The sequence below is a fragment of the Enterococcus sp. DIV1368d genome, from assembly GCF_050542975.1.
GTDB classification, from domain to species: Bacteria; Bacillota; Bacilli; order Lactobacillales; family Enterococcaceae; genus Enterococcus_D; species Enterococcus_D casseliflavus.
Map to the genome: position 1 here is coordinate 2,475,001 of NZ_CP172939.1, position 115,343 is coordinate 2,590,343.

Here is a 115,343-nt window from a genome sequence, read left to right on the forward strand (position 1 = left end):
GCTACCTTGTTACGACTTCACCCCAATCATCTATCCCACCTTAGGCGGCTGGCTCCAAAAGGTTACCTCACCGACTTCGGGTGTTACAAACTCTCGTGGTGTGACGGGCGGTGTGTACAAGGCCCGGGAACGTATTCACCGCGGCGTGCTGATCCGCGATTACTAGCGATTCCGGCTTCATGTAGGCGAGTTGCAGCCTACAATCCGAACTGAGAGAAGCTTTAAGAGATTAGCTTAGCCTCGCGACTTCGCAACTCGTTGTACTTCCCATTGTAGCACGTGTGTAGCCCAGGTCATAAGGGGCATGATGATTTGACGTCATCCCCACCTTCCTCCGGTTTGTCACCGGCAGTCTCGCTAGAGTGCCCAACTAAATGATGGCAACTAACAATAAGGGTTGCGCTCGTTGCGGGACTTAACCCAACATCTCACGACACGAGCTGACGACAACCATGCACCACCTGTCACTTTGCCCCCGAAGGGGAAGCTCTATCTCTAGAGTGGTCAAAGGATGTCAAGACCTGGTAAGGTTCTTCGCGTTGCTTCGAATTAAACCACATGCTCCACCGCTTGTGCGGGCCCCCGTCAATTCCTTTGAGTTTCAACCTTGCGGTCGTACTCCCCAGGCGGAGTGCTTAATGCGTTTGCTGCAGCACTGAAGGGCGGAAACCCTCCAACACTTAGCACTCATCGTTTACGGCGTGGACTACCAGGGTATCTAATCCTGTTCGCTCCCCACGCTTTCGAGCCTCAGCGTCAGTTACAGACCAGAGAGCCGCCTTCGCCACTGGTGTTCCTCCATATATCTACGCATTTCACCGCTACACATGGAATTCCACTCTCCTCTTCTGCACTCAAGTCTCCCAGTTTCCAATGACCCTCCCCGGTTGAGCCGGGGGCTTTCACATCAGACTTAAGAAACCGCCTGCGCTCGCTTTACGCCCAATAAATCCGGACAACGCTTGCCACCTACGTATTACCGCGGCTGCTGGCACGTAGTTAGCCGTGGCTTTCTGGTTAGATACCGTCAAGGGATGAACATTTTACTCTCATCCTTGTTCTTCTCTAACAACAGAGTTTTACGATCCGAAAACCTTCTTCACTCACGCGGCGTTGCTCGGTCAGACTTTCGTCCATTGCCGAAGATTCCCTACTGCTGCCTCCCGTAGGAGTCTGGGCCGTGTCTCAGTCCCAGTGTGGCCGATCACCCTCTCAGGTCGGCTATGCATCGTTGCCTTGGTGAGCCGTTACCTCACCAACTAGCTAATGCACCGCGGGTCCATCCATCAGTGACGCAAAAACGCCTTTCAACTTTCTTCCATGCGGAAAATAGTGTTATACGGTATTAGCACCTGTTTCCAAGTGTTATCCCCTTCTGATGGGCAGGTTACCCACGTGTTACTCACCCGTTCGCCACTCTTTTTCTTTCGGTGGAGCAAGCTCCGATGAAAGAAAAAGCGTTCGACTTGCATGTATTAGGCACGCCGCCAGCGTTCGTCCTGAGCCAGGATCAAACTCTCATAATGATTTGTTTGAATGACCATACGGTCATTAAGCTCATAAAAATTAACTTTGCTAGCTATTGCTTGCATGTATTTGTTTCAACAAATTGAAACGTCCTACACATTGGTTCGTTTGCTTGCTTTGTTCAGTTTTCAAAGGTCTACCGTGCTGTGTTAGCAACTTTTATATCATATCAGAGCGACGTTTGTTTGTCAACTCTTTTTTAAAAGTTTTTTTCAAGAAGTTGTTATTTAACTTCTTTCTTAACCTCAGCGACTTTTTTATCTTACCATCTCAACCGTTATATGTCAAACACTTTTTTTGAAAAGTTTTTTTGATTTATTAGGTTTTTCAGAGATGATATTTTTTCGACTTTGTTATAATAACACTTGTAAAATGTTTCGTCAATAACTAATTTCAAAAAAGATCAATCAGTGTTTGTTACAAATGCCTTAACAAGGACAAGTAATAATATAGCAATTCTTAAAGGAAAAATCAACTAAAAAAATAGGCTTTTTGGCAACTATTTTTATAAGCGAATTATTCATTGTCAAACGATTCGAACGTTCGTTTATAAGAAGTATTTTGCGGCTAAATCTATCATTAATGGATAAAAAAAGAGAACTTAAGCTTTTCGCCTAACGTTCTCTTTTCGTCCGATCTTCTGATTGAACGATCGGTATATAGATTCGAAAGATCGTTCCTTGACCGATGACACTCTCTGCTGAAATTTTTCCTTTATAGCTTTCCAATAACTGTTTCGCAATAGAGAGCCCTAGCCCGTTTCCACCTTTGGTTCTAGCACGGGCTTTATCTACCCGATAGAAACGATTAAAGATCTTGTCGAGGTCTTCTTTGGAGATTCCCTCACCAAAGTCTTGAATGGCAATTTCAAAGGATTGCCGATCCAACGAAATGGATAGATGAACTTCTTTTCGATCAGTGGAATATTTCACTGCGTTATCCAAGACAATAATAATGATCTGTTCAAAATGATTGCGATAGATTTTCAGCTTCAACTCATGGTATAAGTCATCATCCAATGTAAAAACAAAATCCGGATACAGTATTTTAAAGTTATTGAAGACTTGATAGACAACTTCTTTTGCATTGGTTGTTTCATTTGCATAATGAACATCCACTTGTTCCGCTCTTGAGAGATCCAACATTTCCTGTACTAGCGTCTTCATCCGACTGATCTCTTGCATACTGGCTGCCAGAGACTCATCCAAAATCTCTGGATCGTCTTTTCCCCAACGCTGCAACAGATTCATATGTCCTTCAATGATCGCCACAGGCGTTCGCAACTCATGAGAAACGTCTTCGACGAATCGCTCTTGCTGTTCAATGTATAGGCGCATGCGATCCAGCATTTCGTTAAAGATATCTGCTAAATCAGACAGTTCATCGTTCGTATTTAATTCTGGCATATGCACCGTTGACTGTGGATTTTTCCGAACGGTTTCCATCGTATCTCGCAAGACCTTTAACGGCTGAAGGAAATACGCTGATAAAAAGAATCCAAGCACACTACTAAGAATCAGAGAAACGACTTCTAAGATAATCAAAGTCAGCAGCAGTTTGCTGCGTATTTCGTAAAAAGAAGTCAATTCATAAAATGTTTGTGCATAGCCAATCCGCTCTCTGGTGCCTTTTGAATAGATGGGTTGGATCGAGAGAAAGCCTGTGATACCATCCAGCGTTACGATGGTTGGCGCTTTGCGCTGCGTGTCGATCAGTGCTAAATCATTCTCATGGGTTTTAAACACAAGATCCTCATTCAAATTATAAACAAACAAGCTCAACGGCGCTTGGCCTAATTCCGAAATAAAGGAATCGATTTTCATTAAGTTGCCATCGATCGTTGAAGTGCGATCATAAATGCTCGTCGTCCCCGCATCATTTTTGGTTAAATTACGATATGTTCGAACCAATGTTAGTTCTTGATCCGAATTGGCTAAACGAGAAGCGACCTCTGACATCGTTCGCTCCACATTGTTTTCTTCTTTAGCGACGATCAAATTCACCGATGTTTTATAGGTGATCACAGCAAAGATCGTAAATACGACGAATATAAAGAAAGAACTTGCGAAGGCCCACTTTACAGTTAAAGAAGGCCCCTTCAGTTCTTTTAATTTTTTCATTCTTTTTTTAAGGTTCACGACCGCATCACATAACCTGTACCACGAACGGTTTGGATATAGCTTTCCTCCCCTGGCACATCAATTTTATTTCGTAAGTAGCGGATGTAAACATCGACAACGTTGGTTTCAACTTCTGTCTCATAGCCCCAGACTTTGTTTAATAAAACATCTCTGGCTAAAACGACATTGACGTTTTCCATTAAAGTCAACAATAGCTCATATTCGCGTTTTGTTAGTTCAATGACATCTGTTCCACGTCGAACGACACGGTTTTCTTTTTCAATCGTTAGATCGCGGTAAGTGATCGTGGTTTGTTTTGCGACGTTTTTGTCCCCTTCGATATCGATACGGCGAAGCAACGCACGTAAGCGTGCCAGCAATTCTTCAATTGCAAAAGGCTTCACAATATAATCATCAGCACCATGATCCAAACCTGATACTCGATCAATCACAGAATCTCTCGCGGTCATCATGATGATCGGGGTGTTCTTCGATTGACGCACACGTCGGCAAACTTCTAACCCATTTAGCTCTGGAAGCATTAGATCCAATAAGATTGCATCCCATTCATTATTCAGCGCAGCATCCAGTCCCGTCCGTCCGTTGTAATGAACTTCGGTATTATACCCTTCATGCTTCAATTCTAATTCCACAAATCGAGCTAAGTTCTTTTCATCTTCAATGATTAGAATATTACTCATTATTGATAGCCCCTTTATTGATTATTCTGCCTTTAAAATAGACATTATCTGTCTTATTTTATCATGTATCTAAAAAATAAAAAAGAGATTGACCGAAAGTTCTCACTTTCGGCCTTTCTCTTTTGGATTCTCTTAAAGCTTACGCTTCGTCATACCATGAATAATGGAAAATTCCCTCTTTATCTGTCCGTTCATACGTATGCGCGCCGAAGTAATCCCGTTGTGCTTGGATCAAGTTCGCTGGCAAACGATCAGAACGATACGAATCAAAGTACGCGATCGCAGAGGAGAACGTCGGCACAGGGACACCCGCTTGGACAGCTAGCGCAACTACTTCACGTACAGAAGATTGATAGCGTTTCGTGATGTCTTTGAAGTAATCATCTAATAATAAGTTTTCGATGTCAGCATTCTTGTCATAAGCATCCGTGATTTTTTGTAAAAATTGCGCACGGATGATACAGCCTGCACGCCAAATTTTGGCAATCTCACCAAAAGGAAGATCCCAATCGTACTCTTTTGATGCTGTACGTAATTGCGCGAAACCTTGTGCATAGCTCATGATTTTACTGAAGTATAAGGCTTCACGGATCTTATTGATAAATTCTTCTTTGTTCCCTTCAAAAGCAACCGCTTCTGGTTTCGGTAATACTTTGCTGGCATTGACCCGTTCTTCTTTGTAAGCTGAGATATAGCGAGCAAAAACAGATTCAGTGATCAATGGCAATGGAACACCTAGGTCTAAGGCACTTTGGCTCGTCCATTTCCCAGTTCCTTTATTGCCTGCAGCATCTAAGATGACATCAACGATCGGTTTGCCTGTTCCTTGATCATCTTTACGTGTCAAGATATCCGCTGTGATCTCAATTAGGTAGCTATCCAATTCACCTTTGTTCCATTCGGCAAAGATATCAGCCATTTCATCAACAGATAAACCTAAAATGTTTTGCATCAAGTCATAAGACTCCGCAATTAGCTGCATGTCGCCATACTCGATCCCATTATGAACCATTTTTACGTAATGGCCTGCACCATTTGGCCCAATATAAGTTACACAAGGTGTACCATCTTCAGCTTTTGCTGAAATTTGTTCCAAGATCGGTGCAACCAATTCATATGCTTCTTTTTGTCCACCAGGCATGATCGAAGGACCTTTCAAGGCGCCTTCTTCTCCACCAGAAACACCCGTACCGATAAAGTTGATTCCTGAGTTTGCCAACTCTTCGTTACGACGAACAGTATCTTTAAAGAAGGTATTTCCGCCATCGATCAAAATATCGCCTTTGTCTAGATGAGGCAATAGTTCTTGGATCGTAGCATCCGTCGCAAATCCTGCTTTTACCATTAATAAAATACGACGTGGCTTTTCAATTGATTGAACAAATTCTTCTATCGTATAAGTTGCTTTAAAATTTTTATCTGGATGTTCTTTTACTACTTCTTCTGTCTTTGAACCAGTACGGTTAAATAAGGCAACTGAATAACCGCGGCTTTCGATGTTCAACGCTAAGTTTTTGCCCATAACAGCCATACCGACAACGCCGATTTGTTGTTTTGTCATCTTTCATCCTCCTAAGATTCAATTATCTTTTTCATTATAGCGCAAATGTACCTGCTTTTGAACTATTCTCTTTCGATGGACAAAAAAATTTCTGAAAAGTTCCATCTTTTCCAAAAAAAACAAAAAAACCTCAGGCTCCATGGTTAGCCTAAGGTTTTAGAATCCTCTTTCTGAAAAAAAGGAATTATGCTTCTTTTGTTGCTACGTCTTTGCCATCGTAATGACCACAGTTAGAGCAGACATGGTGGCTTTTTTTCATTTCACCACAGTTTGCACATTCGTTCAAACCGTTGATTGTCAATTTGTAATGTGTACGACGTTTTGCTTTCTTCGCTTTCGAAGTTTTTCTAGCTGGTACTGCCATTTTGCTACACCTCCTTGTTAATGAACGCAACCTTGAGGCTGCAATTTATTCCAATCCTACGCGTTATCGTCATCTGATTCATTGAATAATTCGGATAATTTTGCAAGACGAGGATCAACTTGTTGAGCTTGCGCTTCTTTTTGATTTGCAAAGTCTTCTTCTGACAAAACAGCCCAATCGTTGCCAGATGGCATTGCTGAACCTTGTTTTTCTTCTTCTGTCAGGACTTGCAAAGGAATCGCAAGTAATAGGTTATCAGCGACCGATTCATCTAAGCTGATGGTTTGACCTTCAATGATCAAAACTTCTTCTTCGACGATCGTTTCATCGCGACGCTGAAATTGCTCTGGTGTCATGAATTGTTCATCCACTGAAAAATCAAAAGGAATCGCTACAGGTGTCAAAGAACGAGTAGATGGCAATGTCATCGTCGTTTCCACTTGATAGTGCAGCAAGTATCCTTGCTTATCAACACTCATCAGCCCTTTTACTTTTACAGGAGACAAATCAATGATCTGTCCATCGCGTTTTATCAGTTGACTTTTTAGGTCAAGTGTTTCTTCAAACATCAGCGGTGTCTCTTGGTATTTTTTTAATTCCAATAAAGACCATTTCATTTTTATCACCCCTAAGCAACAAAAGCAATTATACAGGGCTTCTGAGGCTTTGTCAATGAAATTTTCTTGACACCTTTTTCATTTTTGATCGTGTCATTTTAATGCCTTTTCTCAAGGGATTTCGACACTCTCAAAAAAACAACAGGAAGCGCACAACGTGCACTTGCCTGTTGCTTGATCAATCGTTAAAAATCATTAGATCGCTGTTGTTTCTCCACGATAAACGATACCGCGACGAGAATCAAGAGTAACCAATTCGCCATCTTTGATGGTTGTTGTTGCGTCTTTGGCACCAACGATCACTGGTAGATCTTTCGCGATTCCGACAACTGCTGCATGAGAAGTCAAGCCGCCATCTTCAACAACTAAAGCTGCTGCTTTTTCGATTGCTGGCATATATTCTTTATCTGTTGTTGGTACAACTAAAATCATGCCATCTTTTGCTTTCGCAATTGCTTCTTCGGCACTGTGAGCGATCACGGCATTGGCAACAACTGATTTTTCACCAATTCCTTGCGCTTCAAGCAATTTTGATCCGATCAATTGGATCTTCATTACGTTGGTTGTTCCGCGTTCACCAACAGGAACACCGGCTGTGATCAAGATTAGATCGCCTTCTTTAGCAAAGCCTAAATCCACTGCTTGTTTTGCTGCTAATTCAAACATTTCATCAGTTGTTGATGGTTTTTCAGCAACGGTTGGGTACACACCCCAGTTAAGCATCAAGCCGCGTTTTGTGCGTTCGTCAAATGTGACAGCTAAAATGTCAGCATCTGGACGATATTTAGAGATCATTTTTGCAGTGTAGCCAGATTCAGTGGCAGCAACGATTGTTTTAACCCCTAAGTTTTTCGCTGCACGAGCAACAGATAAACCGATTGTTTCCGTTACATCTGTTTTATCAAATTGGTTGATTTGGAAAGTGCTGTTTTCTGATAAAGCTTTTTCTGCTTCCACGTCGATACGTGCCATTGTTGCTACTGCTTCAACAGGGTAGTCACCGTTTGCTGACTCACCAGAAAGCATTGTTGCATCAGTACCGTCAAAGACAGCATTGGCAACGTCAGAAGCTTCTGCACGAGTTGGACGTGGGTTTTGTTGCATTGATTCTAACATTTGTGTTGCTGTGATAACTGATTTACCAGCAGCGTTACATTTTTTGATGATGCTCTTTTGAACCATTGGTACTTCTTCAGCAGGGATCTCAACACCCATGTCACCACGGGCAACCATGATACCATCAGAAACTTTGATGATTTCATCGATATTATCGATACCTTCTTGTGATTCGATTTTAGAGAAGATTTGCACATGAGTCATGTCTTTTTCTTCTAAAATTTCACGAATTTCTAAAACGTCTTGCGCTTTACGTACAAATGAAGCGGCAATGAAGTCGATATCGTTATCAAGACCAAAACGGATATCTTCTGCATCTTTTTCAGTAATACCAGGTAAGCTGATTGATACGCCAGGAGCATTGACCCCTTTACGTGATCCTAACATTCCAGCATTTTTAACGACAACCACTAATTCACGGGTTGCTTCGTCTTTTTCTTTGATTTCCATGTCGATCAAGCCATCATCAAACAAGATGTGTCCGCCCACATGAACATCTTCAAATAAACCAGGATAAGTTACAGCAATTTTTTCTTTTGTTCCTTTGTGTTCTGGATCCATTGAAATACGTGTTTCATCGCCAACGTTGAATTGGATGTATCCAGCACGACCAAAGTCTGCTTCTGTCGTATTTTGTACAGTTGTACGGATTTCAGCACCTTTTGTATCTAAAAGGATACCGACATCTTTACCAGTTTTCTTTACGGCTTCACGAACCATTGTCATACGCGCTAATTGTTCTTCATGATCTCCATGAGAGAAGTTAAAGCGGAAGACATTCGCACCGGCTTCAATCAGTTGAGAAATAATTTCCACACTGTTACTTGCTGGTCCTAATGTACTTACGATCTTTGTTTTTTTCATTACTAAACGCTCCTATTCATTTATTTAAAATAGCTAATAAGCTTTTTTTACAAAATTACTGTTGCGTTGCTTAAAAATCTCTTTAGAATGAGATTTCTTTGTTCAAGTTATACAAGCTAAGATCTGGTTTGTGACGATTGTTTTCAAGGGTATCGATGATATCAGAAGCAATCATTTCATTGTTTTCGATACCGATACATAGACCGCCTTTGCCTTGTTGCAATAATTCAACGGCATATGAACCAAATTTACTTGCTAACACACGGTCACGAGCGCTTGGTGAACCACCACGGACAACGTGTCCTAGAATTGATACACGGGTATGGAAATCGCCGTATTCAGAAAGTTTGTCAGCAAAATCATTTCCGCCCATCACACCTTCGGCTAAAACGATCAAGCAATGTTTTTTCCCGCGGTCGCGTCCTTCACGGATACGATCAGCAACAACTTGCATGTCAAAATCATGTTCTGGGATGATGATTTCATCCGCACCACCGGCCACACCTGACCATAAAGCGATATCGCCAGCACCACGACCCATTACTTCGATCACGAATGTGCGGACATGTGATGTCGCTGTATCACGGATACGGTCAATCGATTCCAAGACAGTATTGATCGCTGTATCAAAACCAATCGTGAAATCTGTTCCTGGAATGTCATTATCGATCGTTCCTGGAATCCCGATCGCTGGGAAACCGTGACGAGTAAGTGCCATCGCACCATGGTAAGATCCATCTCCACCAATCACGACTAGCCCTTCGATGCCAAATTTCTTTAATTGTTCGATTCCTTTTAATTGTCCTTCTTGTGTCGCAAATTCTGGATAACGTGCTGAATATAAGAATGTTCCACCACGTTGAATTTTGTCACCAACATCAGCAACATCTAAGCGACGAATGTCGCCTGCGACTAGTCCGGCATAGCCATAGTTGATTCCGTATACTTCAAGTCCGTCAAAAATACCCTTTCTGACAACTGCGCGAATCGCTGCGTTCATTCCTGGTGCATCGCCGCCACTGGTTAGAATTCCAATGCGTTTCATTATTCTTTCACCTCATCAAAAGATTTTGTTTAGGGAAGCCCCTGTTTGCTAGTTTTCAAGTAATAACCACGAGACATATTCTACCATTATTCCATGAAAATGTCTTGAAATAGTGGGAAAAAGTTGAAAAAAGTGTAAGTTGAATTACCGTTTTCGGAAAATTACTTGAAAATTACATTTCCATTTCCTAATAATGCGATCAGTTGTTTGACAAAGTTCGGCTCATCCGTCACCCAGTTTTCTTCTGCTAATAACACTTTTTTGCCACTGCTTTCATAGAACATCACCACTGGAATATTTCCGTGGTGCTGCTTCATTTCCTTCGACAATGCTTGCAGGTGCGACGTTTCAGCTTCAGCAGAAATCTTTAAGTAACAAGTTTGTGACGCAATTTTATTTTGAACGTTTTCTGCTAAGTCTATTTTATCAGCAATGAGTTGGATTTCACCATTGTAACGACTTACCTCGACCTTTCCTTCGATGTAGAGAACAGCATTTTCTTCAATCAAGGAACGTACTTGTCGATAAACGATGGGAAAAATCGTTACTGACACTTCTTTGCTGGCATCTGTTCCTTCGACAAACGCCATTTGTTCGCCCTTTTTCGTTCGAATCTCTCGAATCTTGCGCACATATAAAAGGATACGCACCCGTTCATTCGGAACCAGATCAGCAATATCAGTGATTTGTTTTAATTGGTGCAATTTTTGAAACTGTTCCACGGGATGGCCAGACAAATAAACACCTAAGTATTCTTCTTCCAAAGCCAGTTTTTCTTCTAGTTTGTAATCGGCAACGGCTTCTTCTTTTAATGCCATAGTTTCTAAGAGATCCAAACTGCCGCCACTATAAGTAATGTTTTGGATCTTTCCTTCTAGCTGGATCAGTGCTTGTTTTCGATTGGGGGCGATCCCATCGAATACGCCGATGCTCAAAAGCGGCAATAAATAATCCAATTTTAACCATTTGCTGTTCCGCTGATTCAAGCGAAGCAAAAATTGATCCATAGACGTGAAATTACCATGCTCTTTTCTTTCTGCCAAAATGTCTTGGATCATGTCGCGTCGGATTCCTTTGATACTGTTGAAACCAAAACGAATTTGTTTTTCATTTTGCAGTTGAAAACTAAACCCACTGGCATTGATCGAAGGCGGCAGTACTTCTACGCCATAACGTGCGGCTTCATTTAAATATTCTTTCATTTTGCTGGCGGTGTTGCGTACCGAGTGTAAGATCGAAGCAAAAAATGGTGCAGGATAGTGTACCTTCAGATAGGCCATTTGAAAGCCGATAAAGGAATAGGCAAACGCATGGGATCGATTAAACCCGTAATTGGCGAACCGCTCGATATAATCATAGACCAAATTGGCGGTCTTTTCATCGTACTGATTGGCTAAGGCGCCTTGCACAAAATGACGACGTTCCTCATCCAAGACGTCTTTTTTCTTTTTACTGATTGCTCGACGCAAAACATCTGCTTGTCCTAAGCTGAAACCAGCCATTTTGGAAGCTACCTGCATGATCTGCTCTTGGTAGACAATGATTCCGTAAGTGTTTTGCAAAATCGGAATCAAGCTGTCATCTGGATAAGAGACACGCTCTTGTCCTTTTTTCCGCTTAATAAAGGTATCGATATTTTGCATCGGTCCTGGACGATACAAGGCATTGACTGCGGCAATATCCTCGATGCTTTCTGGTCCTAACTTACGCAGCACATTGCGTATCCCCGCTGATTCAAATTGGAAGATCCCTGCGGTCTCGCCTTTTTGAAACAAGCGCAATGTTGCTGGATCATCAAGAGGAATCTCCTTTTGGGTAACGATTTGTTGGCTGATTCGTTTAATGCCTTTCAAGGTATTATCAATGATCGATAAGTTTCTCAAGCCTAAAAAGTCCATCTTCAATAGGCCGATGGCTTCTACGTCATTCATGGTAAATTGGGTCAGCCAGATCCCATCGCTGCCTTCTTGTAAGGGAACCAGATCAAGCAAATTCTTGTCACTGATCACCACACCAGCGGCATGAGTCGATACGTGACGTGGCAAGCCTTCTAAAATTTTGGCGACTTGAAACATTATTTGGTTTCGCTCATTAAACGACACCAATTCTCGCAGCTGATTGGATTGTTCATAAGCAAGATCTAAGGTCATTTTCAAGGCATTGGGGATGGCTTTTGACCAGCGATTGGCTTCACTTTGCGAAAGACCAAAGACACGAGAAACATCTCGCAGAACCATTTTGGCCGCCATAGTGCCAAACGTCGCAATCTGTGCCATATATTCTTGCCCGTATTTTTGGCGCACATACTGTAAAATCTCGTCTCTGCGATTGTCAGGAATGTCTAAATCAATATCAGGCATCGTGTAACGTTCTGGATTCAAGAATCGTTCAAACAAAAGATCGTATTTGATTGGATCTACGTCGGTGATCGATAAAACATATGCCACCAGTGCTCCAGCAGCCGATCCCCGTCCAGCGCCGGTAACGATCTCTTGTTGGTGGGCAAAGTCCATGACGTCCCAAATAATCAAGAAATAGTCATCAAAGCCCATCTTATGGATGACGGACAACTCATAATCCAAACGCTGTTCGTACGCCGATGTAACGTGGGCAACACGCTGAGGCAGACGCTCAAAACAAATTTTCCGCAAATAGTCCGCAGCACTTTCTTCGGCTGGTAGCGGGTAATGAGGCAACAGCCGCTGATGCAGCGGCAGCTCGACAGCGCATTCAGCTGCAATCCGCTGATTATTCATCAATGCCTGCGACCATTCTTCAAATGCCGCGGTCAGTTGGTCTGCTGGTTGTAGAAAAAGCTGCGCAGCCCCTTGCTCTTTAGCCTGACGAAAGTCTTCAATTTGCGAGCCCTCTTTGATATGCGTCATCACTTTGACTGCAAAGGCTTCTTCTTGTGCTAAAGCCGCGATTGGTTGATACGCACATGGTGCAATGTTTTGCTCGTTAAACCAAGCGATCGTTTCTGGATCTAACCCTTTGCTAGTAATACCTAAAAACAAGCTCTCAGAATCAAATTTATGGCTGATTGCTCGCAGTGCTTCTTGATTGGCTTCTAGATCATCGTGCTGAGAAGGCAGAAATCCCTCGCCTTCAGGCAGCAAACCAAAGAGGTCCTGCAAAGAATCACAAGAAGCCAAATTCAACTGCTCGGTGATCATTTTTTCACTTGATAAACGCATCAAGGTTTGATAGCCCTTGAGGTTTTTTGCAAATACGTACAATGGAAAGGACATTGATCCCTCTCCGAAGGTACAGTCGAACAAAGCGCCAAAAATCGGCTTGATGCCCTGTGCTAGGCATTGCTGATAAAACTCGACCGCGCCATAGAGAACATTATGATCGGTCAGACCCAACGTCTGATAGCCCATCTTTTTGGCTTGCTCTATATAGTGAGGAATTTTGATCGTACTTTGCAGCAACGAATAGGCGCTTAAGGTGGTGAGCTGTGAATACATTGAAATCCCTCCAAAAATGAAAATTCTCTTTCTTTCTGCTAGTAATTAGATTTGAAAAACAAAATGAAAAAGTGAAAATCTTTACAATAAATATTTTTGTGATAAACTAAAGTCGAAATGGAAGATACGCAGAAAAGAGGTGTCGTCATGCGTTACTTAGTCACTTTATTTTGGACTTTTGTATTAGGTCAAGTCGTTGGCTATCTAGGCAGCTCACTTGCTGGAGCAACTTATGATTTTCAATTAACTTCAATCATCTCTTTGGTCACAGGTGTGGTGATCATTCTTGTTGGTATTATCGCACCAGCGCCTGAAAAGACAAGCCATTAAAAAAAAACCAGTTACCTTTATTGTAACTGGTTTTTTTTTCTTTTCAACTATTCACTGATGTCCGTTTTACGCAAGCTTTTACGGAAATTAAATCCTGAGATAAAAATATTGATCAGTACAAACCCGCTAGTTACCCAAAAGACGGCGGGATAACCAAAGCCAGCTGCCACCGTTGAGCCGACCATCGGACCTAACACTTGTCCAAAGTTAGAGAACATTTGGTTGTAGCTGTAGATGCGGCTGACCCCTTCCATCGGGGTGATCTTGCTGATCAGTGTGTTGATCGACGGCATCAACGCACCTGTCGAAAAACCAAGCAAGAAGCGCAGCACGCCCAACTGAAACGGTGTGGAGACAAAGCCCATCGGAATGAAACAGAAAAATGACAGCAATAAACCGCCTAACAATACCTTGTGATTGCCGTAACGATCACCGATTTTGCCTAAAAATGGCGAAGAGATGATTGCCGAAACACCAGCAACAGAGACGATCAATCCGCTGACAAACAAAATATTGCCACTGTTCCCGCTTAGATCACGAATATACAATGTAAGGATCGGGCTGATACTCGTTACACCTAGCTGTAAAATCAGTGACGTAATAAACAAACCGACAAGCAACTGCATATTTTTGATTTGACCAAAAATTTCTTTGATGGACAGCAAATCGCCCTTTTCAACCGGCTCAAAATCTTCTTGAACGAGAAAAATCGTAAGCAAGAGCGTAATTAGCAGCACAACACCAGTAATGATAAAAACATTTTTCATGCCGAACCATTGCGCCAACGCCCCACCCATCGATGGACCGATCAAATTCCCTGCGATGGCTCCTGTAGCCAATGTCCCAAGCGCCCAACCGCTTTTTTCTCGAGGCGCCTGCGAAGCAATCAATGCAGTCGCATTGGGAATATACCCCGATAAAATTCCGGTAAAGAAACGCATGATCAACAACCAATAGACATTCGGTACAAAAGCCAAAGACCCCATCGTCACTGTCATCCCCGCAGCCGCGCGAATCATCATTAAGCGACGACCTTTTTGATCTGCTAGATTTCCCCATACTGGAGCAATGATAGCCGCCGCAAACGCCGTTACTGAGATTGCTAATCCAGAAAACAACTCAATTTGACTCTCTGGAGCGCCTAACTCTTCTATATATAAGGGAATGAATGGCATGACAAGACTAAAACTGGCACCCGTAAAAAAACAACCTACCCATGAAATCAGTAGATTTCGTTTCCAATCAATCTTCATTTACAAACCTTCTTTCACAAATACTATACCGTATCGTGAGTAATAATCAAATAAAAAAATCTTTCTGCAGGTAACATACAGAAAGATTTTCTTCATTAAACTTAACTGATCAAAGCCAAAATGACAAAGTTTAGGATAAACAACGCATTGACGACCCAGATGATCGGAGACACTTCGTTGGCTTTTCCTTTCACTACTTTCACTAATGCGTAGAAAATGAAACCAACAGCGATCCCATTGGAAATACTGTAAGACAAGCCCATAAAAATAGACGCGAAGAAAGCGGGAACTGCTTCTTCTAGATCGGTCCACTTGATGTCTGCAAACGAAGCCATCATCATTACCCCAACTAAGATCAACGCTGGTGCTGTCGCTTGTGCGGGAACGATTGAGATCAGTGGAGAAAAGATACTGCTGATTGCAAAGAGTGCTGCCACTACAACAGAAGTCAAGCCCGTGCGTCCACCAGCACCGATACCAGCTGCTGATTCCACATAAGTCGTTGTATTTGAGGTCCCTACGATGGCACCTACAGAAGTGGCTACGGCATCTGCAAAAAGGGCTTTATCCATCTTCGTGTTCAACCCGTTACTGTTTTCAACCGCTTCTTCATCTTTTTTCGAAAAGATCCCTGTACGACGTCCAGTCCCGATAAAGGTACCGATCGTATCAAAGACATCAGATAAGCTAAACGCTAAAATCGTCATGATTACTTGAGGGATTTTGGCAGAATCACTGAATAGTGAGCCCATTCCTTCAGAGCCAAACGCAGCGCCAAATGTGATGCCTAGTTCGCTGATGGAACTTCCTAATGAGTTCCCGTGCCAATCAATGGCACTTAAATCCACCACACCCATCAAAATACCGATGATCGTCGTTCCTAAAATACCAAAAATAATTGCCCCACGAACATTTTTCACCACTAATAAAGTAGTCACTACTAAACCAATCACTGCTAACAAAACAGGTGCATTATTGAGATTCGCCAAAGCTGGGACGATCCCCCCATTAAAATTGGCACTCACGATCGTCTCACCGTCGACAACTGAACCCGTCACTGCCGCAGTGTCTGCACTGAAGTTTAGCAAGTTGGCATTTTTGATCCCTACATAAGCCACAAAGATCCCGATCCCGCCGCCGATTGCATGCTGCATGCTTTCTGGAATCGCATGGATGATCATTTTTCTGATACGAGTGACCGTGATAAAAATGTTGATCAAGCCGCAGATGAAAACCATCGCTAATGCTTGCTGCCACGTATACCCCAAACCAAAAACGACGGTAAAGGTGAAGAATGCATTAAGGCCCATTCCAGGTGCTTGCGCGTAAGGCACATTTGCAAATAAGCCCATGATCAGGGTACCAATCACTGAAGCGATGATCGTTGCTAAGAAAACAGCTTGAAACGGCATGCCTGCAGCAGATAAAATCGTCGGATTCACAAACAAAATATAACTCATCGCGAAGAAGGTGGTGACCCCAGCCATCACTTCTGTGGAAACCGTCGTTTTATTCTCCTTTAATTTGAAAAACTTTTCCATGTTATGTTTCACTCCTGAACTTTAATCGTTTCTATGAAAAGAAAAAATGAATAATTGCGCTTTTCATCGAACAATTACAAATTATAAGGGAATAATTTTCGCTTTTCAAACCTTTTTCCGAATAAAACTAACCAAAAACGTTTAATGTTCGTGTTTTGCTTTGTAAATATTATGAAAACTTATCGAAAACTTACTTGTATTGTGAAATGACAGAAATATGTTACACTTAAGCCACTACCATAAGAGAATGGAGCGAGTCTTTTGAAACCAAAAATCATCGCCATTGATTTAGATGGCACAACCTTAAATACTGAATCCCAACTTTCCCCTCGCACACGTGAGGTACTGGTTCGCGCCACCAAAGCGGGACACTTTGTTACCATCGCTACAGGAAGACCTTTTCGTATGAGCGATCAATTCTATAAAGAATTGGCGCTCACAACACCAATGGTCAATTTTAACGGTGGGTTAGTCCATAAACCTCGACAAGTCTGGGCAAATGAAATGGAGCACTCGATCTCTCGAGAAATTGCGTTTGAGCTCATGGCGCAAAAAGAGCAGCTGGGGCTGACGTTTGTGGCAGCAGAAAATCGCGAAACCTTTTTCATCGATGACCTAAGCGGATTTGATCAGCACTTTTTCTTTTCGGGCAATGCTTCCGAAAAAAATCTATTAGCAAATTTAAAAACGGACCCCACTTCATTACTGGTGAAAACCGAAAATGAATTAGCAGAATCTGTTTCTTTACGTATCAAGGATCAATTCGACGATGCGGTCGATGTTCGAACATGGGGCGGACCTCAAGCTATCTTAGAGATCGTACCAAAAGGGGTCCATAAAGCACTTGGTCTTTCGGTGATCGCGGATTCTTTGTCTTTGGATCGACAAGATATCATCGCTTTTGGTGATGAACACAACGATTTGGAGATGCTGGATTATGCGGGTTGGGGCGTTGCCATGGCGAATGGCACGCAACAATTAAAATCGATCGCCAATGATGTTACCGACAAAACCAATGCGGAAGATGGCATGGTCGATTACTTGGAAAAATATTTAGGTCTATAAAAAAAGCCGATGCGGGATGTCCGCATCAGCTTTTTTTCTGCCATATTCAAATCAAAGTGTTTCATAAACGATTTCTTTGGCTTCTGGAATCGATTCATCAATAAAGAATACTTTATACCAGGTCAAGAACGTAAAGATCGTCCAGATTTTTCGCTGAAGATTCGGTTTTCCTTGGCGATGGTCTTCAAGCATTTGTAAAATGGCTGTTTGATCGAAGAAGGTTGCCGCAAAGTCTGACTCAAAAAGGCTCTTGACTGCTTCATATCCTGTTCCTTCTTTCAGCCATGCCTTGATAGGTACAGGAAAACCGAGTTTTTCACGGTTTGCCCACTCTTTTGGCAAATGACGGTTTGACGCTTGTCGAAACACATCTTTGGTGTTGTTTTGATTGATCAAATATTTCGTCGGGATTGTTTGCGACAGCTTTTGCATCTCAATATCCAATAAAGGAACGCGTAATTCCAAGGAACTCGCCATGGACATTTTGTCTGCTTTTAACAAGATATCCTTTGGCATCCACTGATGAAGATCCAAATATTGCATCTTATTGACCTCGTCTTTGAGACCATTGACTTTCTCATAATGAGGCGCAACGATTTCAGCAACAGAGGGTCCTTTTTGATAGGTTGGTTTTAAAAGCTGCAGTGCTTCCTCTTCTTCAAAGACCAGTGCTTGCCCGATAAAGAAGTCTTGGGCAGGTGCCGTTGCTTCATAAAGATGGATTCGACCATGGAAGTTTTTCATTTTGCCGATTTGACGTCCCAAACGAAAGCGGATGTTTTGTGGCAATTTTTTCAACCCTTGGGCAAAAACGCGCACCGCTTTAGAGTTTGTGTGGAAGCCATAAGCAGCATAACCGGCAAATAATTCATCTGCCCCTTCCCCAGATTGAACGACTCGCACTTGCTGTGCTGCCAGATTGGCTAAAAAGTACAAAGGGACACAGCTTGGGTTAGAATCTGGTTCGTCCAAGTGATACTGAATCAACGGGAATGCCTCAAAGGACATTTCACCATCGATGACCGCTGCTGTGTTGTTCAAACCAAGTTTTTCCGTCAATTTGCGGGCCTCGATCGCTTCGTTGTAGGTTTTGTCATCGAACCCGATTGAAAACGAGCGATCTGGTCGCAAGACAGAAGCTACGTAACTTGAATCGACACCACTGGATAAAAATGAGCCGACTTCAACATCACTGATTTGATGAGCGGCAATTGATTCTTGGACTGCTTGATCGATTTTGTCGACCCATTCTTCTCTTGAATGATTTTCTTTCACTGAAAAATCTGCATCCCAATACTGCTTGATCGTCAATCCCTGTTCATTAAACAAATAATAATGCCCTTCTTGCAAACGATGAACGCCTTTAAAGAAGGTTTCTCCGTTCAAAGGCGAGTATTGAAACGTCAAATAAGGTTTCAACGCCTCTTGGTTCAACTCTTTCTTGAAATCTGGATGAGGCAAAAAGCTCTTGATTTCAGAACCAAACATAAAACTGCCATTCATTTGCGCATAGTAATATGGTTTGATCCCAAAGTGATCCCGTGCGCCGAAAAGCTCTTGTTTTTGAGTATCCCAGATGGCAAAAGCAAACATTCCCCGCAGGCGCTGCAAAACATCAATGCCCCACTCCTCATAGCCATGTAAGACTACTTCGGTATCCGCATGGGTAGAAAAAACATGACCCGCTTGGATCAATTCTTCCCGCAACACTTGAAAATTATAGATTTCCCCATTAAAAATAATGACTTTTGTTCGATCCTCGTTAAAAATCGGTTGTGAGCCACCTTCTAAGTCGATGATCGATAAACGACGAAACCCTAACGCTACTTGGTCGTCGGTAAATTTTCCTGAACTGTTTGGTCCGCGATGAACGATCCGGTCCATCATGCGTTCAATAATGATTTCTTTTTGGTCTTTTGAATTGACAAAGCCGACAATTCCGCACATATTTTCACATCCGTTTTCATAATCCATTTTCATTTTTCTAAAGTAAATCATACCATAGAATTCAAGAGATACGATCTCTTTTCCAAAAAAATACAATCAATATATTTTTGCACAAAACATAATTTGGAGATAAACCTTATGATATCAAGGTTTCTAACCAACTCATACTCTCAATCTTACAAATTTGTTATCTAAGAAAATAGCTATCCTCAAAATTCTTAAGAAATTTTTTATGAATTCTATTTTTCTGAAAATATACAAAGATACTTTTCCCGAATTTACTGACTCCAGGAAACTTCTTTTGCTGCCATTCTCAGGCATTGATTTCTTGAAAAGGATCAGTCAGATTCGTTCGTTTGATAGTTTTATTGGACGAATGTGAAAAAAAGTGTTATTCTAACTATGGAATTTCGTTATCAACTAACCGTTGCCTTTCAATGACAAGTTTTAAGAAAGGAGAATGACTATGACATTCTATAACACAGATCTACAATATCGTGTAACTCTGGATACCAAATTGAATTTATTTATCGTTTTCGATAAAAAAGATGCGAATCATTTTGCGACTGGAATTACGATCGAGCAAGCTGTACAAGAATTGAAAAAAACTGCATAAGGAGTTTATCCAAATGAAGGATACCGATTCGTACTGAAAGCACCTCGCTAAGGAAAAAATTAGCTAGGTGCTTTCTTGTTTTTTGGCTCGCTTTTGTCTTTTGCAGTATCCGCTTCTTGCTTCTGTCCACTTTGCTGTTCATCTAGCTGTAAGATTTCATCAACAGATCCTTGCGTAATAAATTTGCTCAATCCCTGTGCCGCAACTTTTGTGTAACGCATAAAGTAATCTTTTTCTTGAAAATCTATCATCTTCCCTCCTACTGATACAACTGTACTTTCATTTCGTTTACTAGCGATTTTACCAGTAATTCTTGAGCGTCACTTCTTTAATACATATGAATGATCCATTAATAGCATACACGTTACATTTGTCAAATCATTCTTTTCCTCTATTCATGAAAAGACAAATCTGTTTTCTGATTCCAGACATAGTACTATTAACTTTAGGAAACTGTTTTATTAGGGGGGATGCTTATGGCTACATTTTTCGCTGGTTTGTTTTTTATCGGTTTGATCGGTTTCATTTTTGGCATTATCTTATTTTATATTGGGTTGATAACTCAAAAAAACAAACGAGATCGAAATGTTTTTCTCATTGTCGCTTCCGCCTTTATTGTCTTGTTTTCGTATGGTGGCTTGTCCTTCTACCAAGATGTGACGTCTTTCGATAGCATCACTGCGCAATTAAGCCTTTCTTTACGTAACGAAGCAAGGAAAAATGAATCCTTTGGCGATGCCACTGCTTCCATGGAACAACCACAAGGAGAACAAACAGCTGGCAACAACGAAGCAAGCAGCGCGCAACAAGAAGAACCCGCAAACAACGAGCAACATACACCTAAACTTTCTCGTGAAGAAAGAAATGCACTGAATCGTGCAGAAAGATACTTATCCAGCAATGCGTTTTCTCAGTCGAGCTTGAAACGTCAATTACTCTATGAAGATTTTTCTGAGAGCGCAGCAGACTTTGCCGTAGCCACCGTGGATGCCGATTGGAACGAGCAAGCTTTGAAAAAAGCAATTCGCTACTCGCAAAATTTATCCTTATCAGATGAGCGTGTGGCGAGCCAACTTTCTTTTGAAGGCTTTACTTCTGAACAAATTGAATACGCCTTAGCGCGTTTGCCCGATTGATTCTTTTCGTGTGTTGCCGCACCACAAGAAAAAAGAGTCCAGCGAATTGGCGTACATTTCTGTTGATTTCCCGATTGAGTGTAAGCTGAGGGTTTTTCAGATGGTCATCGAGCAAACTCGGCAGTCAGTTAGCTTCTCTGCCCATTTTTCTGCCCACAACAAACAAAAAAGCCTATCTCGAAAGATAGGCTAAACGCTCCAAAGCGTTGATATAAGGAGAGTACAGGATTGGTCAAATGAAAATCAATAACTTTTAATGATGAAAATTGACTGTTACCACACTCTTTCAAAAGAGTAATTTACTCAATAAGCAATAGATAAAAATATCCAATCGTATTCATTTTCGTATTCAAAAACTCATTGGTCCTGGGCAAAGAGTTTTATTTTTAAAATAGAATTTTCATCGCTTCCTCAAGGTATTCTTCAAGCTTTAGAATTTTCTCAGATATTTGATGTATCTCAATGCTTTTATCACCGCTCCAGTTTAATTCTGAAAACATCTCGTCATAAACAGTTTCAGGATCATCGATATTACTTTGGCCGTCTCTACCAACATACATTGCAGTCTGAACGAATTGCACATCATCATAACTCAAACCTTCTAAATAAGAGATTAACTCTCTTTTTTTATTAAACAGGCTTGAATCTTCCTCGTTGTCACCAATCATAGACAAAAATTCATCAGTTAAATCACTATTAAAGATTTCCGGATTAATTATCCAATACTCTTTGCTATAATTTACCGCTAACTTCTGTACTTCTTTTAAAACCATCAAACGTTGATTTCCCAATTTTATTTTCACTATTTCATCTCCTAGTTTGATTTTTTATTTAAATAAATCCCATAAACTAAATGTTCTCTTCTTATAAATTTTGTTCTTTACCGATTTGGCAGGAGATTTAACAAATCCCATCCCTTTTTTGCCGTACAATGGATTGACAGACTTTTTCACTGTTCTTTTTGCTTTTCCTGTAGTTCTGGCGGAAATCGATTTCTTTATGCTTGGTTTTCTCATGCCAATCTTCATATAATAAGCTCCTTTTTATATTGATATTACCAATTAAGTATATGCTATCACTATCTGTACTTTAAGATGTCTCATATTGACCTCCTGATATGAAAGCTATAATATATTTTATTCTTTCAGAATTTCCGCAAAGTTTTTCTCTAAGAACTCCAATGTTTTTGATTTCAAAAAAAGATACTTGTCATTGCCTTCCCCTGGGTAATACACAAACCCTTCAGATGATTTTGAAATGTCGATTCTATTTCTATACCTTGGGTTTTTTAAAACTTTCTGACTAAACCAATCATATTTTCTATTTATGCGATCAAGCACTTCTTTTAACGTAATCCACCGACCTAAACTATCCGCTTGAAGCAACTCTTCATACTCAACCTTAGAAATGATCACATAATCTTCTGGCACAAGTATCTTTGCTTCCAAAAATTGTTGCATAAAAGCTCCTTTCTTTTATTTTTTCACTTTCTCAATTACATAATACATCTTTACACATACGAAATTCAAACTTTATTTGCAACAAAAAAAGACACCCAGCCGATAAGCTAGGTGCCTTGTATTTAACCTCCCACACCGGCAAGTGCCTGTTTGCTTGCACGGTAAAATTTACGGTTCATTTTGTTTAATTCACTTGGGTTATTCGCATCAACATTCCCAATGTGGATATGTTGTTCCACTTTAGAAGGCTGTACTTTGCCGCCAATGCCTTTGCGTTTTTCTTCGTCTGATAACGGAGTAACAGTTGTCTTACCGTTTTTATTCGTAAGCAATTCTGGTCCAGCTTCACCTACGATCGCTTGGCCATTCAGTACATGACCGCCATCTGCCAAATAAGGCAAAGTAGAAATGCTAAAGCTTTTTCCGCCTACGCCAGGAACCCATTTCGGAATTTTAATGTTGTTTAATCCACCAAGAAATGCATTGATTAATCCAATCATTGTGTTTAGTGGTGCTTTAGCCATAGCAGCAATCATATCAAAAATACCGCCAAAAATATTTACAACACCATTGATCCCCTTGATTGTTTTAGAATAATTGACTTCTCCATTTGTCTTGAAATTCAAGACAACATCGGTTTCTCTTACACTTCCTGCCATGTTCTACTCTCATCTCCTTTGCATTTTCTGTCTTCTGATTGCAAGAAATTCGTCTTGCCTATTCTTCATTTCTTGTATTAATTTATCGTATTTCACACCATCTACTTCATCTCTATCTTGAAATTCATTTATTAGGAACTCACAAATTTCCATTCTTTTAGAAAGCAAAGAAAAATAGCTTTTAATATACTCTCGATTAGAACTGTTCTTCTTCTGGATCAGCCTTAAATCTCGCTCGATCGCTTTTAACTTCCGAAGCAATTCTTTAAAATTAGAAATCGTTTCAAAAGATTTTCCTAAGTCAGTTTTTACCGTGTGTTGATACCAAATGTTATCCGCCTTATCCCGCAAAAATTCTAATCTATTTACCATGTTTAAATCTTCTGTAGTAATAGTTCCTTGCATCGACATTTGATTGTCAAAAAAAGCTTTAAACCCCTTCAAAGCATAGTCAACATTAAATGCATCAGTAACTAAATTTTCAATTCCTAAAATATTTTCCATATTTAGTGCGCTCCATTCTCTAATTGTGATATACTAGAGAAAAGAAATAATAGGAAGTATCCTATCGTGTAGCCATTTGCTGATTCCGCCAAGAATCTTTACAGCAAAGGCTTTTTCTTTTCTCCATCCATAGTTTTTTTACTCCAAGTCAATACCTAACAACATAGCCAACAAATCAATTTCACGATATAAAATATCTTGGTACTCATTCAGGGTTAGATTTCCTTCTATTTCCGCGGTTGCAAGTTCGTTCAAACTTTTCACAACAGAGGTAACCGTTGGCTCTTCAGGTACCAACCCTTGACACTCCATTTGTTCGTGCAAGGAATTATAAACATCAGTTAAATTTTGCCCCTTAATATTTGCTAACTCTTTTGCTGCTTCTTTTGAAATAACCTCGCTCAAAAAATTCTCCATTGCTTGATTTTGTGTTAATTCCATTGTTAGTTCCTCCTAATATTTTGTTTTATCCTTGCCCAGGACGTTTATTTATTTTGTGACATGATCCATTGTCTTACTTCTTGTTTGTCTAAAAAGAAAGTTCTTTCACTCATAACGTGTATTGGCATACCTTGCTTAATCATAGCGTCCAATGTTACAGGGCTAATACTTAACCACTCAGCCATTTCCTTCTTGTTTAGCAATGATCTATCCATAGATAAATCTTTCCTGGCCTGCCTTAATGATTCTAGGGTTAACTCATAGATGTATTTTTTTAGATCACTTTCCTGATCATCAGCAAGCATTACTTTAAATCCAGCCATCCTTATTCCTCCTCACCTAACCCCCTTGCTTCAAGCAGTTCATCAATGGCTTTTTCAACACGTTCTTTGCGGTTTTCTCTAAGTTCCTTTCTTAACCATACTGATAAGTTACTTTGAGCTATTCCAATTTTGTCAGCTACTTCCCAATAAAGAATTCGGTTTGATTCTATACGTTTCCTTATTTCTAAATTTGCCTTCATAAATTCACCCACTTCCGTATTTTATAAACTACATTTTTTTGTATATAAGTAGCTTATAAAGTAATTATACATAGTATTTTATAAAAATCAACAAAAACAATTGATGTATTTTTAAAAGTACAATATAATCCTTTTAGGAGGTTTTTATATGAAAATTAAGTTAAGAAACATTTTAGAAGAAAAAAAATTAGGTATTACGCAACTCCAAAATCTGACTGGTGTCTCAAGAAGTACTCTTACCCCATTGAGTAAAACTGATATCCTCCCTTCTAAAACACGCTTTGATACACTTGAAAAGATATGTGAGAAGTTAGAAATTACTGAGAGTGAATTACTATCTTTTAGCAACGATTGGAAATTCTCATTAGATAAAATTGTCCATTTAGATAAACAAGTCAGAGAAGAAGAAAATCTTCAAGAATCATATTTAGCGTTTTATACAGCTGATAATTCTATGTTTAAAAGGTATTTTTGTTTAGATGTAACTGTGTCATTTGTTTATCCACCGGAATTTAGTGACGAGGCTTTTAAGTTTCGTATTAAACACAATCCAATCTTCAAAGAAGGGAATATTTCTGAGGATAAAAAATATGAAGAATATGAAAAAATGTATGGACATTTTATTAAAGACTTAGAAATAAAATATGAAAATCAAATTACACTTGACTCGATTCATTTTTCCAATATCACTGCATTCGATTTAGATATTCTTAATACATTTAATAAAGATTTGTATAAAGAAATTATTAATTTCACTTCACAGATAGACTTGTTTGAAATATTCTCATCTGATTGCTCAAAAGATTTGATTAAACTTTTTGTCTTAGAAAATAATCTTTTAAATTCTACATTTTCAAATTACACAAATGAAGTTAAAACTAATGATTTGTACGTATCTTTAAAATATAAATCTGAGACTCTATCTCTTCATAGAGTTGCTAATTACAATAAGGTAGATAAAGACGTATATTTTTATAGGAATAATCACTTTTCAAATAGCGGAATCACAAGAGCTTATAACGTGAAAGATCCTGATGATAAGTTTTAAAATAAAATTTTCCTAACACTCCTTGCCCAGGACTAGATAGGAGAAAACAATGGCAACGTTTAAACAATATACAAAAAAGGACGGATCAAAACTTTGGCAGTTCCAAACATACCTTGGTATTGATGACGCATCAGGAAAAGAGATAAGAACAACTAGGCGAGGGTTTAAAACAAAAAAAGAAGCCCAGATAGCTTTAAGCAAGCTAGAATTGGACTTTGAAAAGAACGGACTTCAGAAAGAAAGTAAAATGACGTTTCAAGATGTATATGATCTGTGGGTCGTTAATTACGAGCATACAGTAAAAGAAAGTACATTCGTTAAGCAAACGGAACAATATAAGGTCCATGTACTTCCAGCCTTTGGCCAGAAAAAAATCGATAAGATTACAGTTACGGCAGCACAAAAATTCGCTAACGATAAAGTGAAAGACTTTGTTAAGTATCGCGAATTTATAAGAGCGGCTTCTCGCATTTTTGAATATGCGATTACGTTAGATTATATCCAACAAAATCCATTTAAAAAAATCACTATTCCAAAAAGAAAAGAAAAAGCAGGTGATAAGATTGAGAATTACTTTACCAAGGCGGAATTGAACACTTTTCTTAATGCAGTCGATAGCAAGAATGATTTGAAGATGTCGGCATTTTTTCGAACCTTGGCTTTCTCTGGCATGCGCGCTGGTGAATTGCTGGCGCTCACTTGGAAAGATATAAACTTTGATGACCAATTAATCATTATAAATAAAACTCTTGCTAGAGGGAAAGATAGACGGCTATATGTTGAAGCACCAAAAACAAAGAGTTCAAGGCGTATGATCCCTATGGATGAAAAGACTCTTTCGGTCCTGAAGGAGTGGAGATTATACCAGCGTAAGATCATGCTAGGATTTGGCCACAATACTATGAAAAAAGATCAACTTGTATTCTCAAACTTGGATAATGAATTTTTACAACTATCCAAGCCAAGAAAATGGCTAGAAGTGATTATCAAGCAGAATAACCTTAAACGGATCACTGTACATGGTTTGAGACACACACACGCAAGTTTATTGCTTGAAGCTGGTGCCACGATCAAGGATGTTCAAGAACGACTTGGCCATTCGTCTATCCAGATTACGCTGGATCTTTATATCCACATAACAGAAAAAAGAAAAGAAGAAACGGCTGCCCAATTTGCTAATTATATTGGTATTTAAAACAAACCGTATTCAAAACCGTATTCAACAAAAAAATCGAGCCAACAACAACGGCAGAAAAGTCTCTACATCAATGTTATTGGCTCTTTCAATTAAAATATGTAAGGAGAGTACAGGATTTGAACCTGCGCGCCGGGATGAACCGGGTCGGCGGATTTCGAGTCCGCTGCATTACCACTCTGCCAACTCTCCATAACAGTTATTTTCGCTAGTTTTATTAAAAATGTCAAGAAAAATCTGCACCCAATAAGTAATGGGATGCAGATTTTTTGTTCTTTAATCGAAGATGTAGCTATCTTTCTTTTCGATTACGCCTTCAATAGTCTCGTTGATGATTTTGATGATCTGGTCATCGGTGGGTGTGATGATACCCGCCGACATTAAGGAAGCCAAACCAGTCACAACGATCCATGCGCCATTATGTAGTGCATTTACCGCATCTTCTGAAAGATCCGCATATTTTTCTTCTGATTTGATCAAGGATTTGAAATAGGTCGATGAAAAATCATGCATCAATTTCCCACCGCCATAGTCGTCGATAAAAAGGGCGATGTAGAGATTGTGCTGCTCTTGAGCGAAGCGTATATAATTCAGGCCTAAATCAACAAGTTTGTCTCCTGTTCGAACAACTGGAAAAACATTTTCCGATAAATCTTTGAAAACAGCCTCCACCAAGGTATTTTTTAAGTCCTGCATATTTTCGAACTCAAGATAAATCGGTTGAGTAGAAATTCCCATGTGCTTAGCGATATTCCGGGCCGTAAAATTGCCAAAACCTTCTCTATTGATCAGTTCATAAGCGGCCTTCAAAATGTGTTCTCTTGTATAGACCTTCCTTCGCATCAATAAATCCCCCTTTTTATATTTATTTAATTGTAACCGAGATATTCATTTTTTTAAAATAAAACACTCCATCCGTTATCTTATTTCTATTCACTTTGTTCATTAAAAACGAATGTTTACTAATTAAAAGAAGTGCTTCTCCTTTCATTTATCACAAAAAATCCTACGCATTGGCTGCTAGTTATTTTTCAAATCTACTTTTCTTCCTTGTTGAAAACTCGCTGAAATTGTACACTAAGAATGTAGTGCGCAAATTCGATTGAAAAAGGAGTTTGGAAATGGCTGAATCAAAAGAGCTATTATTGGAGACCTGTTTGTTGGCAGGAAAAATCATGATGGAAAACGGCTCGGAAGTCTATCGAGTGGAAGATACAATGAATCGAATTGCAGCAAATGCCGGAGAGCAAGGCAGCATTAGTTATGTAACAGCAACTGGACTTTTTATGGGCTTACGCAGTAGCCACTATGCACAAGTAGAAAATGTTCATGATCGAGTCATCAATCTCGAAAAAATTGTTGCCGTCAACGGATTGTCTCGTGCCTATGCTGAAAAAAAAATCTCGTTAGTGGAACTGCACGAGGCATTAAAAAAGGTCAATCCAACGACACCAAGTTTTCCTTATTGGCTGCAGGTGTTTAGTGCGGGCGTGGTCAGCAGTACTTTAATGATTATTTTCGGCGGTGCTTGGTTTGATTTTCTAGCAACGTTTGTCATTGGCTGTCTGGGATTTTTATGCGCCTATTGGGTCAAAAAAGTCATCGATATCCGCTTTTTGGATATGTTTTGCACCTCTTTACTGATCGGTACTTTGTCTCTTCTAGCGGTCTCTCTTCATGTCGCACAAAACGTCGATAATTTGATTATCGGTGCCGTCATGCCCTTAGTTCCTGGTGTAGCGATCACCAATTCCTTTCGGGATATTTTGGCAGGCCATCTCATCAGTGGGACTGCTCGGGGAACTGAAGCTATTTTCACAGCTGCCGCGATCGGTGTTGGCATCGCCACGGTCTTCACCTTATTTGGAGGGATCTCATGACGATTTTTATTCACCTTTCCTTTAGCTTTTTAAGCACCGTGACCTTTGGTATCTTGACCAATATTCCTAAAAGAGCCTTAGTTGCAACAGGCATCGCTGGAACGGTTGGCTGGATGATCTATTGGTCATTGAAAACGATTGGCTACGGTCTAGGAAGCGCCAACTTCTTAGCCGCATTTGCCGTCGGTTGCGTCAGCATCTTTTTTTCCCGCAGAAAAAAAATGCCCATGATCATTTTTAACATTCCTAGCCTCGTTCCTCTCGTACCGGGTGGTCCTGCCTACAAAGCCGTTCGAGAATTCGCTTTGGGCGACAACTTTGTCGGCTTTGAAAATCTGATGATCGTTGTCATCACCGCTGGGGCGATCGCTGGAGGCTTCATGATGACGAGTGTGGTTGAAAAGATCGTTAATCGTTGGCAAATGAAGCGAACGAAAAAACATCCCTCAGATAAAAAAATCTCCTGAAACTATTGGTGCGCAGAAACTATAAATTTTTCTTATTTCAGACTTTAGTACAATGTTTTCTTTTCGGACTTCTTTTATAATAAAGGCATACCTTACAAAACTGTTTGACGTTTGTCATTTGTTTTACTGGATTTTTCTGGTCTCACCCCGTATAGTGGGATTATGAAACATAAAGGAGATGAAGTCCTGTGAGCATAGCAACTTCTCGTCGTATCATTAATACGATTTCTATTATTGGCTTAGGTTTATCTATCGCATTAACGATCTATTTTATCAATCTAGGTGTTTTCAAAGACATTAATGCACTGCGAGGTCTAGTTGGAAATTCCGTTATCTTAGGACCAATCGTCTTTATCCTTTTGCAGATCTTGCAAGTAGTGATCCCGATCATTCCCGGTGGTGTCTCCAGCGCTGCAGGTGTCTTGATTTTCGGTCCTTATCTAGGATTCGTTTATAACTATGTAGGAATCAGTATTGGTTCTGTCATTATTTTCCTGCTAGGCCGACGATACGGTAAACCATTCATTTTAAGTATGATCAGTGACAAAACTTACGATAAATATATTGGCTGGTTAGATAACCAAAGCCGATTTGAAAAACTTTTCGCCCTTGCAATCTTTCTACCAGTCGCCCCAGATGATGCCCTTTGTCTAATGGCTGGCTTGACCAACATGACAGTGAAGAAATTTACGCTGATTATTTTGTTGGCAAAACCTGCTTCAATTTTCTTGTACAGCATGGCTTTGATTTATGGTGGAACATTCTTAACTGGTTTGTTAGGCGGATAAGAAAAATAGGTAAGAAAAACGATCAATTCATTGAGCCGAACATGAAGGAGCTGCTTTTCATACAGGGATCTATACCTGTGGCGAATGTGCTTCTGAAACTGTTCGACTCTTTTTTTCCGCCTTTTTAGAATAAATAGGAACCAAAATACTTACTTTTGTTAGGATGACGACCATGAATTATTTAAAAAACAGCTTAGTCAACACTTGGGATTTTTTGAAAGACAGCAATGCCTACTTCCGTGATGTGTTACTGATGCACGGTGCTTTGTTGTTCTTAGTGATCCCAATCTTATCGGCTTCCACCAAGTTCGTCTTAAAACGTGGGGGCTTGCCTTACCTTTCTTTTGATAATATTGGCAGTATCTTTACCGACCACCCAGTCGTGCTGCTCTCATTAACACTGATTTTACTTTTGATTTTATTAGCCGTCTTTTTTGAGTTTACTTTTTTGCTGCTAAGTGTCTATTTTATTAAAAAGAAACAGCCGATCAGCTTGCGGCAATTGTTACGGATGACTGTTTTGCAGTTGCGTAAATTACGGCCGATGACCTTTTTATTTTTCCTGTTTTACTTCTTACTGATTTTACCGATCGGTGGGTTGAGTTTTAATTCTGATTTACTCGCAAAAATCAAAATTCCCGCATTTATCATGGATTTCATTTTTGCCAACCGTGTCTTGATCATCGGGGCAGTGCTGTTGGTTTATGTTTTGTTGATTTACTTGGGGATTCGCGTGATCTTTGCCTTGCCAGAAATGATATTACGTGATCTGCCCTTTCGAAAAGCGATCAAAGAAAGCCTCCAAGTAACAAAACGCCGTTTTTTTGCCATCGTTGGACAATTTGTCTTTATCGGTGGTAGCATCTTGTTGATTTCGACACTGGGCTTCACTTTGCTGATTACCATTCAGGCGGTGATTGAAGTTGTTACACCGGACTATGCGTTGTATAGTGCTGTTTTTATTATGACTTTCTTGCAGTTTATCTTGTTACTGAATGTCATTTTATCGACGGTAGCCATTTTTTACATCATCGTTGATTTCATGGATGATGAAGGCTTTTTACCAGAGATTCCTTCATGGTTCCACCAAGAGCCATTGAACCAGCGTCATTTCTTAGGTCTAAAAAGTTCGTTGTTTACCTTGGTAACGGTGCTTTTCGGTGTCGGTGTTAGTCTATATAATATGAACTATCTGACTTCAGCTGCTTCGATCCATCCGGTAACGATCTCCCATCGAGGGGTCAGCGATGGACAAGGGGTCCAAAATTCTCTTGAAGCACTACGCTTTACTAGCGAGAAGTACCACCCAGATTATGTTGAAATGGATGTCCAGCAAACCAGTGATGGTCATTTTATTGTCTATCATGATTTTTCTTACCGTCCATTGACAGGTGGTCAGGGCAAACCAGAGCAATTGCCTTTGAGTTACGCCGAATCACTGACAGTTTCGGAAAACAACCAGACAGCGCGTATTCCAACCTTTGATGAGTACTTGGCACTTGCCAACCAATTGGACCAAAAACTGCTGGTGGAGATCAAAACGCAGCGAAAAGATACCGCGGAACTTGTAAATGCCTTTTTAGCAAGATATCAAGAGGACCTCCTTGCAAATGGTCATATTATGCAAAGTCTCTCCTATACAGTTGTTGAGGAGTTAAAGGCGCAGGCGCCTCAATTGATTTCAGGATACATCATGCCCTTCAATGTCGTGGGGCCACCACTGACCAGTGCTGATTTTCTGACAATGGAATACAGTACGATCAACCGCAACTTCATCGCTTCTGCCCGAACCGATGGCAAGGAAGTGTTCGTTTGGACCCCCAATGATGCGGATACTATCAGCCGGATGCGTTTTTACGGGGTGGACGGGATCATTACTGACCAGATGGGGATCTTAAATGAAGAGTTGAGTGTGACGGAAGAAGATATGACTTATTCAGACAAACTATTGAATTTTGTGATCGGCGTTGGCTGATCTCACACGAAGAAAAATGCTGCTCACGGTGTTCCGTTGAGCAGCATTTTTTGCTAGTTGGTTAGGCAACGTTCGTTTGCGTACAAATTTTATTGAAACTGACGATCATCCGACGATTACAAGCTTCTACTTGTGCTTGATCTTCTTCTTCATAACTTGAAACGACGATCAACGCCGTATTTACGTATAGTTTTTCCACCACACCAATCACAGGCTTGCTCGCCCCGACAGGTTGGCAGACATATTTTTCACCGATCGTAATATTCTCCATATCCTCACCTCAACCGTTTTCTTTCTTAAAGATATAATAACAAAAAAGCATCAAATTGAAAACGTTTTATTTCAATTCATCACGCATTTGTCACCAAGAAATGACAGTTTCGTTCGTTGAAACGCACTGGTTTGTTCGTGCCACTCCTTAAAAAGCATTTTATACTAAAGAAAATCAAAAGGAGATGAGCCAAATGCCAATTATTCAAACCTGTATCTTTGGACTATTGTCTGCTGCGTTGCTTTGGGGATTAAAAGAAGACCGCTGATTTATTGGCCCAACGATCTAGTAGCACAACAAATACGAAAATAAAACAACGCCTTGAGCCAATCAGACTGGCTCAAGGCGTTTCTTTATCGAATTATAGACGTTCGTTCAATTCTTTTGCAAGATCTTCAAAACCTGGTTTGCCAAGTAAGGCGAACATATTTTTTTTGTACGCTTCAACTCCTGGTTGGTCAAATGGGTTCACGCCATTTAAGTAGCCAGAAATACCCACAGCGATCTCAAAGAAGTACATGGTGTAACCTAACGTGTATGCATCCATTGTAGGAATTTTTACTAACAGATTTGGTACATCCCCATCTGTATGTGCAAGTAATGTTCCTTCAAAGGCTTTCGTATTAACAAAATCAACTTCTTTTCCTTCTAAGTAGCCAAGACCATCAAGATCTGCTTCTTGTGTAGGGATCGCAATTGATTTGCGTGGTTTTTCAACTTTAACAACTGTTTCAAAGATATTGCGACGGCCTTCTTGGATGTATTGACCAAGAGAATGCAAGTCTGTCGAGAAGTTTGCACTTGAAGGATAGATCCCTTTTTGGTCTTTTCCTTCAGACTCGCCGAATAATTGTTTCCACCATTCTGAGAAGTATTGCATGCCTGGTTCGTAGTTGATCAGCAATTCGGTTACTTTGCCTTTACGATAAAGGATGTTACGCATTGCTGCATATTGATACGCTTCATTTTTTTCAAGGTTGTCACTTGCGTAAGCATCGCTAGCATCTGCTGCCCCTTGCATCAAGGCATCGATATCCGCTCCGCTGGCAGCGATTGGTAATAAACCAACAGCAGTCAATACAGAGAAACGGCCGCCGACGTCATCTGGAATCACAAAGGTTTCCCAGTTTTCAGCATCTGCTTCAACTTTTACTGCACCTTTCGCTTTATCCGTTGTTGCGTAGATGCGTTTGTTGGCTTCTTCTTTGCCGTATTTTTCAATCAAACGTTCTTTGAAAACACGAAAAGCGATCGCTGGCTCAGTAGTTGTTCCTGATTTTGAGATCACATTCACAGAGAAGTCACGGTCACCGATGATTTCGATCAAATCTGCTAAGTATGTTGAAGAAATCGAATTACCTGCAAAAAAGATTTGTGGTGCTTTGCGTTCTTCATTTGGTAGCAAGTTAAAGAAAGAATGATTTAAGAAATCAATCGCTGCTTTCGCTCCTAAATAAGATCCGCCGATCCCGATCACGACTAATACTTCAGAATCAGATTGAATTTTTTCAGCCGCTTTTTTGATGCGCGCAAATTCATCTTTGTCATAGTTTTTAGGAAGGTCGATCCAACCTAAAAAGTCGCTACCAGCACCTGTTCCTTCGCGTAATTGTTTGTCTGCTGCTGTAACTTGACTTTGCATGTAGCTCAATTCGTATTCGTTCACGAATGGTGCTACTTTCGAATAGTCAAACTTGATGTGTGACATGATTTGTCCTCCTTGAAAAAATAGTTTTTCATACACTACCTACTTTACGTTTTTTTTCAACTTTTTTCAAGTAATTCCTGATAGGTAGCCTATTGGGTGATTTTAGACAAGTCCTTGAGCAAACATTGCTTTAGCAACTTTTTCAAAGCCTGCGACGTTCGCACCTAACATAAAATTATTTTTTTGTTCGAAGGTTTCAGCAGTATCACGGCATGCTTCATAGATCGACTTCATGATATCGTCCAATTTGGCATCGACTTCAGCTTTTTCCCATTGCAGTCGTTGGGAGTTTTGACTCATTTCTAACGCAGAAACGGCTACGCCGCCAGCATTGGCTGCTTTTCCTGGGCAGTAGAAAATTCCTTCTTCAATAAAATATTCTGCTGCTTCTAATGAGCTAGGCATATTCGCGCCTTCAGAAACGACCCGGACACCATTGGCTTTTGCACGTTTGGCTTGTGAGAGATCAATCTCGTTTTGGGTCGCGCAAGGAAAGGCTAATTCCGCTGGTGTATCAAAATCCCAGACAGATGCCCCTTCATGATATTCGGCTGATGGACGTTCCTTGGCGTAAGCCGTCAACCGTTCACGCTTCACTTCTTTGATCTCTTTTAACAAGGCCAGATCAATGCCGTCTTTATCATAGATAAAACCAGAGGAATCAGAACACGTGACAGGGATCGCACCTAATTCTTGCAATTTCTCAATTGCATAGATCGCAACATTGCCGCTTCCAGAAACGATCGCTTTTTTGCCTGCAAAGGTTTCACCTAGGTCTGTCAATAAATGCTTAACGAAATAAACGGCGCCATAACCCGTTGCTTCTGTGCGGTTTTTACTGCCCCAGAAGTCTAATGGCTTACCAGTTAAAATACCAGCATCGTATTGTTTCAATCGTTTGTAGGCACCAAACAAATAGCCGATTTCTCGGCCTCCGACACCAATGTCGCCAGCAGGAACATCTAAGTCAGGTCCGATATGTTTTGACAGCTCCGTCATAAAGCTTTGGCAAAAACGCATCACTTCGGCATCTGATTTTCCTTTTGGATCAAAATCACTTCCGCCTTTGCCGCCGCCGATCGGCAGACCTGTCAAGCTGTTTTTGAAGATTTGCTCAAACGCCAAAAACTTCAAGATACTCAAGTTTACACTTGGGTGAAAACGCAAGCCGCCTTTGTAAGGCCCCATTGCCGAGTTGAATTGAATCCGATAGCCACGGTTTACTTGCCAGTTGCCTTGATCATCTTGCCACGGGACTCTGAATTGGATAAAACGTTCTGGTTCAGTTAAGAGTGCAAGGATATTTGATTCAATATATTCTGGATGCTCCTCTAAAAAGGGAACGATCGTAGGCAAAAATTCATCAATTGCTTGAAGAAATTCCGGTTGGTGTTGGTCTTTCTCATGAATCTTCGCTTGAATTTCTTTCACGTAAGCTGAAGCTTTGGTCATAGTGCATTACCTCCTTTAAGATATTTTCTATTTTAAAGAAATTTTCTGAAATTGCACGCTTTTTTTTAGAATTGTCAGAATTTTTTATTATTCGAAAAAAATCGACCAATCCTTTCAGCACTCATAGCCGATGTGTTACAATCCCAAAGAGGTGAAAAGAATGGAAAAAACCTATGATGTCATTGTTGTTGGTGCAGGTACGAGCGGCATGATGGCTGCGATCACTGCTGCCAAACAAGGTGCGCGGGTGTTATTAATCGAAAAAAACAAAAAAATCGGCAAGAAATTATTGATGACTGGCGGCGGACGCTGCAATGTAACCAATAATCGGCCGGTAGATGATTTAGTTGCTCATATTCCAGGAAACGGCAAGTTTTTGTATAGCACGTTTTCTCAATTCAATAATTATGATGTAATGGCGTTTTTCGCAGACTTAGGTGTCGTCTTAAAAGAAGAAGATCACGGACGGATGTTCCCTGTGACGAACAAATCAAAAACCATCGTCGAAGCGTTGCTTCAAGCAATCAACGATCATCACGTCACCCTATTGACGAACACGGTCGTCACAAAGCTGATCCATGACGGTATTCAAATTCGCGGCGTGCGAACCGAAACCGATGAGTTCTCTGCCCCTAGTGTGATTTTGACGACAGGTGGCCGCACCTATCCTTCCACGGGCGCAACGGGGGACGGCTATAAGATGGCAAAAAAAGTCGGCCATACCATTACGCCACTTTATCCAACCGAATCGCCGCTTGTTTCAGAAGACTCCTTTATTCAAGAGCGGACGTTGCAAGGCATTTCCTTGCAAGACATCACGTTGAGTGTCTTGGATCAAAAAGGAAAGCCCATCGTCGCCCATACCATGGATCTTTTGTTTACCCACTTTGGGTTATCTGGTCCAGCTGCTTTACGCTGTTCCTCTTTTGTAAATCAAGAATTGAAAAAGCAACAACCCGTGACGGTTGTTCTGGATTGTCTGCCAGCAAAATCCCATGAAGCCTTGACCCAGGAATTGATTCAGTCTGCAGCTTCGAAGAAACAATTGCCGAATGCTTTAGCTGGCTTTTTGCCTGAGCGCTTGATGACCTTCTTTTTGCAGCAGCTAGACCTGCATGAGCTGGTTGCTGAAAAAGCCTCACCAGAACAGTTGGCGGCGCTCGCTTCCTTGATCAAAGGCTTTTCAGTCACTATCGTTCGCACGTTCCCGTTAGAAAAGTCTTTCGTGACTGGTGGCGGGGTCCATCTGAAAGAAATCAATCCAAAAACCATGGAGAGCAAGAAAATCAACGGCTTGTATTTTGCTGGTGAATTATTGGATATCAATGGGTATACAGGTGGTTTCAACATTACAGCAGCGTTTTGTACTGGACATGTTTCAGGGAAAAACGCAGCAGAAACAGCTAGTTATTTCAGTTATTGATCGATGACTCAGGTGTTTGCAGCAATATCCTTGCCGTTGCTACCAACACCTGGGTCTCCTCTCTTTTTGCTTATTAGTTGGGTTTTTCTCAAAGTAGGCGTAGACTAAAGATAGCAAGATCGAGGGAGGGTTTTTAATGAAACGAATTTCAAGAGGTAAATTTGAACGAATGCAAAAACTTTCAAATGAGGATGGTGTGATTGCCGCACTAGCGATCGACCAACGTGGTTCCATGAAAAAAATGATGAAGGCGGCAACTGGACCGGATGACTTTACGATGGAACACATTTATGAATTCAAGCAGTTGGTTTCCCAAGAATTGACCAAATATGTCAGCAGTATTTTGTTAGATGAGGAATATGGCTTCTTAGGGATCGAAGCAAAGAATCCCAATGCTGGCTTGATCCTTTCCTATGAAAAAACAGGGTATGATGTCAATACGCCGGGTCGTTTGCCAGAAATTCTACCCAATGAATCGCTGCAGCGCTTAGTGAAAAAAGGGGCAGATGCTGCAAAAGTCTTGGTTTATTATAATCCAGATGAACCGCAAGAGATTTTAGATACCAAACATGCGTTTTTAGAACGTTTAGGTACGGAGGCACAAGCGGCCGATATTCCGTTATTTGTAGAGCCAATCGTTTACGACGATGAGATCACAGATGACAAATCACCTGCTTTTGCCAAGATCAAACCGAGCAAGGTCATCCGAACCATTCAGGAACTGACGAAAGATCACTACCATATCGATATTTTGAAAGTCGAAGTACCGGTTCAGTTCGACTTAGTTGAAGGTTTCCAAAAAGAAGGCTTAGAGGCCGTCTATACGCAAGAAGAAGCCGCCAATTACTTCAAAGAAGCTAGTGATGCTGCGACGCGACCATTTATCTATTTGAGTGCGGGTGTCCCAGCGAATGTCTTTCGCGATGAATTGACCTTTGCTGGTCAACACGGTGCTAAATTCTCAGGGATCTTAGGTGGACGAGCAACTTGGCGCGATAGTGTGGAAATCTATGGGAAGCAAGGCGCCAAAGCATTACTGGAATGGCTGGACACCCAAGGGAAAGAAAATGTTGAAGAATTAAACGCCATTCTAAAACAATATGCCACTCCGTGGTTTGACTTTTATGGTGGTTTAGAAAATATTGAGGTTTTCGATATTGAAGTAATGGAATAAAATAGTACAAAATAATCCCCGTGAACGGCATTTCAAGATGGTTCACGGGGATTTTTTATTCGTGTTCAGGTGCCAACAAATCGGCAAAGACCGCCCTAGTCAATTGTTGCAACGCTTGTGGGGCAAGCCCCATCTGCAACCCGCGCTTTCCTGCAGAAACCACGATTTCTTCCAGTGTCTGCGCCCCACGATCAATATAAGTAGGAAAGAGCTTTTTCATCCCGATCGGCGAACAGCCGCCGCGAATATAGCCAGTCGTTTCTTCTAAATCTCTCAGATGCAGCATCTCTACTTTTTTGTTTCCACTGACTTTGGCTAACTTTTTCAGATCCACTTCTCTGTTTCCAGGAATCACAGCCACCAGCGGACCTGTTTTGTTGCCCACTGCCACCAGCGTTTTGTAGATGGCTTGCGGGCGTGCTAGTTGCGCAGCGACGGATTGCGCATCGAGATGGTCTTCCGACCACTCATAGGTGTATTCGTTATAAGCGATTTTCTGTTGTTCTACTTGACGGATCGCATTGGTTTTTTGTTTCTTCTTCGCCATTTTATCCCTCTTTTGTTTTGGTTTCTTTTAAGAGAAGGCCTTGGCTGGTCTTACTCATTGAGTGAAAATTCTTGTAAGTAGTTGGTCATTCGTTCGATCGGTATTTGTCCAGGTGCTGAAGCACCTTGCAACGAAGCAAAAGTAAAGACCGAACCAGTCAATGCCCCACTAACCCGGCTGATTTTCCCCAGCTCCCCCATCGACATGATCGCCAACGGCAGTTGGTTGAAGCCACGAGCTTTAGTAATGATCCCCATCAAACGTAAAACATCTTGGACTTGCTTGGGCATCATCGCTAACTTGCCAACATCGGCACCAAATTGATTCATTACGCCGATCTTTAAAATCAACACAGCATCTTCTGGCGTTTTCTCAAAATCATGATTGCTCAATATCAGCTTTACCTGTGCCTTTTTGATTTCTTGAATAAAGGCTCGACCTAAAAATTCAGCTTTCTCTAATTCGACATCGATCCAATCGATCAAGCCTGAATCAGCAGCAGCTAAACACAATTCTTTGTACTGGGTCAATGTGAACGGCCGCTCGCCCCCTTCTTCCAAGGTTCGAAAAGTGAAGAGCAGCTCTTTGTGCTTTAATGTCGTGCGAATATGTGATAACGCATCTAAGACCGCTTGCTGGTCTTCGACATGTTTGTAATGATCAACACGCCATTCGACGATCTGTGCCTCTGATTCCTCAGCAGCAATGGCTTGTTTCAAGATCTCTTCATTGGTTTTCCCAATCAATGGCACACAAATCAACGGTGTTTTCCCGTCTAACGTTACTGGTTTTGATCGGCTCATCTACTTCACTCCTTTTTCATTTGATAAAAGAATACTTTCAGATAGTTCCCTTCGGAAAAATGCTTATCTACCGCAAAATCAGCTGGTAGACGATAACTTTGAATACATTCATAAGCAACGTGTGCTTTCTCTAAGGATGCTTCGATCATTTCTTGAAACTTCCTCGGTGAAAGATTGGCCGCATTCGTTGAGGCGATCAACAAGCCATCCGGCGCTAAAATCGCCAAACTATCAGTGACTAAGTCGCCATAATTTTTCGCAACCGAGAAGACCTTTTTCTTGTTGCGGGCAAAACTCGGCGGATCTAAAACGATCACATCAAAGCGCAAGTCTTTTTTGCTGGCATAATTGAAGTAATTAAAAACATCCATGACATGGATACGCTGGGTATCTGGATCAATGCCGTTGACTGCAAATTGTTCGCGGGTCTTTTCTAGACTGCGTTTTGCCAAATCGACACTCGTTGTTTGAGCAGCGCCACCGACAGCAGCAGCGACAGAAAACGCCCCCGTATAACTGAACATATTTAAAACCGTCTTGCCAGCTGCCAAGCCATCAACAAGTTGCCCACGAACTTCTTTTTGATCCAAAAAGATGCCCGTCATTAGTCCTTCGTTCAAATACGTCGCATACGTGACGCCATTTTCCTTCACCAGTAAGGGTTCAGGTGCCGTTTTTCCATAGACCCATGCTGATTCAGGCAGTTCAGACGTAAAGCGGATTTTTTCATAAGCCCCTTTGATCTCGGGAAATATTTGACGAAAAGCCGCCACGATCGCTTTTTTATGTTGATAAAGGGTGGCATTGTACCAAGAAAAAACGACATACTCGCCATACAAATCTACGGTAAGTCCCCCCAATTGATCCCCCTCGCCATTAAACAGACGAAAGGCATCTGTCAGGTCATCTTGATAGTAAGCACTACGCTTGCCTTTTGCTTTCGCAAAGCGTTGCGCAAAGAATGCTTGGTCGATCACTGTTTCTTCAAAGGATACGACCCATCCGATCCCTTTATTTTGTTCCCCAAGATAGCCGACACCTAAGAAATGGTTGGCCTGATCAATAAAGGTGACCCACTCCTTCGTCTCGATTGCTTGTTGAAGATCTTCTCGTTGGATCAACGGATTCTTTTTGCGAAGCTTCGCTGATCCTTGCTTCGTTAGTTTTATTTTCATGTTCATCTGCTCCATTCATTCTCCTTTTTAGTATAGCAAAAAGCGACTGTATTGTCTGTATCCTTGAAAGTAAAGAAATACTTAATTCCGCGTCATGACAAGGAATTCATTTGACACGTCTTTCACAGCCTAGTAAAATGTACTGTGATGTAAAATCGTAATTTACCGGTTATACTGGAAAAAGAGAGGACGATTCCTTTGAAAAAAAATAAAGTATCCACCTTTGTGAATACAAGAATGGGCTTTTTTTTCCTATTAGCCCTATTATTTTGGCTAAAAAATATCTTTGCCTATATGGTGGACTTCCACCTAGGTATTGAAAGCAGCATTCAGTACTTCATCTTATTCATCAATCCGATCGCAACGACTTTGTTGTTGCTGTCGATCGCATTGTACGTAAGAAGAACCAAAGCAGCTTATATCACGATGCTTGTGATCTATTTCTTGATGACTCTGCTGTTGTTCTCTAATGTTTCGTACTATCGAGAATTCACTGACTTTATCACCATCAACACGATGCTCGGTGTAGGAAAAGTAGCAAGTGGTCTAGGAGAAAGCGCAATTCGCTTGTTCCGTCCCTACGATGTGTTGTACTTCATTGACTTTATCGTGCTGATTGCAGCCTTTTCAATGAAAAAAATCAAAATGGACACTCGTCCTGTGCGGGCACGGATGGCTTTTGCGATCTCAACCTTAGCTGTCATGGTCTTTTCTGCCAATCTTTTCTTAGCAGAAGCGGATCGTCCTGAACTGCTTACTCGAACGTTTTCTCGTGACTATTTAGTGAAATACCTTGGGATCAACGCCTTTACGGTTTATGATGGGGTACAAACTTATCAAGCTTCGCAAGTACGTGCCGAAGCGAGTCCCAACGACATGAACGAAGTAGAGAGCTATGTTAAAGAACATTACGCAGAACCAAATGATGATCTGTTCGGTATCGCAAAAGGCAAGAATGTCATTTATATTCACTTAGAAAGTGTTCAGCAATTCTTGATCGATTATAAATTGAAAGATGAAGATGGCGTGGAACATGAAGTCATGCCGTTTATCAATAGTTTATACCATAGCGATAGTACCTTTAGTTTTGATAATTTCTTCCACCAAGTAAAAGCTGGGAAGACCAGTGATGCCGAAACATTATTCGAAAATTCCCTGTTTGGATTGAATCAAGGAGCGTTATTCACTCAACTGGGTGGGAAAAATACCTTTGAGGCAGCTCCAGATATTTTAGGTCAAACGCAAGGCTATACCAGTGCGGTTTTCCACGGAAATACCGGTACCTTCTGGAACCGAAATGAAACCTACAAACGGTTTGGCTATGATTATTTCTTCGACGCATCTTATTATGATGTCAATGATGAAAATTCATTCCAATACGGCCTACATGACAAACCATTCTTTGAACAATCGGTACAATACTTAGAACGTCTGCAACAACCGTTCTATTCAAAATTCATTGCGGTTTCTAACCACTACCCATATTCTGAATTTACCAATGAAGAAGGCGGCTTCCCGCTAGCGAACACTTCTGATCAAACGATCAATGGCTATTTCGCAACCGCGAATTATTTGGATAAAGCCGTGGAAGAGTTCTTCAATTACTTGAAAGAAAGTGGCTTATACGAAAATTCAGTCATCGTTTTATATGGTGACCATTACGGAATTTCCAATTCTCGTAACCGTAACTTAACAGAATTGCTTGGAAAAACAAGTTCTACATGGACAAACTTTGACAATGCCTCGTTACAACGTGTGCCTTATATGATTCATATTCCAGGACAATCAAACGGCGGCATCAATCATACGTATGGTGGCCAAGTCGATGCCTTGCCAACCCTATTGCACTTACTGGGTGTGGATACATCAAACTATATCCAATTAGGACAAGATTTATTCTCTGATCAAAACGAACAACTGGTTGCTTTCCGCGATGGCGACTTTGTGACACCAGACTACACCTACTACAGCAGTACATTGTATGACAATCGTACCGGCATGCCGATCAACGATCCATCCGATGAATTGCAAGCCAAAGTCGATGAATGGAAAGCCAAAGTCGACAAGCAGCTTTCGGTTTCTGATCAGATCAATAATGGTGACCTTTTACGATTCTACGCGAAAAGCGGTCTAGAAGAAGTTGATCCTTCGACCTATAACTACAAAGACGCCCTTCAGCAAATGATGGACATTGAAAAGAATCTAGGCAGTGATTCAACTAGTGCCTTTTCTCAAAATGGCAATCAATCGACCGTCGATCTGTATCAAACAAAAACCTTCCAAGAATACCAGCAGATGACGGAACAAGATAGCGGAGAATAACCTATAAGTACTACAAGATCGATCCAGCAAGGCGGATGCTTTGCTGGATTTTTTTCGGCTGTTTTGTTCGTAAAAACCCGATTTTTTCTATTGCTTTTTTAGCTTCGATATTTTACTACAAGAACTTCATACTTTATTCAAACTCCCCTTTTATACTATGAAATAGGATGAGGTGAACTAGATGAAAACTATACATTTTGCGATTGCCAGCATATTTTATCATAAAAAAGCCATGGTCCTTTATACGCTTGTATCCTTCTTTGCCGTGATTGGCTTGATCGTGACCTTCGCTTTGATCTACTCAATGGATCAAGTAATCGCTCAAACCAGAGATCTCTTAACAACAGAAGATTTGCAAACGAAAGTAGCGGAAGAGATCCAACCAGTCACGACGATCTATCATCAACTGTTCTATTTGATTTTTAGTGCCTTTACACTGGTCTTTATCGGCTTTCAAGTTTATTACCAATTATCGAAACGCTCAGAATACACTGCCTGGTTAGCAAGCGGTGCCACCACCAGACAATGGGTGGCGATGCAGTTGCTTGAAATGCTCTTGCCGCTTTTAGCAGCTGCCGTGATCGCCTTTGTGTTATTGCTGCTCTTCCAGCCTTATTTCCAGCGAGAATTGCTTAGCGGGCATATCATCGCTCTTGATCGTGAGCGTGCTTCGGATCACTTTTGGGAGGCTGTTCAAAGTCTTCCCGGTCAAGAATTCGCCATTACGATCCCGCAAAACAGTCAAATTATGGTCCAAAATGTTGACTTGAACAGCACCACTTGGCTGGCTATTTTATTTGAAAGTACGCGCCACACACTTATCGTATTGCTTGCCGCTGTTACCAGCTTTACTGGTCTGATTGCTAGCGGACATAGTCTGTATTGGAGGAAAAAACAATGGAAAAACCAACTCAGCTAACGAAATCAATTGGTTTCTTTTATGTTGCGAAAGACAATGAAACAAAAACATCTGAATTAAGTTTGCTGCTTTCACAAAAAAAAGCAATCTTGATTCGCGCACAGTGGCCCTCCGTCCCCTTTTTATCGGTCATGGACAATGTATCTCTTGCAAATAAAAAGGGGGGCGATTTAGAGGATGTGCTGCCTTATGTACAGCTTCCCTTATCGGCTTTGAAAAAAGATCGAACAGAGTTAACACCCTTTGAGGAGCTCAAAATTCAACTGCTCTTAGCTTTGCTTTCAGAAAGACAAACCCTTTTAATCGAAAATGTCTTGAGCACATTAACAACGAAAGAGGTTCAAACCCTGTTGCCCTTGTGTCAAGAAATCGCCGAACAATTTGCTGTTGCCATCTATTTGATTCATGAAGACGAATGCTTTGCCCATACCCCTTATACTACTTATCTATAGTTTACATAGCCCCCAAACAAGAAGGCTTGCTTGCAAAAGCAGGTCTTTTTGTTTGGGCTGCTGCCACTGAACCGCAAAAAAATCGACCGGCTAAGCGAATTGCTGCCGGTCGATTGCTATTCTTCATTTAAGTCGATATCAGGAAAAGAGATTTTAAACGTCGTGCCCTTGCCAAGTTCACTTTCTACACTGATCTTTCCTTTGTGCAGGCGTACGAGCTGTTCAACAATCGATAGGCCCAAACCTGATTCACCAAATTGACGGTTTTTACGGGAAGGATCGACTTTGTAGTAACGATCCCAAATATTCTTGACTTGTTCTTCAGACATGCCGATTCCCGTATCACTGATCTCAATGATCGTTTCCAAGTAGCCTTTTTCGATTCGAACCCGAATTTCTCCATCTTCCGTAAACTGGATCGCATTTTGTAAAATATTGACCATGATTTGGACGAAACGATCGTAGTCGGCATAGACGTCAATTGGCTCTGTTGTTTCTAAAATCAACACATCTTTGGCGATTTCTGCCTTGCTCTCAAGTTGCGTCAGCAGATTTTTGATGGTTTGCGTTGCATCGAATTTTTTGATGACCATCGAGATTTGATTGGTTCGGATTTTCTCGTAGTCAAGGTTTTCGTTGACTAACCGAATCAAGCGATTGGTTTCATTTTTCATCAAGCGGATCGCATTGTCCTTTTGATTTTCAGGAATCGCGTTGTACTCTAACCCTTCCAATAAGCCATTGATGGTCGTCAAAGGCGTGCGCATCTCATGAGAAGCGTCTGCCATAAATTGCCGACGACGTTCTTCTTGTCGTTCAATTTCCTCTTGCGACTCTTTTAAGGATTTCGTCATTAAATTAAAATCTTCGGCTAACTCATCAAATTCATCCCGATTATGCACTGGCAAGAAGATATCAAAATTGCCATTGGTGATCTCCTTGGTTGCTCGTTTCATGCGATTGATCCGCCTTACTTGGAACGTAGCAAATAGGTAACTGATCAATAAGGAAACGACGATCGAGATCAAACATACTTTAAACAAGTTTTGGTTAAAAGCACTGACAAGATTCAAGATGCTGCTTGCCGATTGTGAAACCACCATCACCCCGTAAAAATCCGTTCGATTGACAGAAAAAGGAATCAAAACATAGGAAGTCAGTTCTTTTTCCCCATATAGATTCGTGGGTGATGTCAATTGCAGACGCGCCCCGTTTTCTAAGGATTGCCAGTCTTTTTCAGAAATTGGAAAATCCACCGCACGAGTCGTATCTAATGGATAAATAATGTCATCGGGGCTTTTAAAGAAAGCAAAAGAAATGTCTTGGTTGCTCAAAATATTTTCAGCCAAATGCAGAGAATATTGCAGATAGCCATCTCGCGTCATATTTTGCTGCAAATATTCTGAATCGCTGATTTGCGAAATCGTCGCGACCGACGAAGCATACCCCATTAACTGCTCATAATTTCGTTCTTGTAATGTTTGGCGCGTCATTTGTGTAAACGCAATACCAATCGTCATCAAAATCACGAAGATCACAACAAAAAACGCAATCAGCTGTTGATACAAGTAGCGCATTAAGCAGCACCTGCATCGTCAAATTTATACCCCACACCCCAGACGGTTTGAATGATCTGAGGTCCCACTTTTTCTATTTTTTGTCTTAGTTTTTTGATGTGCGCATCAACCGTCCGTTCATCACCAAAATATTGGTAATCCCAAACTAGTTCTAACAATTGCTCTCGTGAAAAGACTTGCCGCGGTTTTTTCGCTAACGTATAAAGCAAATCAAATTCCTTCGGCGTCAACCCATCGATGGGTTTGCCATTTAAATAGGCTTCCCGTGTTTTTGTGTTCATTTTGAAATGATCGGTCACAACATCAAAAGTTGCATCGGAAGCTTCAGGCGTTGTTTTTTCAACCAATTCACTGCGGCGGTGTAAGGCTTTGATCCGCGCGATCAAGGTCAGTGGACTAAATGGTTTCGTCACATAGTCATCTGCCCCCATCTCCAACCCGATGACTTGGTCGCTTTCTGAATCACGAGCCGTCAACATAATAATAGGTACTGTACTGGAGATTTTGCGAATTTCGCGCGCCACCATCATGCCATCCATGGAAGGAAGGTTCAAGTCAAGGGTGATCATGTCCCATTTGTCTGGTTCAGCAGCAAAGGCTTCCAGTCCTTCTTTGCCGTCGTACTTAAAAGCCGCTTCCCATCCTTCATTCAAGAAAAACATTTGCATCATTTCAGAAACAGATTCGTTGTCTTCAATCATTAATATATTCATTTTCTTCACCTCTATGTTCTTTATCAAATCGTTGCAGATTCTCTTCGATCAGGCCAAAGATCGGCACGATGAACCAAGGGATCGCGATCATTTCAACTAGGAAAAAATTGGTCCATTCTTGCCATTTCAAGACAAACCCAATGAGAGCCATGATTCCGCCAAAAAGCAGAAAATAACGGGCGCATAGTTTCTGAGCATGCCGCCAGTTGCGTTCATTTTGTTTTGCTAAATAGGAACGGTAGCCATAAATAAGGTTCATTTTTTTTGATGGAAAAAGAAAAAAAGTGAGACCAATCAAGAAAAAAATGATGCCAATTACTAAAAAAATCATCGTTTCACTCCATTCTTCCTATAGTATACTCGAATTTCTTTCTTCTACCAACAACTTCACCGATTATTCATAAAGGTTTGCCTTTTTTTCAATCTTTGATAAGATTGTGAGTGGACTATGACTATAAACCTTAGGAGTAAGATACATGACCTATAAAGCATTAACTTTTTTTGATCTTGACGGTACGCTTTTAGATGAACACTCGCAAATCACATCCGAAATCGCTGAAGCGATGGCGATGTTGCGAAAAAACCAAGTACTGCCGATCATTGCAACGGGAAGAACCGAACCTGAAGTTACCGCCATTCGTGAAGCAGCTGGGATCACCTCGAACATCGTTATGAACGGTGCCTTTATCCGTATTGACGGCAAAGAAGTTTTTTCCGATACCCTTGAACCCGAACTTTGCGCACGGATGTTCCAAGCAGTGAAAGACAATGGCGATGAACTGTGTTATTACAATGAGAAAGGCTATTGGGCGACTGGACATACTGAGGAAATGATTGGTGCGTACAACTACGTCCGCAGTCCTTTACCAGAAATCGATCCTCTGCATTATGAAACAGATCGGACCAATATGTTGTTGGTTTTAGGTGTCGGCAACGATGCTTATTATCATGAGCGTTTTCCAGAATTAACTTTTTATCGTAATACCCCCTTTTCCATCGATGTCGTAAAATCTGGCACCTCTAAAGGGACGGGCGTAAAAACCTTGGTAGAATTGTTGGGTCTAGAAGATGTACCTACCTTCGGCTTTGGTGACGGCAGCAACGACTTCGCTCTTTTAGAAGCCTGCGACCACAAAATTGCAATGGGAAATGGAATTCAAGAGTTGAAAGAGTTGGCAGACTTCGTGACCCTGAAAAATACCGAAGGCGGGATCGTGCACGCCCTGAAACACTTTGACTTAATCTGATTCTTTGCATACAGGCAAAACTATGGTATACTAATGAATGGTAGCGATACCCCTTTTATCAAGGGGATGTTACGGATTCGACAGGCATAGTTGAGCCTGAATTGCGCTTCGTAGGTTACGTCTACGTTAAAACGTTACAGTTAAATATAACTGCTAAAAACGAAAACTCTTACGCTTTAGCTGCCTAAAAACAGTTAGCGTAGATCCTCTCGGCATCGCCCATGTGCTCGAGTAAGGGTCCTATTCTAAGTGGGATACGTTTTATCTTTCCGTCTGTAAGATAAAAAAGAGATCATCAGACTAGCGATACAGACTGCCTGTCACTCGGCAAGCTGTAAAGCGAACCTTCAAATGAGTTGACTATGAGCGTAGATTTTTAGGTAGCAATATGTTTGGACGCGGGTTCGACTCCCGCCATCTCCATAAAGAAAAATCGATTAGATTTTCGTAGTTTTTCCTAAGTGTTCAAAACCTTGATTTAAAGAGGTTTTGAACACTTTTTTTGTATTTTCGGATTCGCAATGTTTTTCGTAGTTTTTCTTATTTGGTAGTCATTTGGTAGTCAAATGGTGGTCAAATTTTATCTTCGCATCGATGTGCTTTTCCTCGCTTTTCTTAGATTGTATTTCTTATACCGATTGAACCTAAATTAATTGTTCAAGTGAAGTCAGATGCTTTTTTAAGCAATCAATGCTCTTCAATGGCGTACCTTCTCACCAAATTGTATACGAATCTCTTTTTTGCGAGTTTTTCTTGGGCTGATTTTTTTACTCTATTTTTGATTTAAGGCTTTTTACTCCTTAGTATCTTTAGATACACTTTTTTTCCACTCCTGTTTTGTGTTCTCAACGGCTTTCTTTGCTTCTAAAATAGTTATTTTCCCTGCCTCATCGCATGAAATTTTTTGAAGATGTTTCTTTTCATCAAAGCTTGATGTAAGTTTCATAATCTGCTTGATCATCAGCAATCTATGATAGTTCGTTGCTGGCTTGATATGACTCTGCCTCAGTAAAAAAAGTGCTAATTAAAGTGTTTTCGATTTCTCTACAATTTCCTTTACTCGTTCACAAAAACTATCTGGATTCATTCCAGGTTCCATTTTCTCAGCCTCATCAGGAAGTAAATCATTCAGGTACAATGTAGCTTCCTTGTTTTCGGTATACATTTCCTCGTAGTGATCGACTAAATAATGTTCCAAATCTATGGAAAACATAAAAAAATTGATTTCTTCGGAAAGTCCTTTTTTAATAAAATTGAAAAATTTATCCATTCATCACACCACCTTGACTAAAGTTTATCAAAATATTACAAAGCGTTCTTTACCTTCTCCTTGAATCTTGTAAGGTCTTCTTAAAATTTAGCATGTTCCTTCTTCTCTTTATGATCCTCAGTATCAATTTTTCTTCCAATCAAACAATTAGTGATTTATGTTCCATTCCTCTGTCCACCATAATTTTATGTACAATAATAGTACTCAACCATTGATTTATGATTGAGTGCTATTTATCTTCTATTAACTCGATTGATTTCAAATCTGATTCAGCATAGATTGCGGATCCAATTGATATTTCTTCTTCTCCAGAAACAGAGGTATACCCATCAGTTTTAATCGCTTATTTTCATCTGTATAGAATCTACCCGTCTGTTATGCCTCGCAGAAACGACACAACGCTTAGAATCGTACGTGATCAAATGATAATCGCCTTCCCTTCTTTCTTATCCTTTGATATGATGTTTGCATCAAACGAAGGACGTGATTAGATGAAACTAACCTTATTGGCACCCTCTTTTTCTGTCATCCAAGTAGAGCGTATTGATCCTTCGATACTGAAGATCGTTCCTCTATTTTTTGCCCATACGTCAGAAGAACTTTCTTTGGTGTTACCAACGGCAAAGGTTCCAGCTGAAACACTAAACAGAGAAGATGGATGGAAAGCGATGAAAATAATTGGTGTGCTGGATTTTAGCTTAATTGGCATTATTGCAAAAATCTCTTCCCTTCTAGCCGAGGAGTCAATCAGTATTTTTGCTGTTTCTACCTTCAATACTGATTATATTTTAATCAAGGAGCATCAGATAGAACAAGCTCGTACTGTTTTAACCGCCAATGATTATTCCTTTGTCAATTGAGAAAAACTTGTTCTTCCTTACGACAAGTTACTCTCGCTCGCTTTTTGAAATACAAAAGAACGACTGAACCAAAGAAGTTCAGTCGTTCTTTTGTATTTCACTTGTCGTTTAACAAAGATAAGAGTACTGGGTATCCCAAATAAAAGACTTCCCCAAGCTTTCATTTGCCCCAGTACTCTTCATTGCTCGTTGTTAAGATAATCATAATACAAAAATGATTTTTATTCAATAACTATGCTTTAAAAATAAACAAAATGCTATTTTGTGACAATTTATAGGGGTTTCACTTCATTTCTAGCTAATATTCCCAATATCTGTTTATATTCTAAATCGTTACGTGAAGCATCAGTTGATGAGATGCGATCCCTTCGATAGCGATCCTCCTTCTTTTAAAGTTTTGAATTTGAGGAAATTCAGCCTTGTCAATCTCGCCTTCCCATGCTACCATGGTTATGCAAACGTTAACATTAAAATGCACACGTGAACATTAATTTGAGGAGGATTTTTAATGGCAAAAATTACAGATGTACAAACAGCGTATTATCGGATACCTCTTCCAGAAATCATGGAAGATGCGAAGCACGGCTTACACACCCACTTTGAAGTGCCTATCGTCAAGATCGTTACTGATGATGGACGTGAAGGGGTCGGCTATACGTATACTGGTGGCTTCTGTGGCGAATCGATCGCCAAACTGATCGATAAAGAACTAAAAGCGATCCTTTTAGGGAAAGATCCAGCATGTGTGGAAGCCTTGTGGGATCAGATGAACTGGGGCATCCACTATGTTGCCAGAGGCGGTTTAGCAAGTTTCGCCATTGCGGCTTGTGATATCGCCTTGTGGGACTTACGTGCGAAAAAAGCACAAGAACCCCTCTACAAACTTTTAGGCGGCGCAAGCAACAAAGTAAAATGCTATGGTGGTGCGATTGATCTAAACTTTCCTCTTGAAAAACTCTTAGCCAATAATCAAAAATATTTAGACATGGGATTAAAAGCGGTCAAAATCAAATTGGGACAAAAAACACTTGCCGAAGATATTGCTCGAATAAAAGCGGTCAGAGAATTGATTGGTCCTGAGGTTGTCTTTATGGTGGATGCCAACATGAGCTGGTCTGTTGAAAAAGCGATCAAAGCCGCCAAACTGATGGCGCCTTATGACATTTTGTTCCTTGAAGAACCAACGATCCCCGAAGATTACGAAGGCTACGCTCGTATCGCTAAAGAAGGGCAAATTGCGGTGGCAGGCGGAGAAAACTTACGCACCCCTATCGAATTTGCTCATATGATCAAATATGGCAATGTCGATTTTCCGCAACCCGACGCTTCCAATTGCGGGGGGATCACCGGCTGGTTGAAAATTGCTGCCTTAACACAAACAAGTAACTTATCTGTTTCTACACATGGCATGCAAGAATTGCACGTTAGTCTACTAGCAGCGATGCCTAATGCTGGGTATCTCGAAATGCACAGTTTCCCAATCGATCAATACACCACGAGACCGTTAGTGATCGATCCATCCGATGGCTGTGCGATTGCCCCAGAAGAACCAGGGATTGGCGTCACCTTTGACTGGGAGAAACTTGCTCCTCATAAGCAACCCTTTTAACTGAAAACCCACGCTGATTTCCTTTAGGATGAGGAAATCAACGTGGGTTTTTATTACAGAATCAATGGTTTTTCTTCAAATTGAAGCCACCGTTCATCAATCAGGGAACGATACCAAGCGGCTGATTTTTTTAATGACCGAGTCCGTTCTTCATTTAGCTCGATTCGTACGAGACCATAGCGGTTTTTGAACGCATTCATAGGTGAAACGCAATCGGTAAATGCCCAAAGCATATAGCCTTCGCAGTTGGCGCCTTCCTCGACGGCTTTTAGCAGCCAGTAAAGATGTTCGGTAATAAACTGAATCCGATAATCATCTTGGACTTGACCTGTGGCATCCATATACTGTTCTTCATTTTCCCGCCCCATACCATTTTCAGTGATCAGCCATGGAATATTGCCATAATTCTCTTTAAGATAATTGGCCATATCGTACATGACCTTCGGATAGATTTCCCAGCCACGGGAGTTATTCATTTGTTTTCCTGGCAAATCAAAGGTCTCATAAAACATTTCTGGATGAAATGGTGTATCCGAATGCCATTGATATCGTGGTGCCCGCACGCGTTTCGGGTAGTACTGATTGACACCTAAGAAATCCACCGTATGGGTGCGGATCGTTTCCAAATCTTCTTCTGTCGGATCAAAGTAGATGTCATAGGTTTGGCAAAGTGTGATAAGTTCATCTGGATAATGCCCCTTGACCATTGGATCAAAAAAGATTCGGTTGAAAAAAAGATCGTACATTTTTTGCGCGTTTTGATCCTCTGGTGAGGAAGAGCGTGCGTAAACCATTTCTGGATTTAGCACACAACCGATGCGCCCCTCATAGCCTTTTTCATGATAGACAGCCACCGCTTGGGCGGATGCCAATACTTTGTGATAATTCCAAAGCATCCATTTTTTTGTGTTTTGCTCATGGGGCCAGCGGATCGCATCGAGATAGCAACGAGTCTGAATAACGATCGGCTCATTGAAGGTAAACCACTGTTTGACTCGATCACCGTAACGCTCGAAGGCGATTTCGGCATAACGGGTATATAGATCGACCACTTTCCGCGAGCTCCAGCCATCATAGGCATCCATCAAACTAGCTGGCAGTTCATAATGTTCCAAACAAAGCATCGGTTCGACCCCAGCCGCAAGCAATTGGTCGATAAGCTGATCAATATGAGCAGCATAATCTTCGTCAACGATCAGCTGTTCATGGTCGGTAAAGAAGCGCGCCCAGTTGATCGATGTTCGGTAATGGGTCAAATGAACCTCCTGCATCAGTTCAACATCCTCTGAAAACTTTTCCATAAAATTCGTCGCAACAGCAGGCCCGTAGCCATTATGCCAGACAAAGCGTTCTTCTTTGTACCAGCGGTCGAGATACGAATCTTGCCCTTCTTTCTTTCCTTGCCAGCCTTCTGTCTGCCAAGCAGACGAAGCAGCCCCTAAAATAAATGTTTCAGGTATTTTTACCATTTTTTTAAAACTCCTTTATGCAACTTCATTGGTCGTACGATTCATTACCAAAACAAAAGGTAGATAGATCAAAATCGCCACGACAATACAGATAACTTGCGTGATCACAGCCCCGATATCCCCAGCAGTAGCTAGATAAGCATTGACGATCGGTGGCATCGGCCATGGGACCATTACCACGGCTTTAGCGGCAAAGCCTAGACTTGTCGCCACGTACCCAATCGTTCCTGTTACTAACGGTGTCAGGATAAAGGGAATCGCCAAAATGGGATTCAGCATAATTGGCATTCCGAAGATCACTGGCTCATTGATATTGAAAATCCCAGGTGCTAATGACAATTTAGTGATTTGGCGCATGTCCTCCCGCTTGCCGACGATCAAAATCGCAATCAGCAACCCAATCGTAACCCCAGAGCCGCCCATACTCATATACATATCCCAAAACGGCATCGTAATAATATTGGGTACTTCTTTTCCAGCTTCAAAAGCTTCCGTATTGACAGCGATCGCTGCCAGCAACAATGGTTCGCGAATGGGTTTGACCATCTGGTTCCCATGAATCCCGATGACCCAAAAAACTTGTGCGATAAACATCAACAACAAGATACCTGGTAATCCTTGGACGATCCCTTCCAGTGGTCGTTGGACGACATTGTAGATGATATCGTAAGCATACATCCCTGTGAGTGCTTTGATAGCAAAACCAGCGGTGGCGATGATGGTCACGGTGAAAATCGTTGGAAACAATGCCGAAAAACTTGCCGAAACATTCCCTGGAACACTATCAGGCATCGTGATCTGCAGCCGTTTTTGTCTTCCTAACCACGCATAAAGCTCGATGGAAACGATCGCAACGAACATGCCTAAAAATAGGCCTTTCGTGTCAGTATATTGCTTAGCCAGCACGTTTTCGGCAACCACCGTCGCATCTTCGTGCAAAAATTCAAAGATCATTGGATTAACAGAAAGATAAGACATCACTGCGATGATTCCTGGAAAGACCCCAGAAATCTTATTTAATTTTGCTAGCTCAATCCCAATCAGAAACACTGCATAGATCGTTAAGAAACTCAACGTCACATAACTGACCGCAGATGAGATCGGTTTTAAACTTTCTAAAAAGCGCAGTGCCTCGATTTGTGCCAATCCATTTTCAGCATCAAAAACCATTGCTGAAAACAATGTACCAAACGCCCCTGTAATGATTACTGGAATCAAAGCAGCAAAGGCATTTTTAATGACCATGATGTAGCGTAAATTATTGATCCTATTGGCAAACTTTCCTAAAACGTCAGCGAGTCGATCCATAAATCCTTGCATAAAACTCCCTCCTATACCCCTATTCTTCAATTGTTAGAAAACGATTACATTACAAATGTAATTCATTTCCTGAAGAATGTAAACGCAGGAAAAGCCTTCAAAACAGGGTATGTAAAGCTCCACGTTTACATACTTCGTTTTATCACTTATTATTATTTTGAGGTGAAGCAAATGGCGAACTACCATGACATCGCTGCCGATTTACGGAGCAAAATCAATCACGGGTTTTACGAAGAAGAGAAAAAATTGCCGAAGCAATCCGAACTGGCTGCGGATTATCAAACGAGCCGCGTGACGATTCAAAAAGCATTGAATATTTTACAAATGGAAGGCATTATTTACGGTAAAAAAGGCACGGGTACGTTTATCAGTGATTCCTATTCAACCTTCGATTACAACGCCAAGATCAATCGTGGCCTGACCAAGCGCCTTGGAGAGACAGGAAAAATCACCAGCAAGATCATTTCTTTTGCCATTCTTTTTCCCGATGAGAAAGAACAAGAAAAACTAAAAATTCGCAGTGACCAGCAAATTTATGATATCGTTCGTTTGCGCCTGTTTGACGATATACCCGTGGTTTTAGAATATACCATCATGCCGCTTCATGTCATTCCTGGCATTACCGAAGAAGTCTTATCCTCTTCCGTCTATAGCTACATCACGAACCAACTCCACTCCTCGATTGGAACATCTGTCCGTCGTATCAAAGCGGATCGTGCAGACACCTATGACCAGCAATACTTAGCTTGTGCTGCCACCGATCCCATTTTAGAAGTTGAGCAAACGGTTTACCTCGGCGATGGGACGCCTTTTGAATTTTCACAATCACGGCACCGCTATGATATGGGGGATTTTATTGTTGTAAATAATTAATACGCTGCGGATCAAGTGCCTCTAAGTGAGGAGCGATACGCAGCGCATTTTACTTAAAAATATTGCTGATAGACTGTTTGACCAATTTCTCTTAGCCAACTGATCCCTTGACCACTACCGGTTTTATCATAGGAAAATGCCGCAATGATGATCGTCGTTTCATTGGCTTGTAAATACGCTACATCGTGTTCGATGCGGTCAAGACGGCCTGTCTTATTAAAAATGCGGCAAGCAGGATACGCAGTTTCCGCAAAATTTCCCGCTAATCCTTCTTGAAATTGCTGCTGATTTAAGGGTGAAAATCCTAGTGCAGCTTCTTCTCGTTTAACACACCTTAGTAGTAGTTTGGCAGCCGCCGCGGGGGTCAAGCGGTTCTCTTTGTCTTTGGTCGGTCGCATCATATACCGTTCAAATTGAATCTCTGGCTCCTGAATCCAGGCCTGAAGCGTGGTCAACCCTACTAAGTCCAATAGTACATTGGTCGCAGTATTATCAGATACGGCGATCATCGCCGTGAGAAGTTCACTGATGGTCCAACCTTTCTTCTGAGGAAAAAGACGGATCACCCCAGCACCCCCTGTCAGATCAACGGCGTTCACACCGATCAGCTGTTGCGGATCGATTTTTTCTTCGATAATCTGTTCAAGATAATACGCGTACAAAACAAGCTTACTGATACTCGCTGCCGAAAACGACTTTTGACTCTGATAGTCAATGAGACATTCCGTTGGCGTACCGATCCATAAACCCATTTCCAAGGTTGTCTGATAGTTTTTTAGAATAGGCTCAATTGCTACACGCAAGTCATCTTTTCCCATCAAATGCCCCTTTCCTTACGTTCATGAAAAGAATGTTCATGAGCATTCCTGTGATTCATTCGGCTGTTTTTGCCAATAACGCGCCACAACTGCGAGCTCTGGTTCATAATTAGAGCCAGTGATTTTGGTTTTCATGACCCGCGATCCGGGTGTTCTTGAATGAATCATTTCATCATCTCCCAAGTACAGCCCAACATGATGGACTTCGCCTTTTCCTTCTTCATAAGCAAACAGCAGCAGGTCCCCTGGTTGTGCCTGACTGTAAGGTACGGTGTTTGCTTGTTGTGCTTGCTCGATCGTATCACGGGGGATCAAAATACCATGAAGTCGATGCAGCGAATACATGAATCCAGAACAATCAAAGCCACTGCCGCTAATGCCTGCCCAGACATAGGGCTGGTTTATAAATTGTTCGGCTAAAGCAACCATTTTTTCTGGGAGCTTTGCCCATGTATCCGATAGGTCGTGTGCAAAAGCTTTAGCAATCGTTGCTAGTCCATTAGGCGTAGCCACTTGATAGGAATCTGCGGTTTCCCCAACAAGTGGTAAAACTGTTCCAAAAGAAACGAGTCGTGTGGTCGAGTCAAAAACAAGCACGGCTTCTTTTGCAATCACACCAATCCTTCTTTTAGCTGTTGCATAATCTGGTGGCAATGGCTTCAATACCTCGTTCGGCAGATAACCGGGATACCCGAGTGGGTGTTTATTGCTTATTTGATCCAAGACGATCACATGGGACCAACCATCCGTTTGGGCGATGACTTCTACTATCGTCCCATATAATACTTCGGAGTCCACTAAGCTTTCCTGGTAAAGCCGCATCGTATCTTCATCAGTCAAAAAAGTGTGCAGCGCTTCTAAAGGAAATGCTTTGATTTTTGCTAGTACTTTGTTTTCTTTGGGTTCCTTCCATAAGAAGGAAGAGCCAGCCTGAACAATTTGTTTCATCTTTGCTCCTCTCATAACTGTTTATTCGTTGATTCCTAGCCCGATGCGTTCGGTGACGCTCAAGCTTCCTGGACGCTGAAGAATCCCTTGTGTTTCAGGGGAAGTCGTTTGGGTCTCCCACATAAAAGGAACATCCAGATCATAAAATTGGACATCAGCCATCCCCAAAGCAAAATGGGCGGCTGCCGCCATTCCCCCATACCCTTCAATCATCGAACCGACCATCACCGGCACTTGATGCTCTTTTGCCAAGTGATAAATTTTTTGTCCCTCTTTGATCCCGCCGCTTTTCATCAATTTAATGTTCAAATAATTGCAGCAGTTTTCAGCAATCAAACGCTTGGCATCCTCATAGGAAAAAAGACTTTCATCGGCCATGATTGGAATCGTCGTACGAGCAGTCACATAGCTGAGTCCAGCAAAATCATGGGCTTTTACTGGCTGTTCAACAAACTCGATCGGAATGTCTTGCCATTGGTCTAAAATCTGCACCGCTTCTTCTTTGGTCCAGCCTTGATTCGCATCGATTCGAAAGGGGATCTTTCCTGCCAAGCTTTCATTGATGCGGCGAATTTTCGCAACTTCCTCTTCGATCGTTCCTGCCCCTAGTTTGATTTTCAAGGAGCGAAATCCCGCCTGGACTTTCGCTTGGGCATCATGCAGCATCTGCTCCTGTGAGCCAACACTGATCGTATAGTCGGTTGTCAGTGTATTGGCAGAACCACCTAAATAGCGATAAAGAGGCAAGTTTGCCGCTTTTGCCAGTGCATCATGCATCGCGATATCAATCGCCGCTTTTGGGCTCGTATGATGCTGGATCAACGCATGAAGCTCATCCATTACTAGCAATTGGGCATCTACCTTTTTGCCTAACAGGAACGGGGCAAAGACCGTTTCGATATCTTTTAAAATACTTTCTTTTGTATCACCGGTGATCACTTCGGTAGGTGCTGCTTCTCCGATGCCAACGATCCCATTATCAAAAAAAAGCAGCACTCGAATCACTTCGACGGCGTGCACCTCTCTGAGGGCCGTTTTAAACGGTGCATTCAGCTGGATCGGAATTCGTTTGGTTTCAACTGCTGTGATTTTCATTGGTGTTCCTCCCAAAAAGAAAAACAGTTCTTATCTAGCTAAAATGAATACGTCATTGTTCGCTGCTAGAAAAAGAACTGCTTTATTCCTTGTTATCAAGTTGCTAAACATTCTAGTAACGTTTTTCTCGTCTGCTGCCCTCTTTGGCGAAGTCAGACAATGAATAGACAAAAGGAGCTTTTTTCTCCTTATTCTTCGACAAAGACATTTTTATAATCATAGGCCGCGCCAACACTATGAACGATGAGGCCTTTGATTTTTGGCGACCGTAGATGTGCTTCAGCACTTTGGAAGAGTGGAATAACGCCTAAGTCGTCGTTTAAGATTTTTTCTGCTGCTACCATATTTTCCCAACGAGCTTCTGGATTGTTAGCATTTTCATTGGAGGCTTGTTCGATCAATTGATTGTAGTCATCATTTAGCCACTTTCCACGATTATAGGAACTGTCTTTTTTGAACAATTCCAAAAAGTTGATTGGATCTGCATAATCCCCGATCCAGTTGTTCATGACCATCTCAAAATCGCCGCTATTTGAACGATCCAAGCGCACAGAAAATGGAACGTTTGTGACTTCGACAGTCAGCCCATCCAGTGTTTGCTGCAAGGTACCTTGAATGTATTCTGCCATTTTTTTCGATTGATCGGTATCTGATGTCAACAGTTCAAAAGACAATGTATCGATACCCAGTTCAGCTTTTGCCTTTTCCCAATATTCTTGGGCTTTTTCTTCGTCAAAGGCTAACGTGGTTGCCGCATCCTCGACAAAATCAGCCTTTGTCTCTGGATTAAACGCTAGGTCAGAAGGAACAAAACCGACCGCCGGTAAGGAGCCGTTACCTAAAATATTGTCAACGATTTGTTGTCGATTCATACTATACGAAATGGCTTGGCGCAGATTTGCATTTCGAAAAGGCGAATCTTCTGGTGCTTGATTCATTTCTAAATACTGAGTGGTTGCACTAGGCTGAACAATGTAATCAGGATGATTCACATTCTGCATCGCCAATTCACCGCTTAAAATAATGTCATCGGCTTGTCCGCTTTCGTACAAGTTATAAGCGGTCGATGAGTCTTTCACGACATCAAAGTTAATTGTTTCAAGTTTGACCGAATCAGCATCCCAATAATCGGGATTTTTCGCCAATGTCCATTGGATGTCGGTGCCTGGTCCAGCATAATTGGTCAATAGGAATGGTCCATTGTACGCCGCGTTTTCACTGGTTAAGGCATATTGGTCACCGAACTCTTCTACGACACGCTCGTTTTGCGGGAAGAAAGTTGGAAAAGCCAGTAAAGATAAAAAGTAAGGCGTCGGTTTTTCTAACGTGATTTTCAATTCATGATCATTGACTGCTTCGATCCCTAACTCGCTTTTATCTAGCGTACCATCTGAAATAGCGGCAGCGTTTTTAACGGGTGCCAGCATATAAGCATAATTGGAAGCAGTGGCTGGATCAACGGTGCGTTGCCAGCTAAAAACATAATCAGCTGCAGTAACTGGATCGGCATTGGACCATTTTGCCTCTTCCCGCAGTGAAATGGTGTAAGAAAGCCCATCTTCACTAACTTCAGCGTCTTCGCTTGCACCAGCGATCACAGGAACATTGTTTTCATCTAAGCGATAAAGACCTTCATAGGCGTTGTTTAACGTGATAAAGCTGTAAGAGTCGGTTGCTAAAGAAATATCTGCACTGCCCATCTCTGCCGAAAATTGCACATTGATCACTTGCTCTGCAGAAGAAGCGGCTGATGAATCCGTCTCGTTATCTTCATTGCCATTTTGACAAGCTGCTAAAAATAAGCTGCCTAGTAACACAAGCGATACTGCATATTTGCTACGTTTCCCCATTTTTACTCATCCCCTTCTAACATTCAGATAATTCAAAAAATTCTGTTTGTTGTACCGAGTTTACCGCATGTTTATGCAGCCTGTCAATTTAACACGACCAAAAAATGTAAGAGGTTACATGGTTGTGTCAGAAGCGCTCTTCTGAATGTAAAAAGTAGAAAAGAGCGACTTTATACTGAATATCGTTGAAAGGAGTCGTGCCAAGAAAGCATACAAAAAAGTCCTGATCTTCTAGTAATCAGAACTTTTGATACTTTCTTATACATCATTTCGCAGGTAAAATGGATAAAAAAACTTTCTTAATTTTCCTTCCCTTTCACACAAAAAAAGAAGACATAAATTTCGTCTTCATAGCGCTTTCTCAGAGCCTTCCCACTTTTTTGCCTTTCAACTCAAGGAATAAAAGAAATCTCCTCAGAAAGTAAAAAAAACGTATCTATTTTAAAATGGGAGTGGTACACTAAACAAACGAAGAGTATTGCACGTGAGAAAAGAAAGACTTCCCCAAGTATCCATTTTCTCCAATACTCTTCGGACTCTTCAGTACGTATATTAATTATACGTACTTTTTTCATTTGTTCAAGGCTTTTGAATGATTTAATCAAAAAGTGAAAATCGATAAAAATGTACAAATTCCTTACGCTAATTGACAATGATTCTCAATTAGCGCTATACTAAATGAAATCACTCACAGTCAAAGGAGGAATTTCATGTATATCCGTACCGTCGCATTTGAAGTCATTCCAGAAGGCAAAGACATCTTTCTAGCTAAAATGAAAAAAGATACCGCCTCAATGAAAACATTTGCTGGCTGTCACTCTGCTGAAGCTTGGTTTTCAGAATCAAAAGACAGCCTCGTTTTCCAGTTGGTGTCAAAATGGACTGAGAAAAAAGCATTTCAAGCTTGGTTAAAACGCCCCGAACATCTGCAAAAGCACCGAGAGGCGTATCGAGCAGAAAAGGAAGGAACTGCAAAACCGAGCCTTGTTTTGTCCAAAACAGGTCAAGAATTTGTCTTGATCGATGAAGAGCCTACTCCTAGTTAAACGATACAAGCGATCCACCAAAGCTGATTCCGTTCGCTTTGGTGGATCGCTTTCTTGTTCAGTGTCTTTCTTTTCTATTCCACCGTTCGCTCGTTCAGGGTTCTTCCTTGCTGATCTTTTAATTGAAGCCAGCCATTGGTTCCCCCATAGTAAAGAAACATGCCGACCTCATTGACACTTTTTAATACGACGTCTTCAATCGTTCGTCCCTCTTTGATCGCTGATTGATTCTCTTGCCGTATCTTTTCTGCTAATCGAGCTGAAAAGCCCACCGAGCCGTCTTTGTTCAAAGGAACCTCTTGACGCAAAGTAGCGCCTTTTTCAATTCGAACCTCGTTGCGTTTCTGCCAATAGACCGTTGCTGTACTTCCTTGATAATCCACCATAAAGGGTTCATCTTGTAATTCTTTTGACCATTTATGACGAGGCTTGCCCCCTTTTTTCACCGCTTTCGTTTCCTTTTTGCTGGTAGATACATAACCCAGAAAATCGATCAAGCAATCAAATGGTTCCGCACAAACAGCGACCCCTTGTTGCAGTTCCTGTGGAATCACGATAGGTGCGTTGGAAGCATTGGACAGTTGATATTTCTCTTGATAATAGGCTGCTAAGTATGGCGCCATGATCTCCCAAGGTGGTGTAAGGATCATTAAGCGATCATATTCTTGCTTGTCATCAAATGTTTTCTCATCTGCAACTGATAGTAATTGGCCTTCTTTTATGGCTAAAAGGACGGTATTGTCTTTTGTTTCAATAAGTTTTCCTTTAACAATTTGCAGTTGCCCTGCTTCCTTCGGCAATTCAAAAAGCATCTGTTTGTCATCAATGACCGTTTTTTCTAATTCCATTTCGCTCCCTGCTTTCTGCTAGTTTCTCGCCCATTATAGCATGTATTTTTCTACGCAGCGGTGTCCAAGAATCAAAAAAAGAGGCTGCTTCCAAGAAACAGCCCCTTTGTTAAGGGAATTGGTTTACGTGCATGGCTTCGCTTGATTGGGATTAACCCTTAGCTAGAAAAGCATTCAACCAATGCTGGTTGATAGATCTCGTTGTATTTTGCCACAACTCGTCCACAACGTTCTTCAAGCTCGTCATGATCAGTCTCTTCATAACGGATCACATGCAAAACGGCACAACGTTCCATTTTTCTGACCACTTCTCCGATAACGCGGCTTTCTAAGCCGACTGGTTTACATTCATATGCTTTACCTAATACAATTGTTTCTGCTTCCATAATGCGCTCCTTACTACTCGTTTCTCTAATTGTATTATCATCTTATCATCTAATTCTAATAAAATAAAGCGATATGCATGTCTATTTAAAACAAAAATGAAAAAAGTGCCCATTATTCAATGAACACTTGCTTTGTAAACGTTATATTGTTTTTTGCTAATTATTAAGAAATGACGATTTATTTACGACTCGCTACTAGGATCGCCGCAAATTCTTCAAGATATTTCTGATCGATCGCATCATAGCTGTTCGTTTTGCCACTATCGATATCCAAAACACCAATCAATTGATCATCAGCTATCATAGGAACAACGATTTCAGACATAGCTGCCGAGTCACAAGAGATATAGTTCTCATGTTCTTTGACATTCGGGACGATCAATGTCGTTTGTTTTGCCGCTGACTCTCCACAAACCCCTTTGCCCATAGTGATTCTGGTGCAAGATACTCTTCCTTGGAACGGGCCTAAGATCAGTTCGCCTTCTTCAAACAAATAGTAGCCGGCAAACACCGTATCTTCCAATGTTTCATTTAATAAAGCAGAAGAGTTTGCTAGATTAGCGATCCAATTACTCTCTGCTTCTAGTAATCCTTTTAATTGCAGAAGCATCAATTCATACGCTTCGATTTTTTTATTCATTTTCTCACCTCTGTCCTTGATTATAAGCAAAGACAGAGGATTTGTCTTGTCTAAATTACTGAGTATGGGAAACAATAATGTAAAAAAAGAACTGTTGCCTAAAATAGCCTATCCATCCACTCGTACCAATAGTCAACGCTACTCATGGCATTTCCTTCTCAGTCGTCTTTGAAAACTTACTAGGCATCAATCACAGTAAAGCGGGTGTTTTCATGTTGTACTGTTTCGATCTCATCGATAATTGCCTTAGCTAACGTACCGCTAGATGTCACCGATTGCTTTTGTTCGTTGAATAGTAAGTGATCTTTCCCTAAAATCGCTGGTTTAGCTGGTCCTTCTTGAAAGACATTCCCAGGAGAAATCCCCACCCAAGGGACATTTTTGACTGTTTCTAAAAAGAGATATTCGTCTAGCTGATTTTCTGGAATCGCAATCCAACTTTCGCTTCCTGGTGCTTTTTTCAACTCAGAGAGATTACGTTCCCCCGCTTCATTGAATAAACTGCCGGCTCCTAAGATGAAGAACAAACGAGTGTTTTTTTCTCGAAACAGGTGCACTAATTTTGCTGCCAGATCCACATGCAAGTAAGCTTTGTCAGGACTTGTCGCAAACGCGTCAACAAGCACATCAAAGTCACTGAGCTCTTCTTCTGTGAGAGAAAAAGCATCCTTTGTAAGTGTTTTGACCGTCTCACCAAGTTGTTCTTTGGCCTTCGCTTCATTTCTCACGATAGCAGTCACTTCGTGTCCTCTCTGTACTGCTTCTTGATAAATTGCTGAACCTGCATTCCCTGTTGCGCCAATAATACCGATTTTCATAATGATCATCCTTCCTACTTTTGTTTTTTCAAAATCAGTTGTTACTAATTAAGTTACAACTAGAGTATAAAAGAAACTTTCTTCCCTGTCAAGAATTTGCCTAGCAGGTGAAAGTTCTTTTTTTACAGCCTTCCATGTGACTCTTTTAATGATTGGCTTCTACTTGAATGCCGTCAATGATGGATTGCAGCGAGATAGCGCTCATTTCCTGCTCAATTTTCTTTTGCAGCACATCGTAAGTTTCCTCTAATACCGTCTGGATATTCCCCCCAATCAAGCAATTGGGATTGGTCTTTTTGTCCGCATGCAAAAGATGCTGATCTTTTTCAACACTCGCATAGATGTCCAACAAAGAAATCTCATTTGGTTCCTTCGTTAGTTTAGGGTTTGGTTTTCCTCTTTGGCTTTCGATCAATCCGGCAATACGCAGATCACTCATAATCCGGCGAACATAGGCAGGATTCGTTTCAACACTCTGGGCGATCCGATCACTTGATAGATCAGTTCCTTTAAAGAGGTGGATGTAAGCGAGGATGTGAATGGCGTCGCTGTATTTCGTTGAATATTTCACTTCGTCTCCACTCCTTTTTCTTGTATCATACCTCTTTTTTCAGATTTAGACAAAGGGTACTGACCAATCTTACAAAACTCGAGGATCCCATCAAGAAAAAGCAGCCCTCAAAAAGTTAGCACAAAAGCCTAACTTCTTGAGGGAACTGCATACTGAACCATTTTTTTCCTTTTTATTTAAACGAGCACTTTGCTAATAGCCCTTCATCCAAGCAGACTCAATCTGATTGCCGTCAGGATCAACGATTTCATAGCCGACCATCATGTCCTCTGGAATCCCCATATCAACTTGGAACGACTGTCCACCATTTTCTTCAGCAATTTTCGCAAAATTCTTTGCTTCTTCTGGTGTGTCAAAACTAAACGCGATCAATGCGCCACTCGTCTTCTTTGTATCTGCAATACTTCTACCATTTAGAAATTGTTGGTAAAACGCATGTTCTAATAGCATTAACCAAATCGATTCACTCCAAACCATTCCACTGCTGGTCTCGTTTGAGAACTCTTCATTTTTTACAAACCCCAGCGCTTCATAAAAGGATGTTGCACGTTTGATATCAGTGACAGGCAAGTTAATAAACACCATTTTGTTCGCCATTTTCTTGCTCCCTTTCTTTGGTAAGCTGCACTGCTGAATCCGTTCTCATTATAGCACCTATCGGTTCATTCACAAAAACATCAGTCTTTATCATCTGCTGCTAGTTTGAATAACCTGATCCAAAAAATTTTTTCAAGTAAAAAAGGCCTTGCACGCATAGGCCTTTTAGCTTTTCTCATCTTATGAAAAAGTAACTTGATAAGCATTAGCAAAGAATCATGTTTTCGCTAATACAATCAGCCCAAACTACTTTATTTAATACTCAAAGCTCAAGTCTTGAGTCGATCACGGTTACTTTCCCACGATAAATTTTTCGATACTCTTTGGGCGTATAAGAAGTTGCTTTTTTAAATTTCTTACTAAAATAATTTGGATCATTGAATCCTACTCTAACAGAAATTTCACTGATTGATCGATCACTTGTTGAGAGTTCTTTTTTGGCAACTTCAATGCGATAAATCATCAAGTACAATGAAAAGGTCATTCCTAATGTATTCTTGATCAAACGGCTGGTGTGATACCGACTTAAATGCAGGTGATCTGCTAAAGTGTCTAACGTAATATGTTCTCTATAATTTTCATGAATATAGCGCAATATCTTATGTCTTAAAGAAAGCGAAGGAGAAGCTTCATTGTTTTTCTCGACGTGCAGCAAGGAAATCTGATTGATGGATTGACTCCCTCGGTCCAATGCATAAACAAAATCATTGGTGATCGGTTCGACCAAATAATCGATCAAGTCGTAACGCAACGCTTTTTGAGCGATAGCAAAACTTTCTACTGCAGAATACAAAATTGCTTTTGCATTCGGATAAAAAGAAAGCAACTCTTTGTATAATTCAAAACAGTCCTCTTCGCCATCCGCATTGATCACTGCAATGTCAACCATCTGCTCAAGACAGGTACGCTGAAGTGTTTTTTTCGAATCAATCATTGGAAGCAAGATGACATTTGGGAAATGACGATCAATCAAACGAATCATCTCGCTAACTGCTCTTCGTTCTTCGCTGTCAATGATCAATAAATTACACACGAAATTTTCTCCTTCGCTAAAAATTCATAGTTGGTTTCTCTATTTTCGTTTATTTCTCTTGAAAATCAATGACCATCCGTCCTTTGATTTTTCCTGAAAGCATTTCATCAAAAATATCGTTGATCTCTTCTAACTGACGCATGACTACTTTAGGAACAACTTTTCCTTCCGCCGCAAATTGGAAAGCTTCTGCTAAATCAGTTCGTGTTCCAACAAGGGAACCGACAATCTTAATCCCATCCAATACAAGTCGAGGAATGTTCAAGTCCATGCTTTCTGGTGGGAGACCGACCGCTACAATCGTACCGCCCGCACGAACAGCATCAACAGCAGAATTGAAGGCTGCTTTTGAAACAGCAGTTACTACAGCTGCATGTGCGCCGCCGGTTGCTTCTTGAATGATTTTTGCCGCATCTTCTTTCGCAGGATTGATTACAAGATCAGCGCCATGATCTTTTGCGAAGTCCAACTGTTTGTCGTTGATATCGATTCCAATCACTTTTGCATTAAAGACATTTTTGGCATATTGTAAGGCTAGGTTTCCTAATCCCCCTAAACCATAGATGGCGATCCATTGACCTGGTTTAATGTCAGAAACTTTTACCGCTTTATATGTTGTTACACCTGCACAAGTAATGCTGCTGGCTTCAGCAGAACCTAAGTCCTCTGGAACTTTCACTGCATAGTCAGCTACAACGATACATTCTTCAGCCATACCACCATCTACAGAATAGCCGGCATTTCTAACCGAACGGCATAATGATTCATTCCCGTTCACACAGTATTCGCATGATCCACAGCTTTCATACAACCAAGCGACACTTGCACGGTCACCGATTGCTAGAGAAGTAACATCATCACCGATTGCAACCACTTTACCGATTCCCTCGTGTCCGAGTACGATCCCAGATGCATCTCCAAAGTCGCCATCTTTTACATGCAAGTCAGTATGGCAGACACCGCAACACTCCATTTTCAATAATGCTTCATTCGGACGAAGCGCTCTTAATTCTTTTTCCTCGATTTTTACAACCTTATCTTTTGATACTACAGCTGCTTTCACAAAGACACCTCTTTCAATTCGATTAAATAAAGAACTTCCTTTTATTTGTGAAGTAATTAACTAACAAATAGAGGTCAGCAATAGCTAGATAAAAGAAAGTTCTCTATCGAGAAGATTACCATAGAAATCATCAAAAAAAGGGGAATTTATTGCTTTTTTTCTGTAATCATTTATTAGAAAACAATAATGAAATCATTCAAATTTTTTTCTTTGACTCCAAGTTACATAGAATTAAAAATAAAAAGAGAGAGATAATTTATCTCTATAAATAACAATCGTTTCAATAAAAAACACCAAGACGATCTGATAGAAGACTGAATGAAGCATTGAGGGAAGTTGGATAGAAGTTTCAGAAACGGCAGGCGGTTTGAATGACAAACCGTCTCCAGGCGTCATTTGCGCATGCTCCACTTGAAACATCGTAAGAAACGGCTAACGAATAGAAATAATTATTTTTGTTAGCACTACGTTTGCTCTTGAAGGAAAACCTGAATGGAATTTTTTAGAGAACGTCATTTCTTGATGTGCCTTTTTCTTGACCTAAAGTTAACTTTAACATTTATACTAACAATACTAACTTAAGAAAGAAGGATTTATATGAGAGCAGCAATTTTTGAAAAAGCAGGATTAGTTAAAGTGGAAGAAGTAAAAAAGCCAACTTTGCAAGCAGCCGATGATGTTATTATTAAAGTTGTCCGAGCATGTGTTTGCGGTTCTGATCTTTGGTCGTATGCCCATGGCGATAGTAAAGAACCTCATTCAGTTAATGATGGTCATGAGGCATTAGGCATCGTTGAAGAAATCGGTCCAGACATTACGACTGTAAAACCTGGAGATTTTGTCATCGTCCCCTTCACCCATGGTTGTGGTGAATGTGATGCTTGCCGTGCCGGCTTTGATGGCACATGCGACCGTCATCAAGGTACAACGAATTGGTCTAACGGTTTCCAATCTGAGTATATTAACTTCCATTACGGCAACTGGGCCCTTGTAAAAGTTCCAGGTCAGCCAGCTGATTATACGGAAGGTATGATCAAGTCTCTTTTAACTTTGGCAGATGTTATGCCCACAGGATATCATGCGGCACGTTGTGCACATGTAGAAAAAGGGGATAAAGTCGTCGTGATTGGCGATGGTGCCGTAGGACAATGTGCTGTCATCGCGGCAAAAATGCGTGGGGCTTCCCAAATTATTTTAATGAGCCGTCATAAAGATCGACAAGAAATGGCTCTTCAATCAGGTGCTACAGCTGTTGTGGCTGAGCGTGGTGAAGAGGGAATCGCGAAGGTACGCGAGATCCTTGGCGGAGGCGCGGATGCTGCTCTTGAATGTGTTGGTACAGAAGCTGCCATTACACAAGCCCTTGGTGTATTGCATAATGGTGGTCGTGTAGGTTATGTCGGCGTCCCTCACTATGACAATCGACCAATCGGTTCCACTTTTGCTCAAAACATTTCCATTGCGGGAGGATCTGCATCGGTCACAACATATGATAAGGAAATCCTGTTAAAAGCGGTGCTTGATGGTACTATCAATCCAGGCCGCGTTTTCACCCAAACCTATGATTTAGATGATATCAACCAAGCCTATGCCGATATGCAGGAACGAAAAACGATCAAATCTATGGTTGTTGTTTCAAGGGATGAATAGACAAAGCTAATTAAAAAAAGCTCGTCCTAACAATGGACAGCCTCTCGATAGACAAAGTACTATAACCAGTACTTTGTCTTTTTATCTATGAAGAAAGAAAACACTGTAACAGCCTACCCTTTTTCCCACAATTAATCAATTCTAGAACTTTAAAATGATAGAACATAACGCCAAACAAAAGAAAAAAGCCCTTGAAATCAAGGGCTTTTGCTTCATCTGATAATAAATGATTAACGACGAATTTCTTTGATACGAGCTGCTTTTCCGTGTAATGCACGCAAGTAGTACAATTTTGCACGACGTACTTTACCGTAACGAACAACTTCGATTTGTGCAACACGTGGTGTGTGCAATGGGAAGGTACGTTCAACACCTACACCGTTTGATACTTTACGAACTGTATAAGTTTCGCTGATACCAGCACCGCGGCGTTTGATGACAACACCTTCAAATAACTGAATACGTTCGCGAGTTCCTTCGACAACTTTCGCGTGAACGCGAACAGTGTCCCCAGGACGGAAAGCTGGGATGTCAGTACGTAATTGTTCTTGAGTTAGTTCTTGAATCAATGGATTCATGTTTATCATTCTCCTTATTCCCAAACATTCTTAAAGCATGAAAGCTCCAGCGGAACATCGTAATAGTTGAGTTTACACTCACTGAAATATCTTACCACAGTCGACCACAGGCTGTAAAGAGAATTTTCTTGTCATAGCGCAGAATATCAAAAAAACTGGCACTATTTTAGTTGCCAGTCTTCGCTTCGTCTTCAATTTCTTTTAAAAGCTTCTGCATTTCAGCGGTCAGCGGATAAGTTTCCAGCATATCTGGACGTCGCTGATACGTTCGGCGCAATGATTCTTTTAATTGCCACTGCTCGATCAGTTTATGATTGCCATTCATCAAAACTTCCGGCACTTTCATGCCTTTGAACTCTGCCGGGCGTGTATATTGCGGATGCTCTAATAAACCAGTGGAATGAGAATCAGTTTGTGCGGAGGTTTGATTGCCCAAAACTTCTGGTAATAGCCTGACCGTCGCATCGATCATGACCATTGCCCCCAATTCGCCGCCAGTCAAGACGTAATCCCCCAGTGACACTTCATCAGTGACCAATGAACGGATTCGTTCATCATAGCCTTCATAGTGACCGCAAATAAAAACAAGGTGCTCTTCGGTAGAGAATTCTTCCGCCATCTTTTGATCAAAGGGTTTTCCCGCTGGGTCTAATAGGATCACCCGCTTTTTCGTTTCTGGTGTTGCTTCTTCGATCGCTTTGATATTGTCATAGACAGGTTGGACTTTTAATAACATTCCTGCTCCGCCACCATAAGGATAGTCATCCACTGTTTGATGTTTGTTGTCAGAATAATCACGGAAATTAGAGACGTTGATTTCTAACAGTTCCTTTTCCCGTGCTTTGCCGATGATCGACTCTCCTAGAGGCCCTTCAAACATTCGTGGAAATAGTGTCAGCACATCAATTCTCATCGTCTAACAACCCTTCTGGGATTTCCACAGTGACCTGACCATTTTCAAGATCGATCGTGTGGACAACCGACTCGATATAAGGAATCAAGGCATCCTTCTTCCCTTTTCGCTGTACCACCCAAACATCATTGGCGCCTGGTGAAAGGATCTCTTTGACTTTACCAATGACTGTGCCATCCTCTTCGACGACTTCCAGACCAATAATTTCATGGTAGTAAAACTCATTTTCTGCTAGATCCACCAAATCATCCTTGGTAACTTTTAAAATGCCGTTACGAAACGGTTCAACGTCGTTGATGTTGGGATAGCCCTCAAACGTTAACAAATCAAAATTTTTATGTTTGCGATGACCTGAAACAATCAATGGTAATGGCTCTTTATTTTCACGAAAAAGTGTCAATTCAGCCCCTTTACGGTAGCGTTCTTCTGGAAAATCCGTTTGTGATATCACTCGTACTTCTCCACGGATCCCATGTGTATTGACGATTTTCCCTACGTTTAAATATTCTGTCACGTTCGTTCCCCATTTCTTCTAACTTCTGTTCTATTTTAGCATAGCAAAGTAGCGAATTCTAGCCGTTTCCTAGCGCCCCCTGTTTTCCTCAAAATCATCGCGCGAAAAACACCCCTTCGACGCTTGATCAAAGGGGCAATGTCCTAATCTGAAACTTATTGATTCATTGAAACGGCCATTTCCAATGCGGAACGTGCATCTTGATGTTGCACCGTTCGAAGCATCTTTTCTTGTTGCCAGACCACGGTAGTTGCTGTATGGTCATTTTTTCCCATATCGATAGTGATTTGACCGACCTCAGGTGCTGGAAGCATGGCTTCTTCTAGATACGCTACCACTTCTTTGGCAACCGGCACAGGATCTTGTTCCTCTTGGTTGACTGCTCGAACAGTCAATGACCAATTTCCTTCTTGCCAACTTAAATAACTGGAGCCAGCAGCTCCTTGCATATGCCCAGTAATGCCATATCCGAGATCAACGGCTTGTCCGCCATCATCCGCTGTTACATTGACCGCTGCAGCCGCTTCATCCGCTGATTGATACTCTTTTGATTGAAAAGCAGCAAGCGGTGTTTCCTCGTTCAAAGCCTTGTCATTGAGAGACAATTGCTGATCAAGTCCATAATAAAGAATCGAGGCATCGGATTGACTGCCAGCTGTGGCCGCATTCAACACTTTACCCGAAGCAAGCGGAACGTCCTTTGGCAAGACAAGATCAGGGAATACCGCTTGTATTTGGCTATAGATGTCTGTGGTGCTACTCGTATTTGAAGAATCCTCAGAAACCGCCTGACTAGTCGATGCAGTTGATTGACTGGTTTCTGATTGACTACTTTTTTGTGTTTGGGTACTTTCCACCATAGTCGTTGCTGTTGTTTCAGCTGTACTGGCTTGACTGGTTTCTTGGTCTTTTTGATTAGTACAGCCAGCCAAGGTTCCGATCGTTAGCAGCGTAACAAATAATCCTAGTTCTTTTTTCATGATGTTCCCCTCCTTATACAAAGGATACCCCTCAATAAAAAAAATGACAAACAAGTCAGATTGTCTGTCATTTTTTTGTCGATTTTTTAAAGATTGGTGACCCAATTTTGCAGTGATTGGAAGCCGTCCTTGATCCATTGCCAAACTTGATTGGCGATCGTCGATAGGTCGCCCCAACGAAAGTTTTGTGTCCATTGGTTCAATTGGGTCATGATCTCCTCACGATAGACCCAAATTAAAAAGAGCAACAACAAGATCCCTAGCGTTCGCCAAAGAAAAGAACCGATTTTATAAATAAAGACGAGAATCAAAAGAACGACGATCCATGCGATTAGTTGAGACATACAAGCACCTCCTCATTTTTGATTATCTCAAAACCATCCTTTTTTGTCCTCCATCTTAAGCATGAATTTTACAAAAAAAGCATTTCTCTTTGAGAAATGCTTTACACTCTTGCTTATTTACCATCAATGATATTCAAACGAACTTTTTTCGGTCCATTTGTCCGTACACTGTAAACGATCGTTCGAATTGCTTTGGCAACCCGACCTTGTTTACCGATGATACGACCAATATCTTCTGGTGCCACAGTAAGATTATATTCCAAGAAATCATCTGACTCTACCAGCTCAAGCTTGATATCCTCAGGTTTGGTAACAAGTGGTGAAACGATCGTTAAGACTAATTCTTGCAAATCTTTCATCCAAAGTCACCTTATTTCTTAGTGAATTTTGCTTCGTGGTGTTTTTTCATAACGCCTTCTTTAGAAAGGATGTTACGAACTGTATCTGAAGGTTGCGCACCTTTAGATAACCAATCAAGAACTAGATCTTCTTTGATTGTTACTTCAGCTGGGTCTAGTAAAGGATTGTAAGTACCAACTGTTTCGATGAAACGTCCGTCACGAGGAGAACGTGAATCTGCTACGACGATACGGTAAAAAGGTTTCTTTTTAGAACCCATGCGTTTTAAACGAATTTTTACTGCCATTATTTACACCTCCATTGATTTAATCACAAGAGCTAGTTTAACAGGTTTTTCTGATGGTGTAAAGAGTTTTTTCTTTACAGCTGAAAAAAGTTTTTCTTTCCTGTTTTTTCGGCATGGTTATCTTTTGCCAGAATGAATCTGGACGCGTATCATGAATATTAGAGAAACCTTTTTAAGGTCAAATCGTTTTATTTGCACCATCCACTTACTTTTGGTAAGCTAAATGAGTAGAAAACAACAAGGAGGAATTTTACATGACAAAAAAAATCGGTTTTATCGTCGGCAGCTTGCGGGAAGGTTCTTACAATAAACTCGTAGCGAAAAAATTCGCATCACTATTACCAGAAGGTTTTGAAGCATCTTTCATCGAGATCGGCAATTTGCCTTTTTACAATGAAGATTTGGAAGTTGAAGGAAAAGTTCCTGCTGAATGGACAGCATTTCGTGAAGCATTAAGCGCCGTTGATGGTGTCTTCTTCTTTACACCAGAATACAACCGCTCTGTTCCTGCAGCCTTGAAAAATGCTTTAGACGTTGGTTCTCGTCCTTACGGTGCGAGCAGTTGGGGTGGCAAACCAGCCTTAGTCGTCAGCGTTTCTCCAGGAGCGATCGCTGGATTTGGTGCGAACCATCATTTGCGTCAATCATTAGTCTTTTTGGATATGCCTACTCTGCAACAACCAGAAGCCTACATTGGCGGTATCACAAACTTGATCGATGAAAACAATGAAATCAATCCAGATACAGTAAGCTTCTTCGAAACGATCCTTGCAAAATATATTGAATTCTTTCAACGATTCAACTAATGAAGAATCCATACAAAAAGACCAAGAAACTCGGCACTGAGTTTCTTGGTCTTTTTTACTGTGAAGAATAATCGTTTGCGCTTTTTACTCGCTGCCTGACACAGACTTTCGGACAAAATGGAGTTCTGTCAGTTCCCCCATCTGTTTTGTTTCAACAAACGTCAAGCGTCTCGAGTAATCCCCCGGTTCAAACAGTCGCTTGCCTTCTCCTAAAAACACCGGCGCGATTTGAATAAACCATTCATCGATCAAATCAGCTTCCAGCAATGGTTTTAGTAAGGAACCTCCCCCTACTACCCATACGTTTTCCTCTTGTTTTAATGCTGAAACAAATGCCACTGGATCCGTTGACACTAGCGTTGCATCTGGCAACGGTTCTTTTTGTGTTCGGGAAAAAACATAGTTTGTCGTTTCGGGATACAACAGTCCACCATCCATAAGTTTTTTTGCTTCTTGATAGGTCTTTCTCCCCATCACTGTCGCATCGATGGTTGCAAAAAATGCTTCATAAGTCGTGGCGACACCGGTATCGGTTTGAAACAGCCAGTCCAGTTGATCCTTCAGACCTGCTAAATAGCCATCGAGGCTGATCGCACCATAGAATATCACTTTTCCCATTATGCTCGCTCCTTTATTCTTTGTTTGCTGCTGATGTTCGACAAACACAAGTGACTAAATGGTCGTTGACCATGCCGACAGCTTCCATAAAGGCGTAAATAATGGTCGTTCCGACAAATTTAAACCCTCGCTTTTTCAAATCTTTCGCTAGCTGATCAGAGATTTCCGAATGGGTCGGTACATCGGATTGCTGCTCAAATTCATTAATGATCGGCTGATGATCGACATATCGCCACAAGAATGCGGAGAAACTACCATATTCTTGCTGGATTTTTAAAACTTCTTGGGCATTGCTGATCGCCGCTTCAATCTTTCGCCGATTGCGGATGATTCCTGGATTCATCATCAGTTCTTCCACTTTTTCTTCCGTATAGTTCGCTACTTTGGTGATTTCAAACTGATCATACGCCGCATCAAAATTCGCCATTTTATTTAAAATCGTTTGCCAGCTCAACCCTGCTTGATTCATATCTAACACCAATTTTCGAAACAACTGCTGATCCTCATACTCAGGTTTCCCCCAGATTGTATCATGATACTCCTGCATCACTGGTGTACTGTTGGCCCACTCACATCGTTCCATTGTCCTCATCAGCTCCTTTTTGTTTATTTTATCATAAAAGACTTTACTTCCACTAGTGTACTACGTATACTAGTACACATAAATGAAAGGAGCTGATTTTGTGGTTCGCATTAACAAAGCCAGCAGCAAACCTTACTATGAGCAATTGGTTTTAAGTATCAAAGAAGATATTCTGAACGGTGTTCTAACCGCTGGAGACCAAGTGCCTTCGGTTCGTGAAATGGCCAAGCACCTGTTGATGAATCCAAATACCGTCAGCAAAGCCTACAAAGTATTGGAAAATGAGCAAGTGCTTGTCACCATCAAAGGAAAAGGCACCTTTGTGAAAGTTACTGAGGATCTGCCACGCGATGAGATTCGGATCTTACAAGTGAAAGAACGTTTGAAAGAATTGGTGATCGAAGCACGCCATCTACAGATCAGCATGCGTGAGCTGAGCGATTGGATGAATGGCTTTGAACAAGAGTTAGGAGGCGATCCGCAGTGAAGATCGAACATGTGACCAAGAAAATGGAACAAACAATTATCTTAGAAAACGTGAACTTCTCTTTGGAAAAAGGAGAACTCGTAGGATTGATCGGCCGCAATGGTTCTGGGAAAACCACGTTGTTTCGGACGGTCGCTGGACATTATTTACTAGATGATGGCGAGATTTCAATCGATAACCAACGCCTGGATCAGCACCCGGAATTAAAAGAACAGCTTTTTTATATCGATGAAAAAGAAAACTTTCTGGCTGCCTACTCGTTAAAAAAAATCAATCAATTTTATCGGCTTGCTTATCCGAATTTTGATCAAAATCTTTATTTAGAATTGATGCAAAGCCATGGTCTGCCGCTAACGCTTTCTTACCGGCGAATGTCAAAAGGAATGCAAGGTCTTTATAAGATGATTCTAGCGATCGCCTCAAATGCGACGTTCTTACTGTTAGACGAACCTTTTGATGGTCTTGATGTGATCGTCCGTAAAAAAGTGATCGGACTATTGCTGGAAAGCCTCAGCGAGTCGAATCGTACTGCATTGATCGCTTCCCATAATCTAAATGAATTAGAGCATATTATCGATCGTGCCTTGTTGATCAAAGGGAAAACGATTGAAGGAGACTACCGTTTGGAAACGATTCGCGAACAATCTCGCAAACTTCAACTCGTCTTTCGCAGCAAGCAGATTCCTCCCCTTATCAAGCAGCGCTCCAAGCTGATTCAAAAACAAGGTCGAGTCTTGACCGCTTTGTTTGACAATTACACAAAAGAGTTGGCAGCTGAGATCCAGCAGCTTGACCCTTTGGTTTTCGAAGAATTGCCCTTGACCTTGGAAGATCTGTTTGAAGCAAATTTACGAAAAGAGGCATTAGTGGAAGGATAGAGGTGGAAAACGATGTTAAGCAATATATTTAAAGAACGCTACGGCAAGCTGCTGATCGGCTTTTGTTTTGTCTTACTCTTAATGTATCTTGGTGATGGCTGGCAATCACAAAAAGCCTGGCATCAGCAAGAACGCTATTTGACATCTGAAGAATTTATCAAAGATTTCAACGAAAATCGAGAGTACTATGTCAAAAGCTACAAGGGTGAAACCCCGGTTTACTTTGATTCGGCAACAGAGTACCGCGATGCGGTATTGACGATCAGCAATGAGTCCCCTGATGAGATTTATTACAATCGCCCTTATATGACCACCATGAATCAATTTGTGATTGTCTTCCTGTTTATTTGGGGCTTCTTGTCCTTTTTTGTCGATGGCCGCACCAATTTCAATCGCTTTTTATTTGCTTTACCCTTTAGCAGAAAGCACGTCTTTCACAAGAAACTGCTTTTTATCGGCTTACCCTTGACCGCTTGTTTAGTGTTGGGTCTGTTAGGTCATATCCTGATCGAATACACGATGATCCCAGCTCGCTATCTCGCTGTGCCGCTTCAAGACGTGCTGCTTTCTGCCCTTAGTACCTTGGCAACGAATCTGCTAGTATTTGCTGCAGGTCTCTTGTTAGGCGTTTTGCTGGGGAATCTGTTTACTGGCGTGCTCTCGGTCTTCTTCACTATTTCGCTAGGATCAATGGGGTATAGCTTTTTCCAATGTACCCGCGAGTTTTTTAGTTTTGTATTTCTTGGTCATGGGGATTTTCTGATTCCTTTTCAAACCTGGATCGATTGGCCGCAAGGATATGTCTACCCTTGGTGGCTGCTGCTCCTTTACCTCGGCTTGAGCGGCTTACTGATTCTTGCTGCCGAAAAAGTGTTCTCGAAAATCTCTTTAGAAAATGACGGTGATTATATAACGATCCCTAAATTGCGCGCACCAGTTTATTGGCTGCTTTCTTTGGGAACCTGGTTCTATTTATCCATGATTTCTTATTACCCACTAGAAATTTTTTACCGTAATCTTTATGAGGGGTATGATGTCAGTCTTTGGAACATTGCCCTTCGGCTCGGTTTATTACTGGTTGCCTGCTTATTCATCAGTTTGCTGCTTGTCTATCCTAAAGCGCTGATGAATTGGTGGTACAAACGAAAAAACAAACAAATCAGTGGAATATAAAAAAGCATCCCTGCAACATGTTCTTGTTGCAGGGATGCTTTTAAGTTTAATGTCTAGGTTTGTCGTCGTCTTTTTTGTCAAAGAAGTCATTTACTTTACGAGAAACATCATCCGCAAAATCTTCAACCTTATCTTTGGCTTTCCCATATTTATTTTGGGTTTTGCCTTTTAATTCTTCGGAGTCATCTCCTGTAAGTTTCCCTTTTGTTTCGGTTACTTTTCCTTCAATGCGATCTTTGTTTGTCATCGTAAAAAACTCCTTTCATACTTGCTATAAATTAATAGTAGCACCATTTAACAGAAAGCACGAATGTTCTGCTTCTATCCTATTCTTAGAGTTGTCCGCAACGATAGTTGATCGCTATTTTTGACTCTTGGACGATTTAGGATATTCGGTAGAAAGCTGGCTTTCTCTATAAAAAAGGATGTTCTCTAGATGTTTTATTTGATGTTCTTTGAAGGAGTTCATTTAAAGAGGACGCTGTGAGCATAAAAAAGCATGACCTGAAGAAGGCAATCTGAGGAGCTGCAGTTGCTAGAATCAGCAGGTACAGATTCTCGATTTGGTGCCTTTTCAGATCATGTTTTTTTAATTACACGAAGATAAGGTTCAGTTCTCAGTTCCTATCAGTGTTAAACGATTATTTGCGTTTTTTCTTTTTCTTCTTTTGTTTCTTGACCATGCGGTTCATGGCCATTTTTCCAAGTTTCCCTTTGACACCGCCGCCAAACATTTGATCCATGCCAGGAATGTTCATATTCCCTTTACTCATTTGCTGCATCATTTTGCGAGATTCTTTGAATTGTTTGATCATACGGTTGACTTCGACGACACTGTTTCCAGAACCAGCAGCAATACGGCGGCGACGGCTTGGATTCAACAAATCAGGATTTTCCCGTTCAGCTGGTGTCATAGAATAAACCATGGCTTTTTGTCGAGCAATTTGTTTCGGATCAACTTTGACATTTTCGATACCAGGCATTTGGCTCATTCCAGGAATCATTTTTAAGAGATCTTCAATTGGGCCCATGCCCATAACTTGATCGATCTGTTCGACAAAGTCATTGAAATCGAAGGAGTTTTCCTTCATTTTTTGAGCAAGCTCTTCTGCTTTTTTCTCGTCGTAATCTTTCTGTGCTTTTTCGATCAAAGTCAGCATATCACCCATACCGAGAATCCGACTAGACATCCGATCTGGATGGAATACTTCAAGGTCGGTCAATTTTTCACCGGTACCAGTGAACTTGATTGGAGCGCCCGTAACTTGACGAATCGACAATGCCGCCCCGCCACGAGTATCGCCATCTAGTTTGGTGATGACTACCCCTGTGATCCCCAGTTGTTGATTGAAGCTTTCCGCCACGTTGACAGCATCTTGTCCTGTCATCGCATCTACTACCAGTAAAATTTCATTTGGCTGTGCCAAGTCCTTGATTTGTTTTAGCTCTTCCATCAAGTTTTCGTCGATATGCAAACGACCCGCCGTATCGATCAAAACGTAGTCATTTTTCTTTTCCCGAGCCAAAGCCAACCCTTGGCGGACGATTTCAACTGGGCTGACATCAGTTCCCATATCAAAAACAGGTACATCCAATTGCTGCCCTAATACTTTCAACTGGTCGATCGCAGCTGGACGGTACACGTCACCAGCGATCATTAATGGACGTGCGTTTTCGGTTTTGATCAAATGGTTGGCTAATTTCCCAGCAAAGGTGGTTTTCCCTGCCCCTTGCAAACCAGCCATCATGATGATCGTTGGGATCTTCGGTGATTTTTCGATCCCAACTGTTTCTGATCCTAATGTTTTGGTTAATTCTTCATCAACGATCTTAACGATTTGTTGCGCTGGAGATAGGCTTTCTAATACTTCTACCCCCACTGCCCGTTCACGGACATTTTTGGTAAACTCTTTTACAACTTGCAGATTGACGTCGGCTTCTAATAAAGCTAGACGAATCTCACGCATCATTTCTTTTACATCTGCTTCAGATACTTTTCCTTTTCTGCGCAGTTTGCTCATTGCCTGCTGGAGGCGTTCAGTTAAACTTTCAAATGCCATTTTTTTTCATTCCTTTATTCTTCAATTTCTTGGAGCTGTTGAATAAACCCCTGTAAGGTTTCGTCTTTTGGATAGTGGGTTTTCGTATACTCGCTTAGCTGATCCAGCAAGTCTTCCCGCATGATATAATCCGAAAACATATGTAGTTTTTTTTCATAGTCTTCTAAAATACGTTCGGTGCGTTTGATGTTGTCATAGACTGCTTGACGGCTAACTTGATACTCTTCAGCGATTTCTCCTAGAGAAAAATCATCTGCGTAATACAATTCCATGTAATTCATCTGTTTTTCCGTCAATAACGTGGAATAAAACTCAAACAACGCATTCATGCGATTGGTCTTTTCAATTTCCATTTGCTTCCTCCTGTTTTGCAAGCCATTCGACATCGGACAAAACAGTCATGCCTTGTTGTCGAAAATAGGCACAAGCGACACCGACCCCTGTTTTTTTGATTCCAGAAAAATTGCCATCATAAATCGTCTGACTGCCACAAGAGGGACTTTTCTCTTTTAAGATCAGTTGGGTGATGCCTTGCTCTTGTAATTTTTGATAAGCAATTTTCGCGCCTTTAGTAAATTGTTCCGTCACGTCTTCTCCTGAAATGGTGACGACCTTCGCTCGCTGCGCCCAAACATCCACCCCATCGCCACCGACGATTTCGGCCGGTTCACGTGGAATCGGCAAGCCGCCAAGAACTTCTGGACAGACCATCATGGCTTGACCCGCACGAACAAGTTCGATCAATTGTGGTACTGCTTGATGTTTTCCATCGTAGCGGCAAAGGGCACCGCCTAGACACGCACTGATTCCAATCATTTAGCACCCTCAGCTTTCCTATGAAATCGTCCTTTATTATAGCATTTATTTAGTGGTTGCAATAGTACCAATTGTCTATTCATGCTAAAATAGGACTTGTTCGTTGAAATTTAATCGTTTCTTGAAAAAAAGAAACGAAAGGAGTCTATCATGAAAAAAATACTCGTTGTCGATGATGAACCTTCAATCGTCACACTTTTAACCTTTAATTTAGAAAAAGAGGGCTACCAAGTCGTTTCCGCCTCAGATGGTCAAAAAGCCTTCGACTTGGCGTTGTCAAAACCTTTTGACTTTATCATCTTGGATGTCATGCTGCCGAATTTGGACGGCATCGAAATCACAAAGAAATTACGGCAAGAAAAAATCGAGACACCGATCCTCGTCTTGACCGCAAAAGATGATCCGATCGACCGGATTTTGGGTTTAGAGATCGGGGCTGACGACTACTTGACGAAACCCTTCAGCCCTCGAGAAGTATTGGCTCGAATGAAGGCCATCTTCCGTCGCTTAGAACCTCGTCAACAAGCACGAGAAGAAGATCAACCTGCAGAAATCTTGCAAATCGGCGGAATTCAAGCCGATCTGACCAATTTCCAGGTCAGTGTGGATGGGGAGAAAATCTTCCTGACCCCGAAAGAGTTCGAGCTGCTGGTTTACTTTATGAAACGTAAAGGCCGCGTGATCGATCGCGATACCTTACTCAATCGTATTTGGAATTTTGACTTTGATGGACAAAGTCGCATCGTGGATGTTCACATCAGTCATTTAAGAGAAAAATTGGAAGCTGATCCCAAGCGTCCAGAATACTTGGTGACCGTTCGAGGATTTGGGTATAAATTTCAGGAGCCGACCCAATGAATAAACGCTATGGCTATGGTTTATGGTCAATCGGTCTATTGCTGATTTTTTTCCTGTGTTGGCAAGTTCTAAGCAGTTTTTACCGTCAGCAAGTCATCGCCCAGCAAGTGGATTTTCTGCAAGAGAAAGCCGCTGTGTTTTTGAATCTCTCAGATAACCAAACCGCAGCGCTCGAACAATTTGCCGATGCCTATGTTCAAGACAGCAATAGCCGCATCACTTTGTTAGATGATCAAGGCCAAATCATTTTCGATACTTATGATCATACTCTCCATGAAAATCGCTCCGATCGTCCAGAAGTTCAAGCCGTTTTGCGCGGAAGCGCCGTTGGACAATCGTTGCGGGAAAGCGACACCTTGCATGAAGAATTGCTTTACGTGGCGATTCCTGTCAAAGAAGATGGAAACTTAACTCAAATCTTGCGGATCGCAGAACCGACTGCTGCTTTTTTTGCGAAAAACCAAGGAATCAAGCAATCGATCTTGATTGTCTATCTTGTCTTTTGTTTCTTGATCAGCCTGCTGATTTTTCACACGCTGCGTCAGCGGAATCGTCCAATCCAAACGATTCTGCCCGTCGTAAAAAAAATGATCACCTCGCCCGATCAACAAGCAATCATTATGCAAGAAACCCCTGAACATGACGAGTTGTATCAACTGATCAATCAGCTGAGCGAACAAATGAGCCAGACCTATCGGGCCTATGCGGCATCTGAACAACAGTTGTACGGCTTGCTCAGTGAACTGATGATCGGTGTCTTTATCATTAATGAAGAAAATCAACTATTGCTGTTGAATCCGACGATGCAAGAACAGTTGGGGATGGAAAATGCGCCAACCTTGCCGCAGCCCTTCACTGAAGTGATCCATGACACACAACTGATCCAATTGATCTATCAATTTAACGACGAGACCCCTATTTTCCATGCGGAAACCACCCTTAGCGGGGAACGTTCAAAAGTCTTGGATGTTACCTTGCGAAGCTTCCAAGAAAACCAGTTGATTGGTATTTCTTATGACTTGACGCGCATCCGACAATTAGAAAAAATGCAAAAAGATTTTGTCGGCAATGTTTCCCATGAATTAAAAACGCCGGTAACTTCCTTGATTGGGTTTACCGAAACACTGCTGGACGGCGCCAAAGAAGACCCAGAAACATTGCAGACCTTTTTAGAGATCATTCAAAAAGATGCTTATCGCTTGAAAAATCTAATACAAGATATCATCCAACTGTCTCAAGACAGTGATTCTTTCCAGTATGTCGACCAACCGATCAACTTTTCTGAGCTGCTGCAACAAGTCGTTCAAACCTATGGTCCCGCAGCTGCTAAGAAGCAATTGACCTTTCAATTTGAAGGACCCGAACCCTTCATTTTATCTACCAAAAAAGAGCTGCTGCAGCCCATCGTAAAAAATCTGGTAGAAAATGCTGTCACCTATTCAAAACCTGGTGGTGTCATCACGTTATCCTATTCAGAGCAAGACGACCAGCTGCTATTTCAAGTGCAGGATCAAGGCATCGGCATCGATGAAGAAGATCAAGAACGGATTTTTGAGCGGTTTTATCGGGTGGACAAAGCCCGCGCTCGCAATTCTGGCGGCACTGGACTTGGGCTGGCTATCGTCAAAGACTATACCAAATTATTAGGCGGCAGCATCAAGGTTGACAGTTTCCCCAAAATTGGTTCTACCTTTACGGTGACTTTGCCGCTTCATGAAAAAGATGATTATTGATAAAAAACAGCCGATAACAGGTGAATAATTGTTATCGGCTGTTTTTGTAGTTGTTTTTCATTACCAAATGAAGCACCAGCTAATAGCATCTTCTTGATGCTCTAAACAAAAAAAGAAGGAGCATTCTCCTTCTTCGGTCATTTCACTATTCAACATTCGTTACTTCGCCGTCTACACTGCGTTCTACTTTCATATCAGTGATTGGCAAGTAACCTAATTCGATAACGATTCCTTGTTGGACATCGTCTGTCATGATGTAATCAAGAAACGCTTTGACGTTTGCATCTGGCTCGCCGTTCGTGTACATATGCTCGTAAGACCAGATTGGCCATTTGTTATCTGCAATGTTTTCAGGAGTCGCTTCTACCCCATCAAGAGATAGCGCTTGGATCGAATCGTCCAAATAGGATAAAGCAAGGTAGCTAATTGCTCCTGGTGTTTCAGCAACGATTTTACGGACTGTTCCAGAAGAGTCTTGTTCTTGTGTTTGGATCGTCTCTGCACCATCTAAGCCCCATTTTTCAAAGGTCGCTCTCGTACCGCTGCCTGATGCGCGGTTGATTACAGAGATTTCTTGATCTGCTCCGCCTAGTTCAGACCAATTCTTCACTTTGCCTGTAAAAATATCGATTAAATCTTGTTGGCTAAGGTCCGTAACGCCTGCGTCTTTATTTACCACTGGTGCCATACCAACTACGGCTACTTTATGGTCAACTAATTTGCTAGCATCCACACCATCTTTTTCATCCGCAAACACATCGGAATTGCCGATCGTCACCGCGCCTGCTTCTACTTGACTTAAGCCAGTTCCGCTGCCGCCACCTTGAACCGTAATTGTATAATTGGGATTGTCTGCTGAGAAGCTTTCACCTGCTGCTTCAACCAAGGGTTGCAATGCCGTTGAGCCCACAGCTAAAATTTCTACATTTTCATTTGATGCGGCACCTGATGAAGATCCGCCTGATGCTTGACTGCTCTCAGTGCTTGCGCCACCGCTCCCACAGCCAGCTAATAATAATCCAGTTGCAAAAAATAAAAGTCCCAATTTTTTCATTTAGTAAATCTCCTTTCGTTATATGCTTAGTTTAGCAAGGCGGTGTAAACCCTTGATGGATTTCATGTAAAGAATCGATAAAGCGATGTAAATCTTTTGTAAAGTTCGTCGATTGCCTAAAAAAGCCCCCGCTGCATCCATCAGAGGGGGCTTACTTTATCTAACACTTATGAACGAAAGAAACGTTTGTAGAATCAATTGCTTTGCATATAGCGTGTCAAGCGATCCATCGCTTCCACCAAGTTTTCCATACTTGCCGCATAGCTTAAACGAACATAGCCTTCTGCTTCGGGACCAAAGGCGATCCCTGGAATGATTGCTAATTGATTCTTTTCGGCTAAGTCGACACAAAAAGCCATGGAATCTTGGTTGAAACCTGCTGGTATTTTGGCAAAAATGTAGAATGCACCAGATGGCTTCGCCATTTCAAAACCAAGGGCAGTCATCTTTTCAAACAAGTAATCTCTGCGTTCACGGTAATCGGCTTTCATAACTTCTGCATCGTTGATGCCTTCGATCAATGCCCGCACTGCGGCTTTTTGAGAAATCGTTGATGCCGCGGTCACTAAGTATTGGTGGACCTTAATGATCTGAGCAGTCAACGCTGCTGGTGCAAAAATGAAGCCGACGCGCCAACCAGTCATCGCGTGTGATTTCGACAAGCCGTTGATCACGATCGTTTGATCCCGCAAGTATTCAGCAATGGACACATGGGTTTCATCATAAGTCAACTCACTATAAATTTCATCGCTAATAACAAAAACGGGGTATTTTTCTAAAACTTCTGCCAATGCTTTGACTTGTTCTCGGGTATAAACGACCCCTGTTGGATTGCTAGGATAATTTAAAATGACTGCCTTGACTTGCTCCCCATGTTCTTTTAAGGCTGCTTCCAAAACTTCTGGCGCTAAAACAAAGTCATTGTCCGTCGTATCAAGATAAATCGGTTTGGCATGAGCTAAATGGATGACTGGTTCATAGCCTGGATAAATTGGTGCTGGTAGAATCACTTTATCACCAGGTTCTAACGTGGCTAATAAAGAAGCTGAGATTGCTTCCGTTGCACCGATCGTCACTAATACTTCTGATTGAAAGTCGTAATCAAGCTGATATTTATTTTTCAAAAAGAGACTGGCTGCTTGCCGAACATCTGCTAAGCCTGCCATTCCAGAATAGTGGCTGAAATTTTGTTCGATTGCTTGGACACCCGATTTTTTCACGTGCTCCGGTGTGTTGAAATCCGGCTCGCCTAACGTTAACTTTAAAATATCAGGAATTGAAGAAACCCGTTCATCAAATTTACGAATCAATGAAACAGCTATATTGTACACTTCGTGATTGAAGCGTTGGCTTACGTCTGCCATAGTATCACTCCTTTGAATTAAGCAAATTCATTCGCTATTGTTGTTAATCCTAACACAAAAAGGCGACGATTTTAAGCAACGGATGAAATTAATCTAATAACGATAAATCCGTTTGTATATTTACAAACAAATTCAACTTATGTTAGTATATATCTAAACAATAAAAGGAGAACCCAAAATGAAACCTTATCAAGAGTTTACCATTTCTGATTATCAGCAAGGATATGTCGCAACACCAACGGATTATTGTTGCGTCTTTTGTCAGGAGACCTTCGACAAAGAAGAAATCTATCCCGTTGATGGCGCCTTTTTTACAGCAAAAAAACGAATGATGCAGCATATCACTGAGCATCACGGAACCGTTTTGACCGCATTGTTGGCTTTACCCAAAGAACAAACAGGCCTATCAGAAAGCCAGCAGGAGATTTTACAACTGTTTGCCCAAGATGTTAGCGATACTGTGATTGCCCAGCGCTTAGGTATCTCTTCTTCGACCGTCAGGAATCATCGCTTTAAACTAAAAGAAAAACAGCGACAAGCGACTGTTTTTTTAAGTGTCATGTCCTTGTTGCAAGATACCCCGTTGCTGCCGCCTCACAAAGGGGCGACGATGCTTGATGATCGCTATGCCATTACGGCTAGTGAAAGAGAAAAGATCATTGCTACTTATTTTGATGAAACGGGGTTTATCAAACAGTTTCCCAGCAAAGAAAAGCGCAAGATCGTTGTCTTGAGTGTACTGGCACAAAAATTTGATCCGAAGAAAAATTATTCAGAAGCTGCCGTCAACGATGTATTAAAGCAAGCGATCACCGATTACGTCACTGTCCGACGTTATTTGATCGAATACGGATTTATGCAACGGACGAAAGACGGGAAAACTTACTGGCTGACTTAAAACCTAGTCTGTAACTTGCTGGAACTTTTGTTGGTTGGATGAGCAGTATCTTTCACAGTTTAAAAAAAGTTAACAAGTTCCACTTTTTTACAACAAAAAAAGACAAAGTACGAACACATCCGTACTTTGTCTACCGTCTGAAACGCTGGGACAAGTTCCAGCGTTTATTTTTCTTTTAGAAAGATTTTTTTGATGATCAATTTATCAAATAATTGCGTTTGATTGTCTTGTTCTCCAATGACTTCAGCGGTCACCGATTTACCATCTTGTTTTTTACGTAGCTGGTAAACGATCTTGCCTGTTTCTTTCAATTCGTTCACCATGTCAACGACACCGCCAAAACCAGTTTTACGAGTGATGAACCCTAACGCCACCATTCGCTCATCTAAATTTTTTGCCGAGATGCTCGCACCGGTGATCAGCGCTTGCCGCATGATTTGTAAGAATTCCTCTAGCCCTGCCACTGGCGGCTGTTCGGGTTCTTCTTCCATCATCGGTCGCTGACGCAAATAATCTAATTCCTGCAATAACGTTTCATACTGTTCTTGTGTCAACATGACCCCCGCCACTTTTTCACGATTGAATACATATACTGCTGTTCCTGCTTCTCGCGCTTGATTAAATACATCCATCGGAGATTTTTTTACTTCAGTAATTGAAGTAGTGGGAACATCCAATTTCTTCAGTTCCATAATCAACGTCCTCCTTGTCTCAACGAACACATTATAGCATAAATCCAGAAGCAGATTATAGAGGTATTTCACTGCTCCTAGGAAAAGAAACAAAAAAGCGGCTAATCGCCGCTTTTTTCGATTGATAAGGTCATTGCATTGATGGCAACGATGATCGTGCTCATAGACATCAAGACAGCTCCGACTGCTGGGTTCAAAATGATCCCGATCGGTGCGAGGACGCCAGCTGCCAAAGGAATGGCAAAAATATTATATCCTGCGCCCCACCAGAGATTTTGAATCATCTTGCGTCTTGTTTTTTTCGCCAAAGTCAAGAAGTGCAAGATGTCTTGAGGTTCGCTATTCGTCAAAACGACATCGGCTGAATCGATCGCTACATCGGTACCCGCTCCGATCGCAATCCCGATCGTCGCTCTTGCAAGACTTGGGGCGTCATTGATTCCATCGCCTACCATTACGACGTGCTTGCCCTCTTTGACATAGTCACTGACTAGACGTTCTTTATCGTCTGGCAACATTGCCGCATGGAAGGCTTCGATTCCTAGGTAACCGGCTACGGCTTGCGCCGCTTCTTGGTTGTCTCCAGTAGCCATAACTGGTGTGATGCCTAAGTCTTTCACTTTTTGAATAAATTGACTCGCTTCTGGTTTCACCTTATCCCCTAATGCGACGATTCCTTCCACTTTTCCGTCATGAACCAAATAGCTGATGGTATTGCCCTGTTCTTGATAATTTTCCAAGGAGTTCCCTTGATACTGAATGGCTAATTGCTCCAATCCTTTTTGATTGACGATCACCCACTTCTGTCCATCGATCACGCCTTCCAGACCAATCCCTGTCCTTGTTTGAACATCAGTCGCCTTTTTGGCTGTGATGTTTTCCTTTTCAGCTTGGGCTAAAATACCTTCTGCGATCGGATGATTGGCGGTTTTCTCAAGACCTGCTAGGTAAGCTAGTACTTCTGATGCAGAAAGACTGCCTGTCGCCTCGATGCCAGTTACGGTAAACGTTCCTTCTGTTAACGTACCGGTCTTATCGAGGATCAGATAATCAACATGATGCGCATTCTCCAGTGCGTTGCGATTTTTTAAGAGCAAGCCATTTTTGGCAGCGATCGATGTCGAACGAGCAACTACGAGGGGAATCGCTAGCCCTAACGCATGGGGACAGGCAATGACGAACACCGTGACCATTCGATCAAGAGCAGTCGGTAGGTCAGCAACAAACAGCCATACAGCAAATGCCAAGACACCAGCAACTAACGCAATATAAAACAGCCATTTTGCCACTTTGTCCGAAAGTGCTTCTAAGCGGGATTTATCTGCTTGGGCTTTTCGCACCATTTCCATGACTTTCGCTAAGTAGCTGTCTTCCCCAGTTCCTGTGACTTCCATCGTGATGGTACCATTGCCGTTGACAGATCCTCCAATGACAGTACTGCCGACGGTTTTAGGTACCCGTCTGGATTCACCAGTCACTGCCGACTCATCGATTGTTGTTTCTCCTTCAAGGATCGTTCCGTCGGTAGGAATCTTATCTCCTGAGCGAACGATCAACTGTGTTTTGTTGGTCACTTCTTCTAATGGAATCTGTTCTTCTGATCCATCCGCATTTTTCCGAATCACTTCTTTTGGCAATAGTTCTGCTAATTTCTGTAATGCATTGCCAGCATTAGAAACGGCATTCATCTCGATCCAATGGCCCAACAACATGATCACGATCAAAGTCGCTAGTTCCCAGAAGAAATCCATTACATGAGGAACAGCAAGAAAATGATTGGCGATAAATGCGTAAAGACTATAAAAATAAGAAACCGTGATCCCCATAGCAATCAACGTCATCATGGCTGGGCTTTTTTGTTTCAATTCCATTTTCGCACCACTTAAAAACGGCTGCCCTCCATAGAAAAACAGGATCGTTCCTAAAAGCAATACGACCCAATCTGAGCCAGGAAACGTGAACTGAAAGGGCAATTCGATGCCCATCATTGGTGATAAAATGACGATTGGAATCGCCAAAACCAAGGATAGCCAAAACTTTTGCTTAAAATTTCCCATATGCATACTATGATCCATGCCACCCATTCCATGATCCATATGACTATGATCCATACCAGACATCTCATGATTCATGTGACTATGATTCATGCCAGACATCTCATGATCCGTGTGACCGTGATCCATGCCAGACATCTCATGATCCGTGTGACCATGTTCCATGCCAGACATCTCATGATTCATGTGACTATGGTTCATGCCAGACATCTCATGGTCCTTGTGGCCGTGATCCATGCCAGATATCTCATGGCCCTTATGGCTATAGTCCATGCTGGACACTTCATGATCCATAGGACCATGGTTACTATCGGAGCTTTCATGCTCCTGCTGTTTTGATGTCGCCCTGTGATGATCCATCCCATTCATCTCATGGCTAGGCTCAGGGACTTCTGCCAGCTGTGATTGCGTATGTTGCTCTTGTCCCTGTGTACCATTATCCCGCTCATTCAAAGCAGGTTCATGCCTATGATGGCTTGACGTCTGACTATTACTTGCGGAAGACGTTTTTTCCTGATTCATCCTAGTATTCCCCTTCCTATTTCACTGAATGTGCGTACAGTCTTGCTCCTTCATACAAAAGCTTCAAGCGGCTGGACACTTTTCATTTGTTTTGATTTTTCATTTTCACTTTAGCAATTCCATTGCTTACTCAAATACCCCTTGATAACCCGCTTCGGTGACCGCATTGACTAAGGCTGTTTCTGTCACTTGCGACTCGTCAAACTTGACTGTTCCGCGAGCTTTTTTCAAGTCCACTTTGGCTTTTTTCACACCCGGTACTTCACTAAGCGCTTTTTCAACTTTTGCGGCACAATGGGCACAATTCATTCCGCTGATTTGCATGTTTTTTTTCATTACGATTCCTCATTTCTTTTAACAGTTCGTCGGCTACTTATTTTGTTGCATGGGTTTGCATTGGCACTGACCAGGAATACAATTACATGAAATCGCTGCTACTGGCACTTTTTGGTCGACTGCTGCTTGGAGCATCGCCAAATCTTCTGCCGTCAATGCTGCTTCTTGGATCATTTCTGCTAATGTCTGCCCAACTTTTTTGGCACAAATATGAGAAAAAAGATTCTCAGCTGCGCTGCGAACGGTTGCTTCTTCGGAAACAAGCGGCGAATAAACAAATTTTTTCCCTTGGCTTTCTGTTTTCAATACGCCTTTTTTGACGAGTCGTCCTAAAAGCGTCTTGACCGTTGCTGCTTTCCAATTTTTATTTTCGCTCAATAAAGCGGTGATCTCTTTCGCGTCGGATTGTCCTAATGTCCAGATCACACGCATGACTTCCCATTCAGAATCGCTGATTTTGATTGGTTCGACCACAGGTTGCATTTGTCCACTTCCTTTCATAAGTGATTCACATTTTTAAGTTTACATCTGTAATCGGATTTTGTCAAAAAAAAGCATCGCCAAACTTTCTGCGTTTTGACAATGCTTTTTTCTATTTCATTAAAAATGATTTGGTTCCTATGCTTAAAAGTGGACCTGATACGTCGTCACAGAGTGGAAGGGTTCTTCTGGACGCAACACGATCTCACCAAAGTGGGTAAATTTCTCAGAACCAGGAACACCTTGTGTTTCGATCGCCATCCCGCCATGATTGGCAAAAGGACCAGTCTTCATTGGTGCGCCAGCTTCTCCCTCACCCGTTGTGTAAATAACAACGGCAGGACGGTCAGTAGTTACAGTCAGCTGCACTTTTTGATCGGGACTGGTTACTTTTAGATCCCACTCTTGCGTATGGTCTAATAAGAACGGATCATCCAACATCGTCGTTCCCATCGGGCGTTCTTGTCTAAAATCAAACTTTGTGCCTGCGACAGGTGTTTTTTCACCGGTCGTCGTCACATCGTCATTCGTTTCAGCCACATGTTCGGCATTGATTTGAACCAAGTGGTCATCGATCGGCTGTTGGGTATCACCTGTCAAATTGAAATAACCGTGGTTCGTTGGGTTAAATAAAGTCGCTTTGTCAGTGTTGGCATCATAAGCAAGCAATAGTTCATTGTCATTCGTCAACGTATAGGTGACTTGATAACGAACATTCCCAGGAAACCCGCCATCGCCATCTTGCCGTGTGGTAGTAAAAATCACCCCAGCTTTGTCTGCTTCTTCAAAGGTTTCAGTGATCCATGTATCAGTATCCAGCCCCTTTGAACCGCCATGAAGCGTATTGCCGCCATCATTGTCTTCCGTTTGGTATTCTTGTCCGTCGATCTCAAAGCGAGTACCTGCGATCCTTCCCGCCACAGGGCCGATCGTTGCGCCATAATAACGTGCTTGGCGATGTCCTTCGATCGTGTCATAACCGACCACAATGTCGCGACCTTCTTCTACTGGAACGACCCAATCCAATAAGCGTGCGCCTTCAGGACTTAGCCTTACGATGGTACCGCTATCATTGGAAAGCTCATAAATTGTTCCCATTTTTTCTGACGTCAGTTGTTTCACATTTGGCATTCGTTCATATCCTTCTTTCTTTGATTAGTCTGCTACTCTTTTTAAGTATAGACGTTTAGGGCTAGATCCGTCAATTCAAGACGGAAGAATTCGACAGGAAACGACTTTGCTTCTGCCACTTCAAAAAAGCGGCAAGAGCACCCCACTGATTTTTATGAATCATTGATACGCAGCTGCTCGGCAAAAATCAGGATTCCCGGCCTGATTTTTTACCGTTTGGTTTTTATCAATATCCATTTCATCCGTTGGGTTCTTTTGCCGCAACTGTCATCGTTTATTTTTTGTGTTTTGCTTGGTAATGTTTTCTCTTTCGCCGCTTTTCTTTAGTCTGAGAAACATTAGCAGCCAAATCTTTGTTTTCTTTTTCTTGATCAGCATTTCTTCTTTCAGCACGTTCAGTTAGTACACTTTGTCTGAATCGCCGATTTCCCAGAAACTTTAACGCACACATGAGTGGTTGACGATTTTCACCGACTAATCCAATCAGCTCAATAAACAGCTCAATTCCAAATCCTGTGCTAATGATTAATAAAACAATCGCTGTATTGCTCGCGTAATTCATTAGTAAAGCAATAAAAGAAAAGACTAATGCTAAGGCATAGATCGTTAGCACTGTGCCGCGATGAGAAAACCCTAACGACAACAATCGATGATGCAAGTGCATTTTATCGGCAGAGGAAATCTTCTGTTTATTAAACTTTCTTCGAATCATCGCATAAACGGTATCCGTGATCGGTACACCGAGAATAAACATGGGCGTCAGAACAGAAATAAAAGTTGCGTTTTTCAATCCTTGTAGTGAGAGCACAGAGATCATAAATCCTAAAAACAATGCTCCGGTATCTCCTAGAAAAATGGTTGCTGGATAAAAATTATATGGAAAGAAACCGATGATTGCTGCGATCAAAGTAAAAATGACCATTGGTACTTCCACAAAATTCGGCAGAAAGAAATAGCTGATAATCCCTATCGTCGTCAAACTGATAATAGAGACGCCGCTCGCCAACCCATCGAGACCATCGATTAAGTTCACCGCATTGGTAATTGCCAGTATCCAAATCAAAGTCATAGGCAAGGCAAACCATCCCAGATCAATAAAGCCAAAATAAGGAATCGTGACTGTGCTGATTTTTATTCCAGCAACGAAATAAATTTCCAGCGCTGCGAATGTCAGACCTATTAATTTTTGCATTGGCGACAGTTCAAATATATCATCCAACAATCCTGTAATCACCACTATTGTTGCACCTAAAAGAATCGGCCAAACGAAGTCGAAAGGAATCATTGTTCGAAATTCCCAAAGCAGCGCAAAGGAAAAGGCTAAAAAAATACTTAATCCCCCAGCTGAAGGCATGGTCTTCGTATTGATCCGACGCTCTCCTGGGCGATCAACTGCGCCAATCTTGCAAGATATCAATTTGATGACTGGTGTCAATAATAAAGACACGATCATTGTTATAAATAAGCGCATTACAAATTTGAATGCAAAATCCATCGTTTATTCTCGCTTTCCGTTATTTCTCTTTATTGGTAAATGTATCTTCGATTTTCGAAGAAATCCGCTGAACAGGATCTGTTCGTTCTTTGATCTCTTGTCCCGACACATACTCTTCTACCACTGCGTTGATGATTCCACCCAAGATAATAATCGTCGCAGCAAGATTCAACCAGATCATTAAAACAATAAAACTTCCAATAATTTGATAGCCAATGATTTTCGCAGCAAAGTAACGGGCGTATAAGCCAAACACTTGTGACAGCAACATCCAGCCAATCGTTGCAAAGATCGCCCCTGGCAAAGTCGAACGCAACTTGACCTTTGCATTCGGCACTAACCAATAGATCAGCATCATGATAAACAGCAAAGCAACGATCGTGACTGGCCATTTGACTGTTTGGAACGTATCGATCAGATTGTCTTGAAACTTAAAAATCGGCTGCAAAAAATCAAGAATGATTTTTCCAAGCCCAAATACCATCGTAACACCAACGATCGCAATCATAAAGAGCAGGATGATCACAAATGATACTGCGCGCACCACGATAAAATTGGAACGTTGGTCCACACCGAAGGCTTTGTTCATCGCAATTTGCAAGGCATTGATACTTTGACTCGCAGACCACAACGCAGCCAAGGCGGAGATCGATAATAACCCGCCAGAGCTTGTGGTGAGGAGGTTTTCGATCGCTGGTCCGATAAAGTCATAGATTTGACTAGGGATCAATTCTTGTACATAAGATAAAACCGTGTTCGGATCAATCGATAAATAAGGCAACAGATTTCCCAGCGCAATCATTAACGGGAAAAGTGAAAGCAATAAATAGTAGGCGACGACGACCGATGTGGTCCCCATCTCTGAATCGGTTATTCTATTTTGCGTTGTTTCAATGAAACGCATCAGCTTTTGATTGCTTTTTACTTTATCAACGATTTTCATGTTTCTTCCTCCGCCAGCGAATCATCTGCCTTTTTTTCTTTGTCATACGTAACAATCAGAAGTCTCCTACCGCCAAAATTTAGTAGGTTCCTTCTTCTCCTTGAGAAGTCAAAATGCGTGGCCCTTCTTTGGTGATCGCCAAACTATGTTCGTATTGGCAACTTAAGCCACCATCAAGAGTATAGGCGGTCCAGCCGTTAGGATCCATTTTCATTTTCCACGTCCCTGTATTGATCATAGGTTCGATGGTAATAACCATTCCTTCTTTTAAACGTAAGCCTTTGCCGGCTTCTCCGTAGTGAGGAATCATCGGACTTTCATGGATCGTTGGGCCAATGCCGTGTCCTACGAAATCGCGCACGACACCGTAGCCTTCTTTTTCCGCATAGGTTTGAATGGCATGACCGATGTCACCGATTCGGTTGCCAACTTGGGCTTGTTCGATTCCTAGATACAACGCTTTTTTGGTTACTTCCATTAAACGATCGATCTCAGGCGTCGAGTTTCCTACCACATAACTCCAGCAAGAATCAGAAATGGCGCCTTTTAAATCAATACACATATCAACTTTGATCAGATCGCCATCTTTCAATGGTTTTTTTCGGGGGAACCCGTGACAAATCTCATCGTTGATACTGCAGCAAGTGGCATATTTGTAATCTTCAAAACCAATTTGGGCGGCAATTCCGCCATGACTTTCAATATAATCTCTGACAAACACTTCGATATCCCAACTGGTGATACCAGGTTTGATGAAGCTGCGTAATTGTTTGTGGACATCTGCTAACAGCGCGCCGGATTCGGCCATGCGGTCTATTTCTCTGGCAGATTTTAATGTAATCATGTTCTCGTCTCCCTTAATTAAATTCCTCTTATTTTACCATAGAAATCCCTTATTTTACAAAATTCACAGACATTGTAAAGAGTTTTTCAAGTTTTGTTTTCAAACTTTCGTGCATTTGCTATAATCTGTAAGAGAGTTTTCCTTGAGAATAGGAATGAGATTGGAGGAAAAAGCCCATGGCTTTAGCAAAAATCGTCTATGCAAGCATGACGGGGAATACGGAAGAAATTGCGGATATCGTTTCTGAAGCCCTTGAAAATCTTGACATGGAAGTAGAAATGAATGAGTGTACCCAAGTGGATGCAGATGACTTTGAAGATGCTGATATCTGTATCGTCGCAACGTATACATATGGGGACGGGGAGCTACCGGATGAGATCGTCGATTTTTATGAAGATTTGCAAGAACTTGATTTAAGTGGCAAAATCTTTGGGGTCTGCGGCTCTGGCGATACGTTTTATGATGACTTTTGTAAGTCCGTCGATGACTTTGAAGCCGTCTTTAGTAAAACAGGTGCAACAAAAGGGGCGGATAGCGTCAAGGTCGACTTGGCTGCGGAAGAAGACGATATTCAAAACTTAGAAGCCTTTGCCAAAAAGCTAGCGAAAGCATTTACAGAATAAAACAAAAAAACCTCTGACAAAATCACTTGATTCTGTCGGAGGTTTATTGTTTGCTTAATGATAGCTGATATCGATAGGTGTTTCTCTTGCTAAAATATTATCGGTGGTTTCCGTCATCAGCTTAGCAATCTGATCTTCTGTCGGATGAATGATTCCCGAAGACATCAATGCCGCTAAGCCAGTAGCGACGATCCAGACACCGGTGTGCAAAGATTGTAATTTTACATCAGATAGATCTTGATATTTTGGTTCTTTTTTCACTGATTTCACAAAAAGGTCAAATGAAAACTGTTGCATGGAATCACCACCACCATGCTCTTCTAAGTATAGCGCTCGGTATAATCGTTTTTCTTTATTTGCAAAGCCAATATAATTTAACGTTAAGTCAACGATAACATCTCCCCGTCTCTCAACTGGAAAAACTTCTGTCGCCAAGTAGTCGTAAATCTGATTGATCAATGCATTTTTTAAGTCATCCATATTTTTAAATTCTAAGTAGATCGGTTGCGTTGAACATTTCATCTTCGCTGCGATATTGCGTGCGGTAAAACGTGTAAATCCTTCGGTTGCGACAACTTCATAGGCAGCTTTTAAAATCTGGTCTCTAGTAATAGTTTTCTTTCTTGCCATAATTTTTTAATCTCCTTAATTCTGCTATACATCGCTTTCAGAAATACCTTTTACTTATTGTATCATGTTTTTTTAAGTTTGCAAAAAAACTTTTAAAATTATTGCCCCTAGTGTTTTCAGTTTTTCAATTTGAAGACCTCTGTTTTTTTGCTCTCTTTTTCGTTTGTTTTCAAAAATACTTAGTGCTATCATGAAGACAGTTATAATTTTAGAATAAATGGAGGAATTTTAATGGTTTTACCAAACTTTAATCAGAACCTTGAAAAATATGCCCAACTGATCACAGAAGTTGGTGTAAATGTCCAAAAAGGGCACACCATCGTCATCCAAATCGCCGTGGACCAAGCTCCGTTAGCTCGACTATTGACAAAAAAAGCGTATGAGCTAGGCGCAGATGAAGTAATCGTTCAATGGACCGACGATGTGGTTCAAAAAGAATTTCTTGCGCATGCAGCTGAGGATCGTTTGTCTACGATCCCTCAACACAAAATTGATCAAACAGAAGATTGGGTCGAAAAAGGTGCGAGCCGCATCAGTGTCGTCTCTGCCAATCCCGATGCGTTAGCAGGCGTTGACTCGGATCGGGTCGCCGCTTTCCAAGCAGCTTCTGGTAAAGCAATGATGAAACTGCGCCAAGCAACACAAGCCAACAAAGTCAGCTGGACTGTGGTTGCGGCGGCTGGTCAAGATTGGGCGCAAAAAGTGTTCCCTGACGCTTCCCCTGAAGAAGCACAAGACAAGCTTTGGGATCAAATTTTCAAAACGACGCGTATCTATGAAGAAGATCCTGTCGCTGCTTGGAAAAAACATGATGAAACGCTGCAAGTCAAGGCAGAAGAATTGAACAAAGAACAATTCAGCGCATTACACTATACAGCACCGGGTACCGATTTGATCATCGGCCTACCAAAAAATCACTTGTGGGAAGGTGCTGGCAGCTACAACACCCGCAATGAAAAATTCATGGCGAACATGCCGACAGAAGAAGTCTTTACTGCCCCAGATAATCGTCGCATCGATGGCTATATTTCAAGTACGAAACCATTGAGCTACGCAGGAACGATTATTTCTGGCATGAAATTCACCTTCAAAGACGGTAAAGTCGTGGACTTTTCTGCAGAACAAGGCGAAGAAGTGTTAGGCAAATTGCTAGCGATCGACGAAGGAGCGAAATCTTTAGGTGAAGTCGCTTTAGTCCCTGACCCTTCCCCTATCTCACAATCTGGCATCATCTTCTTCAATACGTTGTTTGATGAAAATGCCTCAAACCATTTGGCTTTAGGCTCCGCTTATGCCTTCAGCTTACAAGGCGGCACTGAGATGAGTGAAGAAGAACTGGCAGCGGCTGGTTTAAACCGCAGCCAAACCCACGTAGACTTCATGGTCGGCTCTGACCAAATGTCCATCGATGGCATCAAAGAAGATGGCACCACAGTTCCTGTCTTCCGCAATGGTGATTGGGCTTAATAAAAAAGGCTGAGGTGGAGTTGCTCCCCTCGGTCTTCTTTTTACATAGAATATTGAGAACCGGCGGCTTTTTTCATAGTAATCAGCCGGCTTTTTTGATAAAATCTACTTTGATAGTCTTTGATAAGAGAGGATGGATCCGATGACACCAAATCGTGAAGATTATTTAAAGCTCATCTTAGAGCTTGGTGGTGACCAAAAGAAGATCAATAACAAACAAATCGTGTCAGGTCTGGACGTCTCAGCAGCTTCAGTAAGTGAAATGATTTCAAAATTATTAAAAGAAGGCTTAGTGGAACATTCACCTTATCAAGGGGTACAGTTGACTGAAACTGGTTTAGCTTCTGCAAGTGCTCTGATCCGCAAGCATCGTTTATGGGAAGTCTTTCTTGTGGAGCACCTGCATTATTCATGGAATGAAGTTCATGATGACGCAGAAGTTTTAGAACATGTCACCTCAGAAACATTGGCGAGCCGCTTAGAAGCCTACCTTGATCATCCTCGGTATTGCCCACATGGGGGAATGATTCCTGAACAAGGAGAACTCATTCACGAAGGCGAAAAAAACACCATGAGTTCTTATCCGGTAGGAACCAAGATTCGTATCGCCCGTGTCCTTGACGAACGAGAACTGCTGGATTATCTCGTTTCGATCAAATTGAATATTCATGAAGAATACGAGATCATCGATGCAGCAGCATACGAGGGTCCGATTACGATCAAAAATGACACAAAAGAAATTGCTGTCAGCTACAAAGCCGCCAGCACGATTTTTGTCGATAAACTGTAAGGAGTGAAGATGATGGAAAAAAAGGTCCTTTTTACGATTTTTGGCGGTACGGGCGACCTTGCCCAACGCAAACTATACCCTTCTTTGTTTCGGTTGTACAAAAAAGGCGATTTGAAAGAAGATTTTGCAGTCATTGGTACTGCACGCCGTCCTTGGTCGGATGAACACTATCGTGAAGTGGTGATAGGTACAATCAAAGAGTTGAGTGACTCACAAGAACAAGCAGAGACATTCGCTTCTCATTTCTACTACCAATCACATGATGTAACAGATACGAGCCATTATGATTCATTAAAGGATTTGGCGGAAACCTTAGATCAGAAATACCATTTAGAAGGCAATCAGATTTTTTACTTAGCAATGTCCCCTAATTTCTTTGGGACGATCGTTTCTCACTTGAAATCCCAAGGAATGCTGGATACTGACGGCTACCATCGGGTGATCATCGAAAAACCATTTGGCAGCGACTATAATTCAGCAAAAGAATTGAATGAAGAGATCAATCAAGTCTTTACGGAACAAGAAATCTACCGAATCGATCACTATTTAGGAAAAGAAATGATTCAAAATATTTCTGCGATTCGTTTTGCCAATAACATTTTTGAGTCAATGTGGAACAATCGTTACATTGACAATGTTCAGATCAATATCGCAGAAAACTTAGGTGTAGAAGAACGCGGCGGCTATTATGATAAGAGCGGTGCCTTGAAAGATATGGTCCAAAACCATATTCTGCAGATTCTTTCCTTATTAGCCATGGAACCGCCAGTGGCTTTTTCTGAAAAAGAATTACGGACAGAAAAAATCAAAGCCTTAAATGCGATCCGTATCTACTCCGAAGAAGAAGTGAAACAACACTTCGTTCGTGGGCAATACGATAAGGGACAATTAGAAGACAAGAAATTTGTTGGCTACCGTGAAGAAGCCAATGTGGATGAAGAATCGGCAACGGAAACCTTCGTTGCTGGGAAATTTTTGATCGATAACTTCCGCTGGTCCGGCGTACCATTTTATGTACGCACTGGGAAACGGTTGACGGAAAAAGGCACTCGCATCAACATTGTCTTTAAACAAGTCCCAGTCAATGTCTTTAAGCAAGACCTGAATGAACAAAAGCAAATCGAGAGTTTGGCACCGAATGTGCTGACGATTTACATTCAACCGACGGAAGGCTTCTCTCTTTCCTTGAACGGAAAAGAAATTGGCCAAGGGTTTGAGACATTGCCAGTGAAGCTCGATTACCGAAATAGTACTGAAATCGTCGAAAACACCCCTGAAGCTTACGAAAAACTGATTCTAGATGCCTTGAACGGTGATGGCACTAACTTTACCCACTGGGATGAAGTTGCCCAATCTTGGCGCATCGTTGATGTGATCCGTCACGCTTGGGACCAAGAAACACCTGATTTTCCAAATTATGCCGCAGGAACGATGGGCCCCCAAGCAGCCTATGATCTCTTAGCTGCCGATGGCTTTGAATGGATCTGGCGTCCCGATGAGTGGTATCGTGAGCGAGATTTACTAAATGAGAAATAAGCAAATGGTCAATTGGATGAGGAAAAAACATCCAATTGGCCGTTTTTCTTTTTTACCGACTGTTTATAATAGAAAGAAATGAGAAATGAAAGGAGCAGCAGACATGAAACAAGTCTTATCGATCGCCGGTCTCGACAGTTTGGCAGGTGGCGGCATGACGGCTGATTTGAAAACATTTGAGAAATTCGGGGTGTTTGGCCATGCCCTATTAACATGTGTGGTCGCCATCAAGGATGATCTTATGTTCTATGATCTCCCTGAGCCTGTGATCCAAGCACAGCTGGATTCACTGCGTTCGGTCGTATCCCTAGATGCAATCAAAATCGGGCTGCTTCATCAAACGGCCATCATTGAATTGCTGCGGGATTTTTTACAAACATTTACCGGACCGATCGTGCTCGATCCCGTTCTCGCCTTCAAAGAAGGAGATACTGCCTTTAACCACTCTTATCAAGCTGGATTAATTTCATTGTTTCCTTACACAGCATTAGTGACTCCTAATCTGCTCGAAGCACAACACTTATCTGGACAAAGGATTACCTCCTTAGCGGAGATGAAAACGGCGGCAAAAAAAATTCATGCGCTTGGTGCCCCAAATGTTCTGATCAAAGGTGGCAGTCGACTAACTGGGGAAACAGCCTATGATGTTTTGTATCAAGAAGGACAATTCACCGTTTTTGAGGCAGAAAAAAGTACCCGAACCACAACCAACGGTGCTGGCTGTACCCTTTCATCAGCGATTGCCGCAATGCTTGCTAAAGGTACTTCGTTGGAAGCAGCTATCCAAACCGCAAAAGCATTTGTTTGGGCAGGGATTGAAGACGGTCTGCCTTTAGGTACCTCTGGCAACGTCAATCAGCTCGCCTATTTTAAAAAGGAGGAACACCTATGAAAGTAAGAAACCTAACGACGATCGCTATGCTGACGGCACTCACGTGTGCACTTTCTTTGACCTTTATCATTCCTGTTCCGCAAACGAAGGGCTTTGTGACCTTATGTGAAGCAGGGATCTATATCTCGGCCCTGTTGTTCGGACCTAGCGCGGGTGCCTTCGTCGGTGGAATGAGCGGCGGCATCATTGATTTTCTATCAGGTTACCCTGAATGGGCCTTCTTTTCCATCGTGATCCATGGTGTGCAAGGCTGGATCGTAGGTAGAATGAGCCATCGGCCACTAGCAGCCGTCATTGTCGGCAGCTTAATCATGATCGCCGGCTATGCAGCAGCAACGGTTTTGCTATTCGGTTTAGGCGCTGGGATCGCCTCGATTCCAAGTAATTTGATCCAAACGGTCTTTGGCAGCATCGTTGCTTTACCCCTGACGCATGCCTTGCGCCGCACGAAAAAGTTTTCTTTAAATGAAAGGTGATTCTTATGACAGATATCAATCAATTAAAAACGGATTTAACTACGATCGTTGAAGAAGTCATTACGACAGCGAACGTTGGTGAAAATGATCTTTTTGTCCTTGGTTGTTCAACAAGTGAAGTCGTGGGCGGCTTGATTGGCAAAAATTCCAGTCAAGAAGTAGGCATGGTTATCGTTGAAACACTACGAGCGATCTTGCGTCCCAAAAATATTCATTTAGCCGTTCAAGGCTGTGAACATCTCAATCGGGCTTTAGCTGTTGAGCGTAAAACGGCTCAGCTCTATCACTTAGAAGAAGTCGCTGTAGTGCCCCAGCTGCATGCAGGCGGTGCTTGCTCAGTTGCGGCTTTCCAGCTGTTCGATGAGCCTATTGAAGTGGAGCACATAGTGGCAAAAGCTGGCATTGATATTGGCGACACAGCGATCGGCATGCATGTCAAACATGTTCAAATTCCGATCCGTCCCTCTATCAAGACCCTCGGCGCTGCCCATGTCACAGCTCTGGGATCACGGCCCAAATATATTGGTGGTCCTCGTGCGCATTACGCCCAATAAGCGAAAAGAAAAAGCATGCTTCGGCGTGCTTTTTTTGTGTCAACGTTCCTGCTATTGCCTCTCCTTTCCTTCCTTAAAAGTACTCTCCTTTCACTATTTTCTCCGCTCCATCTTATGGCAGCTTTTTCTACTTCAAAGGCTAGTTTCTTTCTGTTGAAAAAGAGCGGCAGCTGCCGCCTCCCTTTTGTCATAAATTCGTCAGAATTTCATCACAAAAAGAAAAGAAAGATACCAGTAAGCCCGTAAACTTCTTTTTTCTTTCCTTGATAGACTGAATGTAGCAAGAATCGAAAAGTGGAAGGAAGAAAAACATGAAAAAAATCGCCATTATTTTTGGAGGCAATTCACCGGAATACACCGTTTCTTTAGCTTCAGCAACTAGCGCAATCGAAGCACTCCAATCATCTCCCTATGACTACGACCTCTCTTTGATCGGGATCGCCCCAGATGCTATGGATTGGTACTTGTATACAGGAGAACTGGAAAACATCCGACAAGACACGTGGTTGTTGGATACGAAACATAAACAGAAAATACAGCCGCTATTCGAAGGAAACGGCTTTTGGCTAAGTGAAGAGCAGCAAACGTTGGTACCTGATGTTTTATTTCCCATTATGCATGGCAAATACGGGGAAGATGGCAGTATCCAAGGATTGTTTGAATTGATGAAGCTACCTTATGTAGGCTGCGGTGTGGCGGCCTCCGCATTATGTATGAACAAATGGTTGCTGCATCAAGCAGCAGCAGCGATTGGCGTACAAAGCGCTCCTACGATTCTCTTGACAAATCAAGACAACCAGCAAAGACAAATCGAAGCCTTTATCCAGACCCATGGCTTTCCAGTTTTCTTTAAGCCTAATGAAGCGGGCTCCTCAAAAGGGATCACAAAAGTGACTTGTGTCGAAGAAATTGCTCCTGCCTTGAAGGAAGCCTTCGCTTATTGTTCCGCAGTGCTCCTACAAAAAAATATTGCCGGTGTTGAGATCGGCTGCGGTATTTTGGGCAACGACTCTTTGACTGTCGGTGCTTGTGACGCTATTTCATTAGTAGACGGTTTTTTTGATTTTGAAGAAAAGTACCAGTTGATCAGCGCCAAGATCACCGTTCCTGCACCATTGCCTGAAACGATTGAAACCAAGGTCAAAGAACAAGCCCAGCTGCTCTATCGTAGTCTTGGTCTTAAAGGTCTTGCTCGCATCGACTTTTTTGTCACGGATCAAGGAGAACTATACTTGAATGAAATCAATACTATGCCGGGCTTTACGAGTCACTCCCGCTATCCTGCCATGATGGCAGCAATCGGCTTATCCTATCAAGAACTACTACAAAAACTGCTTGTCTTAGCAAAGGAGGAAGTCAAATGAATCCCTATCTACAGTTAGTTAGCAAAGAATTTCCGTTAGAAAAAAACCAAGAGCCGCCTCATTTAGTCCTTGCTGCCTTCAGTGAAGACGAGGTTTACTTGCAGCCAGAAGCAGCCAAACAATGGGAACGGCTAGTCAAAGCTTTAAAGCTTGAAGACGAGATCTGCTTATTAGATGGCTACCGAACCGAAAAGCAGCAACGGTATTTATGGGAATATTCCTTGAAAGAAAATGGGCTAGCCTATACGAAACAATTTGTGGCATTGCCCGGTTGCAGTGAACATCAGTTAGGCTTAGCAATCGATGTTGGTTTAAAGGGTAGCCAGGATGATTTGATCTGCCCACGATTTCGTGACAGCGCAGCCGCTGATTTATTTACCCAGGAAATGATGAACTATGGGTTTATTTTACGCTATCCCGCAGACAAACAGGAAATTACAGGGATTGGCTATGAACCATGGCATTTTCGTTATGTCGGTCTGCCTCATAGTCAAATCATCGCCAGTCAACAGTGGACCTTGGAAGAATACCATCAATACCTTGAACAAACGGCGAGGCAGTTCGCATGAAGAAGAATCAAGGAGTCGAGCAATTTCGGGTGATTTTGGCGATGATGGTGGTGGCGATCCACTGTCTGCCTCTTCATCGCTTATGGCCTGAGGGCGATATCCTGATCACGTTGACTCTGTTCCGAATTGCCGTTCCCTTCTTTTTTATGATCAGCGGATATTACGTGTTTAGTGACTTAGCCACCCAAAACAGCTATCCTGCCAGACAGCGTGTCTGGCATTTTATTAAAAAGCAGCTGCAAGTCTACCTCATAGCCACACTACTCTTTTTGCCGCTTGCTTGGTACAGCGGCATGCTAGGGTTGAACATGCCACTAGGCACTTTTATTCAAACTTTGCTGGTCAATGGCATCCTTTATCATCTATGGTATTTTCCTGCGATCATTACCGGCAGTCTATTAGTGATGGGCCTCTTGACACGTCTTTCTTTCAAGCAGGTGTTTTTCACTGCTGTCGGTTTGTATGTGGTTGGTTTAGGTGGGGACAGTTGGTCTGGACTGGCTGCCCAAACACCCATCGCGTCATTCTATTCACTGATTTTCCAACTATTGGATGGAACTCGCAACGGCATTTTCTTTGCTCCTTTGTTTTTGCTCTTAGGGGTACTAGCCAGAAGATTTGCCAAGAAACCTGCTTCTCCCCATCGCTATAGTTATTTGCTGATCAGTCTTATTTGCTTGCTTTTGGAAAGTTACCTTTTGCATCACTTTACCACGCCGAAACATGATAGCATGTATGTTTTTTTGCCCTTCGTCCTGTTGTGCTTATTCCCGATCATTCAGCAATGGCAAGCACCCATGATCTGGAAACAAGCGGGTCGACTGTCCCTTTGGCTTTATTTGCTCCATCCTTATACCATTGCAGTGACCCATTTTCTTAGTCAGAAGCTGCCCTTACTGCAAAACAATCTAATCAATTTCTTCGTGGTCTTAGGACTGACCATTGGGGTGGTTTATGGTCTCTTTGCTATGCAAAAGCTGTTCCCGTTTCCGAAAAAAAAGCCGCCCCACTTGCAGCGAGCAACCAAAGAATTTTCCGCCCCCGCTTTGTTGCACAACCTTCAGGAAATCAAGCGATTGATCCCAGCAACATCTAAAGTGATGGCGGTGGTTAAAGCGGATGCTTATGGTTGTGATGCGAAGACGGTTGCCGGTACCCTAGAAAGAGCCGGCGTTGATTTCTTTGCCGTTGCTACCCTTGAAGAAGCCATTGAATTACGGCGAGCTGGCATCAAAAGTCGCTTACTGATTTTAGGGTACACTTCTGCCCAACGTGCCAAAGAGCTGAAACATTATTCCTTGATTCAAACCATCGTTAGTGAGGCCCATGGGCATGCTTTAGCCCAAACAAGCATTCCGATCGAATGCCATTTAGCGGTAGATACTGGTATGCACCGCTTAGGCGTTGCACCTGATCTTGAGACAGTTACTGGACTTTACGCCTTGCCATCTCTCAAGATTACGGGCATTTTTTCCCATCTAGGCTCTTCAGATCAGCTGGATACGACAAGTATCTTGCGGACACAAGCCCAAATCACTTGTTTTGATGATCTGTTGGCTGGCTTATCCGCTAGAAATATCGCCTATGGACTGACACATCTGCAAAGCAGCTACGGAATATTAAATTACCCAGAGAAACACTATGATTATGTACGTCCAGGTATTCTTCTAACTGGTTCATTGAGCGTCCCGAACGAACCAACGAAGCAGAAGATAAACGTACAACCGATTTTGACACTCAAAGCCTTACTGGTAGACAAAAAAACAGTTGCCGCTGGTGAAGCGATCGGCTATGGATTAGGCACTATTTTTGATCGACCAGCCACGATCGGGATCGTTAGCATCGGCTACTGCGACGGGGTTCCACGTGCCCTATCAAACCAAGGGTTCCAACTTTCTTATCAAGGTGCTTTACTCCCGCAGATTGGGTTGGTTTGTATGGATATGCTCTTGATCGATTTAACGGACTATCCAGAACTGGCGGTCGAAAGTTCGCTCGAAGTAATCAGCGATTGGACGACTACCGCTGATCAAGCACAAACCATTACCAATGAATTGATCAGCCGCCTAGGTTCCCGCATCACCTCTAGTTCAAAGTAGAAAACGAATGCATTCGCTTACCGATTACGGTATGATGGGTGTAGAGTAAATGGTAGTGTAAATGAAAAATGATCGTAGATAGTTGGAGTGAATCAAGGATGGCAGAAAAAATAATTGTTGTTGATGATGAAAAAGAAATCGCGGAGTTAGTCACGACGTTTCTAAGGAATGAAGGCTTCCAAGTAGAACCTTTTTATGATGGAACGAGCGCTTTGGCCTATCTTGAAAAAGAAACGGTCGACGTGGCGGTTTTAGATGTGATGCTGCCGGATATCGACGGCTTCCAGCTGTTGCAGCAAATTCGTAAGACCCACTTTTTCCCAGTACTGATGCTCACGGCAAAAGGGGAAGACTTGGATAAAATCACCGGTCTAAGCCTTGGGGCAGATGATTATGTGACCAAGCCCTTCAATCCTTTAGAAGTCGTTGCTCGGGTCAAAACGCAGCTGCGGCGATACCAGCGTTACAACCAGTCAGCGAATCCCCAGAAGATTGAAGAATACGAAAAGGAAGGCTTACTGTTGAAAATCAACAGCCACCAATGTTTTCTTTATGGCAAAGAGGTTTTCTTGACCCCCATCGAATTTAAAATCTTGCTTTACTTATTTGAACACCAAGGATCGGTCGTTGCCTCGGAAACCCTTTTTGAAGCAGTTTGGAAAGAAAAGTATTTAGACAACAATAACACAGTGATGGCACATATCGCCCGTTTGCGGGAAAAACTGAACGAACAACCCCGCAAACCGAAATTAATCAAAACCGTATGGGGGGTCGGCTATATCATTGAAAAATAGAAGTCCATTGATCCGCAAGCTCTTGACCCAATACTTTATCACCACGGGCATCTTGATGGCGATCTTGATCATCATTCCTTTCGCAGTACGCTTCGTTGCTGGAATGAGGGTCTGGTATGGCTATGAACCCATTTATCAAATTTTACGACTTTTTGCTGACTATTGGCTTCTTTGCTTAGCCATCGGGGCCTTACTGATTTGGGTGAGCACAACGATTTATTATATGAGTAAAGCTATCAGTTATTTGAATGAAACGATCCAAGCCACAAACCAACTGATTGCCGAACCCACGAAGCGAATCGTTCTTTCCAGCAATATGATTGATGTGCAAGAAGAAATGAACCAGTTGCGAGAGAAAAACTTACAGGATCAACGAGCCGCCAAAGAAGCGGAACAACGAAAAAATGATTTGATCGTCTATCTCGCACATGATTTACGAACGCCTTTGACCAGTGTGATCGGCTATTTGACGCTTTTAGAAGAGGAACCGCAGCTTTCTACCGAACTACGCGCACGCTATACGAAGATCGCCTTGCAAAAAGCCCAACGGCTGGAACTATTGATCAGCGAATTTTTCGAAATCACCCGCTTTAATCTTACAACGATCGCCTTGCAAACTGAAACCACGGATCTGAGCTTGATGCTGGAACAGTTGACGTTTGAATTTTTGCCGCTGTTAGAAGAAAAAAATCTCCATTGGCAACTTCAGCTACAGAAAAAAGTCTTTGCGACCGTTGATACGGAGAAAATGGAACGCGTTTTTGACAACTTGATCCGCAATGCCATCAATTATAGCTATCCTAACTCCCCTTTGCGATTAGCCATCAGCGAGTCTGATGATATCCTGATTCGTTTGACCAATCAAGGAAAAACGATCCCAGCTGAAAAGATCGGCTTGATTTTTGAGCCTTTCTACCGCATGGATGCTTCCCGAGCAACAGCGACGGGTGGGACGGGTCTTGGTTTGCCGATCGCCAAAGAAATCGTTGAAGCATTAGGTGGAAAGATTTGGGCGGAAAGCCGTGATGAAACCATCGTCTTTTCGATTCGCCTACCGAAGGCAGCAATGGAAAAAAATGAACAGCTGTCAAAGCCCCATCCATCTGAACCAACCGCTTAACAGGCAAACAACCTGAGCATTTCGCTGCTCCCCTTCTAATTCAGAAGGAGGAATAGCTGCTCAGGTTGTTTTTTATTGATTGCTTATTGATACACCAAAGATCGTAACGCTTGATCGACTTTTTCTGCCGCTAAGCGTCCTTCACGAATCGCCCAGATGACTAAACTCGGTCCTCTTTTGGCATCTCCTGCGACTAACACTCGTTCATTGTTCGTCGTGTAATCATCGTACACTTCTCGCACACCAAAGGCATCGAAGAGTTGGGTCTCTGCACCAACAAAGCCCATTGCCAGCAAGACCAAATCCGCCTTGATCACTTGCTCTGTGCCAGGGATCGGCTGAAACTGTTGATCCACTGAGACCGTTTCGATGGCGATCAACTGGCCGCGTTCGGCGCCGATAAAGGCCGTTGTGGACACCCCATGATACGTCACTTGTGTTTGTAGCACTTCAGCCGCTTCTTCTTGCCCATATCCTGTGCGGGCTGTCATTGGGTATTCTGGCCAAGGATTGCTGTCGGTCCGTGTCAATGGCAGTTGGGGCGTGATCTCCAATTGACGCACAGAAGCGGCTCCTTGCCGAATCGCTGAACCAATACAGTCATTTCCAGTATCGCCGCCGCCAATCACGATAACATGCTTGCCAGCAAGTTTTTTACTTGTTGCCGCTTTGCCATGCTTTAACACATCTTTGGTTGCTTCCGTCAGATAATCGACTGCAAATTGCACCCCAGTCAATTCACGCCCTGGAATCTTCAAGTCACGAGGAACACTAGCTCCTGTTGCCAAAATGACCCGATCATACTGAGCGGCCAATTTTTCTGCTGACAAGTCACGACCGATCTCCGTATTAGCGACAAAGTTCACGCCTAGCTCTGCCATCAAGTCAATCCGTCGCTGAACGACGTCTTTATCTAATTTCATATTTGGAATACCGTACATCAGTAAACCGCCAAAGCGATCACTGCGTTCATAGACCGTCACTTGATGCCCTAGTTGATTCAAGCGCCATGCAGCGGATAAACCAGCTGGTCCGCTGCCGACGATGGCAACTTTGAACCCAGTCGCTTCTTGAGGCAATCCAGAGGCTTTGACCCAATCATTTTCAAAAGCAGTATCGATAATAAAGCGTTCATTGTCGTGGATCGTGACCCCCGAGCCATTCAGTGCTTCGGTACAGCCTTTTTCACAAGGAGCTGGACAAACACGACCAGTCATTTCAGGTAATGGGTTGGTTTTGGCAAGACGCTCAAAAGCGGCTTGGAAACGCCCTTGATAAACCAAGTCATTCCATTCAGGAATCAGGTTGTCATTGGGACAACCTGAAACCGCTCGTTGCCCCCCGTAAAAAGAACCGGTATGACAAAAAGGGATCCCGCAGTTCATACAGCGTGCTGCTTGCTCTTGACGCTCATTTTCAGGCAATGGCGTCTGTAATTCTTGCCAGTCTTCGATTCGTTCTGCCACTGGTCGGGTAGGATTTTCTACTCTTGGGTACTTTAAAAAACCAAATGGATCTGCCATATTAGTCACGCTCCTTTCCTGGGATGGTCAATTGTGGACCGACGACAGCTTCGAAGGCTTTCGTCACAAGTTCATCTCCGACAAACCCTTGGTCCGTCAAGGTCTCCGTCGCTTGGATCATTTGATGGTATTCTGTCGGATAGACTTTGATGAAATGGTGCTGCTGATTTTCCCAATCTTCTAGGATCTCAGCCGCCTTCAATGAATCTGTATAGGCGAAATGCTGCTGGATCATCTCTTTTAGTTGGTGGTCATCGCCGCTTTCACCAATCCGGTATAAATCAACCATTTCCCGATTGCATTTATCGGCAAAAGTTTGATCGGGATCGTAAACATACGCCACGCCACCGGACATTCCAGCACCAAAGTTGCGGCCGGTTTTTCCTAAAATTACCACGACGCCGCCAGTCATGTACTCACAGCCATGATCACCCACGCCTTCGACAACGACATTGGCTCCACTGTTACGAACACAAAAGCGTTCGCCAGCAATGCCTCGGAAATAGCCTTCGCCTCGATTTGCCCCGAAGCACGCTACATTACCAACAATTGGTGAATGCTCTGCGTCATAAGCGGCATCTTCAGGTGGCACAATGATCAAGCGGGCACCGCTTAACCCTTTGGCTACATAATCGTTGGCCTCACCGATCAGTTTCAACTGGATGCCCTGGGTGGCAAAAGCCCCAAAGCTTTGTCCAGCAATACCTCGATACGTAAACTGCAACAGACCTGGGGTAACTTCATAATTGCCAAAACGTTCCGCGATCCAGCCTCCTAAACGCGCGCCGACTGAGCGTTGAACATTATTGATCGTATGATTCGTCACGATTTCTTGATTGTTGTCGATAGCAGCTTGTGCAAAAGCATCTAATTCTGGCCATTGACGTTTCTCAAGGAATGGATCCGTCACTTTGCGTTCGATTGGGATCGTCGTCCCAATCATTTTCGAAAAGTCTAATGATTTTGCTTTGCCTTTAGCAACGAAGCGTGGTGTCAACAATTCCGCATGTCCTACCATCTCATCGATGGTACGAAAGCCTAACTCAGCCATCGTTTCCCGTAGATCTTCTGCTAAAAAGTACATCGTATTGATGATGTGCTCAGGTTTTCCAGCAAAAAATTTTCGTAAGGCTGGGTTCTGTGTAGCAATGCCGACAGGACATGTATTGATACTGCAAACCCGCATCATGACACAACCAATCGCAACTAGCGCTAAAGAGGCAAAGCTATATTCTTCTGCCCCTAAAAGAGCAGCAATGGCGATGTCCCGACCCGTCATCAATTTTCCATCTGTCTCTAAGGTCATTCGCTGCCGCAAATGATTCATAGCTAACGTTTGATGAGCTTCTGCAAGCCCCATCTCCCAAGGCAAGCCGGCATCACGGATCGAATTTCTCGGAGAAGCACCAGTCCCACCGTCATAGCCTGAGATCACGACTACGTCTGCGCCAGCTTTGACGACACCGGTAGCGATCGTACCCACGCCCGTACTAGAAACCAATTTGACATTGATCCGTGCATACGGGTTGATGGCTTTTAAGTCATAGATCAGCTGGGCTAGATCTTCAATCGAATAAATGTCGTGATGTGGTGGCGGCGAAATCAATCGGACACCAGGCGTGGATCCTCGAATCTCGGCGACCCACGGGAAGACTTTATTGCCTGGTAATTGACCGCCTTCTCCAGGTTTCGCTCCTTGCGCCATTTTGATCTGGAGTTCATCTGCACTCATTAAATATTCGGCGTTGACACCAAAACGGCCAGAAGCTACTTGTTTGATGCGACTATTATAATTAATGCCCTTCACTGGTTTGAAACGATTTCGGTTTTCTCCACCTTCTCCACTGTTGGATTTTGCCCCGATCACATTCATTCCTTCAGCAATACAGCGATGCGCTTCTTCACTTAGTGAGCCGTAAGACATCGCCCCGACTTTAAACCGTTTGACGATCGTTTCGACAGGCTCCACCTCAGCTAACGGAATACTGCGTCTTGTGTTCGCAAAGGTCCACATAGAGCGTAACGTCGTTGGATTGTCTAATGCCTCTTGGTTCATTTCCGCCGCGTATTCTTTATAAAGCTCATAACTGCCTGTGCGAACGGCTTTTTGGAACCCATAGATTGTTTTTGGATTGAACAAATGATGCTCCCCATCGGCTTTGTACTGGAAACTACCGCCAGAATCAAGATAATCCATTCGTTTTTCACCATATGCTGCCTCATAACGCGTTAAGTATTCTTGCTCGATTTGCGCTAACGAGAGTCCACCAATACGGGTAACCGTGCCGGTAAAGTACTCGGAGATGACTTTCTCAGAAATACCAACCGCTTCAAACAATTGTGCCCCGTGGTAACCGGCGATCGTTGAGATCCCCATTCGTGACATGATTTTGACAATGCCCTTTTCACATGCCTTGCGGTAACTTTCGATCTTCTCTGAAAGCTCAAAATGCGCCAATGTCTGGTAAGCCCCATAAGGATGGACCCCACTTGCTCCGTAGCCGACTAACATGGCATAATGATGGACCTCACAGACTTCCGCAGTATCCGCAACGATCGATGCCAAGGAACGTTTGCCTTTTCGCACCAAATAATTGTGCAGGCCTGATACCGCCAAGAGAATCGGAATCGCCACTTTTCCTTCTTGTGCTTGGATGACTTCCCGATCACTTAAAATGACGATCGTTGCCCCAGCATCGATTTTTTGCTCCGTTTCTTTAAAAAGCGCTTCTAACGCTTGTTGCAAAGCTACCCCGTTTTCTGGTACATAATCATAAAGAATCGACTGTAAAACCGCTTTTTGACCATTTTGATTTAACTGTTTGATCTTTTCATATTCACTCGTTTTTAACACAGGACTAGCAATCTTCAGCTTATTACAATTGATTCGGATGTCCTTTGAAACATCCCCATCTCGACCTAAAAACAGCTCGGTACCGATCACTAATTTTTCGCGAATCGCATCAATGGGTGGATTGGTCACTTGGGCGAATTGTTGCTTGAAGTACGTAAACAAGGATTGGGGACGTTCGCTCAAAATAGCTAAGGGTGAATCAAATCCCATGGAGATCACTGGTTCTTCTCCCGTTTGAGCCATTGGTAAAATCAACGTGCGTATGATCTCATCCGTGTAGCCATTTCGTTTCCAAAGGGTCTGGATCGCATCATCTGCTGTTTCTTCCTGCTTCTCAGTGTCGGGAAGCAGCTCTGGTGTCAATAGGTGTTCCGCTAGCCACTCCTGGTAAGGATGGGCATTCGCATAATGCGCTTTGATTTCTTGATTTCGTAAGATCATCCCTTTTTGGGTATCCACCAAAAACATATTTGCTGGTCCAAGCACCCCTTTTTCAATCACTTCCGACGCTGGCAGATCCACCACGCCTGACTCAGAGGCCACGACAACAAAACCAGCTTTCGTGATTGAGTAGCGAGATGGTCGCAATCCATTACGATCAAGGGCAGCTCCCACCATCTCCCCATCGGTAAAGCATAAAGCTGCTGGTCCATCCCAAGGAGCCATAAAGCTTGCATTGTATTCATTAAAAGCCGTCAGTTCTGGTGTCAAGCCAGCTTCTTTAGACCACGCTTCTGGCACCATCATCAACAGTGCTTGGGGAATGTCTCGACCTTGACGATACAAGTATTCCATACAATTTTCCAGCTTCGCAGAATCGGAGTTTTCGTCATCGTAGACTTCGATCTGATGTCCATGCATCCAATTTTCCGCCCCGCGTAACGTGTTGATTTCGCCATTATGGGCTAAGAAACGAAAAGGTTGCGCCCGACTCCAGCTTGGAAAGGTATTCGTTGAAAAACGAGAATGGGTCAAAGCAATACTCGAAGTCATTTCTGGGCTTTGAAGATCTTTGAAAAACAAGCCAACTTGATAGGCATGCAGCATCCCTTTATAAACAACTGTCTTACTGGACAAGCTGCAGATAGACAACTCATCGGTATGATACGTTTTTTCCAGTTTACGCCGTAGCCGGTAAAGCTGATCTTCAAAGGGACGGCCAGCTGCTACATCGACAGGCTTTTCAATAAAGACTTGCACAAAAGATGGCATGACTTTTTGCGCCCCCGGCCCACACTGATAATAATCATATGGAACGTCGCGCTGCCATAAAACCGTAAAACCCATTTGTTGGATATCTTTAGCTACTTCTTCTTGGACCTGTGCTGCTCGGAGCTTTTCTTTCGGTAAAAAAAACATCCCAACAGCATAGGTGCCTTTTTCAGGCAATGGGATTCCTGCCTCTTTTGCCTGCTGCTGAAAAAAAGGATCTGGCATCGCCATCAAGATTCCTGCTCCGTCCCCCGTGTCAGGTTCAGCGCCAGTTCCCCCTCGATGATTCATCCGTTCTAACATCGTTAAGGCATTTTGGACGAGCTCTCGGGAATAATGACCATTTTTCTGAGCAATGAACCCCATCCCACAAGCATCTTTTTCAAAAGCGGCATCGTACATCGTTTGGTTCGTTGTTTTCATCATCTCTAAATCACTCATGGAATCACACTTTCTTTCAATATTCTGAATATTCCGATTTTTAACAGTTTACAACCTGATTTTCTATCTGGCAAGTTTTTTTTACTTGATCCGATCTAGTTGATTTCTTCCTTCAAGGGTTACTTAAATCCATAGAACAAATAGTGACTTGTAAATCACAGGCAGGAATCTTCGTCTAATAAGGTTTTTTTATTATACAATAAACTGTCGGAAAATTATTGCAAACAAATGAGAATCGTTATCAATTAACGCGAATTTTCTCATTTGGATGTCACAAACAGCTGCTTATGTCCCATTTTCAAGGAACAAGCTTGACTGATTTCAAAAAAAAGATGACCCACAATGGGATCATCTTTTTCCGTTTTTTTATTTTTCAAAGCCTTCTGCAACCGCTTCAGGATAGTTTTCTTTGACAATGGCTGCACAATGGCCGCAAAGTGTTGGTAGCTGCTCTTCTACACCGACATCCACACGGACTTGACGACAACGTTCGCAGACTTCACCTTCGGCTTTTTCCACTAAGATCGCCACGTCTTCGAATTGATAGGCCGCTTCTGGTACTGCTTCACCTGCTTCTTTAATCGTTAAGAAGTCCGGTGAAATGATCAGCAACTGAGCGATATCTGAATCGATAGCTTTTAGTAATGCCGCAACTGGCTCAGTTGGATAAACAGTGACTTTCGCTTCAAACGATTTCCCGATCAATTTTGCATTACGTGCTTCTTCCAATGCTTTTAAGACATTGTCACGGAAATCAAGGAAAGCACGCCATAAATCAAGCAGCTCTTCTTGGTTAGCAAATGTATCATAGCCAGGGAACTCCGCTAATTGGACATATTCCTCTTCTTCTTTCAAATGTGACCAGATTTCTTCTGCCGTATGCGGAATGATCGGCGTCAGTAATTTCGTCAACGCAACCGCTGTTTGATAGAAGACGGTTTGCATGGCGCGACGTTGGAAATCATTTTCAGCTTCGATATAAACGACATCTTTCGCAAAATCCAAATAGAAGGATGACATATCGACTGTCAAGAAGTTAATGACTGTTCGGTAAATATGCAAGAAGTTGTATTTTTCATAACCATCTTCTCGGATCGTTTTGATCGTTTGATTCAAACGAACCATCATGTATTTATCGACAGAACGCAAGTTTTCAAATGGTACGCTGTCTTTTGCTGGATCAAAATCACTCGTGTTCGCTAATAGGAAACGCATGGTATTGCGAATTTTCCGATAGACTTCTGATACTTGATTCAAGATATCCATAGACACTCGGACATCCGCTTCGTAGTCAACACTGCTGACCCAAAGGCGCAAAATATCCGCACCCATTTGGTTGATCACTTTTTCTGGTGCAATGGTATTACCAAGAGATTTACTCATCTTACGGCCTTCGCCATCTAAGGTGAAGCCTTGAGACAAGACGGCTTTGTATGGTGCGACTTCATTGATCGCAACACTAGTTGTGATACTTGAGTTGAACCACCCGCGATATTGATCAGAACCTTCCAAATACATGTCAGCTGGGAACGTCAATTCTGGACGTTGACGTAACACGGCTTCGTGAGAAGAACCTGAATCAAACCAAACATCCATGATGTCAGTTTCTTTCGAGAATTTACCGTTTGGTGAGCCTGGATGCGTAAAGCCAGCCGGCAGCAATTCTTCGGCTTCTTTTTCAAACCAAATCGTTGAACCATGTTCAGCAAACAAGTTTGCCACATGCTCGATCGTTTCAGGCGTGATGATGGCTTCGCCGTTTTCTGCATAAAAGATTGGCAATGGTACACCCCACGCACGTTGACGAGAGATCACCCAGTCGCCGCGATCGCGAAT

The 115,343-nt window shown here is 42.1% G+C and carries 113 protein-coding genes, 1 tRNA gene, 1 rRNA gene, 1 other RNA gene and 1 pseudogene (2 of these 117 only partly in view); 41 read left to right on the forward strand and 76 right to left on the reverse strand.

The features are described 5' to 3' along the window. The 9 genes from IGJ44_RS11570 to dnaE form a co-directional block, all read right to left on the reverse strand. Window positions 1–1,526: ribosomal RNA gene (locus IGJ44_RS11570) — 16S ribosomal RNA — on the reverse strand; it reaches 33 nt to the left of the window's first position. A 615-nt stretch (window positions 1,527–2,141) separates the two neighbouring features. Further along, window positions 2,142–3,647, reverse strand: a complete 1,506-nt coding sequence (locus IGJ44_RS11575) for a HAMP domain-containing sensor histidine kinase (protein ID WP_034696083.1) — start codon at window positions 3,645–3,647, stop codon at window positions 2,142–2,144. Between the two features lie 14 nt (window positions 3,648–3,661). Continuing rightward, the gene (locus IGJ44_RS11580; RefSeq protein ID WP_005229193.1) at window positions 3,662–4,348 is read right to left on the reverse strand and encodes a response regulator transcription factor; all 687 of its coding nucleotides are present in this window, start codon (window positions 4,346–4,348) and stop codon (window positions 3,662–3,664) included. Window positions 4,349–4,487: 139 nt separating this feature from the next. Further along, the gene (gene gndA / locus IGJ44_RS11585) at window positions 4,488–5,909 is read right to left on the reverse strand and encodes an NADP-dependent phosphogluconate dehydrogenase (RefSeq protein WP_005229192.1); all 1,422 of its coding nucleotides are present in this window, start codon (window positions 5,907–5,909) and stop codon (window positions 4,488–4,490) included. A gap of 184 nt (window positions 5,910–6,093) precedes the next feature. After that, on the reverse strand, window positions 6,094–6,273 hold the full coding sequence (rpmF, locus tag IGJ44_RS11590; protein WP_005229191.1) for a 50S ribosomal protein L32: 180 nt from the start codon (window positions 6,271–6,273) through the stop codon (window positions 6,094–6,096). Window positions 6,274–6,329: 56 nt separating this feature from the next. Then, window positions 6,330–6,890 carry a YceD family protein gene (locus tag IGJ44_RS11595; protein WP_010749661.1) on the reverse strand — a complete coding sequence of 187 codons (561 nt, stop codon included), beginning with the start codon at window positions 6,888–6,890 and terminating at the stop codon, window positions 6,330–6,332. 195 nt (window positions 6,891–7,085) lie between these two features. Beyond that, the gene (pyk, locus tag IGJ44_RS11600) at window positions 7,086–8,870 is read right to left on the reverse strand and encodes a pyruvate kinase (protein ID WP_005229179.1); all 1,785 of its coding nucleotides are present in this window, start codon (window positions 8,868–8,870) and stop codon (window positions 7,086–7,088) included. Window positions 8,871–8,952: 82 nt separating this feature from the next. Continuing rightward, complete coding sequence (gene pfkA / locus IGJ44_RS11605) at window positions 8,953–9,915, reverse strand: 6-phosphofructokinase (RefSeq protein ID WP_005229169.1); 963 nt, start codon at window positions 9,913–9,915, stop codon at window positions 8,953–8,955. Window positions 9,916–10,076: 161 nt separating this feature from the next. Further along, a complete protein-coding gene (gene dnaE, locus IGJ44_RS11610; protein WP_430605722.1) occupies window positions 10,077–13,388 on the reverse strand; it encodes a DNA polymerase III subunit alpha in 3,312 nt (1,103 codons plus the stop codon). Window positions 13,389–13,535: 147 nt separating this feature from the next. Here dnaE and IGJ44_RS11615 point away from each other — a divergent pair, with 147 nt between their 5' ends. Then, a complete protein-coding gene (locus tag IGJ44_RS11615) occupies window positions 13,536–13,718 on the forward strand; it encodes a YjzD family protein (protein WP_008377814.1) in 183 nt (60 codons plus the stop codon). 47 nt (window positions 13,719–13,765) lie between these two features. Here the strand turns inward: IGJ44_RS11615 and IGJ44_RS11620 are convergent, their stop codons facing one another. Both IGJ44_RS11620 and IGJ44_RS11625 read right to left on the reverse strand, forming a co-directional pair. Then, window positions 13,766–14,971, reverse strand: a complete 1,206-nt coding sequence (locus IGJ44_RS11620) for a multidrug efflux MFS transporter (protein WP_005231893.1) — start codon at window positions 14,969–14,971, stop codon at window positions 13,766–13,768. A 101-nt stretch (window positions 14,972–15,072) separates the two neighbouring features. Then, a complete protein-coding gene (locus tag IGJ44_RS11625) occupies window positions 15,073–16,512 on the reverse strand; it encodes an NCS2 family permease (RefSeq protein ID WP_430605723.1) in 1,440 nt (479 codons plus the stop codon). A 261-nt stretch (window positions 16,513–16,773) separates the two neighbouring features. On the opposite strand from IGJ44_RS11625, the gene IGJ44_RS11630 reads away from it, so the two are divergent. Further along, the gene (locus IGJ44_RS11630) at window positions 16,774–17,577 is read left to right on the forward strand and encodes a Cof-type HAD-IIB family hydrolase (protein WP_005229159.1); all 804 of its coding nucleotides are present in this window, start codon (window positions 16,774–16,776) and stop codon (window positions 17,575–17,577) included. 51 nt (window positions 17,578–17,628) lie between these two features. On the opposite strand, the gene asnB is transcribed toward IGJ44_RS11630, so the two are convergent. Further along, the gene (gene asnB, locus IGJ44_RS11635) at window positions 17,629–19,524 is read right to left on the reverse strand and encodes an asparagine synthase (glutamine-hydrolyzing) (protein WP_010749664.1); all 1,896 of its coding nucleotides are present in this window, start codon (window positions 19,522–19,524) and stop codon (window positions 17,629–17,631) included. Between the two features lie 466 nt (window positions 19,525–19,990). Between asnB and IGJ44_RS11640 the strand changes: the two genes are divergently transcribed. Beyond that, window positions 19,991–20,140, forward strand: coding sequence for a hypothetical protein (locus IGJ44_RS11640; RefSeq protein WP_005229155.1), 150 nt, complete (start codon window positions 19,991–19,993; stop codon window positions 20,138–20,140). Between the two features lie 59 nt (window positions 20,141–20,199). On the opposite strand, the gene IGJ44_RS11645 is transcribed toward IGJ44_RS11640, so the two are convergent. After that, window positions 20,200–20,391, reverse strand: a complete 192-nt coding sequence (locus tag IGJ44_RS11645) for a hypothetical protein (RefSeq protein WP_205821280.1) — start codon at window positions 20,389–20,391, stop codon at window positions 20,200–20,202. 225 nt (window positions 20,392–20,616) lie between these two features. Here IGJ44_RS11645 and IGJ44_RS11650 point away from each other — a divergent pair, with 225 nt between their 5' ends. Next, the gene (locus IGJ44_RS11650; RefSeq protein ID WP_167827030.1) at window positions 20,617–21,276 is read left to right on the forward strand and encodes an Ltp family lipoprotein; all 660 of its coding nucleotides are present in this window, start codon (window positions 20,617–20,619) and stop codon (window positions 21,274–21,276) included. 386 nt (window positions 21,277–21,662) lie between these two features. Here the strand turns inward: IGJ44_RS11650 and IGJ44_RS11655 are convergent, their stop codons facing one another. The 8 genes and pseudogenes from IGJ44_RS11655 to IGJ44_RS11690 form a co-directional block, all read right to left on the reverse strand. Beyond that, the gene (locus IGJ44_RS11655; RefSeq protein ID WP_086269373.1) at window positions 21,663–22,079 is read right to left on the reverse strand and encodes a hypothetical protein; all 417 of its coding nucleotides are present in this window, start codon (window positions 22,077–22,079) and stop codon (window positions 21,663–21,665) included. Between the two features lie 24 nt (window positions 22,080–22,103). Next, window positions 22,104–22,304 carry a hypothetical protein gene (locus IGJ44_RS11660; RefSeq protein ID WP_285928102.1) on the reverse strand — a complete coding sequence of 67 codons (201 nt, stop codon included), beginning with the start codon at window positions 22,302–22,304 and terminating at the stop codon, window positions 22,104–22,106. A 108-nt stretch (window positions 22,305–22,412) separates the two neighbouring features. After that, the gene (locus IGJ44_RS11665; protein ID WP_086269374.1) at window positions 22,413–22,736 is read right to left on the reverse strand and encodes a DUF771 domain-containing protein; all 324 of its coding nucleotides are present in this window, start codon (window positions 22,734–22,736) and stop codon (window positions 22,413–22,415) included. A 122-nt stretch (window positions 22,737–22,858) separates the two neighbouring features. Then, window positions 22,859–23,305, reverse strand: a pseudogene (locus IGJ44_RS11670) (phage tail tape measure protein); the annotation flags it as partial. A 99-nt stretch (window positions 23,306–23,404) separates the two neighbouring features. After that, the gene (locus IGJ44_RS11675; RefSeq protein WP_430605724.1) at window positions 23,405–23,899 is read right to left on the reverse strand and encodes a hypothetical protein; all 495 of its coding nucleotides are present in this window, start codon (window positions 23,897–23,899) and stop codon (window positions 23,405–23,407) included. A gap of 138 nt (window positions 23,900–24,037) precedes the next feature. Further along, window positions 24,038–24,340, reverse strand: a complete 303-nt coding sequence (locus IGJ44_RS11680) for a hypothetical protein (protein ID WP_029487060.1) — start codon at window positions 24,338–24,340, stop codon at window positions 24,038–24,040. Window positions 24,341–24,384: 44 nt separating this feature from the next. Further along, the gene (locus IGJ44_RS11685; RefSeq protein WP_285928068.1) at window positions 24,385–24,663 is read right to left on the reverse strand and encodes a DNA-binding protein; all 279 of its coding nucleotides are present in this window, start codon (window positions 24,661–24,663) and stop codon (window positions 24,385–24,387) included. A gap of 2 nt (window positions 24,664–24,665) precedes the next feature. After that, entirely contained in the window at window positions 24,666–24,863 is a 198-nt protein-coding gene (locus tag IGJ44_RS11690) for a hypothetical protein (RefSeq protein ID WP_285928066.1), read from the reverse strand. A gap of 148 nt (window positions 24,864–25,011) precedes the next feature. Here IGJ44_RS11690 and IGJ44_RS11695 point away from each other — a divergent pair, with 148 nt between their 5' ends. Continuing rightward, window positions 25,012–25,911, forward strand: a complete 900-nt coding sequence (locus tag IGJ44_RS11695; RefSeq protein ID WP_029487063.1) for a helix-turn-helix domain-containing protein — start codon at window positions 25,012–25,014, stop codon at window positions 25,909–25,911. A gap of 49 nt (window positions 25,912–25,960) precedes the next feature. Beyond that, window positions 25,961–27,106: a site-specific integrase gene (locus IGJ44_RS11700; RefSeq protein WP_285928063.1), complete on the forward strand. Its 1,146-nt coding sequence runs from the start codon at window positions 25,961–25,963 to the stop codon at window positions 27,104–27,106. Between the two features lie 104 nt (window positions 27,107–27,210). Here IGJ44_RS11700 and IGJ44_RS11705 read toward each other — a convergent pair. Together IGJ44_RS11705 and IGJ44_RS11710 are read right to left on the reverse strand one after the other, a co-directional pair. Then, window positions 27,211–27,298: transfer RNA gene (locus IGJ44_RS11705), tRNA-Ser, on the reverse strand. A gap of 84 nt (window positions 27,299–27,382) precedes the next feature. Continuing rightward, window positions 27,383–27,949, reverse strand: a complete 567-nt coding sequence (locus IGJ44_RS11710) for a TetR/AcrR family transcriptional regulator (protein ID WP_010749693.1) — start codon at window positions 27,947–27,949, stop codon at window positions 27,383–27,385. 278 nt (window positions 27,950–28,227) lie between these two features. Between IGJ44_RS11710 and IGJ44_RS11715 the strand changes: the two genes are divergently transcribed. The 4 genes from IGJ44_RS11715 (at window position 28,228) to IGJ44_RS11730 (ending at window position 32,216) form a co-directional block, all read left to right on the forward strand. Then, entirely contained in the window at window positions 28,228–28,986 is a 759-nt protein-coding gene (locus tag IGJ44_RS11715) for a threonine/serine exporter family protein (protein ID WP_167827029.1), read from the forward strand. Continuing rightward, complete coding sequence (locus tag IGJ44_RS11720; RefSeq protein ID WP_016608602.1) at window positions 28,983–29,453, forward strand: threonine/serine exporter family protein; 471 nt, start codon at window positions 28,983–28,985, stop codon at window positions 29,451–29,453. Before IGJ44_RS11715 ends, IGJ44_RS11720 begins: the two co-directional genes overlap by 4 nt. Before the next feature lie 188 nt (window positions 29,454–29,641). After that, the gene (locus tag IGJ44_RS11725; RefSeq protein WP_005229140.1) at window positions 29,642–30,241 is read left to right on the forward strand and encodes a TVP38/TMEM64 family protein; all 600 of its coding nucleotides are present in this window, start codon (window positions 29,642–29,644) and stop codon (window positions 30,239–30,241) included. 172 nt (window positions 30,242–30,413) lie between these two features. Beyond that, a complete protein-coding gene (locus IGJ44_RS11730) occupies window positions 30,414–32,216 on the forward strand; it encodes a glycerophosphoryl diester phosphodiesterase membrane domain-containing protein (protein WP_015510101.1) in 1,803 nt (600 codons plus the stop codon). Window positions 32,217–32,277: 61 nt separating this feature from the next. Here IGJ44_RS11730 and IGJ44_RS11735 read toward each other — a convergent pair whose 3' ends face one another. From IGJ44_RS11735 to gdhA, 3 genes are all read right to left on the reverse strand, one after another. Beyond that, complete coding sequence (locus IGJ44_RS11735; RefSeq protein ID WP_005229136.1) at window positions 32,278–32,487, reverse strand: hypothetical protein; 210 nt, start codon at window positions 32,485–32,487, stop codon at window positions 32,278–32,280. A gap of 361 nt (window positions 32,488–32,848) precedes the next feature. After that, a complete protein-coding gene (locus IGJ44_RS11740) occupies window positions 32,849–34,195 on the reverse strand; it encodes a glucose-6-phosphate isomerase (RefSeq protein ID WP_060792517.1) in 1,347 nt (448 codons plus the stop codon). Window positions 34,196–34,297: 102 nt separating this feature from the next. Beyond that, window positions 34,298–35,647: an NADP-specific glutamate dehydrogenase gene (gdhA, locus tag IGJ44_RS11745; RefSeq protein WP_005229132.1), complete on the reverse strand. Its 1,350-nt coding sequence runs from the start codon at window positions 35,645–35,647 to the stop codon at window positions 34,298–34,300. Window positions 35,648–35,807: 160 nt separating this feature from the next. On the opposite strand from gdhA, the gene IGJ44_RS11750 reads away from it, so the two are divergent. After that, on the forward strand, window positions 35,808–37,070 hold the full coding sequence (locus tag IGJ44_RS11750) for an NAD(P)/FAD-dependent oxidoreductase (protein ID WP_060792518.1): 1,263 nt from the start codon (window positions 35,808–35,810) through the stop codon (window positions 37,068–37,070). Between the two features lie 136 nt (window positions 37,071–37,206). Continuing rightward, the gene (locus IGJ44_RS11755) at window positions 37,207–38,244 is read left to right on the forward strand and encodes a tagatose 1,6-diphosphate aldolase (RefSeq protein WP_005237193.1); all 1,038 of its coding nucleotides are present in this window, start codon (window positions 37,207–37,209) and stop codon (window positions 38,242–38,244) included. 55 nt (window positions 38,245–38,299) lie between these two features. Here IGJ44_RS11755 and ybaK read toward each other — a convergent pair whose 3' ends face one another. Genes ybaK through IGJ44_RS11770 form a run of 3 tightly spaced genes read right to left on the reverse strand, consistent with a single transcriptional unit; the run spans window position 38,300 to window position 40,769 of the window. Continuing rightward, window positions 38,300–38,791, reverse strand: a complete 492-nt coding sequence (ybaK, locus tag IGJ44_RS11760) for a Cys-tRNA(Pro) deacylase (protein WP_016608676.1) — start codon at window positions 38,789–38,791, stop codon at window positions 38,300–38,302. A gap of 50 nt (window positions 38,792–38,841) precedes the next feature. Continuing rightward, a complete protein-coding gene (gene aroD / locus IGJ44_RS11765; RefSeq protein WP_016608677.1) occupies window positions 38,842–39,594 on the reverse strand; it encodes a type I 3-dehydroquinate dehydratase in 753 nt (250 codons plus the stop codon). Between the two features lie 5 nt (window positions 39,595–39,599). Beyond that, window positions 39,600–40,769 (reverse strand): class I SAM-dependent rRNA methyltransferase, encoded by a 1,170-nt coding sequence (locus tag IGJ44_RS11770; RefSeq protein WP_060792547.1) that lies wholly within the window; start codon window positions 40,767–40,769, stop codon window positions 39,600–39,602. A gap of 237 nt (window positions 40,770–41,006) precedes the next feature. On the opposite strand from IGJ44_RS11770, the gene IGJ44_RS11775 reads away from it, so the two are divergent. The 3 genes from IGJ44_RS11775 (at window position 41,007) to IGJ44_RS11785 (ending at window position 44,462) form a co-directional block, all read left to right on the forward strand. Then, window positions 41,007–43,091, forward strand: coding sequence for an LTA synthase family protein (locus IGJ44_RS11775; protein WP_270267309.1), 2,085 nt, complete (start codon window positions 41,007–41,009; stop codon window positions 43,089–43,091). Between the two features lie 181 nt (window positions 43,092–43,272). Then, entirely contained in the window at window positions 43,273–44,010 is a 738-nt protein-coding gene (locus IGJ44_RS11780) for an FtsX-like permease family protein (protein ID WP_060792520.1), read from the forward strand. Continuing rightward, complete coding sequence (locus tag IGJ44_RS11785; RefSeq protein WP_060792521.1) at window positions 43,989–44,462, forward strand: hypothetical protein; 474 nt, start codon at window positions 43,989–43,991, stop codon at window positions 44,460–44,462. The genes IGJ44_RS11780 and IGJ44_RS11785 overlap by 22 nt, the downstream gene beginning before the upstream one ends. Before the next feature lie 116 nt (window positions 44,463–44,578). On the opposite strand, the gene IGJ44_RS11790 is transcribed toward IGJ44_RS11785, so the two are convergent. Genes IGJ44_RS11790 through IGJ44_RS11800 form a run of 3 tightly spaced genes read right to left on the reverse strand, consistent with a single transcriptional unit; the run spans window position 44,579 to window position 47,083 of the window. Then, on the reverse strand, window positions 44,579–46,039 hold the full coding sequence (locus tag IGJ44_RS11790; protein WP_005229120.1) for a sensor histidine kinase: 1,461 nt from the start codon (window positions 46,037–46,039) through the stop codon (window positions 44,579–44,581). Further along, window positions 46,039–46,752: a response regulator transcription factor gene (locus IGJ44_RS11795; RefSeq protein WP_010749704.1), complete on the reverse strand. Its 714-nt coding sequence runs from the start codon at window positions 46,750–46,752 to the stop codon at window positions 46,039–46,041. Before IGJ44_RS11795 ends, IGJ44_RS11790 begins: the two co-directional genes overlap by 1 nt. Further along, complete coding sequence (locus IGJ44_RS11800) at window positions 46,733–47,083, reverse strand: SdpI family protein (protein WP_010749705.1); 351 nt, start codon at window positions 47,081–47,083, stop codon at window positions 46,733–46,735. Before IGJ44_RS11800 ends, IGJ44_RS11795 begins: the two co-directional genes overlap by 20 nt. Before the next feature lie 145 nt (window positions 47,084–47,228). Between IGJ44_RS11800 and IGJ44_RS11805 the strand changes: the two genes are divergently transcribed. Continuing rightward, window positions 47,229–47,999, forward strand: coding sequence for a Cof-type HAD-IIB family hydrolase (locus IGJ44_RS11805; RefSeq protein ID WP_005231883.1), 771 nt, complete (start codon window positions 47,229–47,231; stop codon window positions 47,997–47,999). A 62-nt stretch (window positions 48,000–48,061) separates the two neighbouring features. After that, window positions 48,062–48,425: a transfer-messenger RNA gene (gene ssrA, locus IGJ44_RS11810) on the forward strand. 367 nt (window positions 48,426–48,792) lie between these two features. Here the strand turns inward: ssrA and IGJ44_RS11815 are convergent. Further along, window positions 48,793–48,960, reverse strand: a complete 168-nt coding sequence (locus tag IGJ44_RS11815; protein ID WP_074536009.1) for a 3-oxoacid CoA-transferase — start codon at window positions 48,958–48,960, stop codon at window positions 48,793–48,795. Between the two features lie 63 nt (window positions 48,961–49,023). Next, window positions 49,024–49,269, reverse strand: coding sequence for a nitrogenase subunit molybdenum-iron protein alpha (locus tag IGJ44_RS11820; protein ID WP_074536011.1), 246 nt, complete (start codon window positions 49,267–49,269; stop codon window positions 49,024–49,026). A gap of 491 nt (window positions 49,270–49,760) precedes the next feature. On the opposite strand from IGJ44_RS11820, the gene IGJ44_RS11825 reads away from it, so the two are divergent. Together IGJ44_RS11825 and IGJ44_RS11830 are read left to right on the forward strand one after the other, a co-directional pair. Further along, complete coding sequence (locus tag IGJ44_RS11825) at window positions 49,761–50,129, forward strand: ACT domain-containing protein (RefSeq protein ID WP_074536013.1); 369 nt, start codon at window positions 49,761–49,763, stop codon at window positions 50,127–50,129. Between the two features lie 508 nt (window positions 50,130–50,637). Then, window positions 50,638–51,738, forward strand: a complete 1,101-nt coding sequence (locus IGJ44_RS11830; protein WP_074536015.1) for a mandelate racemase/muconate lactonizing enzyme family protein — start codon at window positions 50,638–50,640, stop codon at window positions 51,736–51,738. A 53-nt stretch (window positions 51,739–51,791) separates the two neighbouring features. Here the strand turns inward: IGJ44_RS11830 and IGJ44_RS11835 are convergent, their stop codons facing one another. Both IGJ44_RS11835 and IGJ44_RS11840 read right to left on the reverse strand, forming a co-directional pair. Then, window positions 51,792–53,207, reverse strand: a complete 1,416-nt coding sequence (locus IGJ44_RS11835) for a glycoside hydrolase family 1 protein (RefSeq protein ID WP_074536017.1) — start codon at window positions 53,205–53,207, stop codon at window positions 51,792–51,794. A 15-nt stretch (window positions 53,208–53,222) separates the two neighbouring features. Further along, window positions 53,223–54,527, reverse strand: coding sequence for a PTS sugar transporter subunit IIC (locus tag IGJ44_RS11840; RefSeq protein ID WP_015510115.1), 1,305 nt, complete (start codon window positions 54,525–54,527; stop codon window positions 53,223–53,225). Window positions 54,528–54,698: 171 nt separating this feature from the next. Between IGJ44_RS11840 and IGJ44_RS11845 the strand changes: the two genes are divergently transcribed. Then, on the forward strand, window positions 54,699–55,400 hold the full coding sequence (locus tag IGJ44_RS11845) for a GntR family transcriptional regulator (RefSeq protein WP_074536019.1): 702 nt from the start codon (window positions 54,699–54,701) through the stop codon (window positions 55,398–55,400). A gap of 53 nt (window positions 55,401–55,453) precedes the next feature. On the opposite strand, the gene IGJ44_RS11850 is transcribed toward IGJ44_RS11845, so the two are convergent. The 4 genes from IGJ44_RS11850 to IGJ44_RS11865 form a co-directional block, all read right to left on the reverse strand. Next, complete coding sequence (locus IGJ44_RS11850; protein WP_074536021.1) at window positions 55,454–56,218, reverse strand: serine hydrolase; 765 nt, start codon at window positions 56,216–56,218, stop codon at window positions 55,454–55,456. A 36-nt stretch (window positions 56,219–56,254) separates the two neighbouring features. Then, on the reverse strand, window positions 56,255–57,166 hold the full coding sequence (locus tag IGJ44_RS11855; protein WP_074536023.1) for a C40 family peptidase: 912 nt from the start codon (window positions 57,164–57,166) through the stop codon (window positions 56,255–56,257). Window positions 57,167–57,187: 21 nt separating this feature from the next. Continuing rightward, complete coding sequence (locus IGJ44_RS11860) at window positions 57,188–58,261, reverse strand: dipeptide epimerase (RefSeq protein WP_167826982.1); 1,074 nt, start codon at window positions 58,259–58,261, stop codon at window positions 57,188–57,190. Window positions 58,262–58,449: 188 nt separating this feature from the next. Continuing rightward, window positions 58,450–60,111 carry a peptide ABC transporter substrate-binding protein gene (locus IGJ44_RS11865; RefSeq protein ID WP_430605726.1) on the reverse strand — a complete coding sequence of 554 codons (1,662 nt, stop codon included), beginning with the start codon at window positions 60,109–60,111 and terminating at the stop codon, window positions 58,450–58,452. Between the two features lie 710 nt (window positions 60,112–60,821). Between IGJ44_RS11865 and IGJ44_RS11870 the strand changes: the two genes are divergently transcribed. Next, entirely contained in the window at window positions 60,822–61,157 is a 336-nt protein-coding gene (locus IGJ44_RS11870) for an antibiotic biosynthesis monooxygenase family protein (RefSeq protein WP_074536028.1), read from the forward strand. A gap of 74 nt (window positions 61,158–61,231) precedes the next feature. Here IGJ44_RS11870 and IGJ44_RS11875 read toward each other — a convergent pair whose 3' ends face one another. From IGJ44_RS11875 to IGJ44_RS11915, 9 genes are all read right to left on the reverse strand, one after another. Next, the gene (locus tag IGJ44_RS11875) at window positions 61,232–62,005 is read right to left on the reverse strand and encodes a hypothetical protein (RefSeq protein ID WP_074536030.1); all 774 of its coding nucleotides are present in this window, start codon (window positions 62,003–62,005) and stop codon (window positions 61,232–61,234) included. A gap of 158 nt (window positions 62,006–62,163) precedes the next feature. Next, window positions 62,164–62,391 carry a hypothetical protein gene (locus IGJ44_RS11880; RefSeq protein ID WP_005229082.1) on the reverse strand — a complete coding sequence of 76 codons (228 nt, stop codon included), beginning with the start codon at window positions 62,389–62,391 and terminating at the stop codon, window positions 62,164–62,166. 178 nt (window positions 62,392–62,569) lie between these two features. Then, window positions 62,570–63,031 (reverse strand): GAF domain-containing protein, encoded by a 462-nt coding sequence (locus tag IGJ44_RS11885; protein ID WP_074536031.1) that lies wholly within the window; start codon window positions 63,029–63,031, stop codon window positions 62,570–62,572. A 179-nt stretch (window positions 63,032–63,210) separates the two neighbouring features. Next, a complete protein-coding gene (locus tag IGJ44_RS11890) occupies window positions 63,211–63,858 on the reverse strand; it encodes an NAD(P)H-binding protein (protein ID WP_005229078.1) in 648 nt (215 codons plus the stop codon). Window positions 63,859–63,994: 136 nt separating this feature from the next. Next, entirely contained in the window at window positions 63,995–64,420 is a 426-nt protein-coding gene (locus IGJ44_RS11895) for an Rrf2 family transcriptional regulator (RefSeq protein WP_010749722.1), read from the reverse strand. Between the two features lie 192 nt (window positions 64,421–64,612). Continuing rightward, window positions 64,613–65,017 (reverse strand): VOC family protein, encoded by a 405-nt coding sequence (locus tag IGJ44_RS11900; RefSeq protein ID WP_005229066.1) that lies wholly within the window; start codon window positions 65,015–65,017, stop codon window positions 64,613–64,615. Window positions 65,018–65,279: 262 nt separating this feature from the next. Then, window positions 65,280–65,999, reverse strand: a complete 720-nt coding sequence (locus IGJ44_RS11905) for a helix-turn-helix domain-containing protein (RefSeq protein WP_175445288.1) — start codon at window positions 65,997–65,999, stop codon at window positions 65,280–65,282. 100 nt (window positions 66,000–66,099) lie between these two features. After that, the gene (gene adhP / locus IGJ44_RS11910) at window positions 66,100–67,113 is read right to left on the reverse strand and encodes an alcohol dehydrogenase AdhP (RefSeq protein WP_005229064.1); all 1,014 of its coding nucleotides are present in this window, start codon (window positions 67,111–67,113) and stop codon (window positions 66,100–66,102) included. A gap of 231 nt (window positions 67,114–67,344) precedes the next feature. Beyond that, window positions 67,345–67,509: a hypothetical protein gene (locus IGJ44_RS11915; protein WP_270267248.1), complete on the reverse strand. Its 165-nt coding sequence runs from the start codon at window positions 67,507–67,509 to the stop codon at window positions 67,345–67,347. Between the two features lie 201 nt (window positions 67,510–67,710). Between IGJ44_RS11915 and IGJ44_RS11920 the strand changes: the two genes are divergently transcribed. Further along, window positions 67,711–68,763, forward strand: coding sequence for a zinc-binding dehydrogenase (locus IGJ44_RS11920; RefSeq protein WP_074536033.1), 1,053 nt, complete (start codon window positions 67,711–67,713; stop codon window positions 68,761–68,763). A gap of 230 nt (window positions 68,764–68,993) precedes the next feature. Here IGJ44_RS11920 and rplS read toward each other — a convergent pair whose 3' ends face one another. The 7 genes from rplS to rpsP all read right to left on the reverse strand — a co-directional run bounded on the left by rplS (window position 68,994) and on the right by rpsP (window position 72,738). Next, window positions 68,994–69,341 carry a 50S ribosomal protein L19 gene (gene rplS / locus IGJ44_RS11925; protein ID WP_002357176.1) on the reverse strand — a complete coding sequence of 116 codons (348 nt, stop codon included), beginning with the start codon at window positions 69,339–69,341 and terminating at the stop codon, window positions 68,994–68,996. A gap of 166 nt (window positions 69,342–69,507) precedes the next feature. Next, window positions 69,508–70,254 carry a tRNA (guanosine(37)-N1)-methyltransferase TrmD gene (gene trmD / locus IGJ44_RS11930; protein WP_074536035.1) on the reverse strand — a complete coding sequence of 249 codons (747 nt, stop codon included), beginning with the start codon at window positions 70,252–70,254 and terminating at the stop codon, window positions 69,508–69,510. Beyond that, window positions 70,244–70,768, reverse strand: coding sequence for a ribosome maturation factor RimM (gene rimM / locus IGJ44_RS11935; RefSeq protein ID WP_005228921.1), 525 nt, complete (start codon window positions 70,766–70,768; stop codon window positions 70,244–70,246). Before rimM ends, trmD begins: the two co-directional genes overlap by 11 nt. A gap of 155 nt (window positions 70,769–70,923) precedes the next feature. Further along, window positions 70,924–71,748 (reverse strand): hypothetical protein, encoded by an 825-nt coding sequence (locus IGJ44_RS11940; protein WP_167826981.1) that lies wholly within the window; start codon window positions 71,746–71,748, stop codon window positions 70,924–70,926. Window positions 71,749–71,834: 86 nt separating this feature from the next. Further along, entirely contained in the window at window positions 71,835–72,092 is a 258-nt protein-coding gene (locus IGJ44_RS11945; RefSeq protein ID WP_005228919.1) for a hypothetical protein, read from the reverse strand. Window positions 72,093–72,205: 113 nt separating this feature from the next. Next, complete coding sequence (locus tag IGJ44_RS11950) at window positions 72,206–72,451, reverse strand: KH domain-containing protein (RefSeq protein ID WP_005228918.1); 246 nt, start codon at window positions 72,449–72,451, stop codon at window positions 72,206–72,208. Between the two features lie 11 nt (window positions 72,452–72,462). Further along, window positions 72,463–72,738 (reverse strand): 30S ribosomal protein S16, encoded by a 276-nt coding sequence (rpsP, locus tag IGJ44_RS11955; protein ID WP_005228917.1) that lies wholly within the window; start codon window positions 72,736–72,738, stop codon window positions 72,463–72,465. 254 nt (window positions 72,739–72,992) lie between these two features. Between rpsP and IGJ44_RS11960 the strand changes: the two genes are divergently transcribed. Continuing rightward, window positions 72,993–73,544: an NADPH-dependent FMN reductase gene (locus tag IGJ44_RS11960; protein WP_005228916.1), complete on the forward strand. Its 552-nt coding sequence runs from the start codon at window positions 72,993–72,995 to the stop codon at window positions 73,542–73,544. An 84-nt stretch (window positions 73,545–73,628) separates the two neighbouring features. On the opposite strand, the gene IGJ44_RS11965 is transcribed toward IGJ44_RS11960, so the two are convergent. Both IGJ44_RS11965 and IGJ44_RS11970 read right to left on the reverse strand, forming a co-directional pair. Continuing rightward, window positions 73,629–74,162 (reverse strand): dihydrofolate reductase family protein, encoded by a 534-nt coding sequence (locus tag IGJ44_RS11965; RefSeq protein WP_005228914.1) that lies wholly within the window; start codon window positions 74,160–74,162, stop codon window positions 73,629–73,631. Between the two features lie 13 nt (window positions 74,163–74,175). Further along, on the reverse strand, window positions 74,176–74,745 hold the full coding sequence (locus tag IGJ44_RS11970; protein ID WP_167826980.1) for a DNA-3-methyladenine glycosylase I: 570 nt from the start codon (window positions 74,743–74,745) through the stop codon (window positions 74,176–74,178). 100 nt (window positions 74,746–74,845) lie between these two features. Between IGJ44_RS11970 and IGJ44_RS11975 the strand changes: the two genes are divergently transcribed. Genes IGJ44_RS11975 through IGJ44_RS11985 form a run of 3 tightly spaced genes read left to right on the forward strand, consistent with a single transcriptional unit; the run spans window position 74,846 to window position 77,283 of the window. After that, window positions 74,846–75,232 carry a GntR family transcriptional regulator gene (locus tag IGJ44_RS11975; protein ID WP_005228910.1) on the forward strand — a complete coding sequence of 129 codons (387 nt, stop codon included), beginning with the start codon at window positions 74,846–74,848 and terminating at the stop codon, window positions 75,230–75,232. After that, a complete protein-coding gene (locus IGJ44_RS11980) occupies window positions 75,229–76,110 on the forward strand; it encodes an ABC transporter ATP-binding protein (protein WP_167826979.1) in 882 nt (293 codons plus the stop codon). The genes IGJ44_RS11975 and IGJ44_RS11980 overlap by 4 nt, the downstream gene beginning before the upstream one ends. Before the next feature lie 12 nt (window positions 76,111–76,122). Continuing rightward, window positions 76,123–77,283 (forward strand): ABC transporter permease, encoded by a 1,161-nt coding sequence (locus tag IGJ44_RS11985; RefSeq protein WP_167826978.1) that lies wholly within the window; start codon window positions 76,123–76,125, stop codon window positions 77,281–77,283. A gap of 46 nt (window positions 77,284–77,329) precedes the next feature. Here IGJ44_RS11985 and IGJ44_RS11990 read toward each other — a convergent pair whose 3' ends face one another. The 4 genes from IGJ44_RS11990 to IGJ44_RS12005 form a co-directional block, all read right to left on the reverse strand. Further along, window positions 77,330–77,530: a CsbD family protein gene (locus tag IGJ44_RS11990; protein ID WP_005228904.1), complete on the reverse strand. Its 201-nt coding sequence runs from the start codon at window positions 77,528–77,530 to the stop codon at window positions 77,330–77,332. A gap of 394 nt (window positions 77,531–77,924) precedes the next feature. Continuing rightward, window positions 77,925–79,343, reverse strand: a complete 1,419-nt coding sequence (gene ffh / locus IGJ44_RS11995) for a signal recognition particle protein (RefSeq protein WP_430605727.1) — start codon at window positions 79,341–79,343, stop codon at window positions 77,925–77,927. Between the two features lie 14 nt (window positions 79,344–79,357). Then, the gene (locus IGJ44_RS12000) at window positions 79,358–79,696 is read right to left on the reverse strand and encodes a putative DNA-binding protein (RefSeq protein ID WP_005228897.1); all 339 of its coding nucleotides are present in this window, start codon (window positions 79,694–79,696) and stop codon (window positions 79,358–79,360) included. Continuing rightward, complete coding sequence (locus IGJ44_RS12005; protein WP_016608717.1) at window positions 79,686–80,159, reverse strand: DUF523 domain-containing protein; 474 nt, start codon at window positions 80,157–80,159, stop codon at window positions 79,686–79,688. Before IGJ44_RS12005 ends, IGJ44_RS12000 begins: the two co-directional genes overlap by 11 nt. A 150-nt stretch (window positions 80,160–80,309) precedes the next feature. Here IGJ44_RS12005 and IGJ44_RS12010 point away from each other — a divergent pair, with 150 nt between their 5' ends. After that, window positions 80,310–81,017 (forward strand): response regulator transcription factor, encoded by a 708-nt coding sequence (locus IGJ44_RS12010; RefSeq protein WP_005228895.1) that lies wholly within the window; start codon window positions 80,310–80,312, stop codon window positions 81,015–81,017. Next, window positions 81,014–82,750, forward strand: a complete 1,737-nt coding sequence (pnpS, locus tag IGJ44_RS12015; protein WP_167826977.1) for a two-component system histidine kinase PnpS — start codon at window positions 81,014–81,016, stop codon at window positions 82,748–82,750. The genes IGJ44_RS12010 and pnpS overlap by 4 nt, the downstream gene beginning before the upstream one ends. A gap of 145 nt (window positions 82,751–82,895) precedes the next feature. Here pnpS and IGJ44_RS12020 read toward each other — a convergent pair whose 3' ends face one another. After that, entirely contained in the window at window positions 82,896–83,804 is a 909-nt protein-coding gene (locus IGJ44_RS12020) for a phosphate ABC transporter substrate-binding protein PstS family protein (protein ID WP_016608721.1), read from the reverse strand. A gap of 194 nt (window positions 83,805–83,998) precedes the next feature. Then, window positions 83,999–85,168 carry a pyridoxal phosphate-dependent aminotransferase gene (locus IGJ44_RS12025; RefSeq protein WP_081116389.1) on the reverse strand — a complete coding sequence of 390 codons (1,170 nt, stop codon included), beginning with the start codon at window positions 85,166–85,168 and terminating at the stop codon, window positions 83,999–84,001. Between the two features lie 178 nt (window positions 85,169–85,346). Here IGJ44_RS12025 and IGJ44_RS12030 point away from each other — a divergent pair, with 178 nt between their 5' ends. After that, complete coding sequence (locus tag IGJ44_RS12030; protein ID WP_167826976.1) at window positions 85,347–86,066, forward strand: DUF2087 domain-containing protein; 720 nt, start codon at window positions 85,347–85,349, stop codon at window positions 86,064–86,066. A gap of 164 nt (window positions 86,067–86,230) precedes the next feature. Here IGJ44_RS12030 and IGJ44_RS12035 read toward each other — a convergent pair whose 3' ends face one another. The 8 genes from IGJ44_RS12035 to map form a co-directional block, all read right to left on the reverse strand. Continuing rightward, window positions 86,231–86,758 (reverse strand): hypothetical protein, encoded by a 528-nt coding sequence (locus IGJ44_RS12035; RefSeq protein WP_010749742.1) that lies wholly within the window; start codon window positions 86,756–86,758, stop codon window positions 86,231–86,233. Between the two features lie 101 nt (window positions 86,759–86,859). Then, complete coding sequence (locus IGJ44_RS12040) at window positions 86,860–89,334, reverse strand: copper-translocating P-type ATPase (RefSeq protein WP_430605729.1); 2,475 nt, start codon at window positions 89,332–89,334, stop codon at window positions 86,860–86,862. A 126-nt stretch (window positions 89,335–89,460) separates the two neighbouring features. Next, a complete protein-coding gene (gene copZ, locus IGJ44_RS12045; protein WP_005228873.1) occupies window positions 89,461–89,670 on the reverse strand; it encodes a copper chaperone CopZ in 210 nt (69 codons plus the stop codon). A gap of 33 nt (window positions 89,671–89,703) precedes the next feature. Continuing rightward, window positions 89,704–90,153 (reverse strand): CopY/TcrY family copper transport repressor, encoded by a 450-nt coding sequence (locus IGJ44_RS12050; RefSeq protein ID WP_167826974.1) that lies wholly within the window; start codon window positions 90,151–90,153, stop codon window positions 89,704–89,706. 141 nt (window positions 90,154–90,294) lie between these two features. Beyond that, window positions 90,295–91,281, reverse strand: a complete 987-nt coding sequence (locus IGJ44_RS12055; RefSeq protein WP_167826973.1) for an aldose epimerase family protein — start codon at window positions 91,279–91,281, stop codon at window positions 90,295–90,297. 274 nt (window positions 91,282–91,555) lie between these two features. After that, the gene (locus IGJ44_RS12060) at window positions 91,556–92,776 is read right to left on the reverse strand and encodes a glycosyltransferase family 4 protein (protein WP_010749745.1); all 1,221 of its coding nucleotides are present in this window, start codon (window positions 92,774–92,776) and stop codon (window positions 91,556–91,558) included. Between the two features lie 19 nt (window positions 92,777–92,795). Then, window positions 92,796–93,719: a YihY/virulence factor BrkB family protein gene (locus tag IGJ44_RS12065; protein ID WP_005228865.1), complete on the reverse strand. Its 924-nt coding sequence runs from the start codon at window positions 93,717–93,719 to the stop codon at window positions 92,796–92,798. A 79-nt stretch (window positions 93,720–93,798) separates the two neighbouring features. Next, entirely contained in the window at window positions 93,799–94,563 is a 765-nt protein-coding gene (gene map, locus IGJ44_RS12070) for a type I methionyl aminopeptidase (protein WP_005228863.1), read from the reverse strand. Window positions 94,564–94,739: 176 nt separating this feature from the next. Here map and IGJ44_RS12075 point away from each other — a divergent pair, with 176 nt between their 5' ends. Beyond that, window positions 94,740–95,186, forward strand: coding sequence for a flavodoxin (locus IGJ44_RS12075; RefSeq protein WP_167826972.1), 447 nt, complete (start codon window positions 94,740–94,742; stop codon window positions 95,184–95,186). 54 nt (window positions 95,187–95,240) lie between these two features. On the opposite strand, the gene IGJ44_RS12080 is transcribed toward IGJ44_RS12075, so the two are convergent. Next, complete coding sequence (locus IGJ44_RS12080) at window positions 95,241–95,816, reverse strand: TetR/AcrR family transcriptional regulator (protein ID WP_005228861.1); 576 nt, start codon at window positions 95,814–95,816, stop codon at window positions 95,241–95,243. A gap of 231 nt (window positions 95,817–96,047) precedes the next feature. Here IGJ44_RS12080 and IGJ44_RS12085 point away from each other — a divergent pair, with 231 nt between their 5' ends. From IGJ44_RS12085 to vanS, 11 genes are all read left to right on the forward strand, one after another. After that, window positions 96,048–97,283, forward strand: coding sequence for an aminopeptidase (locus IGJ44_RS12085; protein WP_015510149.1), 1,236 nt, complete (start codon window positions 96,048–96,050; stop codon window positions 97,281–97,283). A 142-nt stretch (window positions 97,284–97,425) separates the two neighbouring features. Further along, window positions 97,426–98,073, forward strand: coding sequence for a metal-dependent transcriptional regulator (locus IGJ44_RS12090; RefSeq protein ID WP_015510150.1), 648 nt, complete (start codon window positions 97,426–97,428; stop codon window positions 98,071–98,073). A 9-nt stretch (window positions 98,074–98,082) separates the two neighbouring features. Then, entirely contained in the window at window positions 98,083–99,609 is a 1,527-nt protein-coding gene (gene zwf / locus IGJ44_RS12095) for a glucose-6-phosphate dehydrogenase (protein WP_015510151.1), read from the forward strand. A 103-nt stretch (window positions 99,610–99,712) separates the two neighbouring features. Further along, entirely contained in the window at window positions 99,713–100,501 is a 789-nt protein-coding gene (gene thiD, locus IGJ44_RS12100) for a bifunctional hydroxymethylpyrimidine kinase/phosphomethylpyrimidine kinase (protein ID WP_167826971.1), read from the forward strand. After that, window positions 100,498–100,977, forward strand: coding sequence for an ECF transporter S component (locus IGJ44_RS12105; RefSeq protein ID WP_015510153.1), 480 nt, complete (start codon window positions 100,498–100,500; stop codon window positions 100,975–100,977). The genes thiD and IGJ44_RS12105 overlap by 4 nt, the downstream gene beginning before the upstream one ends. Window positions 100,978–100,982: 5 nt before the next feature. Further along, a complete protein-coding gene (locus tag IGJ44_RS12110) occupies window positions 100,983–101,531 on the forward strand; it encodes a TIGR01440 family protein (RefSeq protein WP_167826970.1) in 549 nt (182 codons plus the stop codon). Window positions 101,532–101,842: 311 nt separating this feature from the next. Continuing rightward, the gene (gene vanC, locus IGJ44_RS12115) at window positions 101,843–102,895 is read left to right on the forward strand and encodes a D-alanine--D-serine ligase VanC (RefSeq protein ID WP_167826969.1); all 1,053 of its coding nucleotides are present in this window, start codon (window positions 101,843–101,845) and stop codon (window positions 102,893–102,895) included. Then, window positions 102,892–103,464: a D,D-carboxypeptidase/D,D-dipeptidase VanXY gene (gene vanXY / locus IGJ44_RS12120; RefSeq protein ID WP_061053864.1), complete on the forward strand. Its 573-nt coding sequence runs from the start codon at window positions 102,892–102,894 to the stop codon at window positions 103,462–103,464. The genes vanC and vanXY overlap by 4 nt, the downstream gene beginning before the upstream one ends. After that, window positions 103,461–105,563 (forward strand): membrane-bound serine racemase VanT, encoded by a 2,103-nt coding sequence (gene vanT, locus IGJ44_RS12125; protein WP_167826968.1) that lies wholly within the window; start codon window positions 103,461–103,463, stop codon window positions 105,561–105,563. The genes vanXY and vanT overlap by 4 nt, the downstream gene beginning before the upstream one ends. Before the next feature lie 98 nt (window positions 105,564–105,661). Next, on the forward strand, window positions 105,662–106,357 hold the full coding sequence (gene vanR-C, locus IGJ44_RS12130; RefSeq protein ID WP_005228837.1) for a vancomycin resistance response regulator transcription factor VanR-C: 696 nt from the start codon (window positions 105,662–105,664) through the stop codon (window positions 106,355–106,357). Further along, window positions 106,347–107,477 (forward strand): vancomycin resistance histidine kinase VanS, encoded by a 1,131-nt coding sequence (vanS, locus tag IGJ44_RS12135; protein WP_015510159.1) that lies wholly within the window; start codon window positions 106,347–106,349, stop codon window positions 107,475–107,477. Before vanR-C ends, vanS begins: the two co-directional genes overlap by 11 nt. 83 nt (window positions 107,478–107,560) lie before the next feature. On the opposite strand, the gene IGJ44_RS12140 is transcribed toward vanS, so the two are convergent. The 3 genes from IGJ44_RS12140 to ileS form a co-directional block, all read right to left on the reverse strand. Next, entirely contained in the window at window positions 107,561–109,000 is a 1,440-nt protein-coding gene (locus IGJ44_RS12140) for a glutamate synthase subunit beta (protein ID WP_270266678.1), read from the reverse strand. Window position 109,001: 1 nt separating this feature from the next. After that, window positions 109,002–113,507 carry a glutamate synthase large subunit gene (gltB, locus tag IGJ44_RS12145; RefSeq protein WP_430605731.1) on the reverse strand — a complete coding sequence of 1,502 codons (4,506 nt, stop codon included), beginning with the start codon at window positions 113,505–113,507 and terminating at the stop codon, window positions 109,002–109,004. Between the two features lie 366 nt (window positions 113,508–113,873). Beyond that, window positions 113,874–115,343: the 3' portion of an isoleucine--tRNA ligase gene (gene ileS / locus IGJ44_RS12150; protein WP_167826966.1), read on the reverse strand. 1,326 nt of this gene lie beyond the right edge of the window; the window shows 1,470 of its 2,796 coding nt (coding positions 1,327–2,796); the start codon falls outside the window, past its right edge; it ends in the stop codon at window positions 113,874–113,876.

Bases quoted from the DNA above. Each gene is read 5' to 3' on its own strand.
- IGJ44_RS11870 (WP_074536028.1), top strand. From the start codon at position 60,822: ATGTATATCCGTACCGTCGCATTTGAAGTCATTCCAGAAGGCAAAGAC.
- IGJ44_RS11740 (WP_060792517.1), bottom strand. From the start codon at position 34,195: ATGTCACACATCAAGTTTGACTATTCGAAAGTAGCACCATTCGTGAAC.
- IGJ44_RS11950 (WP_005228918.1), bottom strand. From the start codon at position 72,451: ATGAAAGATTTGCAAGAATTAGTCTTAACGATCGTTTCACCACTTGTT.
- IGJ44_RS11900 (WP_005229066.1), bottom strand. From the start codon at position 65,017: ATGGCGAACAAAATGGTGTTTATTAACTTGCCTGTCACTGATATCAAA.
- IGJ44_RS11890 (WP_005229078.1), bottom strand. From the start codon at position 63,858: ATGATCATTATGAAAATCGGTATTATTGGCGCAACAGGGAATGCAGGT.
- IGJ44_RS11685 (WP_285928068.1), bottom strand. From the start codon at position 24,663: ATGGCTGGATTTAAAGTAATGCTTGCTGATGATCAGGAAAGTGATCTA.
- IGJ44_RS12075 (WP_167826972.1), top strand. From the start codon at position 94,740: ATGGCTTTAGCAAAAATCGTCTATGCAAGCATGACGGGGAATACGGAA.
- IGJ44_RS11965 (WP_005228914.1), bottom strand. From the start codon at position 74,162: ATGGGAAAAGTGATATTCTATGGTGCGATCAGCCTCGATGGCTATTTA.
- IGJ44_RS11770 (WP_060792547.1), bottom strand. From the start codon at position 40,769: ATGAAAATAAAACTAACGAAGCAAGGATCAGCGAAGCTTCGCAAAAAG.
- IGJ44_RS11665 (WP_086269374.1), bottom strand. From the start codon at position 22,736: ATGCAACAATTTTTGGAAGCAAAGATACTTGTGCCAGAAGATTATGTG.
- IGJ44_RS11660 (WP_285928102.1), bottom strand. From the start codon at position 22,304: ATGAAGATTGGCATGAGAAAACCAAGCATAAAGAAATCGATTTCCGCC.
- IGJ44_RS12000 (WP_005228897.1), bottom strand. From the start codon at position 79,696: ATGGAAATTGAAAAGACCAATCGCATGAATGCGTTGTTTGAGTTTTAT.
- IGJ44_RS11920 (WP_074536033.1), top strand. From the start codon at position 67,711: ATGAGAGCAGCAATTTTTGAAAAAGCAGGATTAGTTAAAGTGGAAGAA.
- IGJ44_RS12090 (WP_015510150.1), top strand. From the start codon at position 97,426: ATGACACCAAATCGTGAAGATTATTTAAAGCTCATCTTAGAGCTTGGT.
- IGJ44_RS11915 (WP_270267248.1), bottom strand. From the start codon at position 67,509: ATGACGCCTGGAGACGGTTTGTCATTCAAACCGCCTGCCGTTTCTGAA.
- IGJ44_RS12105 (WP_015510153.1), top strand. From the start codon at position 100,498: ATGAAAGTAAGAAACCTAACGACGATCGCTATGCTGACGGCACTCACG.
- IGJ44_RS11580 (WP_005229193.1), bottom strand. From the start codon at position 4,348: ATGAGTAATATTCTAATCATTGAAGATGAAAAGAACTTAGCTCGATTT.
- pfkA (WP_005229169.1), bottom strand. From the start codon at position 9,915: ATGAAACGCATTGGAATTCTAACCAGTGGCGGCGATGCACCAGGAATG.
- IGJ44_RS11620 (WP_005231893.1), bottom strand. From the start codon at position 14,971: ATGAAGATTGATTGGAAACGAAATCTACTGATTTCATGGGTAGGTTGT.
- IGJ44_RS11845 (WP_074536019.1), top strand. From the start codon at position 54,699: ATGGCGAACTACCATGACATCGCTGCCGATTTACGGAGCAAAATCAAT.
- map (WP_005228863.1), bottom strand. From the start codon at position 94,563: ATGATTACATTAAAATCTGCCAGAGAAATAGACCGCATGGCCGAATCC.
- pnpS (WP_167826977.1), top strand. From the start codon at position 81,014: ATGAATAAACGCTATGGCTATGGTTTATGGTCAATCGGTCTATTGCTG.
- gdhA (WP_005229132.1), bottom strand. From the start codon at position 35,647: ATGACCAAAGCTTCAGCTTACGTGAAAGAAATTCAAGCGAAGATTCAT.
- trmD (WP_074536035.1), bottom strand. From the start codon at position 70,254: ATGAGAATTGATGTGCTGACACTATTTCCACGAATGTTTGAAGGGCCT.
- IGJ44_RS11755 (WP_005237193.1), top strand. From the start codon at position 37,207: ATGAAACGAATTTCAAGAGGTAAATTTGAACGAATGCAAAAACTTTCA.
- IGJ44_RS11780 (WP_060792520.1), top strand. From the start codon at position 43,273: ATGAAAACTATACATTTTGCGATTGCCAGCATATTTTATCATAAAAAA.
- IGJ44_RS11885 (WP_074536031.1), bottom strand. From the start codon at position 63,031: ATGAATAAAAAAATCGAAGCGTATGAATTGATGCTTCTGCAATTAAAA.
- IGJ44_RS11990 (WP_005228904.1), bottom strand. From the start codon at position 77,530: ATGACAAACAAAGATCGCATTGAAGGAAAAGTAACCGAAACAAAAGGG.
- IGJ44_RS11945 (WP_005228919.1), bottom strand. From the start codon at position 72,092: ATGTCTCAACTAATCGCATGGATCGTCGTTCTTTTGATTCTCGTCTTT.
- IGJ44_RS11690 (WP_285928066.1), bottom strand. From the start codon at position 24,863: ATGAAGGCAAATTTAGAAATAAGGAAACGTATAGAATCAAACCGAATT.
- rpmF (WP_005229191.1), bottom strand. From the start codon at position 6,273: ATGGCAGTACCAGCTAGAAAAACTTCGAAAGCGAAGAAAGCAAAACGT.
- IGJ44_RS11640 (WP_005229155.1), top strand. From the start codon at position 19,991: ATGACATTCTATAACACAGATCTACAATATCGTGTAACTCTGGATACC.
- ffh (WP_430605727.1), bottom strand. From the start codon at position 79,343: ATGGCATTTGAAAGTTTAACTGAACGCCTCCAGCAGGCAATGAGCAAA.
- IGJ44_RS11615 (WP_008377814.1), top strand. From the start codon at position 13,536: ATGCGTTACTTAGTCACTTTATTTTGGACTTTTGTATTAGGTCAAGTC.
- IGJ44_RS11750 (WP_060792518.1), top strand. From the start codon at position 35,808: ATGGAAAAAACCTATGATGTCATTGTTGTTGGTGCAGGTACGAGCGGC.
- IGJ44_RS11815 (WP_074536009.1), bottom strand. From the start codon at position 48,960: ATGATCAAGCAGATTATGAAACTTACATCAAGCTTTGATGAAAAGAAA.
- IGJ44_RS12005 (WP_016608717.1), bottom strand. From the start codon at position 80,159: ATGATTGGAATCAGTGCGTGTCTAGGCGGTGCCCTTTGCCGCTACGAT.
- IGJ44_RS12025 (WP_081116389.1), bottom strand. From the start codon at position 85,168: ATGGCAGACGTAAGCCAACGCTTCAATCACGAAGTGTACAATATAGCT.
- IGJ44_RS12060 (WP_010749745.1), bottom strand. From the start codon at position 92,776: ATGGATTTTGCATTCAAATTTGTAATGCGCTTATTTATAACAATGATC.
- IGJ44_RS11650 (WP_167827030.1), top strand. From the start codon at position 20,617: ATGGCTACATTTTTCGCTGGTTTGTTTTTTATCGGTTTGATCGGTTTC.
- IGJ44_RS11855 (WP_074536023.1), bottom strand. From the start codon at position 57,166: ATGAAACAAATTGTTCAGGCTGGCTCTTCCTTCTTATGGAAGGAACCC.
- IGJ44_RS11575 (WP_034696083.1), bottom strand. From the start codon at position 3,647: ATGAAAAAATTAAAAGAACTGAAGGGGCCTTCTTTAACTGTAAAGTGG.
- IGJ44_RS11775 (WP_270267309.1), top strand. From the start codon at position 41,007: ATGGGCTTTTTTTTCCTATTAGCCCTATTATTTTGGCTAAAAAATATC.
- asnB (WP_010749664.1), bottom strand. From the start codon at position 19,524: ATGTGCGGAATTGTCGGCTTTGTCAATTCAAAAGACCAAAAAGAAATC.
- IGJ44_RS12110 (WP_167826970.1), top strand. From the start codon at position 100,983: ATGACAGATATCAATCAATTAAAAACGGATTTAACTACGATCGTTGAA.
- IGJ44_RS11680 (WP_029487060.1), bottom strand. From the start codon at position 24,340: ATGGAATTAACACAAAATCAAGCAATGGAGAATTTTTTGAGCGAGGTT.
- IGJ44_RS11710 (WP_010749693.1), bottom strand. From the start codon at position 27,949: ATGCGAAGGAAGGTCTATACAAGAGAACACATTTTGAAGGCCGCTTAT.
- rpsP (WP_005228917.1), bottom strand. From the start codon at position 72,738: ATGGCAGTAAAAATTCGTTTAAAACGCATGGGTTCTAAAAAGAAACCT.
- IGJ44_RS11825 (WP_074536013.1), top strand. From the start codon at position 49,761: ATGAAACTAACCTTATTGGCACCCTCTTTTTCTGTCATCCAAGTAGAG.
- IGJ44_RS11645 (WP_205821280.1), bottom strand. From the start codon at position 20,391: ATGATAGATTTTCAAGAAAAAGATTACTTTATGCGTTACACAAAAGTT.
- IGJ44_RS11785 (WP_060792521.1), top strand. From the start codon at position 43,989: ATGGAAAAACCAACTCAGCTAACGAAATCAATTGGTTTCTTTTATGTT.
- IGJ44_RS11695 (WP_029487063.1), top strand. From the start codon at position 25,012: ATGAAAATTAAGTTAAGAAACATTTTAGAAGAAAAAAAATTAGGTATT.
- IGJ44_RS11850 (WP_074536021.1), bottom strand. From the start codon at position 56,218: ATGGGAAAAGATGACTTGCGTGTAGCAATTGAGCCTATTCTAAAAAAC.
- IGJ44_RS11880 (WP_005229082.1), bottom strand. From the start codon at position 62,391: ATGGAAGCAGAAACAATTGTATTAGGTAAAGCATATGAATGTAAACCA.
- dnaE (WP_430605722.1), bottom strand. From the start codon at position 13,388: ATGTATTCACAGCTCACCACCTTAAGCGCCTATTCGTTGCTGCAAAGT.
- IGJ44_RS12065 (WP_005228865.1), bottom strand. From the start codon at position 93,719: ATGAAAATCGTTGATAAAGTAAAAAGCAATCAAAAGCTGATGCGTTTC.
- vanXY (WP_061053864.1), top strand. From the start codon at position 102,892: ATGAATCCCTATCTACAGTTAGTTAGCAAAGAATTTCCGTTAGAAAAA.
- IGJ44_RS12080 (WP_005228861.1), bottom strand. From the start codon at position 95,816: ATGGCAAGAAAGAAAACTATTACTAGAGACCAGATTTTAAAAGCTGCC.
- IGJ44_RS11700 (WP_285928063.1), top strand. From the start codon at position 25,961: ATGGCAACGTTTAAACAATATACAAAAAAGGACGGATCAAAACTTTGG.
- IGJ44_RS11800 (WP_010749705.1), bottom strand. From the start codon at position 47,083: ATGATTTTTTTAGTAATTGGCATCATTTTTTTCTTGATTGGTCTCACT.
- vanR-C (WP_005228837.1), top strand. From the start codon at position 105,662: ATGGCAGAAAAAATAATTGTTGTTGATGATGAAAAAGAAATCGCGGAG.
- thiD (WP_167826971.1), top strand. From the start codon at position 99,713: ATGAAACAAGTCTTATCGATCGCCGGTCTCGACAGTTTGGCAGGTGGC.
- gltB (WP_430605731.1), bottom strand. From the start codon at position 113,507: ATGAGTGATTTAGAGATGATGAAAACAACGAACCAAACGATGTACGAT.
- IGJ44_RS11730 (WP_015510101.1), top strand. From the start codon at position 30,414: ATGAATTATTTAAAAAACAGCTTAGTCAACACTTGGGATTTTTTGAAA.
- rplS (WP_002357176.1), bottom strand. From the start codon at position 69,341: ATGAATCCATTGATTCAAGAACTAACTCAAGAACAATTACGTACTGAC.
- IGJ44_RS12050 (WP_167826974.1), bottom strand. From the start codon at position 90,153: ATGCAACCTGTGGTCGAACCAATCAAAATCAGCGATTCTGAATGGGAA.
- zwf (WP_015510151.1), top strand. From the start codon at position 98,083: ATGATGGAAAAAAAGGTCCTTTTTACGATTTTTGGCGGTACGGGCGAC.
- vanT (WP_167826968.1), top strand. From the start codon at position 103,461: ATGAAGAAGAATCAAGGAGTCGAGCAATTTCGGGTGATTTTGGCGATG.
- IGJ44_RS11820 (WP_074536011.1), bottom strand. From the start codon at position 49,269: ATGGATAAATTTTTCAATTTTATTAAAAAAGGACTTTCCGAAGAAATC.
- copZ (WP_005228873.1), bottom strand. From the start codon at position 89,670: ATGAAAAAAAACATGCAAATCAGCGGAATGAATTGTGCCCATTGTGCC.
- IGJ44_RS11595 (WP_010749661.1), bottom strand. From the start codon at position 6,890: ATGAAATGGTCTTTATTGGAATTAAAAAAATACCAAGAGACACCGCTG.
- IGJ44_RS11790 (WP_005229120.1), bottom strand. From the start codon at position 46,039: ATGCGCTACTTGTATCAACAGCTGATTGCGTTTTTTGTTGTGATCTTC.
- IGJ44_RS12055 (WP_167826973.1), bottom strand. From the start codon at position 91,281: ATGCCAAATGTGAAACAACTGACGTCAGAAAAAATGGGAACAATTTAT.
- IGJ44_RS12040 (WP_430605729.1), bottom strand. From the start codon at position 89,334: ATGAATCAGGAAAAAACGTCTTCCGCAAGTAATAGTCAGACGTCAAGC.
- IGJ44_RS11875 (WP_074536030.1), bottom strand. From the start codon at position 62,005: ATGGAATTAGAAAAAACGGTCATTGATGACAAACAGATGCTTTTTGAA.
- IGJ44_RS11675 (WP_430605724.1), bottom strand. From the start codon at position 23,899: ATGGAAAATATTTTAGGAATTGAAAATTTAGTTACTGATGCATTTAAT.
- IGJ44_RS11720 (WP_016608602.1), top strand. From the start codon at position 28,983: ATGACGATTTTTATTCACCTTTCCTTTAGCTTTTTAAGCACCGTGACC.
- vanC (WP_167826969.1), top strand. From the start codon at position 101,843: ATGAAAAAAATCGCCATTATTTTTGGAGGCAATTCACCGGAATACACC.
- IGJ44_RS11830 (WP_074536015.1), top strand. From the start codon at position 50,638: ATGGCAAAAATTACAGATGTACAAACAGCGTATTATCGGATACCTCTT.
- IGJ44_RS11805 (WP_005231883.1), top strand. From the start codon at position 47,229: ATGACCTATAAAGCATTAACTTTTTTTGATCTTGACGGTACGCTTTTA.
- IGJ44_RS11865 (WP_430605726.1), bottom strand. From the start codon at position 60,111: ATGGGGAAACGTAGCAAATATGCAGTATCGCTTGTGTTACTAGGCAGC.
- IGJ44_RS12030 (WP_167826976.1), top strand. From the start codon at position 85,347: ATGAAACCTTATCAAGAGTTTACCATTTCTGATTATCAGCAAGGATAT.
- IGJ44_RS12085 (WP_015510149.1), top strand. From the start codon at position 96,048: ATGGTTTTACCAAACTTTAATCAGAACCTTGAAAAATATGCCCAACTG.
- IGJ44_RS11715 (WP_167827029.1), top strand. From the start codon at position 28,228: ATGGCTGAATCAAAAGAGCTATTATTGGAGACCTGTTTGTTGGCAGGA.
- IGJ44_RS11795 (WP_010749704.1), bottom strand. From the start codon at position 46,752: ATGAATATATTAATGATTGAAGACAACGAATCTGTTTCTGAAATGATG.
- IGJ44_RS11940 (WP_167826981.1), bottom strand. From the start codon at position 71,748: ATGAAAAAAGAACTAGGATTATTTGTTACGCTGCTAACGATCGGAACC.
- IGJ44_RS11835 (WP_074536017.1), bottom strand. From the start codon at position 53,207: ATGGTAAAAATACCTGAAACATTTATTTTAGGGGCTGCTTCGTCTGCT.
- IGJ44_RS11625 (WP_430605723.1), bottom strand. From the start codon at position 16,512: ATGGAAAAGTTTTTCAAATTAAAGGAGAATAAAACGACGGTTTCCACA.
- IGJ44_RS12020 (WP_016608721.1), bottom strand. From the start codon at position 83,804: ATGAAAAAATTGGGACTTTTATTTTTTGCAACTGGATTATTATTAGCT.
- aroD (WP_016608677.1), bottom strand. From the start codon at position 39,594: ATGAGCCGATCAAAACCAGTAACGTTAGACGGGAAAACACCGTTGATT.
- IGJ44_RS11905 (WP_175445288.1), bottom strand. From the start codon at position 65,999: ATGATTCGTTTGATTGATCGTCATTTCCCAAATGTCATCTTGCTTCCA.
- IGJ44_RS12010 (WP_005228895.1), top strand. From the start codon at position 80,310: ATGAAAAAAATACTCGTTGTCGATGATGAACCTTCAATCGTCACACTT.
- pyk (WP_005229179.1), bottom strand. From the start codon at position 8,870: ATGAAAAAAACAAAGATCGTAAGTACATTAGGACCAGCAAGTAACAGT.
- gndA (WP_005229192.1), bottom strand. From the start codon at position 5,909: ATGACAAAACAACAAATCGGCGTTGTCGGTATGGCTGTTATGGGCAAA.
- IGJ44_RS12140 (WP_270266678.1), bottom strand. From the start codon at position 109,000: ATGGCAGATCCATTTGGTTTTTTAAAGTACCCAAGAGTAGAAAATCCT.
- IGJ44_RS11970 (WP_167826980.1), bottom strand. From the start codon at position 74,745: ATGGAACGATGTGAGTGGGCCAACAGTACACCAGTGATGCAGGAGTAT.
- IGJ44_RS11860 (WP_167826982.1), bottom strand. From the start codon at position 58,261: ATGAAAATCACAGCAGTTGAAACCAAACGAATTCCGATCCAGCTGAAT.
- IGJ44_RS11735 (WP_005229136.1), bottom strand. From the start codon at position 32,487: ATGGAGAATATTACGATCGGTGAAAAATATGTCTGCCAACCTGTCGGG.
- IGJ44_RS11985 (WP_167826978.1), top strand. From the start codon at position 76,123: ATGTTAAGCAATATATTTAAAGAACGCTACGGCAAGCTGCTGATCGGC.
- IGJ44_RS11840 (WP_015510115.1), bottom strand. From the start codon at position 54,527: ATGCAAGGATTTATGGATCGACTCGCTGACGTTTTAGGAAAGTTTGCC.
- ybaK (WP_016608676.1), bottom strand. From the start codon at position 38,791: ATGGCGAAGAAGAAACAAAAAACCAATGCGATCCGTCAAGTAGAACAA.
- IGJ44_RS11960 (WP_005228916.1), top strand. From the start codon at position 72,993: ATGACAAAAAAAATCGGTTTTATCGTCGGCAGCTTGCGGGAAGGTTCT.
- IGJ44_RS12035 (WP_010749742.1), bottom strand. From the start codon at position 86,758: ATGGAACTGAAGAAATTGGATGTTCCCACTACTTCAATTACTGAAGTA.